This window comes from uncultured Jatrophihabitans sp., from assembly GCF_964244045.1.
Classification (GTDB): domain Bacteria; phylum Actinomycetota; class Actinomycetes; order Mycobacteriales; family Jatrophihabitantaceae; genus Jatrophihabitans.
This window is the reverse complement of sequence record NZ_CAXTHK010000015.1, coordinates 1-102,889: the sequence shown is the minus strand read 5'-3', so window position 1 is coordinate 102,889 and position 102,889 is coordinate 1. Positions and strand designations below refer to the sequence as shown.

General features: G+C 70.0%; 96 protein-coding genes, 1 tRNA gene and 2 pseudogenes. 48 read left to right on the top strand and 51 right to left on the bottom strand.

The window, feature by feature from the left end; all coding sequences use genetic code 11:
- Positions 1–955, top strand: a pseudogene (locus ACFFC4_RS12915) (hypothetical protein); the annotation flags it as partial.
- Positions 956–971: 16 nt separating this feature from the next.
- Here ACFFC4_RS12915 and ACFFC4_RS12910 read toward each other — a convergent pair.
- Entirely contained in the window at positions 972–1,379 is a 408-nt protein-coding gene (locus ACFFC4_RS12910) for an adenylyltransferase/cytidyltransferase family protein (protein ID WP_375501447.1), read from the bottom strand.
- 158 nt (positions 1,380–1,537) lie between these two features.
- Here ACFFC4_RS12910 and ACFFC4_RS12905 point away from each other — a divergent pair, with 158 nt between their 5' ends.
- Complete coding sequence (locus ACFFC4_RS12905; protein WP_375501445.1) at positions 1,538–2,557, top strand: sulfotransferase family 2 domain-containing protein; 1,020 nt, start codon at positions 1,538–1,540, stop codon at positions 2,555–2,557.
- A gap of 30 nt (positions 2,558–2,587) precedes the next feature.
- On the opposite strand, the gene ACFFC4_RS12900 is transcribed toward ACFFC4_RS12905, so the two are convergent.
- Positions 2,588–3,415, bottom strand: a complete 828-nt coding sequence (locus tag ACFFC4_RS12900; RefSeq protein ID WP_375501443.1) for a TylF/MycF/NovP-related O-methyltransferase — start codon at positions 3,413–3,415, stop codon at positions 2,588–2,590.
- A 151-nt stretch (positions 3,416–3,566) separates the two neighbouring features.
- Between ACFFC4_RS12900 and ACFFC4_RS12895 the strand changes: the two genes are divergently transcribed.
- Together ACFFC4_RS12895 and ACFFC4_RS12890 are read left to right on the top strand one after the other, a co-directional pair.
- Positions 3,567–6,209 carry an FkbM family methyltransferase gene (locus tag ACFFC4_RS12895; RefSeq protein ID WP_375501441.1) on the top strand — a complete coding sequence of 881 codons (2,643 nt, stop codon included), beginning with the start codon at positions 3,567–3,569 and terminating at the stop codon, positions 6,207–6,209.
- 118 nt (positions 6,210–6,327) lie between these two features.
- Entirely contained in the window at positions 6,328–6,486 is a 159-nt protein-coding gene (locus tag ACFFC4_RS12890; protein WP_375501439.1) for a hypothetical protein, read from the top strand.
- A gap of 206 nt (positions 6,487–6,692) precedes the next feature.
- On the opposite strand, the gene ACFFC4_RS12885 is transcribed toward ACFFC4_RS12890, so the two are convergent.
- Positions 6,693–6,778 (bottom strand) — tRNA-Leu (locus tag ACFFC4_RS12885).
- 189 nt (positions 6,779–6,967) lie between these two features.
- Between ACFFC4_RS12885 and ACFFC4_RS12880 the strand changes: the two genes are divergently transcribed.
- The 9 genes and pseudogenes from ACFFC4_RS12880 (at position 6,968) to ACFFC4_RS12840 (ending at position 16,000) form a co-directional block, all read left to right on the top strand.
- The gene (locus ACFFC4_RS12880; RefSeq protein WP_375501437.1) at positions 6,968–7,969 is read left to right on the top strand and encodes an FhaA domain-containing protein; all 1,002 of its coding nucleotides are present in this window, start codon (positions 6,968–6,970) and stop codon (positions 7,967–7,969) included.
- Positions 7,970–8,042: 73 nt separating this feature from the next.
- Positions 8,043–8,501 (top strand): FHA domain-containing protein, encoded by a 459-nt coding sequence (locus ACFFC4_RS12875; protein WP_375501455.1) that lies wholly within the window; start codon positions 8,043–8,045, stop codon positions 8,499–8,501.
- Positions 8,502–8,504: 3 nt separating this feature from the next.
- Positions 8,505–9,785, top strand: coding sequence for a PP2C family protein-serine/threonine phosphatase (locus tag ACFFC4_RS12870; protein ID WP_375501435.1), 1,281 nt, complete (start codon positions 8,505–8,507; stop codon positions 9,783–9,785).
- Positions 9,713–11,233: an FtsW/RodA/SpoVE family cell cycle protein gene (locus ACFFC4_RS12865; RefSeq protein ID WP_375501433.1), complete on the top strand. Its 1,521-nt coding sequence runs from the start codon at positions 9,713–9,715 to the stop codon at positions 11,231–11,233. Before ACFFC4_RS12870 ends, ACFFC4_RS12865 begins: the two co-directional genes overlap by 73 nt.
- Complete coding sequence (locus ACFFC4_RS12860; RefSeq protein WP_375501431.1) at positions 11,230–12,957, top strand: penicillin-binding transpeptidase domain-containing protein; 1,728 nt, start codon at positions 11,230–11,232, stop codon at positions 12,955–12,957. Before ACFFC4_RS12865 ends, ACFFC4_RS12860 begins: the two co-directional genes overlap by 4 nt.
- 43 nt (positions 12,958–13,000) lie before the next feature.
- Complete coding sequence (gene pknB, locus ACFFC4_RS12855; protein WP_375501429.1) at positions 13,001–14,803, top strand: Stk1 family PASTA domain-containing Ser/Thr kinase; 1,803 nt, start codon at positions 13,001–13,003, stop codon at positions 14,801–14,803.
- A gap of 513 nt (positions 14,804–15,316) precedes the next feature.
- Positions 15,317–15,448, top strand: a pseudogene (locus ACFFC4_RS12850) (hypothetical protein); the annotation flags it as partial.
- 199 nt (positions 15,449–15,647) lie between these two features.
- Positions 15,648–15,800, top strand: coding sequence for a hypothetical protein (locus tag ACFFC4_RS12845; RefSeq protein WP_375501457.1), 153 nt, complete (start codon positions 15,648–15,650; stop codon positions 15,798–15,800).
- Between the two features lie 17 nt (positions 15,801–15,817).
- Complete coding sequence (locus ACFFC4_RS12840; protein ID WP_375501427.1) at positions 15,818–16,000, top strand: diguanylate cyclase domain-containing protein; 183 nt, start codon at positions 15,818–15,820, stop codon at positions 15,998–16,000.
- Between the two features lie 116 nt (positions 16,001–16,116).
- Here the strand turns inward: ACFFC4_RS12840 and ACFFC4_RS12835 are convergent, their stop codons facing one another.
- On the bottom strand, positions 16,117–17,562 hold the full coding sequence (locus ACFFC4_RS12835) for a sensor histidine kinase (protein WP_375501425.1): 1,446 nt from the start codon (positions 17,560–17,562) through the stop codon (positions 16,117–16,119).
- A 34-nt stretch (positions 17,563–17,596) separates the two neighbouring features.
- A complete protein-coding gene (locus ACFFC4_RS12830; protein WP_375501423.1) occupies positions 17,597–18,271 on the bottom strand; it encodes a response regulator transcription factor in 675 nt (224 codons plus the stop codon).
- Positions 18,272–18,387: 116 nt separating this feature from the next.
- Here ACFFC4_RS12830 and ACFFC4_RS12825 point away from each other — a divergent pair, with 116 nt between their 5' ends.
- Genes ACFFC4_RS12825 through ACFFC4_RS12815 form a run of 3 tightly spaced genes read left to right on the top strand, consistent with a single transcriptional unit; the run spans position 18,388 to position 21,204 of the window.
- On the top strand, positions 18,388–19,452 hold the full coding sequence (locus tag ACFFC4_RS12825; protein ID WP_375501421.1) for an outer membrane lipoprotein carrier protein LolA: 1,065 nt from the start codon (positions 18,388–18,390) through the stop codon (positions 19,450–19,452).
- A gap of 2 nt (positions 19,453–19,454) precedes the next feature.
- Positions 19,455–20,396, top strand: a complete 942-nt coding sequence (locus tag ACFFC4_RS12820) for an ATP-binding cassette domain-containing protein (protein WP_375501419.1) — start codon at positions 19,455–19,457, stop codon at positions 20,394–20,396.
- On the top strand, positions 20,389–21,204 hold the full coding sequence (locus ACFFC4_RS12815) for an ABC transporter permease (RefSeq protein WP_375501418.1): 816 nt from the start codon (positions 20,389–20,391) through the stop codon (positions 21,202–21,204). Before ACFFC4_RS12820 ends, ACFFC4_RS12815 begins: the two co-directional genes overlap by 8 nt.
- 88 nt (positions 21,205–21,292) lie before the next feature.
- Here ACFFC4_RS12815 and ACFFC4_RS12810 read toward each other — a convergent pair whose 3' ends face one another.
- The 3 genes from ACFFC4_RS12810 to ACFFC4_RS12800 are packed head-to-tail and all read right to left on the bottom strand — an operon-like array spanning position 21,293 to position 22,919.
- Positions 21,293–21,529: a DUF2630 family protein gene (locus ACFFC4_RS12810; RefSeq protein ID WP_375501416.1), complete on the bottom strand. Its 237-nt coding sequence runs from the start codon at positions 21,527–21,529 to the stop codon at positions 21,293–21,295.
- Positions 21,530–21,558: 29 nt separating this feature from the next.
- Positions 21,559–22,140, bottom strand: a complete 582-nt coding sequence (locus ACFFC4_RS12805) for a peroxidase-related enzyme (RefSeq protein ID WP_375501414.1) — start codon at positions 22,138–22,140, stop codon at positions 21,559–21,561.
- A gap of 2 nt (positions 22,141–22,142) precedes the next feature.
- The gene (locus tag ACFFC4_RS12800) at positions 22,143–22,919 is read right to left on the bottom strand and encodes an LLM class F420-dependent oxidoreductase (RefSeq protein WP_375501412.1); all 777 of its coding nucleotides are present in this window, start codon (positions 22,917–22,919) and stop codon (positions 22,143–22,145) included.
- Positions 22,920–22,988: 69 nt separating this feature from the next.
- Here ACFFC4_RS12800 and ACFFC4_RS12795 point away from each other — a divergent pair, with 69 nt between their 5' ends.
- Entirely contained in the window at positions 22,989–25,169 is a 2,181-nt protein-coding gene (locus ACFFC4_RS12795; RefSeq protein ID WP_375501410.1) for a SpoIIE family protein phosphatase, read from the top strand.
- Positions 25,170–25,175: 6 nt separating this feature from the next.
- Here the strand turns inward: ACFFC4_RS12795 and ACFFC4_RS12790 are convergent, their stop codons facing one another.
- Entirely contained in the window at positions 25,176–26,960 is a 1,785-nt protein-coding gene (locus ACFFC4_RS12790) for a thioredoxin-like domain-containing protein (RefSeq protein ID WP_375501408.1), read from the bottom strand.
- 53 nt (positions 26,961–27,013) lie between these two features.
- Here ACFFC4_RS12790 and ACFFC4_RS12785 point away from each other — a divergent pair, with 53 nt between their 5' ends.
- Positions 27,014–29,458 (top strand): S-layer homology domain-containing protein, encoded by a 2,445-nt coding sequence (locus ACFFC4_RS12785; RefSeq protein ID WP_375501406.1) that lies wholly within the window; start codon positions 27,014–27,016, stop codon positions 29,456–29,458.
- 17 nt (positions 29,459–29,475) lie between these two features.
- On the opposite strand, the gene ACFFC4_RS12780 is transcribed toward ACFFC4_RS12785, so the two are convergent.
- From ACFFC4_RS12780 to ACFFC4_RS12740, 9 genes are all read right to left on the bottom strand, one after another.
- Positions 29,476–29,967: a DUF1203 domain-containing protein gene (locus ACFFC4_RS12780; protein ID WP_375501404.1), complete on the bottom strand. Its 492-nt coding sequence runs from the start codon at positions 29,965–29,967 to the stop codon at positions 29,476–29,478.
- Positions 29,968–30,141: 174 nt separating this feature from the next.
- On the bottom strand, positions 30,142–31,257 hold the full coding sequence (locus ACFFC4_RS12775; RefSeq protein ID WP_375501402.1) for an esterase-like activity of phytase family protein: 1,116 nt from the start codon (positions 31,255–31,257) through the stop codon (positions 30,142–30,144).
- Positions 31,258–31,350: 93 nt separating this feature from the next.
- Positions 31,351–32,097 carry a hypothetical protein gene (locus tag ACFFC4_RS12770; RefSeq protein ID WP_375501400.1) on the bottom strand — a complete coding sequence of 249 codons (747 nt, stop codon included), beginning with the start codon at positions 32,095–32,097 and terminating at the stop codon, positions 31,351–31,353.
- A gap of 63 nt (positions 32,098–32,160) precedes the next feature.
- Positions 32,161–33,540: a dihydrolipoamide acetyltransferase family protein gene (locus ACFFC4_RS12765; protein ID WP_375501398.1), complete on the bottom strand. Its 1,380-nt coding sequence runs from the start codon at positions 33,538–33,540 to the stop codon at positions 32,161–32,163.
- Positions 33,540–34,511, bottom strand: coding sequence for an alpha-ketoacid dehydrogenase subunit beta (locus ACFFC4_RS12760; RefSeq protein ID WP_375501396.1), 972 nt, complete (start codon positions 34,509–34,511; stop codon positions 33,540–33,542). Before ACFFC4_RS12760 ends, ACFFC4_RS12765 begins: the two co-directional genes overlap by 1 nt.
- Positions 34,508–35,635 (bottom strand): thiamine pyrophosphate-dependent dehydrogenase E1 component subunit alpha, encoded by a 1,128-nt coding sequence (locus ACFFC4_RS12755; RefSeq protein ID WP_375501394.1) that lies wholly within the window; start codon positions 35,633–35,635, stop codon positions 34,508–34,510. The genes ACFFC4_RS12760 and ACFFC4_RS12755 overlap by 4 nt, the downstream gene beginning before the upstream one ends.
- A 136-nt stretch (positions 35,636–35,771) precedes the next feature.
- Positions 35,772–36,896 (bottom strand): sensor histidine kinase, encoded by a 1,125-nt coding sequence (locus ACFFC4_RS12750; protein ID WP_375501392.1) that lies wholly within the window; start codon positions 36,894–36,896, stop codon positions 35,772–35,774.
- 4 nt (positions 36,897–36,900) lie between these two features.
- Positions 36,901–38,040, bottom strand: coding sequence for a sensor histidine kinase (locus tag ACFFC4_RS12745; protein ID WP_375501390.1), 1,140 nt, complete (start codon positions 38,038–38,040; stop codon positions 36,901–36,903).
- A 20-nt stretch (positions 38,041–38,060) separates the two neighbouring features.
- On the bottom strand, positions 38,061–38,594 hold the full coding sequence (locus tag ACFFC4_RS12740; protein WP_375501388.1) for a hypothetical protein: 534 nt from the start codon (positions 38,592–38,594) through the stop codon (positions 38,061–38,063).
- Positions 38,595–38,751: 157 nt separating this feature from the next.
- On the opposite strand from ACFFC4_RS12740, the gene ACFFC4_RS12735 reads away from it, so the two are divergent.
- The 3 genes from ACFFC4_RS12735 to ACFFC4_RS12725 all read left to right on the top strand — a co-directional run bounded on the left by ACFFC4_RS12735 (position 38,752) and on the right by ACFFC4_RS12725 (position 40,674).
- Positions 38,752–39,429 (top strand): response regulator, encoded by a 678-nt coding sequence (locus ACFFC4_RS12735; protein ID WP_375501386.1) that lies wholly within the window; start codon positions 38,752–38,754, stop codon positions 39,427–39,429.
- Between the two features lie 141 nt (positions 39,430–39,570).
- Positions 39,571–40,032 carry a hypothetical protein gene (locus ACFFC4_RS12730; protein ID WP_375501384.1) on the top strand — a complete coding sequence of 154 codons (462 nt, stop codon included), beginning with the start codon at positions 39,571–39,573 and terminating at the stop codon, positions 40,030–40,032.
- Positions 40,033–40,221: 189 nt separating this feature from the next.
- A complete protein-coding gene (locus ACFFC4_RS12725) occupies positions 40,222–40,674 on the top strand; it encodes a CD225/dispanin family protein (RefSeq protein ID WP_375501382.1) in 453 nt (150 codons plus the stop codon).
- On the opposite strand, the gene ACFFC4_RS12720 is transcribed toward ACFFC4_RS12725, so the two are convergent.
- Genes ACFFC4_RS12720 through ACFFC4_RS12710 form a run of 3 tightly spaced genes read right to left on the bottom strand, consistent with a single transcriptional unit; the run spans position 40,662 to position 43,739 of the window.
- On the bottom strand, positions 40,662–42,680 hold the full coding sequence (locus ACFFC4_RS12720; protein ID WP_375501380.1) for a HelD family protein: 2,019 nt from the start codon (positions 42,678–42,680) through the stop codon (positions 40,662–40,664). The two genes, ACFFC4_RS12725 and ACFFC4_RS12720, sit on opposite strands and share 13 nt — an antisense overlap.
- Before the next feature lie 36 nt (positions 42,681–42,716).
- On the bottom strand, positions 42,717–42,902 hold the full coding sequence (locus tag ACFFC4_RS12715; RefSeq protein WP_375501378.1) for a hypothetical protein: 186 nt from the start codon (positions 42,900–42,902) through the stop codon (positions 42,717–42,719).
- Between the two features lie 9 nt (positions 42,903–42,911).
- Positions 42,912–43,739, bottom strand: coding sequence for a WcbI family polysaccharide biosynthesis putative acetyltransferase (locus ACFFC4_RS12710; protein ID WP_375501376.1), 828 nt, complete (start codon positions 43,737–43,739; stop codon positions 42,912–42,914).
- A 50-nt stretch (positions 43,740–43,789) separates the two neighbouring features.
- Here ACFFC4_RS12710 and ACFFC4_RS12705 point away from each other — a divergent pair, with 50 nt between their 5' ends.
- The 3 genes from ACFFC4_RS12705 to ACFFC4_RS12695 all read left to right on the top strand — a co-directional run bounded on the left by ACFFC4_RS12705 (position 43,790) and on the right by ACFFC4_RS12695 (position 45,204).
- Complete coding sequence (locus tag ACFFC4_RS12705; RefSeq protein ID WP_375501374.1) at positions 43,790–44,137, top strand: GntR family transcriptional regulator; 348 nt, start codon at positions 43,790–43,792, stop codon at positions 44,135–44,137.
- The gene (locus ACFFC4_RS12700) at positions 44,134–44,580 is read left to right on the top strand and encodes a hypothetical protein (protein ID WP_375501372.1); all 447 of its coding nucleotides are present in this window, start codon (positions 44,134–44,136) and stop codon (positions 44,578–44,580) included. Before ACFFC4_RS12705 ends, ACFFC4_RS12700 begins: the two co-directional genes overlap by 4 nt.
- Positions 44,581–44,655: 75 nt before the next feature.
- Entirely contained in the window at positions 44,656–45,204 is a 549-nt protein-coding gene (locus ACFFC4_RS12695) for an NUDIX domain-containing protein (protein ID WP_375501370.1), read from the top strand.
- A gap of 12 nt (positions 45,205–45,216) precedes the next feature.
- On the opposite strand, the gene ACFFC4_RS12690 is transcribed toward ACFFC4_RS12695, so the two are convergent.
- The 4 genes from ACFFC4_RS12690 to ACFFC4_RS12675 all read right to left on the bottom strand — a co-directional run bounded on the left by ACFFC4_RS12690 (position 45,217) and on the right by ACFFC4_RS12675 (position 51,729).
- Complete coding sequence (locus ACFFC4_RS12690; protein ID WP_375501368.1) at positions 45,217–46,971, bottom strand: PKD domain-containing protein; 1,755 nt, start codon at positions 46,969–46,971, stop codon at positions 45,217–45,219.
- A 104-nt stretch (positions 46,972–47,075) separates the two neighbouring features.
- Positions 47,076–48,455 carry a metallopeptidase TldD-related protein gene (locus ACFFC4_RS12685; protein WP_375501453.1) on the bottom strand — a complete coding sequence of 460 codons (1,380 nt, stop codon included), beginning with the start codon at positions 48,453–48,455 and terminating at the stop codon, positions 47,076–47,078.
- Positions 48,456–48,588: 133 nt separating this feature from the next.
- Positions 48,589–50,106, bottom strand: coding sequence for a TldD/PmbA family protein (locus tag ACFFC4_RS12680; protein WP_375501366.1), 1,518 nt, complete (start codon positions 50,104–50,106; stop codon positions 48,589–48,591).
- A 144-nt stretch (positions 50,107–50,250) separates the two neighbouring features.
- Positions 50,251–51,729 (bottom strand): hypothetical protein, encoded by a 1,479-nt coding sequence (locus tag ACFFC4_RS12675; protein WP_375501364.1) that lies wholly within the window; start codon positions 51,727–51,729, stop codon positions 50,251–50,253.
- Positions 51,730–51,824: 95 nt separating this feature from the next.
- Between ACFFC4_RS12675 and ACFFC4_RS12670 the strand changes: the two genes are divergently transcribed.
- Positions 51,825–52,373 carry a hypothetical protein gene (locus ACFFC4_RS12670; RefSeq protein WP_375501362.1) on the top strand — a complete coding sequence of 183 codons (549 nt, stop codon included), beginning with the start codon at positions 51,825–51,827 and terminating at the stop codon, positions 52,371–52,373.
- Here the strand turns inward: ACFFC4_RS12670 and ACFFC4_RS12665 are convergent, their stop codons facing one another.
- Entirely contained in the window at positions 52,374–53,327 is a 954-nt protein-coding gene (locus tag ACFFC4_RS12665; RefSeq protein WP_375501360.1) for a carbohydrate kinase, read from the bottom strand. It abuts the gene before it with no gap.
- Between the two features lie 24 nt (positions 53,328–53,351).
- On the opposite strand from ACFFC4_RS12665, the gene ACFFC4_RS12660 reads away from it, so the two are divergent.
- Complete coding sequence (locus ACFFC4_RS12660) at positions 53,352–53,804, top strand: YiiD C-terminal domain-containing protein (protein ID WP_375501358.1); 453 nt, start codon at positions 53,352–53,354, stop codon at positions 53,802–53,804.
- Here ACFFC4_RS12660 and ACFFC4_RS12655 read toward each other — a convergent pair.
- Positions 53,801–54,733, bottom strand: a complete 933-nt coding sequence (locus ACFFC4_RS12655) for a hydroxymethylglutaryl-CoA lyase (RefSeq protein ID WP_375501356.1) — start codon at positions 54,731–54,733, stop codon at positions 53,801–53,803. The two genes, ACFFC4_RS12660 and ACFFC4_RS12655, sit on opposite strands and share 4 nt — an antisense overlap.
- A gap of 108 nt (positions 54,734–54,841) precedes the next feature.
- Here ACFFC4_RS12655 and ACFFC4_RS12650 point away from each other — a divergent pair, with 108 nt between their 5' ends.
- Positions 54,842–55,537: a DUF427 domain-containing protein gene (locus tag ACFFC4_RS12650; protein WP_375501354.1), complete on the top strand. Its 696-nt coding sequence runs from the start codon at positions 54,842–54,844 to the stop codon at positions 55,535–55,537.
- Here ACFFC4_RS12650 and ACFFC4_RS12645 read toward each other — a convergent pair.
- Positions 55,488–56,717: an MFS transporter gene (locus ACFFC4_RS12645; protein WP_375501352.1), complete on the bottom strand. Its 1,230-nt coding sequence runs from the start codon at positions 56,715–56,717 to the stop codon at positions 55,488–55,490. The two genes, ACFFC4_RS12650 and ACFFC4_RS12645, sit on opposite strands and share 50 nt — an antisense overlap.
- A 191-nt stretch (positions 56,718–56,908) precedes the next feature.
- Here ACFFC4_RS12645 and ACFFC4_RS12640 point away from each other — a divergent pair, with 191 nt between their 5' ends.
- Positions 56,909–57,307: a DUF1810 domain-containing protein gene (locus tag ACFFC4_RS12640; RefSeq protein ID WP_375501350.1), complete on the top strand. Its 399-nt coding sequence runs from the start codon at positions 56,909–56,911 to the stop codon at positions 57,305–57,307.
- Here the strand turns inward: ACFFC4_RS12640 and ACFFC4_RS12635 are convergent.
- From ACFFC4_RS12635 to ACFFC4_RS12615, 5 genes are all read right to left on the bottom strand, one after another.
- Positions 57,240–57,755 carry a DUF1992 domain-containing protein gene (locus ACFFC4_RS12635; RefSeq protein ID WP_375501348.1) on the bottom strand — a complete coding sequence of 172 codons (516 nt, stop codon included), beginning with the start codon at positions 57,753–57,755 and terminating at the stop codon, positions 57,240–57,242. The two genes, ACFFC4_RS12640 and ACFFC4_RS12635, sit on opposite strands and share 68 nt — an antisense overlap.
- A gap of 71 nt (positions 57,756–57,826) precedes the next feature.
- On the bottom strand, positions 57,827–58,825 hold the full coding sequence (locus ACFFC4_RS12630; protein ID WP_375501346.1) for a glycine betaine ABC transporter substrate-binding protein: 999 nt from the start codon (positions 58,823–58,825) through the stop codon (positions 57,827–57,829).
- Positions 58,825–59,637 (bottom strand): ABC transporter permease, encoded by an 813-nt coding sequence (locus tag ACFFC4_RS12625; protein WP_375501344.1) that lies wholly within the window; start codon positions 59,635–59,637, stop codon positions 58,825–58,827. Before ACFFC4_RS12625 ends, ACFFC4_RS12630 begins: the two co-directional genes overlap by 1 nt.
- Positions 59,638–59,643: 6 nt before the next feature.
- Positions 59,644–60,378: an ABC transporter permease gene (locus tag ACFFC4_RS12620; protein WP_375501342.1), complete on the bottom strand. Its 735-nt coding sequence runs from the start codon at positions 60,376–60,378 to the stop codon at positions 59,644–59,646.
- Positions 60,379–60,382: 4 nt separating this feature from the next.
- Positions 60,383–61,390 (bottom strand): ABC transporter ATP-binding protein, encoded by a 1,008-nt coding sequence (locus tag ACFFC4_RS12615; protein WP_375501340.1) that lies wholly within the window; start codon positions 61,388–61,390, stop codon positions 60,383–60,385.
- 296 nt (positions 61,391–61,686) lie between these two features.
- Here ACFFC4_RS12615 and ACFFC4_RS12610 point away from each other — a divergent pair, with 296 nt between their 5' ends.
- The 3 genes from ACFFC4_RS12610 to ACFFC4_RS12600 are packed head-to-tail and all read left to right on the top strand — an operon-like array spanning position 61,687 to position 64,342.
- Complete coding sequence (locus ACFFC4_RS12610) at positions 61,687–62,034, top strand: bifunctional 3-phenylpropionate/cinnamic acid dioxygenase ferredoxin subunit (protein WP_375501338.1); 348 nt, start codon at positions 61,687–61,689, stop codon at positions 62,032–62,034.
- Positions 62,031–63,203 (top strand): NAD(P)/FAD-dependent oxidoreductase, encoded by a 1,173-nt coding sequence (locus ACFFC4_RS12605; protein ID WP_375501336.1) that lies wholly within the window; start codon positions 62,031–62,033, stop codon positions 63,201–63,203. The genes ACFFC4_RS12610 and ACFFC4_RS12605 overlap by 4 nt, the downstream gene beginning before the upstream one ends.
- On the top strand, positions 63,200–64,342 hold the full coding sequence (locus ACFFC4_RS12600) for an aromatic ring-hydroxylating dioxygenase subunit alpha (protein ID WP_375501334.1): 1,143 nt from the start codon (positions 63,200–63,202) through the stop codon (positions 64,340–64,342). The genes ACFFC4_RS12605 and ACFFC4_RS12600 overlap by 4 nt, the downstream gene beginning before the upstream one ends.
- A 77-nt stretch (positions 64,343–64,419) precedes the next feature.
- Here ACFFC4_RS12600 and ACFFC4_RS12595 read toward each other — a convergent pair whose 3' ends face one another.
- Positions 64,420–65,190, bottom strand: a complete 771-nt coding sequence (locus ACFFC4_RS12595) for an IclR family transcriptional regulator (RefSeq protein ID WP_375501332.1) — start codon at positions 65,188–65,190, stop codon at positions 64,420–64,422.
- 50 nt (positions 65,191–65,240) lie between these two features.
- Between ACFFC4_RS12595 and ACFFC4_RS12590 the strand changes: the two genes are divergently transcribed.
- The 6 genes from ACFFC4_RS12590 to ACFFC4_RS12565 all read left to right on the top strand — a co-directional run bounded on the left by ACFFC4_RS12590 (position 65,241) and on the right by ACFFC4_RS12565 (position 73,255).
- On the top strand, positions 65,241–67,718 hold the full coding sequence (locus tag ACFFC4_RS12590) for an FAD-dependent oxidoreductase (RefSeq protein WP_375501330.1): 2,478 nt from the start codon (positions 65,241–65,243) through the stop codon (positions 67,716–67,718).
- 55 nt (positions 67,719–67,773) lie between these two features.
- Entirely contained in the window at positions 67,774–68,997 is a 1,224-nt protein-coding gene (locus ACFFC4_RS12585; RefSeq protein WP_375501328.1) for a sarcosine oxidase subunit beta family protein, read from the top strand.
- Positions 68,998–69,163: 166 nt separating this feature from the next.
- Entirely contained in the window at positions 69,164–69,445 is a 282-nt protein-coding gene (locus ACFFC4_RS12580; protein WP_375501326.1) for a sarcosine oxidase subunit delta, read from the top strand.
- Positions 69,442–72,066, top strand: coding sequence for a 2Fe-2S iron-sulfur cluster-binding protein (locus ACFFC4_RS12575; RefSeq protein WP_375501324.1), 2,625 nt, complete (start codon positions 69,442–69,444; stop codon positions 72,064–72,066). The genes ACFFC4_RS12580 and ACFFC4_RS12575 overlap by 4 nt, the downstream gene beginning before the upstream one ends.
- Entirely contained in the window at positions 72,056–72,583 is a 528-nt protein-coding gene (locus ACFFC4_RS12570; RefSeq protein WP_375501322.1) for a sarcosine oxidase subunit gamma, read from the top strand. Before ACFFC4_RS12575 ends, ACFFC4_RS12570 begins: the two co-directional genes overlap by 11 nt.
- An 18-nt stretch (positions 72,584–72,601) precedes the next feature.
- Complete coding sequence (locus tag ACFFC4_RS12565; protein ID WP_375501320.1) at positions 72,602–73,255, top strand: hypothetical protein; 654 nt, start codon at positions 72,602–72,604, stop codon at positions 73,253–73,255.
- A 1-nt stretch (position 73,256) separates the two neighbouring features.
- Here ACFFC4_RS12565 and ACFFC4_RS12560 read toward each other — a convergent pair whose 3' ends face one another.
- From ACFFC4_RS12560 to ACFFC4_RS12550, 3 genes are read right to left on the bottom strand one after another with little or no spacing between them, the layout of a single operon-like run.
- Complete coding sequence (locus tag ACFFC4_RS12560; protein WP_375501318.1) at positions 73,257–73,793, bottom strand: GNAT family N-acetyltransferase; 537 nt, start codon at positions 73,791–73,793, stop codon at positions 73,257–73,259.
- A 15-nt stretch (positions 73,794–73,808) separates the two neighbouring features.
- A complete protein-coding gene (locus ACFFC4_RS12555) occupies positions 73,809–74,387 on the bottom strand; it encodes a carbonic anhydrase (protein ID WP_375501316.1) in 579 nt (192 codons plus the stop codon).
- Between the two features lie 60 nt (positions 74,388–74,447).
- Positions 74,448–75,692, bottom strand: a complete 1,245-nt coding sequence (locus ACFFC4_RS12550) for an amino acid deaminase/aldolase (protein ID WP_375501314.1) — start codon at positions 75,690–75,692, stop codon at positions 74,448–74,450.
- Between the two features lie 63 nt (positions 75,693–75,755).
- Here ACFFC4_RS12550 and ACFFC4_RS12545 point away from each other — a divergent pair, with 63 nt between their 5' ends.
- From ACFFC4_RS12545 to ACFFC4_RS12520, 6 genes are all read left to right on the top strand, one after another.
- Positions 75,756–77,702 (top strand): neutral/alkaline non-lysosomal ceramidase N-terminal domain-containing protein, encoded by a 1,947-nt coding sequence (locus ACFFC4_RS12545; protein ID WP_375501312.1) that lies wholly within the window; start codon positions 75,756–75,758, stop codon positions 77,700–77,702.
- Between the two features lie 20 nt (positions 77,703–77,722).
- Complete coding sequence (locus ACFFC4_RS12540) at positions 77,723–78,316, top strand: TMEM165/GDT1 family protein (protein ID WP_375501310.1); 594 nt, start codon at positions 77,723–77,725, stop codon at positions 78,314–78,316.
- Positions 78,317–78,418: 102 nt separating this feature from the next.
- Positions 78,419–78,985 carry a biliverdin-producing heme oxygenase gene (locus ACFFC4_RS12535; RefSeq protein WP_375501308.1) on the top strand — a complete coding sequence of 189 codons (567 nt, stop codon included), beginning with the start codon at positions 78,419–78,421 and terminating at the stop codon, positions 78,983–78,985.
- The gene (locus ACFFC4_RS12530; RefSeq protein WP_375501306.1) at positions 78,982–81,309 is read left to right on the top strand and encodes a SpoIIE family protein phosphatase; all 2,328 of its coding nucleotides are present in this window, start codon (positions 78,982–78,984) and stop codon (positions 81,307–81,309) included. The genes ACFFC4_RS12535 and ACFFC4_RS12530 overlap by 4 nt, the downstream gene beginning before the upstream one ends.
- The gene (locus ACFFC4_RS12525) at positions 81,306–82,106 is read left to right on the top strand and encodes a putative protein N(5)-glutamine methyltransferase (protein ID WP_375501451.1); all 801 of its coding nucleotides are present in this window, start codon (positions 81,306–81,308) and stop codon (positions 82,104–82,106) included. Before ACFFC4_RS12530 ends, ACFFC4_RS12525 begins: the two co-directional genes overlap by 4 nt.
- 106 nt (positions 82,107–82,212) lie before the next feature.
- Positions 82,213–83,058 carry an EamA family transporter gene (locus tag ACFFC4_RS12520; protein WP_375501304.1) on the top strand — a complete coding sequence of 282 codons (846 nt, stop codon included), beginning with the start codon at positions 82,213–82,215 and terminating at the stop codon, positions 83,056–83,058.
- 47 nt (positions 83,059–83,105) lie between these two features.
- Here the strand turns inward: ACFFC4_RS12520 and ACFFC4_RS12515 are convergent, their stop codons facing one another.
- Positions 83,106–83,903: a Rieske 2Fe-2S domain-containing protein gene (locus ACFFC4_RS12515; protein ID WP_375501302.1), complete on the bottom strand. Its 798-nt coding sequence runs from the start codon at positions 83,901–83,903 to the stop codon at positions 83,106–83,108.
- Positions 83,904–83,953: 50 nt separating this feature from the next.
- Between ACFFC4_RS12515 and ACFFC4_RS12510 the strand changes: the two genes are divergently transcribed.
- Positions 83,954–84,424, top strand: a complete 471-nt coding sequence (locus ACFFC4_RS12510; protein ID WP_375501300.1) for an OsmC family protein — start codon at positions 83,954–83,956, stop codon at positions 84,422–84,424.
- Here the strand turns inward: ACFFC4_RS12510 and ACFFC4_RS12505 are convergent.
- Positions 84,381–85,799 carry an MFS transporter gene (locus ACFFC4_RS12505; protein WP_375501298.1) on the bottom strand — a complete coding sequence of 473 codons (1,419 nt, stop codon included), beginning with the start codon at positions 85,797–85,799 and terminating at the stop codon, positions 84,381–84,383. The two genes, ACFFC4_RS12510 and ACFFC4_RS12505, sit on opposite strands and share 44 nt — an antisense overlap.
- A gap of 52 nt (positions 85,800–85,851) precedes the next feature.
- On the opposite strand from ACFFC4_RS12505, the gene ACFFC4_RS12500 reads away from it, so the two are divergent.
- Positions 85,852–86,343: a winged helix-turn-helix transcriptional regulator gene (locus ACFFC4_RS12500; RefSeq protein ID WP_375501296.1), complete on the top strand. Its 492-nt coding sequence runs from the start codon at positions 85,852–85,854 to the stop codon at positions 86,341–86,343.
- A gap of 78 nt (positions 86,344–86,421) precedes the next feature.
- On the opposite strand, the gene ACFFC4_RS12495 is transcribed toward ACFFC4_RS12500, so the two are convergent.
- Both ACFFC4_RS12495 and ACFFC4_RS12490 read right to left on the bottom strand, forming a co-directional pair.
- A complete protein-coding gene (locus tag ACFFC4_RS12495) occupies positions 86,422–88,611 on the bottom strand; it encodes an MMPL family transporter (protein WP_375501294.1) in 2,190 nt (729 codons plus the stop codon).
- Between the two features lie 164 nt (positions 88,612–88,775).
- A complete protein-coding gene (locus ACFFC4_RS12490) occupies positions 88,776–89,180 on the bottom strand; it encodes a DUF1801 domain-containing protein (protein WP_375501292.1) in 405 nt (134 codons plus the stop codon).
- Positions 89,181–89,218: 38 nt separating this feature from the next.
- Here ACFFC4_RS12490 and ACFFC4_RS12485 point away from each other — a divergent pair, with 38 nt between their 5' ends.
- Positions 89,219–89,854: a pyridoxamine 5'-phosphate oxidase family protein gene (locus ACFFC4_RS12485; RefSeq protein WP_375501290.1), complete on the top strand. Its 636-nt coding sequence runs from the start codon at positions 89,219–89,221 to the stop codon at positions 89,852–89,854.
- A gap of 19 nt (positions 89,855–89,873) precedes the next feature.
- Here the strand turns inward: ACFFC4_RS12485 and ACFFC4_RS12480 are convergent, their stop codons facing one another.
- From ACFFC4_RS12480 to ACFFC4_RS12450, 7 genes are all read right to left on the bottom strand, one after another.
- The gene (locus ACFFC4_RS12480) at positions 89,874–90,050 is read right to left on the bottom strand and encodes a hypothetical protein (RefSeq protein WP_375501288.1); all 177 of its coding nucleotides are present in this window, start codon (positions 90,048–90,050) and stop codon (positions 89,874–89,876) included.
- Complete coding sequence (dnaB, locus tag ACFFC4_RS12475) at positions 90,050–91,435, bottom strand: replicative DNA helicase (protein WP_375501286.1); 1,386 nt, start codon at positions 91,433–91,435, stop codon at positions 90,050–90,052. Before dnaB ends, ACFFC4_RS12480 begins: the two co-directional genes overlap by 1 nt.
- Positions 91,436–91,894: 459 nt before the next feature.
- The gene (rplI, locus tag ACFFC4_RS12470) at positions 91,895–92,341 is read right to left on the bottom strand and encodes a 50S ribosomal protein L9 (RefSeq protein WP_375501284.1); all 447 of its coding nucleotides are present in this window, start codon (positions 92,339–92,341) and stop codon (positions 91,895–91,897) included.
- A gap of 11 nt (positions 92,342–92,352) precedes the next feature.
- The gene (rpsR, locus tag ACFFC4_RS12465; RefSeq protein ID WP_375501282.1) at positions 92,353–92,589 is read right to left on the bottom strand and encodes a 30S ribosomal protein S18; all 237 of its coding nucleotides are present in this window, start codon (positions 92,587–92,589) and stop codon (positions 92,353–92,355) included.
- Positions 92,590–92,622: 33 nt separating this feature from the next.
- A complete protein-coding gene (locus ACFFC4_RS12460) occupies positions 92,623–93,138 on the bottom strand; it encodes a single-stranded DNA-binding protein (protein ID WP_375501280.1) in 516 nt (171 codons plus the stop codon).
- 2 nt (positions 93,139–93,140) lie between these two features.
- Positions 93,141–93,431: a 30S ribosomal protein S6 gene (gene rpsF, locus ACFFC4_RS12455; RefSeq protein WP_375501278.1), complete on the bottom strand. Its 291-nt coding sequence runs from the start codon at positions 93,429–93,431 to the stop codon at positions 93,141–93,143.
- 168 nt (positions 93,432–93,599) lie between these two features.
- A complete protein-coding gene (locus ACFFC4_RS12450; RefSeq protein ID WP_375501276.1) occupies positions 93,600–94,784 on the bottom strand; it encodes a hypothetical protein in 1,185 nt (394 codons plus the stop codon).
- A 145-nt stretch (positions 94,785–94,929) separates the two neighbouring features.
- Here ACFFC4_RS12450 and ACFFC4_RS12445 point away from each other — a divergent pair, with 145 nt between their 5' ends.
- On the top strand, positions 94,930–95,739 hold the full coding sequence (locus ACFFC4_RS12445; RefSeq protein ID WP_375501274.1) for a deoxyribonuclease IV: 810 nt from the start codon (positions 94,930–94,932) through the stop codon (positions 95,737–95,739).
- Here the strand turns inward: ACFFC4_RS12445 and ACFFC4_RS12440 are convergent.
- From ACFFC4_RS12440 to ACFFC4_RS12430, 3 genes are all read right to left on the bottom strand, one after another.
- A complete protein-coding gene (locus ACFFC4_RS12440) occupies positions 95,718–97,217 on the bottom strand; it encodes a glycosyltransferase family 87 protein (RefSeq protein ID WP_375501272.1) in 1,500 nt (499 codons plus the stop codon). The genes ACFFC4_RS12445 and ACFFC4_RS12440 overlap by 22 nt on opposite strands.
- Before the next feature lie 243 nt (positions 97,218–97,460).
- Positions 97,461–99,764 (bottom strand): transglycosylase domain-containing protein, encoded by a 2,304-nt coding sequence (locus ACFFC4_RS12435; RefSeq protein ID WP_375501270.1) that lies wholly within the window; start codon positions 99,762–99,764, stop codon positions 97,461–97,463.
- 36 nt (positions 99,765–99,800) lie between these two features.
- Positions 99,801–102,104, bottom strand: coding sequence for a heterodisulfide reductase-related iron-sulfur binding cluster (locus tag ACFFC4_RS12430; protein ID WP_375501449.1), 2,304 nt, complete (start codon positions 102,102–102,104; stop codon positions 99,801–99,803).
- Positions 102,105–102,291: 187 nt separating this feature from the next.
- On the opposite strand from ACFFC4_RS12430, the gene ACFFC4_RS12425 reads away from it, so the two are divergent.
- Positions 102,292–102,855 (top strand): hypothetical protein, encoded by a 564-nt coding sequence (locus tag ACFFC4_RS12425; RefSeq protein ID WP_375501268.1) that lies wholly within the window; start codon positions 102,292–102,294, stop codon positions 102,853–102,855.
- The last annotated feature ends 34 nt before the right edge of the window (positions 102,856–102,889 follow it).

The window sequence follows — 102,889 nt, the reverse complement described above, 5'->3', positions numbered from 1 at the left end:
GGTCACCACGATCAGGAACCCGACTTACACCACTCGGCGGGACTCTCCCCACGCCGGTTGGGACGGCACCGCACTGAACCTGGAATGCCGATTCACCGCCGAGGCCCGGGACAGGACAGGTTCGTCCGACGGTGTGCAAGCAACCCTGTCGCTGCGCCGACGCAACGGCGGCCCCGGGTGGTCCAGTCCGCTGAACGTTGTACCTGGACTTGGCAACGACAGTGACAACAGTGACGCCAGTGACGCCAGTGACGCCCCAGGGCAATGGCTGGCGAGTGGGTCCGTCGAACCGCTCACGGCGGCTGACGGCGCCGCGCTCACCTCGGGCGTGTGGGACGCCACTGTCGAGGTCCGGGCGGCGGGGTCGACGCTCGAATTGCCCATTCACCCGTCGAGCGTCACCCTTGCGCCTGCCGTCGTGGGCAACCGGCCGATCGATGCGTATTCGACGGGGCAGGGCCTGGCACTCGACGTTGACCAAACGCACAGGCCACTGCTGGATCCGGTTGTCGGTGTCGGCACCGTTTCGGCAAAGATCACCGCGTCGACGCTCACGATGCACCTGCCTGTGCACATCACCGGTCGTGGCCCGCGCCTGGAGATCCACCTGGTGCCGGAGCAGCCTGGTCGGGCCCGGCACATCCTGCGGACGATCCTTGGTCCGGAGAGTGGTCGTACGGGCCACGGAATCGCTCGGGTCAGACTGCCAGAGCTGGGGTCAGCGAGGTCCTGGGCAGTCGAACTGCGCTTGGACCGCCACGGCGCCGGCCCGACGACCCCCACCGATCTGGTGCTGGTCCGCCGAGACCGGTCGACGCAGTTGATCAGAGCTGCACTGCATCCGGTACGTCCAGGGATCGCGATCCGCGACGATGTTGTAGTACTGCGCACTGCCGAAGTGGACGGCTTCTATGCCGCGACCTGGCAGCGGCGACTTCGTTCGTCAGCACGGTAGCGGCGTACGCGGAGACTCACGCGTTCCCGCCGGCCATGCCACTGATGTGCTCGATGACGGCGGTGGTGGAGATCGACGGGGTCCGCGGCAGGTACTCGACCCGACAGATGTCGTTGAACTCGTCGAAGCGCCCGGCCCAGTCGTCGCCCATGACGAGGATGTCCGCGGCGTACTTCTCGATGTACTGCCGCTTCAGCTCGAGCGACTCCTCGACGAACACCTCGTCGACGCAGCGCAGGTTGGCCACCAGCTCGCACCGCTCATCCTGGCTGAACACCGCCTGCCGGTTCTTCTTGGACATGTTGAGGGCGTCGGAAGACACCCCGACAACCAGCCGATCACCCAGCGCCCGGGACCGCTGCAGGATGCGCAAATGCCCGACGTGCAGGACGTCGAAGGTGCCGAAGGTGATGACAGTGGTCATGCGACGACGCAGTCGGAGCAGGACACAACGCAATGGCCTTCGGCACCCGGAGCGCAGCGGAGGGTCGTCATGCGGGTGACCCTAGCGAAGTGGCGATCCGCAGGCGGATCACCGCCGATGGACAGCCCGCACCGGTCCGGCGAATGGAACAATGCTGTGTGCCGTTCACTCCGCTCTTAGCTTCGGGCGCCTGGCCGCCGGGCAACTCGTGGGTGCTGCGCGATCACAAGATCGTCTACGTTTCGACGACCAAGGTGTCGTGTTCGAGCCTGCGCTGGATGATCGCGGATCTTGCCGGAGAGGATTTCACGTCGTTCTACCGGGCTCCCGGCGACCACCAGACCCGGCTGATGACCATCCACGCCCACCGCGACACCTGGGAGCACGCGCCGCAGATCAAGCACGTCCCGCCCGAGCAGCGGGCCGAGATCTCGCGCGACAACGGCTGGTTCATCTTCGCCGTCGTGCGGGACCCATGGACGCGGCTGTTCTCGGCCTGGCAGTCCAAGCTGCTCGTCCGCCACGCGTCCTACGTAGCCCGGTACGCCGACCAGCCCTGGTTCCCGCGGGTCCCGAAAACGCCCGAGGACGTCCTGACGGACTGGCGGACCTTCGTGCGCGCTACGCCGTGGCTCTCGCATGCCGAACTGCGCCGCGACCCGCACTTCATGCCGCAGGTCGACTCCGTGCACCCGGACATCGTCAACTATTCACGCATCTACAGCCTGTCCGAGATGCGCGAGCTGCAGGGCGACCTGCATGCCCATCTGGCCGGGCTCGGCCGCGACCAGGAGCTGTACCTGCCGCGGGCCAACGAGAGCCCGCTGCGGATGACCCGTGAGTGTCTCGACGCCGAGACCGCAGCCGCCATCGCCGAGGCCTACCGCGTCGACTTCGTCGCGTTCCCGGGCCGCTGGGAGCTGGCGGAGCTCAGGCTCAGCGACGCTCCGTGGACCGCCGATGCCATCGACTCGGTCGGCTATCACGGCGTGGCGAATGAGCGCATCGGCGACCTGTCGCGCGAGTTGCGCGCCATCCGCGACGAGCTGCGCGAGGCGCGCAGGCAGCTGCGTGCGTTCGAACGCGAGGCGCGCTGGACCCGGTGGGCGCCGGGCATCGCGGTGCAGGGCGCCCGACAGGCTCGCGCGGCGTACCGGGCCCGCCGCTCCGAGACGTGACCGGTGAGTTCGGGCGTCGACCGCTGACCGTCAGGGTTTGACGGCGATCCGCCCGCTGCCGGTGCGCACGAGCAGCAGCCGCTCACCGGTGCGCTCGAGGAACTCGTCGGTGGCTTTGCGGGAACCCTGCCAGTGCCCGTAGTCGTCGATCACCAGCACCCCGCCGGACACGAGCCGGTCGTACATGTGGGTCAGCTCGTGCGCGGTAGAGGCGTACCAGTCGGTGTCGAGGCGCAGCATGGCGATGCGCTCGGGCATCGTGGCCGGCACGGTCTCCTCGACCGGCCCCTTCACGTAATGCACCCGCTCCTTCGGGTAGGGCACGGTGGCGAAGCCCTCCTGGACGTCGTCGAGCGAGGCGACGGCCCAGACCATGCTGTCCTTGTCCTGGGTGGCGAGCGCGGTAGCGGCGCTCGAGCCGTCGTGGCGGACGTCGTCCTCGGTGGGCTCGGTCATGCCCTCGAACGTGTCATAGAGGTAGAGATCGCGATCGTGTACGCCGACGCTGTCGAGCGTGCGGGCGATGGCGTGCATACTGCCCCCGCGCCACACCCCGCATTCCACGATGTCACCGGGGACGTCGTAACGCGCGACGTAGCGGGTGGCGGTGATCGTCGCGTGCAGCTTGTCGAAGCTGGTCATGGTGTAGGGCAGAACGGCCCGCACGATGTCGGCCATCGTCTCGTCGAAGTCCTTCGGGACGCGCTGGGCGCGCGTGTTCGCGGGCTTGGCCGACGTCGGCGCGGCTGGCTTGCTCGCCGGCTTTTTCGGCGCGGCCTGCTTAGGCGTCGGCGGCTTGCGCAGCTCGTAGCCGGTTGCCCGACGCAGGACGGTATTGACGTGAGACCGATAGGACATCGGCCCATGCAAGCACACCCGGGCCTCGAATCGCGTGAGCGACGCTTGCGGAGCGAACCGCAGGCATGGCGGCTTGTCCGGCCCGAACGGAGTGCGGGCGTGAGGGCCGTGCTTGGTGCGAGATGTCCAGCACTGGCTAGGCTCACGAACCGTGATCCGCAGCTTTGCCGGCAGGCGACACGGCGAGCCGGGCCTCAGCGTCGTTGTTCCGGCGTACAACGTCGGCGGCTATCTCGACCGTTGTCTGGACTCGCTCGTCAACCAGTCTCTCGACCGAGCGCGCTACGACGTCATCGTGGTCGACGACGGCTCGACCGACGGGACCGCGGAACGTCTTGATCTTGCCGCCAAACAGCATCCCGACCTCATCCGGGTCAAGCACATCACGAACTCGGGCTGGCCCGGTCGGCCACGCAACATCGGCACCGACCTGTCGACCCGGGAGTACGTGTTCTACTGCGATGCCGACGACTGGCTGCTACCCGACGCGCTGGAGGCCATGCTCGACCGCGCGGTCCACGACAACGCCGACGTCGTCATGGTGCGGCCGGTGGGGAGCCGCCGGCAGATGCCGCAGGCCGTCTTCGACCGGGGCGACCGCTGCACGAACTGGCGCGAGACACCCGGGGTCTTCACCAGCCTCACCTGCCAGAAGTTGTTCCGCCGCGACTTCCTGCGAGAGCGTGGGCTGCGCTTCGGCGAGGGCCGCGTACGTCTGGAGGACTTCCAGTTCATGGTGGCGGCATACTTGCGGGCCGAGCGGGTCAGCATCGTCGGTTCCCGTCCGTGCTACGTGTTCGAGCGCCGGACCGACGGCGGCCACCTCACCCAAACGCGTGCCACGGAGGACGAGTACTTCGCCAGTGTCGAGAAGATCCTCGACATCGTGCTGGCCGAAACCGAACCGGGCCCGCACCAGGACATGGCCTTCGACCGGCTGATTCGCGCGGAACTCGTCAGCCACGTGAGCCGGCCGGCGTTGTTCACCAAGTCGCCGGAGGACCAGGTCGCGGTGCTCTCGCACGTGCGGCGGCTGCTGACCACGAAGGTGCCGCCGTCGGCGATCGCACGCCTGGACGCCGGCAATCGCGAGTGGATCCGTCGGATCGAGCGGGGTGACCTGGACGCTTTGAAGCGACGGATCCGCGCCCAGGAGGAGATCGCCGGTTCGGCAGTTGTCGGCACGGTGAGCTGGGACGACTCGGTGCTGACCGTCGACCTCGCTGTTGCCCTGCAACGACACGGCGTGGCGCTGTCCCTCGAGCGCCGTGGCGAGTCGTTGCTTGCGCTGAGGTTGGACGCCGACGACGAACCTTCCGACGTGACGAACCAGTTCGCTGGCAGCAGCGTGCAGGTCCGTGTGCGATTGCGTAGGTCGTCCGAGGAATGGCGAGTGCCCGTTGCCCTCACGAACGTGGCGGCGGACGGCACGGATCGCCTTTTGGCGTGGTCGGCGACCATGCGCCTCGACGTGAACACTCTGGCCGCCGGCGCACAACTGCCGGTCGGCGTGTGGGATCTCGTCGCGGTCATCACCTCGTGCGGCATCCAGCGCATCGTCGGCCTGCAGGCCCCCGAGGGCACGGACGAACCGGCGCCGGCAGTCCTCGACGGTGTGCGTGCGCGGCCGTACTGGACCAAGAGCGGGGCCCTCGCCATGAGTATCCGCCCCGTCGCGCCCCCACCATCTCGAGGAACGGAAAACCAGATGCCCACGACCACGTCGTCCCCGGCCACGCCGGCGAAGCACACCCGGCGTAGCCGGCGGATGAAGAAGCAGGCGTGGCGCCTCGCCCTGGCGTCGGCCCGTCGGATGGGGCTGAGCGTCACCAAGGTCGGCGCCGGCCAGGTGTTGGTGAGCCGATCCACTGCGCCGAAGGTGGCCACCCTGGTGAAGGGGCGCAGCTGGATCGTCAGCAAGGGCGACAAAGCCGGCGGCGCCTTCACCGCCGACCGCCTCGGCGACCAGCACTGGGTGCTCGGCAAGCCCGGAGCCGCCGCGCCCCACATCGACGAGGTCGGATCGCGGGGGTGGCTCATCAGCCGTCCGGACACCGGAGCGCTTGCGGACATCCACCTCGAGAACCAGACGTTGCAACACCTGGCTGCCCGGCACGTCACCTGGCTGTTGGCCCGCTACGACGTCGACCTGGTGCTGGACGTCGGGGCCAACACCGGCCAGTACGGCCAGAACCTGCGACGCAGTGGCTACCGCGGCCGGATCGCGTCCTTCGAACCGGTGCCACACTTCGCCGACGCGGTCGACAAGCTGGCGGCCAACGACTCGCAGTGGAGCGTGTACCGCATCGCGCTCGGGTCCAGCGAGGGCACGGTACCGATCCGCGTCCAACGCACCTTCAGCTCGCTGTTGCCGGCCAGCGACTACGGCAAAGGTCGTTTCGGCACGCTGCGGGATTTCGCCGACAAGGACGAGCACGTGGTGGACGTGCCCCTGCGCCGACTCGAGACGATGCTCGACGATCTGGTGGCCGATGTGCATCGGGCGGACGGGGCGCCGCCCCGGGTCTTCCTGAAGATGGACACCCAGGGCTTCGACCTCGAGACCTTCCGCGGTCTGGGGGATCGGGTGAGCGACATCGTCGGGCTGCAGTCCGAAGTCGCGCTGCTGTTGATCTACGAGGGGATGCCGCGCATGCCAGAGGCCCTCGCGACGTACGAATCTGCCGGGTTCGAGATCAGCGGGATGTATCCGGTGACCACCGAGCCCGACGGGCGGGTCATCGAGTACGACTGCGTCATGGTGCGCGCGAGCACCGCCCCGACACTCAGGTGAACTCCCCCGGCCGCGCACGCACGAGGCGTGCGCCGGGCGGTCTCGAACAATTCGGTGAGAATCGGAGAAGCGCAGCGGGTGCGGGTAATTTCCGGGGGGGACGCCTGATGTCGCAATCATGAGCGGCCCCCGCATGACGCACCGTTCGAGCTCGTTGCCGACCAGGTCCGTCGTGGGGCTGGCGATCTGTCGCGCTCACGGATCGGCTGCCACCTGCAAGCCGGACATCCCGTCGGACCACAAGCCGATCCGGGCCCTGCCGTTCTACGCGTTCTGAACTCCGCGTACTGAGCTGGGCCGCGAGTGGGGAATGACGAGGTGTAGACACGCGGGCCGTGCGTGTCTGCATCTCGTCGTGTCTGCATCTCGTCGTGTCTGCATAACGGTGACGCCTCATGACGAAGGCCCCGCCAGCGGATCGCTGGTGGGGCCTTTCGTCAGGCAGTTCCGCGAACCAAATCGGGCTGATCCACGAACAGCCCGTGGTGGGCAAGGGGGGAGTTGAACCCCCACGTCCTTTCGGACACACGGACCTGAACCGTGCGCGTCTGCCATTCCGCCACTTGCCCGGCGCTGATCGGCGCTGATTGGCGCTGATTGGCGTCCGCAACGGTAGCACGCGGCTGAGTGCGGATACCGGGCCTGCTGAGCCCGGACCGATAGACTCCGCCAGATGCGCGTCACCCGACGCGCCGGCCGTGCCGCGCCAGCGGATGACCTGCCCGCCGACCCGGAACCGTACGCAGTGAGGAGACGTCGTGAGCCTGGCCCAGCGCTTCGAGCGTCGTCTCGAGGGCCTAGTCGGCGGCGCGTTCGCACGGGTATTCAAGGGCCAGGTCGAGCCCGTCGAGATCGGCACCGCGCTGCAGCGGGAAGCCTCCGACAAGCGCAGCGTCATGGGCAAGGGCGCCGGTGGTGGCGGCGCTGGTGGTGGACAGGTGCTGTCCCCGAATCGCTACCGCGTCACGCTCTCGCCGTCGGATCATGACCGCCTCGTGCCGTGGGAGGTCCAGCTGACCAATTCACTGGCCGAGCTCGTCCAGGAGTACCTCGACGAGAACCAGTGGACGACGATCGGCGACATCGAGGTCTACCTGGCCCGCGACGACGAGCTGCACACCGGCGTTTTCGGCGTTGCCTCCCGGATGGAACCCGGGGCGCCGCCGCGCCGGCGCCCGCACGACTCGCTCTCGTTGCCGATCGTCCCCGGCATGAGCCCGGGTGAGTACCCCGACGACGAGCAGTACGGCCAGGGCGGTTACGCCGAGCAGCCGGCCTATGCGGCGCCGGTTCCGCAGGAGGTGCCCGATGCGCCGTACTCACCCGCCCCGCCGCCCGCGCCGTACGCCAGGCAGTCCTACGGCCCGCCCGGTTTCCCGGCGTCCCCGGGCAACGGCGGCTACGCCGCCGGCTACGGCGGTGGTCCCGGCTTCGCCGCGCCGCCGGCGCCCCCAGCACCCCCCGCACGGGTCGCGCAGGCCTCGCTCATCGTCGACCAGACCAACCGCCGCTTCGAACTGCGAACCGGCAACAACGTGATCGGCCGGGGCACCGACGCCGACCTGCAGCTGCTCGACCAGGGCATTTCGCGCCGGCACGTCGACATCCAGTTCGACGGCAACGTCGCCACTGCCTACGACCTGGGCTCGACCAACGGCACGACGGTCAATGGTCACGAGATCAACAGTCAGCTGCTTCGCCACGGAGACGTGCTGAGGGTGGGTCATACGCGCATCGTGTTCCACCAAGATCGCTCATGACGGTGCGGTTGACGACGTTGCGTCAGCGGCCGCCCACGGTGCGGCCGTGAACTCGGCCCTGGCGCTGCAGCTCATGCGCTTCGGCTTCCTGGCGCTGCTGTGGCTGTTCGTGCTCGCCTGCATCCGGGTCATCCGCAGCGACCTGCGCACCAGCGGGCAGCCGCGCATCGCGGTGCCGCCGCCGGCGCGGCGCCGCGGGAAGGGGCCTGGTGGCGGTTCGCCGGCCCCCCGGCAGGCCCCGGGCACCCCGACGCATCTGCTCGTCACCGAGGGCGGGCTGACCGGCACCCGCATCGGCCTCACCGGCGCGCCCGTGCTGATCGGCCGCGCGAACGACTCGACCCTCGTCCTCGAGGACGACTACGCCAGCACCCGGCATGCGCGGATCAGCCTGGCCGACGGCCGCTGGGTCGTCGAAGATCTGGGTTCGACGAACGGCACCTACCTGGGCCAGCGCAAGCTGGACGGCCCGGTGCCGATGGACGTCGGGGTGCCGCTACGGATCGGCAAGACGGCCCTGGAGTTGAGATAGCTCGTGGCCCTCTACCTGCGCTACGCCGTGCGCTCGGACCTCGGTCTTGTGCGCACCAACAACGAGGACTCGGTCTACGCCGGTCCGCGGCTGCTGGCGATCGCCGACGGCATGGGCGGGCACGCGGCCGGCGAGGTGGCCAGCAAGATCGTCATCAGCACCCTCGAACCGCTCGACGAGGACCGCCGCATCGAGGACCTCATGGGCGCCCTGCGCGCGGCGGTGGCCGAGGCTAACCACGGCATCTCGCAGGCGGTGGCGCAGCGCAAGGAACTCGACGGCATGGGCACCACGTTGACCGCGCTGCGCTTCGTCGGGGGGGCTGGGACCGGGATGGTCGGGCTCGTACACGTCGGCGACTCGCGGGCCTACCTGCTGCGGGGCGGCCAGCTGACGCAGATCACCCACGACGACACCTACGTCCAGTACCTCGTCGACGCCGGCAAGCTCACCCCCGACGAGGCCAAGGACCACCCCCGCAAGTCGGTCATCCTGCGCGCACTGCTGGGCACCGAGGTCGAGCCCGACGTCTCGATCCGCGAGGCCCGCGCCGGCGACCGCTACGTACTGTGCTCGGACGGGCTGTCCGACGTCGTCTCGGCCGAGACCATCGCCGAGACCCTGCACATCGAGGACCCGCAGGAGGCTGCCGACCGGCTCGTCGAGCTCGCGCTGCGCAGTGGCGGGCCCGACAACGTCACGGTGATCGTCTCCGACGTCCTCAACGCAAAGGTCGGCGACAAGATCGACGACACGCCCGTCATCGCCGGCGCGTTCGTCGACCCGGCCGCGGCCGACGTCCCGGGCAACGACAGCGCCGCCGAGCGTGCCGCGCTGATGTCACGGCCGCTCGCCACCCGGACCACGAGCAGCGAGGCCGCCGAACCCACCCGACACCGCCGCCTGTGGTGGCGCCCGTGGCTGCTCGTCCTGGTCGTGCTGCTGTTCATCACCGCAGCCCTCGGCGGCACCTACGCCTGGACGCAGAGCCAGTACTTCGTAGGGCATGCCGACAACGACGTCGCCATTTACCGCGGGGTGAACACCGAGTTCGGTCCGCTGAAGTTCTTCAAGGTCTACGAGCTCAGCGACCTGCGGCTCGACGACCTCTACCCCTCGGTGCGCTCGCAGGTGATGGACGGCATCACGGCAGGCAGCAAGTCCGAAGCCAAGAGCATCATCGTCAACCTGCGCAGCCAGCAGCTGCCGCTGTGCCCAGTGGCCACCTCGACGGCGCCGAGGACCTCGACGTCCGCCACGCCGCGCCAGGGGTGTCGCCGGTGACGAGCTCGTACAACTCGACGCGGGGGTCGACGCTGAAGTCGACGCTGAACCCCACGCTGCGCATCCCGACCCGCCGCAACCTCGAACTGCTGCTGCTGGCCTTCGCGGTGCTGATCGTCGTCGGCGCAGAAGGGGCGGTCGAGGCGGCGCACGACGGGCACCTGTCCTCGCACCTGGTCACCTACGCGGCGGTACCGCTGGCCGCCGGCCTCGCCGCGCACCTGGTCATCCGCAGGATCGCCCGCTACGCCGACCCGTTGATGCTGCCGCTCGTCGTGCTGCTCAACGGCCTGGGGCTGGTGATGATCCACCGCCTGGACCTCGGGATGAAGACGCAGGCGGCCCAGAACGGCGTGCCGTTCGCCGGGGCGCAGGCCCCGACGCAGGTGGTGTGGACAACCCTCGGCGTGGTGGTCTTCCTCGGCCTGCTGCTGGTCGTGCGCGACCACCGGGTGCTGCAGCGCTACGCGTACACGCTGGCCTTCGTCGGCGTCTTCCTGCTCATGCTGCCTGCGGTGCTGCCGGCCCGCTTCAGCGAGGTCAACGGTGCGCGCATCTGGATCCGCGTCGCGGGGTTCTCGCTGCAGCCCGGCGAGTTCGCCAAGGTGCTGCTGACGATCTTCGGTGCCGCTTACCTGGTGCAGAAGCGCGACGTGCTGGCCCTGGCCGGCCGCCGCATCCTGGGCATCGACTTCCCGCGCGGGCGCGACTTCGGGCCCCTGCTGCTGGCCTGGCTGTTGTGCATCGGCGTGCTCGTGCGCGGGCGCGACCTCGGCACGTCGCTGCTGTTCTTCGGGTTGTTCGTGGTGCTGCTGTACTTCGCCACCGAGCGGGTCAGCTGGGTGATCATCGGCGTGCTGCTCTTCGCCGGCGGGGCCTACGTGGCCTACCAGCTCTTCGGCACGGTGCAGCTGCGCGTCGGCGTGTGGCTGCACCCGTTCGCGCAGCAGTACAACCAGCCGAACTACCAACCGTCGTTCCAGCTGCAGCAGTCGCTGTTCGGCCTGGGCACCGGCGGCATCTTCGGCACCGGCCTGGGCGCCGGCCACCCCGAGCTCGTACCGCTCGCGAGCACCGACTACATCATCGCCTCGTTCGGTGAGGAGATCGGCTTGTTCGGCCTCGTCGGGTTGCTCGTCGTCTACGCGATGCTGGTGGCACGGGGGTTCGCCGCCGGGCTGGCCGTGCGCGACTCGTTCGGCAAACTGCTGGCCTGCGGCCTGGCCTTCCTCGTCGCCCTCCAGCTGTTCGTGGTCGTTGCCGGGGTCACCCGGCTGCTGCCCGAGACGGGCCTGACCGCGCCGTTCCTGTCCTACGGCGGGTCGTCGCTGCTCGGTAGCTGGGCGGTGCTGGCGCTGCTCGTGCGCATCTCCGACGCGGCGCGCCGTCCGGCGACCACCCCACCGGCGCGGGCGATGACGGCCGAGCAACCGGCGGTGGTGACATGAACAGGCCTATCCGCAAGGTGTCCGTCGCGGTAGCGGTGCTGTTCCTGGCACTGTTCGTCAACCTGAACGTCGTGCAGGTCGTTCAGGGCAGCTCGTACCGCGACAACTCCGACAACCGCCGGGTGCTGCTGAACGAGTACTCGCACCCGCGCGGCCAGATCGTGGTCGACGGCACCGCGGTCGCGCAGTCGCGGGCAACCCCGGACGAGTCCTTGAAGTACCTGCGCACGTACCCGCAGGGGCCGATCTATGCCCCCGTCACCGGCTCGTTCTCGTTCATCTACGGCTCGTCGGGCATCGAGGAAGCCGAGAACGACGTGCTCAGCGGCGACTCGCCGACTCTGTTCACCACCAACCTCGCCAGCCTGCTCACCGGGCGCGACCCGCGCGGCGGCAGCGTCGAGCTGACGCTCAACAAGGCGGCGCAGACGGCGGCCTACAAGGCGATGCGGCTGTCGAACGGCACCTACCGGCCCGGCGCGATCGTGGCGCTCGACCCGTCCACCGGCGCGATCCTGGCCGCGGTGTCCACGCCGTCCTACGACCCCACCGCACTGAGCTCGCACAGCTCCGACGAGATCTCGCACGCCGCCTCCTGCTACAACGATCTGCCTTCGCAGAACGCCGGTGAGTCCGACGCGAAGTACAAGGCGCGGCTGCAGGCCGAGATCGTCAAGCGGGAGCCCAGCCCGACGTCGAAGGGGTGCAGCGACGTCCCCGACGACCCGACCGCTTTTCTCAAGGCCAACCCGACGGAGCTCGGGCCGTTGAACAACCGCGCGTTCAAGATCACCTACCCGCCGGGGTCGATCTTCAAGGTGATCGTCGCTGCTGCGGCACTGAGGGCCGGCATCAAACCCGATGACCAGATCTTCGCGCCGCAGTACTACTGGCCCGACGACGCAGCAGCGACCCAGAAGCAGACGCCGTGCGCGGCCAACGACACCGGGCCGTGCATCCACAACTTCACGCTGTCCAGCGGCTATCGCGAGCAGTGCAAGAACGGCAGCCGCTCGGCCACGCTCGACTTCGCGCTCGAGAAGTCCTGCAACACCGCGTTCGCGGCGCTGGCCGTCGAGAAGCTGGGCGTCGCCAAGATCGCTGCCGAGGCCAAGCTGTTCGGCCTGGACACCGCCCCGCTGAAGATCCCGCTGACTACCGCGGGGTCGACGATCGGCGACGTCAGCGAGCTGGGCAGCGACCCGGTGGCGCTGGCGCAGTCCGCCTTCGGGCAGCGCAACGTGGCGATCACCCCGTTGCAGGCGGCGATGATCTCGGCCGCCGTCGCGCAGAACGGCACGCTGTACCAGCCCTACCTCGTCAAGAACACCCGCCGCCCCAACACCTCGATCCTCGACACGACCAAGCCCACTCAGCTCAGCCAGGTCATCGACCCCGACCTGGACTCCGAGCTCGTGACGATGATGGAGAACGTCGTCACCGGCAAGGAGGCCGGCGACGACGCCACGGGCAAGGCGGCGGCGATCACCGATCTGCCGAACGTCGTCGTCGGCGGCAAGACCGGCACGGCCGACCACCAGGACGCGAACGGCAAGGCGCTGCCAGCCCACTCGTGGTTCTCGGGCTTCGCCCTGGTCAAGGGCTCCGCGAAGATCGCGGTCGCGGTGATCCTCGAGGACAGCGACGCCACGGGCGGCGAGGATGCCGCTCCCAAGGCCCGCCAGGTCATGGAGGCCTACCTGCGCGACGTCGGGACGAACTGATGACCACCACGACTCTGCCCGCACCAATGACGAAGGATGGACGATGACGCAGCCGCGGATGGTTGGCGATCGCTACGAGCTCGGCGAGCTGATCGGCTACGGCGGCATGGCCGAGGTGCACCGCGGCCTGGACACGCGCCTGAACCGTGAGGTCGCGATCAAGGTGCTGCGCGCCGACCTCGCCCGCGACCCGTCGTTCCTGAACCGGTTCCGCCGCGAGGCGCACTCCGCCGCCGGTCTGAACCACCCCGCGATCGTGTCGGTGTACGACACCGGCGAGGACGCCGCACCCGACGGCACGTCCATCCCGTTCATCGTCATGGAGCACGTCGAGGGCCGCACGCTGCGCGACGTCCTGAAGTCCGAGGGCGCCCTGCCGCCGCGGCGCGCCATGGAGATCGCAGCCGACATCGACGCCGCGCTGGACTTCAGCCACCGCAACGGCATCATCCACCGCGACATCAAGCCGGCGAACGTGATGATCACCCAGGCCGGCGCGGTGAAGGTCATGGACTTCGGCATCGCCCGTGCGGTGGCCGACACCTCGGCGACCGTCACCCAGACCGCGAACGTGATCGGCACCGCCCAGTACCTCTCGCCCGAACAGGCCCGGGGCGAGACCGTCGATGCGCGCTCGGACGTCTACTCCACCGGCTGCCTGCTCTACGAGCTGATCACCGGTGTGCCGCCGTTCCAGGGCGACTCGCCGGTGGCGGTGGCCTACCAGCACGTGCGCGAGAACCCGGTCGCGCCGTCGGCGCGTAACCCCGACATCCCGCGCGCGCTCGACTCGATCGTCATGAAGGCGCTGGCCAAGAACCAGCTCAACCGCTACCAGTCGGCGGGTGACATGCGTGCCGACCTGCAGCGCGCGCTCGCCAATCAACCCGTCGTGGCCGAGGCGGTCATGACCGACGCCGAGCGGACGCAGTTCATCGCCCGTACCCCGCCTCCGCCGGTGCGACCGCGGCCGATGCCCATCGACGACGGCGACGACGATTCGCATCGCAGGGGCTGGATCTGGGCCGCCGTCGTGCTGGCCCTGCTGCTCGTCATCGGCATCGGCACGTTCGTTATCTTCGGCAGTTCGGGCGGCAACGAGGTGAAGAAGGTGCAGGTCGCCGACGTCACCGGCTACCTGCCGGGCGCCGCGGTCAGCAAGCTGCGCGCCCAGGGACTGGTCCCCACGCAGGCCGCGACGACCAGCGGCGGCCCGTGCACCAACAATCAGACCGTAGAGGCGGGCAAGGTATGTAAGACCACCCCGGCGGTCAACGAAGAGGTCAAGAAGGGATCGGCGGTCACGTACACGCTGTACTCGCCGAAGCTCGTCAACGTGCCGTTCGTGGAGCAGATGAAGTACGCCGACGCGGTTGCGGCCCTGGCGGCGAAGGGGTTGCGCAGCATGAAGAAGGACGTGTACAGCGCCGACCCCAAGGGCACGGTCGAGAAGCAGGACACCGAGCAGTTCACCGCCGTCCCGCCGGGCACCACGATCGTGCTCGAGGTATCGACCGGCACGATCGCGCTGCCGAACGTCAAGGGCATGACGCTGAACGACGCGACGTCCACAATTCCCAGCGAATTCACCAAGCGCAAAACGCAGACCAGGACGACGCCCGACGAAACCAAGGACGGCACGGTCGCCAGCCAGAGCCCCAAGCCCGGGTACTACTCGCCCGACCAGCAGATCACCCTGACGATCTACAAGTACGTCAAGCCGACGCCGACGTGCACCACGCCGCCCCCGACGCCGACCGAAACGCCGACGACCCAACCCCCCGGTGTCCCGGTCAGCCCGTCGTCGAGCGGTGCGTCGTCGAGTAGTGCGCTGCCTGCCTGCTGACCGATAAGACGCGGGTCCCCAGGATCGCCGCGTGCCTGCCGATGGCCCAGGGAGCCAAATATGCCTGGAGGTCGAGCAGCTGCGGCCTTCGTGTTCACCGCGCTCTTCGTGTTCGCCGCGCTGTCCTGCTCGCCGTCGGATGGCGTTCGTGGCTGGTCGCACGCGGTAATCAGGCCGCAGTCATGCTGCGCTGACGCTGGCCGGTTGCGCCATCTGGTCGGCCGCCAACGTGTTCACCACCGTCGGTCTGTCGGCTCCTGCGCAGATGTGGGCTGTGAAGATCAGCTACTTCGGCATCGACGTCACCGTCAGCGGGCTCTTCCTGCTCTGTCAGTCGATCGTCGACCCGCTCTACCGGCCGAGCCGCACACATCGTCTTCGGTCCGCTGTTCTACGCACACACCGCGTTCTGTTACCTGCTGCTGGGCGCGGCATTCTGGGTGATCGTCCGGGCGCGCCGGGACGCCGGGCCACTGTTGCGGCGTCAGCTGAACTACGTCATCGCTCTTCAGCGTGACGGGGTTGCTGAACGCGTGGGCGTTGCATCAGGGGCTGTTGCGGATCCTGCCGGTCGCGCGCGCACTGGTGCTGGAGTCCATTGCGGACAGCGTGTTCGTCATCGACGCGCTCGGCCGGATCGTCGACGTCAACCCCGCTGCGCGGGTGCTCGTCCAGCAGGTGAGCCCCGACCGGCAGGACGACGTCGTGGGCGTGGGCGCGAGCGACCTGATCGGCCCGCTGGTGGACCTCGACGGCTCCGATTCCGGCGGGGACACCGTGGAGGTCTTCCGGCCACTTCGTCAGCATCGGCAGCACGGCCATCAACGACATCCGCGGTCGCATTGTGGGGCGCGTCCTGGTCTGCCACGACATCTCCGAGCTCGTTCGCGCCCGCACCGAGGTAGAACGTCAACTCCATCTCGTGGATCAGCTGCGCGGCGAGCTGCTTGAACAGACCCTCCAGGACCCGATGACCGGTGCGTACAACCGGCGCTAACGCCCTGGTGAAGGCCTGTGAAGGCTCTGGTGAAGGCCCTGGTGGACAACGTCCGAGGCTTCGACGTCGTTGCTCGCTACGGCGGTGAGGAGTTCGTTGTCGTGTTGCCGGGCGCGACCCGTCCCTCGGCTGCGCGGTTTAGCCGGCCGACGCTGCCGACGCTGCCGACGCTGCCGACGCTGCCGACGCAGGCGGCGTGATCGCCCGTGCGGACCACGCCCGGTACCTCCGCCAAGGCCAAAGGTCGCAATTGTGTCGTCGACGCGTCTCGCGTGGACCAGTTGCGCCCCGCGAGCTGACCGCCGTCAGCGACTGCTCACGGGGTGGCGTCGACTGCGGCGGGCAGCACGACTACGGCACGCAACCCCGCGTGCCCGTCGTCGCGCGCCGTGAGCCAAACACGGCCCCCGTGGCTGCGGACGATGTCGCGCACGATCGGCAGGCCGAGCCCGGTGCCGCCGGTGTCGCGCGAACGCGACTCCTGCACGCGGTAGAAGCGGTCGAACACCCGCTCGCGCTCGTCCTCGGCGATACCCGGCCCGTCGTCCTGGACGGTGAGCATGCATCGCCGGCCGCTCGCCTCGCGGCCACGCGCCTCGCCCTCCTCGGTGGCGACCCGCACGACGACCTCGTGGCGGGCGTAGCGCACCGCGTTGTTGACGAGGTTGACGATCACCCGCCGCAGCGCGTCGGGGTCGCCGTCGGTCAGGGCCGGCCCGTCGGCGGCATCGGTCTCGGCCCGCACCACGACGGCGTCGGTGTGCACACCGTCGACCACTGAGCGGACGAGTTCGTCCAACGCGACCGGCTGACGCCGTACGCCGGCAGTTTCGTCCAACCGGGCCAGGGCCAGCAGGTCCTCGACCAGCCGGTCGAGCCGGTCGACGTCGACGAGCACGTCGTCGACGAGCTCGTCCCAACCGTCATCGGCGTGACCTGAGGCGTGGCTCAGCCGCTGGCCGACCTCGAGCTGGACGCGGATCGAGGCCAGCGGGGAGCGCAGCTCGTGGGCTGCGTCGCCGACGAAGGTGCGCTGCCGGCTGGTGGCCGACTCGATGCGGTCGAGCATCCGGTTCAGCGTGACCGCGAGGCGGTGGATCTCGTCCTGCGCACTGGGCACGGGGAGCCGCTGTTCGGCCAGCCCCGCGGCGGTGATCTCGGCGGCGCCGTTGCGCAGTGCGGCCACCGAGCGCAGCGTCAACGCGACCACCAGGTAGGTGGCCAGGGCCAGGACGAGCACGGCCAGCGGGCCGCCGATCAGCGCGGCCCGGGTGAGGATGCGCAGGCTGTCATCGACCCGGCTGACGTCGGTGAACACGACCACCGTGCGCGACCCCACTGTCTTGCCGAGCACCCGCAGCCGGGCATCGGAGGTCGTGCTGTTGATCTCGATGCGCGAGCCGCTACGCACCTCACGCAGCTGCTCCGGACCGATCAGCGAGACGTAGTGATCGGCGCCCTGCGAGGCCGAGAGCACCGCGAGCCGCGAGTCGAGCACCTGCACCGCAGAGATGCCACTCGTCGTAGGCGCCACGGTGGGGGGCAGGCGGCCACTGCGGACCTGGACCGCGATGTCGCGCGCCGTCTTGCTGGCGTTCTGGTCGAGCACCCTGGTGAGCGCGTACCGCTGCAGCACCAGCAGCAGGATCGCGCCGGTCAGCACCGCGACCGAGAACAGCGCGGTGGCGACGAGGGTGAGCCGTCGGCGCAGCGACTGGCGCGACCACCACCGCCGCGGGACGGAGGTCAGCGCAGATATCACCCTGCGATCATCCGCGGGCCGACCGCCACCGGCGTCAGCCCTCGGGGGTCAGGCGGTACCCGGCGCCGCGGACGGTCTGCAGCGTCTGCCGCTCGAACGGGACGTCGATCTTGCGGCGCAGGTAACCGACGTAGACCTCGACGACGTTGGCGTCGCCGTCGTAGTTGGCGTCCCACACGTGGTGCAGGATGTCGGCCTTGCTGACCGCGTCACCGGCCCGGCGCATGAGGAACTCGAGCAGCGAGAACTCGCGCGGCGTGAGGTCGATGGTGGTGTCGGCGCGGCGCACGGTGTGCGCAGCCGGGTCGAGGACGAGATCGTTGACGGTCAGGGCGGCCGGGCGGGGTTTGACGCCGCGGCGCAGCAGTGCCCGGATGCGGGCCAGCAGCACCACGAACGAGAACGGCTTGGTGAGGTAGTCGTCGGCGCCGAGGTCGAGCGCGTCGGCCTCGTCGTACTCGCCGTCCTTGGCGGTGAGCATCAGGATCGGCACCCAGTTCTCGGCCGCGCGCAGCTGCTCGATGATCCGGTAGCCGGACAGCTCCGGCAGCATGATGTCCAGGATGACGGCGTCATAGGTCGTCTCCTGCGCCATGTGCAGACCGTCCGGGCCGGTGTGCGCGATGTCCACGGTGAAGCCCTCTGCGCCCAGCCCGCGCTGCAGGGCCGACGCCAGCCGGATCTCGTCCTCGACGATCAGTAACCGCATGTCGACCTCCCTGTGCTGAGTCCGCACTCAGCAGTTGTCAGACTGCCAGGGTGGACCTTGGCGATCGCTGGAGAGGCTCAGCCCGATCACAGTGGATCCCCCGCACGCTGGGACCAGTGAACGTCCCGTCCGTGCTGACCCGGCACCGTGCCCTGCGCTGGCTGGTGCCCGCGGGCATCGGCGGCATAGTGGCCGTGGCGTCCGTGGTGTTGCAGACCGACACGACCCAGTCCAGAGGCCTGCCGCGCATGACACCGGCTGCACTGCTCGCCGACGTCCAGGCCGCCCCCACCACCGGCTTCTCCGGCACCGTGCTCTCGCGGGTCTCGCTCGGTCTGCCCGAGCTCCCCTCGCTGGGTGGCGGCTCCGGCGATCGCACACCGTTGACCGCGCTGCTGTCCGGCTCGCACACCGTCCAGGTCTGGTACGGCGGGGCCGACGAGCAGCGGGTGGCTCTGCTCGGCGCCCTCGACGAGACCGACATCTTCCGATCCGGGCGCCAGCTGTGGCTGTGGAACAGCTCCGACCGGGTCGCGCAGCACGCGGTGCTGCCCGCGCGCCCGGCGTCGGACCCGATCGCCTCGGCCGCGCCCACAGTGAGCCCGAGTGCGCTGGCCTCGCAGGTGCTCGCCGCGGTGTCGCCGACAACGCAGGTGCAGGTGCGGACGGGCGAACGCATCGCCGACCGCAATGCCTACGAGCTCACGCTCACCCCGCGGACCAGCGCCACCCGCGTCGCGTCGGTGCAGATCTCGGTCGACGCCTCGACGAAGTTGCCGCTTGCTGTGCGGGTCTACGCGCGCGGTTCCAGCAGCCCGTCGATCGACGTCGCCTTCACCAGCGTTCGGTTCACCGCACCGGCCACGACGTTCTTCACCTTCTCGCCGCCGTCCGGAGCCGCCGTCCGCCCGCTCGAGGTGGGCGCCGACATCGCGCGCATGGTCGGCACCGGGACGCGGGTCGTCGGCAGCGGGTGGACGCGCGTCGTCGAACTGGACACCCGCAAGGCGGTGAACGTCTCGCACGGCGAACTCAAGCAGTTGCTCACCCCCGTGTCGGGTCGGTGGGGTTCGGGGGGGTTGCTCCAGTCCAGCCTGGTCAGCGTCCTGGTGACCAGCAAGGGACGGATCTTCGCCGGTGCCGTCGATCCCGCCGCGCTGTACGCCGCCGCCGCGAAGTAGCTGTGCCGGTGGCGGGCGAGTCGGCCATCACCACCGTGGGCCTGACCAAGCATTTCGCGTCGGTGGCCGCGGTCGACTCGGTCGATCTCGCCGTGCCGACCGGCTCGGTGTACGGCTTCCTCGGGCCCAACGGCTCGGGCAAGACCACCACCATCCGGATGCTGCTCGGCCTGGTGTTTCCGACGTCCGGCACGCATCGGGTGCTGGGCGAGGACGCCGCGTCCGACGCCCTGCACCGGGTCGGCGCGCTCGTCGAGGGGCCGGCCTTCCACCCGTACCTCTCGGGTCGCGCGAACCTCGCCCGGCTCGACGCCGCCGACCGCACTGCCGACCCACGCACCGCGACAGCACGCGTGGGCAACGCGCTCGAGCGCGTCGGGCTCGGCGCCGCGGCCGGCAAGCGCTACCGCGCCTACAGCCTGGGCATGCGCCAGCGGCTCGGCATCGCGGCCACGCTGTTGCGCCCGCGCGACCTGCTGGTGCTCGACGAGCCGACCAACGGCCTCGATCCGCAGGGCACCCGCGAGGTCCGACACCTCGTCGACGAGCTGGCCCGCGACGGCGTCACCGTTTTCCTGTCCTCGCACCTGCTCAGCGAGGTCGAGCAACTGTGCACCGACATCGGCGTCATGAGCGCGGGCCGGCTGGTGTGGCAGGGCCCGCTGGCCCGGCTGCGCGAACGCCAGGCCCAGCGGGTGCACGTCGAGACGGCCGACCGGGTCGGCGCCGTCGCCGTGCTGCGCGAGCTCGGCCTGGCCGAGGTGAGCTCCGACGACGCCGGGACGGCGGCCCTGCTCGGCGGAACCGCACCCGAGGACGTCGTGGCCGCCCTGGTGCGGGCCGGAGTCGGCGTGCGGGGGTTCACGGTGGCCCGGCCGAGCCTCGAGGAGCAGTTCGTCGGACTCACCGGAGCCGGCTTCGACGTCAGGGACTCCGGTGGCTGAGCTGCCCGGCCGCTTCCTGCGTTCGGAGCTCGCGCTGGTCTTTCGTCGCCGGCGCAATCAGGTGCTGCTGGCAATCCTGGGCGTGGTGCCGGTGCTGATCGCGGTGTCCGTGAGGTCGACGAAGCACTCCGGCAGCGACGGCTCGATCTTCGGCGGCATCACCGACAACGGCCTGTTCGCCGCGCTGGCCGGCTTCCTCGTGACCAGCCCGGTGTTCCTGCCCCTGGTCGTTGCCGTCGTGGCCGGTGATTCCGTAGCCGGCGAGGCGAGCAGCGGCACGCTTCGCTACCTGCTCGCGGTGCCGGTCGGACGAACCCGGCTGCTGGCCGTCAAGTTCGCCGCCGCCGTCGTGTGGTGCGTCGCGTGCGTGACGCTGGTGGCGCTCACCGGCCTGCTGTCCGGGCTCGTGCTCTTCCCGGCCGGACGCGTGACGCTGCTGTCGGGCACGACGGTGTCCTACCTCGCCGGGCTGGTGCGGCTGCTGCTGGTGGCCGGCTACGTCGCGGTCATGATCGCTGCCGTGGCGGCGATGGGTCTGTTCGTCTCGACCATGACCGAGGTGCCGGTGGCGGCCATGGCGGCGACCCTGACGCTCACCATCGCCAGCGAGGTCGCCGATGCGATCCCGCAGCTGGGGGTCGTCCACGGCTGGCTGCCTAGTCACTACTGGCTGCGCTGGGTCGACCTGCTGCGCGATCCGATGGTGCTCGACGGCGTGCGGACCGGCCTGCTCGTGACCCTCGCCTACGTCGCGGTCTTCGCCTCGCTGGCCTGGGCCCGCTTCGGCGGCAAGGACGTCACCTCCTGATGCGCTTGCTGATGCGCTTGTCCGTCGAGGTGGTCGCGATCGCGGACCGGATCACGACCATCTCAGCGGACAAGCGCGGGGTGAGGGGTTACTGCAGGTAGCCCTCGACCTCGCCGACCGGGCGCTCCTTGACGTCGTCGGCAGGCTGGTCGAACTCGGTCTTGGCACGGCGCTGGCGCAGCATGTCCCAACACTGGTCGAGCTGCTCCTCGAGGTGACGCAGCCGCGTCCGATCGTCGTCGGTGTGCTCCGACGACGCGCGCAGCTGCTTCTCCTCGGCGACCAGCTCGTTGATGTGCTCGAGCATCGACTTCTCGGTGGGCATGACGCTTCCTCTCCTCGGGCTACGCGGGTTCAGCCGCGGTCCAGGTAGTGGTATTCCTCGTTGGGCAGCTGACCGGTCGCCAGCGCCATCCGGTTGGTGAAGTTGTACATCGACGCGATCTCGACGACGTCCCACACCTCGTGCTTGGTGAGCCCGACGTCCGCCAGGCGCTGCAGGTCGGCCTCGGTCAGCTCGTGCGGGCGGGCGGTGAGCTTCTCGGCGTAGGCGCAGATGGCGTGGCGGCGCGGATCGAGCCCGGCGTGTCGCCAGTTGGTGGCGAGGTAGTCGGCCAGCACACCGTCTTCCAGCCGTCCGCCGAGCGCCTTTCGCAGCGCGTGGCCGTGGGAGACGATGCAGTAGGTGCAGCGGTTGTAGGCGCTGACCACCACGGCGATCATCTCGCGGTCGGCCTCGTCGAGGTTCTCCGTCGGTTCGTGCAGCTGCTTGTAGTGCGCGAACCAGGCCGAGAACCGCTCGGGGCGGTAGGCATAGCCGCGGAAGACGTTCGGCACGATGCCGACAGCTTCGCGAGCCTTCGCGAACAGGCCTTGCAGTCGCTCGGGCAGCTCGGACTCGTCCGGGACGGGGAAGAACCAGAGGGCGCGCGCCATCCCTACAGCGAATCCCGCCACTCGACCCAGCTCTTGAGCTGGGACAGGTCGTAGTCCGGGCCGCCGACGCCGATCGTGAATAGCGAGGCACCGGCATCGACGAGCGGCGGTCCGACCTCGGCCGGGTCGCCCTTCGGGGCGCCCACCGAACGCTCGATCTCGCCCGGGTCGCGGCCGAGGTCACCGCAGTGCGCGGCCAGGATCTCCTGCTTGCGCACGAAGGTCTCCAGGTCGCTGAACGAGTGCCAGATATGGGCGTGCTTGGCCACGAGGCGCAGCGTCTTCTTCTCTCCGCCGCCGCCGATGAGCACCGGGATGTCTCGCGTCGGAACTGGATTGAGCTTGGCCCAGCGGGTCTCGATGCGCGGCAGGTCCTCGGCCAGCTGGTTCAGGCGGCCGCCGGCCGTCCCGAACTCGTAGCCGTACTCGTCGTAGTCGCGCTGGAACCAGCCCGAGCCGATGCCGAAGATCAGCCGACCGTCGCTCAGGTGGTCGACGGTGCGGGCCATGTCGGCGAGCAGTTCGGGATTGCGGTAGCTGTTGCAGGTGACGAGCGCGCCGATCTCGATGCGCGACGTCTGCTCTGCCCAGGCCCCGAGCATCGTCCAGCACTCGAAGTGCTCGCCGTCCGGCGGCCCGTAGAGCGGGTAGAAGTGATCCCAGTTGAACGCGACGTCGACGCCGATGTCCTCGGCCTCGGCGACTGCCCGCCGGATGGCCGCGTACTGGGCGTGCTGGGGTTGGAGCTGGACACCGATGCGAACATGTGAAGAACTCATACCCTCGACGCTAGCGCAGCTGTCGCGACAGTCGTCGGGATCGCATCGCGGCCTATAAAGTCACCGTCTATGACCGACGGTACGACCCGCGCCGCCGCCACTGATCCGGTCGCGGATGACCCGCAGTTCGGGACCATGCTGCTGCCCCATGTCGTCCACGAGGCCACGGCCGCGCTGCTCATCGTTGACATCGACCAACGGCTCGTGACCTACGCGAACGACCTCGCCGCGCAGCTCGTCCCGGACCGTCGGCTGCCCATGCCGGTCGACGAATGGTCGGTCGCCGCGGGGCTCGAGGACGTCGACGGGGGCGACCTGCCCGAGGGCCGCAACCAGGTCCACGGCGGGGCAGAGTCCCTCCTGCGCGTTGCCGCCGGAGAACCCATCATGGGCGAACCGGTGACGGCGGCCCGGGCGACGCGAGTCACTGCCGAGCGCGAGATGCTATGGGTGGTTGGCCTGCCGCTTACCGACGCACCGGAACCCATCTCGTCACTAGCCCTTGTCGCATTCCTGCCCGCCCGCAAAGCGCAGCTGATCGCCGGCGCCCAGGAATCCGCCGTCGGGCTACGCGAACGGGCCGTTCTGGCCACCAAGGTCGCGTTCACCATCAGTGACCCGCGGCAGCCCGACAACCCGCTGGTGTGGGTCAACCCGGCGTTCAGCAGCGTCACTGGATATAGCGTCGAGGAGGCGCTGGGGCGCAACTGCCGTTTCCTGCAAGGGCCCGAGACCGACCGCGCGGTCATCGACAACATGCGCTCGGCGATCGCCGAGGGACTGTCTATCACCACGACGTTGCTGAACTACCGTCACGACGGCTCTACGTTCTGGAACGAGCTGTCCATTTCGCCGGTAAGCGACGCGCGGGGCGACGTCACGCACTTCGTCGGTGTCCAGGCCGACGTCACGGCCCGGGTCACCGCCCAGCGCAGCCGCGACGACGCGCTTGCCCAGGTGGCCCTGGTTGCCGATCGGCTCGGGCTGCTCGCCGACGTCACCTCGCGGATGGCCGCCGCGCAGCGTCCGGGCCAGATCGTCGAGGTGCTAGGCCAGGTGCTCACCTCGCGGGTCGGCTCCGCGTGCGCGATCTACACCTTCGACGACGCCGGCCGTCTCGAGCGTCCGTATCTGCGGCACGAGCGGCAGGACTCCGATCAGCGGGTCGGCGAGCTCGTTCAGGAGCTGGCGACGCAGCTGCCCGACGCCCTGCCGACGAACGGCCCGGTGTGGCGGGTGTTGCGTGGTGAGTCCAGGGGCCTGGTCATCGCCGACACCGGCACGGCGCCCGATCACGTCTCAGGCATCTCCGACGTCGAACATCTCGACATCGATCGTGAGCTGGGTTTGTGCAGCATGCTCGCGGTGCCGCTGCGCGCACGGCACAGCGTGCTCGGCGCCGTCTGCGTCATGAACGACGACGCCCGGCCGGCGTTCGGCGACGCCGAGCTTGCGCTCGTGCAGGATCTCGCCGTCCGGGCCGGGCTGATGCTCGAGAACACCCAGCTGTGGGCGCGTGAGCGGGCCACCGCCGCTACGCTGCAACGCAGCCTGCTGCCGCGGCTGCCGCAGATCGGCGGGCTGGAGGTCGCAGCGTCCTACGTGCCCGCTGCCGACGAAGCCGCGGTCGGCGGCGACTGGTACGACGTCTTCGAGTTGCGTGGACACACCGGGGTGGGCGTCGTCGTCGGTGACGTCATGGGCCACAACTACGATTCCGCGGCGCGGATGGGCAAGCTGTCGACGATCGTGCGCAGCTACGGCTGGCCGGGCAGCGAGCCGTGGACCGTGCTCACCGCGGTCGACGAGCTGCTCGAGGGCGGCAATCTCGACTACATGGCGACCTGTTTCTACGGCACGCTGATGCTGCGCAGCAACGGGGCCACCCTGCATTACTCCAGCGCCGGGCACCCGCCCGCGCTGCTTCGCCGGCCGGGCGGCTCGGTGGTGCTGCTCGAGGACGGTCGCGGCCCGATGATCGGCATCTCGAAGCTGATGCCCCCAGGCACCCAGCGGCCGAAGGACGCGAGCATCGACCTCGCGCCCGGCTCGGTGCTGATCTGCTTCACCGACGGGCTGACCGACGGCTTCGCCGACGAGCCCGATCTGGACGCAGGGCTGGCCGAGCTGTCGCGGCTGACCAGCGAGTTGCCGCTCGACGCGTCGCCCTCGCAGATCGTGGATCAACTCACCGCGGCTGCCGAGCGCCACGACGACGACGTCGCGGTGGTCGCGATCCGGATCCGCTGAAGCCGGTCACTCGCCGAACAGGACCAGACGCAGTTCGGTGTCCCCGGTCTGATCGGTGCGGATCGGGATGCCCCAGTCCTGCCGACTGAGGTAGCAGGCCGGGTGCTCGGTGTGCTCCGCGGTGTCGTCGTCACACGACGCGACTTGAGCCGTCACCGACAGCACCCCGTCGATCTCGGCCAACTGCACCGTGCGGACGAGCTCGGTGCCGGCACCGGCGCCTGCGCGCAGCAGTTCGGGCGGCGTTGCGCTGACGTCGAGGCGGATGGGCGGGCCGTCCCGGTCGTCGATCTTGCGACCCGGGGCCGCAGTGAAGGCGATGGTGAGTGCGACCGGGCCGGGCCGCAGCGTGGTGGCGGGCCGAATGGAGTGCGGTCGTCCCGTCCCATCCGGTCCGTCCGTCTCGACCAGGGGGACGAGGCGGTGCGCCGCCGACTCGACGACACGAATCGTGCCGTCGATCGTCACCAGCCCGCTGGGTTCGGCGAGCCCGGTGGTGAGCGTCGACAGCTCGCTGGTGTCCGGGTCGTAGCGGCGGACGGCGCCGTTGAAGGTGTCGGCGACGGCGATCGCACCGTCGGGCAGGACGTGCACCCCGAGCGGGTGCTGCATGCGCGCCTTGCTCGCCGGGCCGTCGACCAGCCCGAAGTCGAACAGGCCCTCGCCGACCGCAGTGTGCAGGGTGCCGTCGACGGTGAGGTAGCGCAGGGCGGACGTCTCCGCGTCGACGAACCACAGGCGGTCGCCGTCGACGGTCAGGCCCGACGGTTGAGCGAGCCAGCCGTCGAGCGCCGGCCCGTCGCGCAGGCCCTCGACGGTCGTACCGGCCAGGATCTCGGCGGTGTCGGCGGCCGGGTCGTAGGCCAGGAGCAGGTGGACGCCGGACGCGGAGACGACGACGCGCTCGGCGGCCGGCCACCAGGCGACGTCCCAGGGCGACAGCACCGTGGGCACCTGGCCGGTGATGGTGTGCCTGCCCGCGAGCAGGTGCGGCAGGTCGATCGTGGTGATGCGGTCGCCGGTGAGGTCGACCCCGCGCAGGACGTGGTTCGCGGTGTCGGCGACGAGCACGTCGTAGGGCGCGCCGGGCGGCAGCAGCGTCACGCCGTTCGGCTCGGCGAACGGCGCACCGCGTGTTCCGGTGCCGATCCGGCGCAGCACGGTGGCGCCATCGGCGGTGAGTTCGACGAGCTGGTGGTGACCGGCATCGGCAACGAGCAGCGTGTCGACACCGCGGCCGGTGCGGGCGGCCGGCAGCACGATCGCAGACGTCGGGAAGCGCAGCTCGGTGTGCGGGGGAGTGGCGAGCTGCGTCCCGATCGACCCGCGCCGCAGGGTCCCGCGTTCCTCGTACTCGGACAGCCGGTCGGCGACGACCATGGCCAGCGCGCCCGCCTGCCCCTCGCCGGCGGCCTGTGCGATCACGTAACCCTCAGGGTCGACCAGCGCGAGCGTCGGCCACGCCTTGATCGCGTACTGGCGCCAGGAGTGCAATTGCGGATCATTGACGACCGGGTGGGTGATGCCGGCCCGCTCCACTGCCGCTGTCAGCGCGTCCTCGTCGGCCTCGTGCGGGAACTTGGGCGAGTGCACCCCGACGACAGTGAGCACATCAGCCAGTTGCGCCTCGACCGGACGCAGCTCGTCGAGCACGTGCCAGCAGTTCGCGCACGCGAACGTCCAGAAGTCGAGCAGCACGAATCGTCCGCGTAGCGCCGCCAGGCTCAGCGGCTCGGTGTTCACCCAGAACGCCTCGCGCGGCAGCTCCGGCGCCCGAACCCGTCCTCGCACAGATGTACGGTATGCCTTCGCTTGGTCGCATGGAGCATGCCTGGAGGCAGTTGGTGACACGCAAGGCCCACACCCTGCTCGCAGTAACCACCCTGGCCGTCCTGGGGTTGGTGCCTGCGTCGCCGGCGCTCGCGGACGCCCCGACGAGCACAACGCTGACCACGTCGCCGACAGGAATCGTTGCGGCCGGCAGGTCGGTGACCCTGCGCGCCGAGGTTCTCGGCACCGGCACCGGCACGGTGACCTTCCACGAAGGCGACACCACCCTCGGCTCCGTGTCCCTCGTCGCAGGTGTTGCGTCCCTGACGTTGCCGGCGGGCGGGGTCAGGGCTCTCCCCGTCGGCGCACACGTGTTGACCGCCGACTACGAGGGGTCTAGTCGCTCGACGTCATCGAGCACGGCGTTGGACGTGTCGTTCCGGGACTACCCGCCGACAGCAGCGTTCTACGGCGACGTCTCGTGGCTGGTGTCTCAGGGAATCGCCGGCGGTTACGCCGACGGCGGTTTCCACCCCGGGTCCGCCGTGAGCCGGCAGGCGATGGCCGCGCTGCTCTACCGCTATCGCAACGGCGCTGCCGCCCCGACGACCTGCAGCAGCGCACCGTTCCCGGACGTCCCTGCCACCTCCCCGTTCTGTGCGGCCGTTACCTGGCTCGTCTCGAAGAACATCACCACTGGGTACGCCGACGGGCGATTCCGTCCTGGTGCCGCGGTGTCCCGACAGGCGACGGCTGCGTTCCTCCACCGCCTGCAGGTGCCCAGCTCCACCCGCGGCACCTGCGCCGCGGCGGCCTTCAAGGACGTGCCGGCGAAGAGCGTGTTCTGCCGGGACGTCTCGTGGCTGGCCGCCCACAAGATCACCACCGGCTTCCCCGACGGGCGGTTCCAGCCGGCCGAGCCCGTCGAGCGGCAAGCCATGGCGGCGTTCGTCCACCGGCTGTCCCGACTCGGACGCAGCTCCACCCCGCCGGCCGGGGTGAGTTCGCTGACGGCGAGTCGCGCCGTGGGCGGCGTCCAGCTCAGCTGGAAGCGGCCGACGCCGGCCGCGTATGCAGGCGTCACGATCCGACGGCGAAGCGGCACGAAGGCGCCGAGTTCGGCGACCGACGGCACGCTCGTGGTCGACGCGGTCGCCCCCGTCACCTCGTTCCTCGATGTTGTGCCGGCCGGGACCTACACCTACGCAGTGTTCGCGCACGACAGCGAGCTCATCCCTTCCCGAGCGGCCACCGCTCGGGTCACGGTGGGCCCCACCGTGTCTGCTGCACAACGCATCCCGCTTCCGAAGGACGCAACCGCTCGTCAGGTCGCACGCTCGGTGACGAGTACGGACTTCGTGTCCTGTCCGACGGCCCGCTGGTGCGGTATCGCCGGCTACTACCAGTCCGGTAAGGGCGCCGTCGACACAGTCCTGCTCGGCACCGGGTACGGCGCGAAGACCACCACGGTGCACGCGCCGAATGCGCCGGGAGGCGAGGAGCAGCAGGTGAACGGCATCTCGTGTCCGGCCTCGGGGTCCTGTTTCGCGGTCGGCACGGACCTTAACGGGGGGTCTGCGCGGGCGCTCGTCGAACGGTTCAGGGGCGGCACGTGGACGGCGCAGGTAGCACCGCTCGACCCCGGGTTCTCCGCGGGCCGGTTGACCGCCGTCTCCTGCGCCTCGCCCACCTTCTGCCTGGCCACCGGGTTCGAGGGGCACGGCTCGTACCCCATTGACCAGACACTCGTCGAACAGTGGGACGGCAGCCGGTGGACGCCGATGACCGTCCCGCAGCTGGGCACGGACGTCCTCAATGACCCGATCTGCCCCGCGGCCGGATTCTGCGTCGCGTCAGGGACGTCGCGGCTGTGGGTCCTGCGCGACGGCACCTGGACGGCAACCCGGCTGCCCGACGGGTTCTTTGTGGGCACCGTGGCCTGCGCGCCGGACGCCACCTGCACCATGGTGAGTAACACGATCGACAGATCCAACACGACGGTGAGCACCGCGACGATGTTCTACCGCGACGGCGAGTGGACGTTCCGTTTGGTCAAGCACCCATCGCAGGCGCCGTCGAGCGGCACCAGTCATGACCTGCAGACCGGCGGGCTGTCGTGCTACTCCGGTGGACGGTGCGTCGCTGTCGCCGCATTCGAGTCGGTCACCCCGGGGACGATCGACAACCCGGAGGACGCGGTTTATTACCCTGGCCCCGCAGTGATCATCAACATCGCCGACGGCAACGTCGGCTTCGGTACGCCGTCGCTGCGCGGCTCCGGAGTGTCCCCCGGGAGCGTCAGTTGCTCGACCAGCGGCATCTGCGGCGGGCACGCGTCCGACAACTCAGGCAGGGATCGGGTGTTCTTCCTGCAGAACGGCCGCCTGCGGACTGCGGCCGCGACGTGGTCGGCGACCGATCACGTGTTCTGCGATGCGACGAGCTCCTGCGTCTTCGTCGGCCAGCGCAGTGACTCGAACGGTGTCCCGTCCCCGGTCGTGATCACGGCCTCGCCGTAGCGGGCTGGGTTCTCGTTCTACCGCGTCGTCACCGAGTACAGGAAGCACTGCGGCACGACAGTGCGCACGTGCACGGTGTCGACGTCGGGCTCAGCGAGCAGGCGTTCGATGATCGGCGTGAGATCCGCGTCGTCGGCGACGAGGGTGTTGTGGTCGTAGTTCATCGTTGCGTCGGCACGGTACGTCCGCAGGACCCGCGGACCGGTGGCCAGCTCCTCGGGCAGACCGGCGGATCGGTACCCGCCGCACGGTGCGACATGTATGTAGACCGGACCGACCTCCCGCCATACTGACGGGTGGTCCAACGGCGCGTACGAGATCAGCGCGATCTGCTCGCCCTCGCGTGCGTAGCGCAGGCAGCAGCGCAGCGGTTCGCCGCCGCCGCCCGCGGCGGCGAAGGGTCGGACGCGGTTGCCGTGACCGTCGGTGCCGGAGGTGCGGACCTGGTCGAGGTGACCGGTGTCGATGGCCTGCACGTGCAGGTGCGTCTGCGGCTTCACGAGCGTCATGGGAGGCCTTTCGGTGAGGTGGGCGGTGCTCCTCCTGGTAGACGCCCCAGTCGCCGATGTGTGAGCCGCCAACTCGTCAGCGGATGGCAGACACGGCCGAACCTGTGCCCGTCAGCTGCCCGGGTAGTTCTCGCTGCGCTGACCCGCTCGCTCGGGTCGACGTCGTACTGCCGGTCAGGGCAGGCGGGCCACCAGGTTGAGCACCCGGGTCGTCTGGGTGGCGCTGAAGTTGTCGTCGCTGATGAGTGCCAGGCCGCGGAACCCGCCGGGCAGCCGCGGCGTGGTCACGGCCAGGCCCTCGCAGTTGTCGAGCAGCGGGTTGGCCTGCGTCTCGAGCGATGGCGCGCCGAGGGTCGGGCAGTGCACGAGGTCGGCCAGCAGGGTCTTGGGTACTGCCACGCCCGGGGCCGCGGCCAGGTCGGGCACGGCGCTGACGTCGCGAGCCCGGTCGAGCCCGGTGACGGCGTAGAGGCGGACCTCGTTGCCGGTGGCGACGTCGAACGACGCCTCCTCGACCACGAAGGAGTTCTCGCCGTAGAGCGCAACCTCGGGCACCCGCTGCCCGGCTTCGGTGCGATAGGCGATCTGCTTACGCAACGTCCAGCGGCCGTGCCGGCCCGCGCCGTAGACGAGGAAGCGGTGTTCGGTGGCGTCCGTCGGGCTGGTGTCGCCCGACAACGGGCCCTCCATGGCGGCCAGTATCTCGTCGCCGCGCGGGCTGATCGACAGTCCCTCCAGCGTGGCATTGGCGGTGGCTTCGCCGGCCGGCGTGACGGCGAAGCGGGCCGGGACCGGGAGGGAGGCGCGCTGCACCCCGTCGCGGCCGAAGATCCGGATGGACGGCTCGGTCTCCGAGCTGACCAGGTAGTTGCCGTTCGGCAGCACGGCCAGGCCCTCGTTGTCGGAGTCCATGCCGTTGTACGGCGTCCCGTCGGGCCGGCGCAGCACGAGCGGGTCGCGCACCACCCGCGGGTCGGCCAGATCGCGGAAGAACCAGATGCGGGCCGGATCGCTCGCGTGGTTGTCGACCGCCGAGACCCACGCCCGTGACCGCGCGTCGTAGGCGAGTGACGACAGCCCGCCCAGCGTGGCGCCGTCGTAGCTCAGCTTGTTCAGCGCGTCGCTGTAGCCCAGCGCGTACGTCGACGGCGAGCACGCCCGCGACGGCCGGACAGGCCCTGGCGGCGAGGCGGTGGCCGCCGGCGCTGAGGCGAGGGCCACGGCACCAGCCGCAGCAGTGAGTGCGGCGGCGACCGCGATGAAGGATCGGCGGACAGGTCGACGAGGCATGGGCGCTCCTGGCAGGTGACGGCAGCGCCATGTCTACCGCGTCGCGGCGGGGCGTTACCCGACGCCTGGATGAACAGCAGTCGACAGGGCGCCTCAGTTCCCGGTGCCCACCACGGTGACGAGCGCCGTGCCCTGCTGCACGAGCGTGACGGTGGTGGTCAGCTGGTTGCGGTAGGTCGGGTTCGGCAGGGTAGGGACGAGCACCCACCCGAGGGTTTTCAGCCGCAGGGCGTACTTCGTGGCCGGCAACCGCTCGTACTGGGCGAGGTAGGCGAAGCGGCCGCGTCCCGCGCCGGCACCCGCACGGAAGCGCCCGACGCAGACGCCGACCTTGGACCCGGCCTGCGGCTCTACGTAGGAGGCGGGCATCCGCTCGGCCGGGTGCGGCTCGGCGACGAAGAACCGGAACGGCGACGTGCTGCCCAGCCGGGTACAGACCTCGCTCGCCGAGGCGCCGGTCGAGGCGGCGCTGGTCGAGGCGGCAGGCGGCGGACCCGCGGACGACGCACCGACGAGCGTCGCGTCGTCGTTGCCGGAGAGCCCCGCAACGAGGCCCACAACGAGGCCCACAGCGGCGATGACGACGAGGACCGCGACGCCGATCAGCAGACCGCGTGTCGACTGCGTCCGGGACGGGCCGGCGGAGACGGGTGCAGGCGGGTAGGCAGGTGAGTGCTCCCACGTACCGGAGTAGGCGTACGGCTCGTGGGCCGGGTCCGGCGCCGGGCCGGGTGCAACCGGGTCGACGGCACTCGTGACAGGCGTGGCGAGCGTATAGCGACGCGGGCGGTTGTACGGGCGTCTACCGCCGCCGCCCGCGCCGGTGCGCTCGTCGCTCATGCCCTGCCGTCACCCCCTCCGCCGCGCGTTGGTCGATCACGCTAGCGGAGGGGCGACGGAAGTTCAGAGCAGCGCCAACCCCGGATCGTGCAGCACATCGGCGACGTCGGCCAGGAACTGCGAGCCCTGCTGACCGTCGACGATCCGATGGTCGAAGGACACGGCCAGCTGGGTGACCCACCGCGCTTCGATGCGTTCGCTGTCGCCGGAGCCGACGACCCACGGCGTTCGGCGGACCGCGCCGAAGGCGAGGATCCCGGACTCGCCCGGGTTGAGGATCGGCGTGCCGGTGTCGACCCCGAACACCCCGACGTTGCTGATCGTGAACGTGCCGCCGGTGAGCGCGGCCATGGCGGTCTTGCCGGCCCGCGCGATGTCGGTGAGCTCGGCCATCGCGCGGGCGAGGTCGAGCAGCGTCAGCTCGTGCGCGTCCTTGATGGTAGGCACGATCAATCCGCGTTCCGTGGCGGCGGCGATGCCCAGATTGACGTAGTGCTTGAGCACGATCTCCTGGGCGGCGTCGTCCCAGGTCGCGTTAAGCTCGGGCGTCCGGGCGAGGGCGCGCAGGACCGCGCGGGAGACGAACAGCAGCGGCGACACCTTGACGTCGCGGAACTCGCGACGGGCCGCCACCCGGTCGCGCAGCTCCATCGTCGCGCTGATGTCGACGGTGATGAACTCGGTGACGTGCGGGGCGGTGAACGCCGAGGCGACCATGGCCGCCGCGGTGTGCTTGCGGACGCCCTTGATCGGGACGCGCGTCTCGCGCGAGTGGTCACTTGTGGCGCGAGTGGTCACGTGCAGCTGACCACTCGGCGCGGAACTGTCCACTCGACCCGCGGCGTGCACGTCGGCGCGCGAGATCGTGCCGTGCGGCCCGGTTGGCGACACCGTGCTCAGGTCGACGCCGAGCTCCTTGGCCAGCTTGCGCACCGGCGGCTTGGCCAGGACGCGCCGGCCGGCGTCGACCGGCGCCGGCTCGACGATCTCGGGCTCGGGTGCGGGATGCGGCGCGCTGGCCGGCGGGAGGTTGAAGCTCGCCTGCGCGGCCGCTACCGTGGCCTCGGGACGCCGGCGCCGGCGGCGGCCGGTCTCCTCGCGCGGCCCGTACCCGACGAGCGTCAGCTGCTGCTCGTCGTCGACCCCGCCCGCGGTCGGCAACGCCGGGACGAGGTCTGCGGCGGCCGCAGGTGCGTCGGTACCGCCCACGTCGATGGAAATGATGGGCGTACCCACCGGTACGGTCTCGCCGGCCGCGGCGTGCAGAGCGGTGACCACGCCCGCGTACGGCGACGGCAACTCGACGGCGGCCTTGACCGTCTCGACCTCGGCGATGGTGTCGTTGACCTCGACGGTGTCACCGACCGCGACCGCCCATGACAGGATGTCGCCCTCGGTCAGGCCCTCGCCCAGGTCCGGCAGCCTGAACTGCTCGACGGTCATCAGAACTCCAGGATGCGGTCGACGGTGTCGAGCACGCGGTCGAGGTTGGGCAGCCAGTCGTGCTCGAGGCGGCTCGGCGGGTACGGGGTGTCGTAGCCCGTCACTCGCAGCACCGGCGCCTCGAGGGAGTGGAACGCCTGCTCGGTCACGCGCGTGGCCAGCTCGGCGCCGACCCCGAAGCTCTGCGGCGCCTCGTGCACCACGATCAGCCGGCCGGTCCGCTGCACCGACGTCACGACCGTTGGGATGTCGAGCGGCGACACCGAGCGCAGATCGATGACCTCGAGCTCCAGCCCTTCGCCGGCCGCCGTCTTTGCGGCCTCCAGCAGCGTCGGCATGGTCGGCCCGTAGCCGGCTAGCGTGACGTGCTCACCCGGGCGCACGACCTGCGCCGAGTACAGCGGGAACGGCTCGTCGGCAATCTCGGCCTTGGCCGCATGGTAGAGCCGCTTGGGCTCGATGAAGATCACCGGGTCGTCGTCGGCGATCGCCTCCTGGATCATCCAGTAGGCGTCGGACGGATTGGCGCACGCGACGACCTTGAGCCCTGCGGTGTGCGCGAAGTACGTCTCGACGGACTCGCTGTGGTGCTCGACGGCGCCGATGCCACCGCCGGACGGGATACGGATCGTGATCGGCATCTTGACCTGACCGGCCGAGCGGTTGTGGAACTTGGCGACCTGGCTGACGATCTGGTCGAAACCGGGGAAGACGAACCCGTCGAACTGGATCTCGCACACCGGCCGGTACCCGCGGATCGCCATGCCCACCGCGGTGCCGATGATCCCCGACTCGGCCAGGGGCGTGTCGATGACGCGGTCCTCGCCGAAGTCCTTCTGCAGCGCGTCGGTGATGCGGAAGACGCCGCCGAGCTTGCCGACGTCCTCACCCATGATCACGACCTTGGGGTCGGCCTCCATGGCCTTGCGCAAGCCCTCGTTGAGCGCCTTGGCCATCGTCATGGTCGTCATGCGCTGACCTCGCTGACGAAGGACACGAAGGCATCCCGCTGCTCGCGCAGGTCGTCGGTCATGGTCACGTGGACGTGCTCGAACGCCGACGCGGGTGACGGGTCGGGCAGCGTGCGGCAGCCGGCGCGGATGCGCTCGGCCAGCGCCCGTCCCTCGTCCTCCAGACCGTCGAAGAAGGACTTGCCGAAGCCGGCCTCCCGGGTGAGGTAGGCGCGCACCCGCTCGATCGGGTCCTTGAGCTTCCAGGTCTCGCCCTCGCTGCCCAGGCGGTAGCGGCGCGGGTCGTCGTTCGTGGTGTGCGGGTTCATCCGGTAGGTGAAGGCCTCGATGAACGTGGGGCCCTGCGCGCTGCGGGCATCGTCGAGGGCTTTACGGGTGACGGCCAGGCAGGCGAGCACGTCGTTGCCGTCGACCCGTACGCCGGGGAAGCCGAACCCGCTGGCCCGCCGGTAGAGCGGCACCCGGCTCTGTGTGGTGACCGGTTCGCTGATGGCCCACTGGTTGTTCTGGCAGAAGAAGACGACGGGCAGGTTGCCGGCGCCGGCCCAGACGAAGGCCTCGTTGACGTCGCCCTGGCTGGACGCGCCGTCGCCGAAGAAGGCGAGGACGGCGGTGTCGCGGTCGGGGTTGCCGGTGCCGACCGCGCCGTCGCGGACCACGCCCATGGCGTAGCCCGTGGCGTGCAGCGTCTGCGCGCCGATGACGATCGTGTACAGGCCGAAGTTGTTGGCCAGCGGGTCCCAGCCGCCGAGGTTCGTGCCCCGGAACAGGCCGAGCAGGGTCAGCGGGTCGACGTCCTTGCACCACGCGACGCCGTGCTCGCGGTAGGTCGGGAAGGCCATGTCCTGGGCGCGCAGCGCCCGGCCGGCGCCGATCTGCGCGGCCTCCTGGCCCAGCAGGCTGGCCCACAGGCCGAGCTCGCCCTGACGCTGCAGCGCGATGGCCTCGGAGTCGATGCGCCGCACGAGGACGAGGTCGCGGTAGAGCGCGCCGATCTCGTCGTCGGTGATCGACAGCGGGTAGTCCGGGTGCTCGACGCGCTGGCCCTCGGGCGTCAGCAGCTGGACGAGATCCGGCTCCGGATTGACGGCCAGCAGGTGTTCGGGTGATTCGGGTTCGGACATGCGCGGCACCTCTCCTTGCGTGAACGCCGGGCGGGGTGGCCGCACGGACGAGCTCAGTCGCGTAGGTGGTCCGTTGGTACAGGGGTGGCGCACCGGCCGGACTACCCAGGGGTTCCTACCATATCCGTGACCGGCGTCACTGGCGTGGCAGCTCGGCCGCCACGGCCCACCCGCCGCCGGCGTACGGACCGGCGGTGAAGGTGCCGCCCAGCGCCAGCACCCGTTCCCGCAGGCCGATCAGCCCGCGCCCGCCACCGGCCACGGGATGCCGCGCCGGGCCGGGGGCGGGGTCGTTCTCCACCCGGACGGTCACCCGTCGCGCCACTCGATCTGTCCTTATCAGCACCCGGACGTCGGCGCTCTGGGCGTGCCGCAGGGCGTTCGTCAGGCTCTCCTGCACGACGCGGTAGACCAGGTGCGCGGTGCGGTCGTCGAAGCCGCTGCGGTCGCCCTCGAGCCGGAGAGTGACGGGCAGGCCGCTGCGGGCCGCGCGTTCGACCAGCTCGTCGACGAGCGTCAGATCAGGCTCCGGCAGCTGGCCCCCGACGAGCAGCTCGATCAGGCGTTGCAGGTCCGCGCGCCCCTGCCGGGCGGACTCGGCGATCACCGACAGCGACGCGTTGGCCCGCTCCGGTGCGCGGTCGACGAGCCGCTGCCCCGCGGCGGCCTGCACGACCATCACGCTGAGCGCGTGCCCGACGATGTCGTGCAGCTCGGCGGCGATGTGCACCCGCTCGTTGCGGACGGTCAGCTCCGCGAACAGGTCCCGTTCCAGCTCCAACTCACGGCCGCGTTCGGCAAGGGCCTCGCCGGTCTCCCGACGCAGGCGCAGTGCTGTGCCGGCCAGGAAGCCGGGCAACGTCAGCATGACGATGCCGATGCTGCGTTCGCCGGAGACGACGTAGAGGAGCACCACGTAGCCGAGGCAGGCCGCCCCCGCCCACCACGCCGCCCGGCCGGAATACCGTTCCGCGGCCAGGGCCGCATACGCGGTCATCGTGAGCAGGACGAAGTTGCTCGGATCCGGACCGAGGACCAGCGGCGCGGCGAGCAACAACGCCCCCACGGCCAGGACGGGCATTGGGAGCCTGCGCCACCCGGCGAGCAGCACCGAGCCCACGACAATGCAGGCCGCACCAGCCCACCCGGCAAGCCCGTGCGGCGGGTGGGCGGCAATGGGCACGACGCTCACCACCGTCGCGGCGACCCCGACCACCAGCTCCAGCCGCCACGAGGCCCCGAACGCCGGCCAGGACCGCACGGCATCAACCGGCGCCGTGGACCGGGAGCAGGGCCGTCACCCGCGCCTGCCCCCGCGTCGTGCGCATCTCGAGGGTCCCGGCGTGCAGGCGGGCGCGCTCGCGAGCGCGCCCCACCGCGGCGCGCAGGTCGCCGCCGCGCGGCAGCGGGCCGCGGACCTTGATCTCCAACGCGTCGTCGAGGAAGGTCACCGCGACCCGCACCTGCGCCGCCCGGTCGGTGGCCAGGGCCACGACGAGGTGCTCGACGATCCGATATGCCGACAGCTGGACGGTGGCCGGCAGCAGCTGGGGGTTCCCGGAGATCTGCAGCCGTTCGCCGTCCTGGTCGGCAAGGTACTGCGACAGCAACGCGTCCAGGTGGGCCACCGACGGAGCCGGTGCCAGGGCGACGTCGCCGCCGCGCAGCACACCGACGATCTCGCGCATCTCGCCGAGCGTGCGCCGCCCCTCGTCCTCGAGGGTGGCGAGCACAACCTTGGTGTCGGCAGCTGCGCGGGCCGTGCCGTCGCTGTCGGCCGTCGCCTCGAGCTGGGCGAGTCGCTCGTCCAGCAGGCTTTGGAGCCGCGACGACAGACGCAGCCGCTCCTCACCGACCTCGAGTGCGGCCCGCTCGTCGCGCAGCCGACGCAGCTCCTCATTGCGTTGCCGAAGGTCCGCGGCCATGCGCGAGCGCTGGGCGGTCACGCGGCCGATGCAGCACAGCACGGCCGAGATCGCCAGGACCACCGGCAGCAGGCCGACGCCGGCGGCGGTGTCCCGGACCAGGACGAGCGTCCCGAGCAGGCAGGTGAGGGCCAGGGCTGTGGCGGACCGCCGCGTGCGCTGCTCCATCCCGCTGACGAACGCGAGGACGAAGGTCAGCGGCAGGCCCGAACCGCAGCGCACGAGCGCGCCGAAGGCCAGCACGTGGATACCCATCAGAGCACACGAGACGGCGAGGGCGACGACCAGCGAGCGCCGCCACCACAGCACCGGCACCGCGGCCGCGACGGCAACCGGCACCACCAGCCACGAGTGCGAGTCGACCCGCGTCGAGGTGTCGTGGCTGAGGACGTTCTCCACCGCGAGCCATGCCGCCAGCGCGCAGAGCAGGGCGGCAGCGATCGCGTCGGAGCGGCGGACGCCGCTGAGCACCGAACTCATCGCGAACTCCCGTCGCCCCGTCAGCCGCGCGTTCCGACGGCGACGGGCGCGCCCGTGTCGACGATGACAACGGGCTGCGAGCGCCGCTGCAGCCAAATTCCGATGCCCCAGAACACGACACTGATCCCCGCGGTCACCGGCAGAATGCCCAATCCTGCGGCGGAGTCCCGAACCAGCACAAGGGCCTGCAGCCCAACCGTCACGATGAGTCCGATGACGGCGTGCCGCCCGCGCTCGAGGCGGCCCGCGGCGTAGGACAGCGCGAATGCGAGGGGGAGGCCGGCTCCGCAGCGCACGACCCAGTCGAAGGCGACGGTGTGGACGGCGAGTGCCGCCGCTGTGGCCGCGTACACCGCGAACAGGTTCCGCCGACGCCACAGGATCGGCACGGTGGCGGCTGCGAACACCGGTACCAGCAGCCATGAGTGCGAGTCGACGCGCGTGCTGTGGTCGGTCGAGTTGATGTTCTCCACCATCAGCAGCACCCCGAGAGCGGTGAGCAGGGTGGCGAGGGCGACGTCTCCCCGACGGACGCCGGCGAACAGAGTGGACATGGGATTCCCCTTTATCAGCGGCCGGCCGCGGTGGTCGACTCGCCGCAAACGCTAGGAACCACGGGGGCTGCGGTCGTCCGTACCGGGAGCGGTCTTTCGCCGGCGGCGTCATCCCTGAGGACGACACGGGGCGGACGGGCGGTGCGAGGATGGCGGCGTGAACGACGCCGCCTCGATCCGGGTGCTGATCGTGGACGACCAGCAGCTGTTGCGCGCGGGGTTTCGCGTGATCCTCGAGTCCGAGCCCGGCATCGAGGTGGTCGGTGAGGCCGCCGACGGGGTCGCCGCGCTCGGTGCCGTTCGCGCCACCCGTCCCGACGTCGTGCTCATGGACATCCGCATGCCCGAGCTGGACGGGCTGAGCGCCACCGAGCAGTTGACGGCGCTGCCGGACCCTCCGCGGGTCGTCATCCTGACCACCTTCGACCAGAACGAATACGTCGCGCGTGCGTTGCGCGCCGGTGCGTACGGCTTCCTGCTCAAGGACGCTCCTGCGACGCGGCTGGTCGCCGCCGTGCGCGCCGCGGCTCAGGGCGACGCGCTGATCGAGCCGTCGATCACCCGTCGCCTCGTCGAACGGTTCGTCGCCACCCAGGACGTCGAGGTGGAAGGCACGCCGGCGCGGGTCCGCAGCCTCACCGACCGCGAGCTGGACGTCCTGCGGCTCGTCGCCCGCGGGCTGTCGAACGCCGAGATCGCTGCTGAGATCGTGGTCGCGGAGTCGACAGTGAAAACCCACGTCGCGCGGATCCTGGCCAAGCTCGGCGTCCGGGATCGCGTCCAGGCCGTGGTCGCGGCCTACGAGTGTGGCTTCGTCACCCGCTCGCCCGGTTAGCTCGTAGCCCGGTGTCCTCCGCACGGCGGAGAGCGGGCGGCGAAGATCGTTCCTCGTGCTGACGCCCGTGACGTGTCGGCGTTCCTAATGTTCCGACCACGGCTCCCGCCTGGTGGCCCACGCAACGACAAGGGGAACGACATGACACGACCAACAGGACTGCAGCACGCCCGCACGATCGGGGTGGGAGCGCTCGTGGTGGCGACCGTCGGAGCCGGCATGGGCGTCGCGACGGCGGACGCCTCGGCGGCGAGCGCGAAGGTGCACACGCAGCGCTTCGACTCACGGACCGTGCAGGATTACCAGCTCGCCGGCGGCAACTACGTCGACTTCTCCCGCGACGTCGCGCACGGCAAGCTCATCGGCAGCGACAGCTCGTCCGGCCGGTACCACGAGAGCACCGGCGTGGTGACCGGCTACGTGACGTTCTTCCGCAACGGTGGCACGCTGCGCGCCCGGTTCCGCTTCGACACCCGCCACAGCACCACGATCTACGGCACGATCACCGGCGGCCAGGGCACCTACCGGGGCGTCACCGGCACCGTGACCGGCCAGGTCGTCAGCGACACCGTGACCCGAACGACGCTGACGTACCGCCGCTGACGTACCCGAGAACCCACGTTCTCCGGCCCATTTGCTCTGCCCACCTCCGGGGGCACGTGCCCGGTCCACGTGGGCAGAGCAAACCGCCCATGAGTGGTGTCCTCGCTTCGGAACGTTGCCCCGATTACGACGTGCGGACCGCTGCCGCCTCGATGCGTCACCGCCACCGGTTGTGGGTCACCATGAGATGTGACCGATGAGCAGCGGGTGTCTTTTGACAAGTCGAGCGGGCCGCCGCCACCGACCCCGGGGTACGCCTATCCACCGGCGTACGGTTTCCCGCCGGCGTATCCGCCGTACGGCTACCCGCCCTACGGGTCTGCGGCCCCACCCGCACCGCCGCACGAGAAACCGTCGTCGAACATCGGTTGGGCGATCGCCGCGATCTTCACCTTCTGGCCGCTCGCGATCCCGTCGTTCATCTACGCCAACAAGGTCGACACGTTCTGGTTCGCCGGCAACCGCGCTGGTGCCGAGCAGGCGTCGCGCGATGCGCGGACGTGGGGCCTGATCGGCGTGATCATCGGCGCGGTGCTGTTCGTCCTGGTGATCATCTGGTTCGTCATCATCTTCGCGGTCATCGCCGATACGGCCCACAACCTGCCCGACCCGTCGTCGTACCCGAGCGCCTACCCCAGCTGACCGAGCTCGACGGGCAGCGGCTCGTCATGCACGACTCGCAGCCGCGAGACGGCGCGGGTCAGCACGACGTACAGCCGGCGCAGGCCGTTGACCCGTGACGCTTCGCCCGCGACGATGCCGGCAGGTTCGAGCACGACGACCGAGTCGAACTCCAGACCTTTGGCCGCCGACGCCGGCACCACGGCGACGGACGGGTCGACGTCCTCGTCCAGCGCGTGTGCGTCCACGCCTGCCGCGCGCAGGGCGTTCAGCACTCCCATCACCCGGCTGTCCGGCACGATCACGCCAACCGAGCCGGGCACCGTCAGGCAGGACTGCACCTCGTCGACGACCGAGCCGCTGGGCGCGAGCTGGAACGCGCCCTCGCCCTGGCGGATGGACGTCGCGGGCGGCACGTCGGGCGCGATGTGCGGCAGCAGCCGGTTCGCGATCTCCAGGACCTCGCCCGGCACGCGGTACCCCGCCGTCAATGCCCGCACGGGCGCCCCCGGCGAGCCGAGGTGCTCGAGCGTGGCCGGCCACGACCCCGGCGCCCACGGCGTCGTAGCCTGGGCGAGGTCGCCGAGCACGGTCAGCGAGCCGAGCGGGCAGCGGCGGGCGACGACGCGGCACTGCATGGCCGAGAGGTCCTGCGCCTCGTCGACGACCACGTGCACGAACGTGTCGGTGCCGTTGATCAGCGCGTCCAGCTCGTCGAGCAGGACGACGTCGGCAGGAGTCCAGCGGATCGTGCGCACGGACTTCGGCGCGGCCCGGAACAGCGCAGCGCGGGCGTCGTCGGACAGCGACGGGGCGCACCGGCGCAAGAAGTCGGCGTCGGCATAGAGGCGGGCCAGCAGGGCCGGCGCCGAGAGCTCCGGCCACACCTCGTCGAGCCACGCCCGGACGGCGGGGGAGCGGGCGACCCGCTTCGTCTCGGCGTCGGTCGGCGCCCCGCCGCGGTCCTCGCGCTGGCGGCGCACGTCCTCGGCGACCTGCTGTCGCAGGCGCTCGCGGGCCAGCGACCAACGCAGCCCGGTGTCGAGCGCGCGCCGCGCGTCGTCGACGTAGCGGCGCAGGTGGTGCGCGCCGATCCGGTAGCGGCGAGTATCGATGATCGCGACGACGTCGTCGCTCGGTTTGGCCACGTGCGACAACACCGCACGGCGTAACACGTCGGCCAGCCGCGCGTCGCCCTTGAGCACGGCCAACCCGGCGGGCTCCTCGCCACGCGCGTCGAAGTGGATCAAGCCGTTGACGGTGCTCTGGCTGATGCCGCCCTCACCCAGCGACGGCAGCACCTGGGCGATGTAATGCAGAAAGGCCGCGTTCGGGCCGACGACGAGCACGCCGGAGCGCCGCAGCCGCTCGGGGTAGGTGTAGAGCAGGTAGGCCGCGCGGTGCAGCCCGACTGCTGTCTTGCCGGTGCCGGGAGCGCCCTGCACGCAGAGCGAGGTGTCCAGGTCGGCGCGCACGAGATCGTCCTGGTCGGGCTGGATCGTGGCCACGATGTCGCGCATCGGCCCGACGCGTGGCCGCTCGATCTCGGCGCGCAGCAGGCCGGACTCCAACCCGAGGGACTCGCCGCGGTCGAGGTGCTCATCCTCGAATGACGTGAGTCGCGGTCCGTCGCTGGAGGCTTGGAACCCGAAGCGCCGGCGCAGCCGGACACCCATGCGATCGGCCGGCGTGGCCCGGTAGAAGCCATGCGCCAACGGTGCGCGCCAGTCGATGACGACCGGGTCACCGGCCTGATCACGGACGTGCCGGCGGCCGATGTGGAACACCTCGCTGCCACGCGCGGTCCCCTCGGCGTCGCGGTCGGTACGGCCGAAGAACGGGGGAGCGTCGGGCTCGACGTCCAGCCCGGCCAGTCGCTCGGCGCGGATGCGCCCCAAGGCCTGGCTGGCGAGCTCGTCCACGCCGTAGTCGGCGATGCGATCGGCGGACTCGCGCATGTCGACCAGGCATTCACGGGCGAGGTCGAGGTGTCGACGTTCGGCCAGCAAAGCAGTTTCGTCGGCCACGATTGGTCGACGTTACGCGGTTGACGAGAGCCGCGGTCAGCCTTCGCTGCGCTCCTCGTCGAACTCCTCGCGCACCTCGTGGGCGACGTCGACCTGGTCCTCGCCCTCCTCGACGGCCTCGTCGTCGTGCAGGGCACGTCCGAGGACTTCCTTCGCCTTGCCGACGACGACGTTCTCCCAGGTGGCGGGCGACTCGGTCGGCTGGATGTCGGGATCGGTCACCGATCGAGATTAGCGCGGGTACAGGTCGGCGAGGCGCCGGGCGTTGCGGTCCAGCCCGTCGCGGACGACATCGGGACGCGTGCGGTACCACGCCAGGTGCTCGGTGATCACGACGTCCCAGGGCACTGGTTCACCAGCGATCAGCCACGGCGCCCCCACCTCGACCGGCGCGCGGATTCCGCCGAGGTACTCCCGCAGTGGAACTGCGACCGAGGCCGGATCGCCACCGAATGCACCGAGGACGCGACGTGCCGTCTCGCCGAGGACTGCATTGTTCGGGTGGTTCAACGTGAACAGGGCATCCGGAGCCGTCACGAGATCGGACACCACGACGTCGCAGGTGCGCTCGCGCCGGTGCAGTTCGGCCAGCGACGCGGCGGCGTGCGCGCGCAGCGCGTCGTCAGGAGCCGCACGGGGCCAGCCGGCCAGGACGTCGGTGGCCGTCTCGCCCCGATCGGCCGCCTGCAGGAGACGGAGGTCGTGATAGTCCGTCAACGGGGCGTTGACCCGCAGGCCATCGGCGCCATTGGCCGTCACCTGGTACGGCAGCGCGCCGCTGTAGTAGACGAGCGGCACCGTGACCAACCGCCCGTCCGGTGGTAACAGCCCGGCCAGGGTCGACGTCGCGCAGCCCGGCACGCGGTACTCGTCGCGGATCGGCTGGGACACCAGCAGCGCGACGTCCGGCATCAGTGCGTGGACGTCGGAAACCTCGTCCCGGGTGAGCAGGTACACCGGGGGCAGGTCGACGACGTCCAGGCCGGCGCGAGCCAGCGGTGCGCGGAGCAGGTCGCCGAGCGGTGCTGCCTGACAATTGCCCCAGACGATGACGCGCATGCCGTCACCCTAGTCAGCTGTGAGAAGATGGTGCTAGTTTCATCAGCACTATGTTGTGGACGGTCGACCATGCGTCACGCACCCCGCTGCAGGAACAGATCGCCGGGTGCGTGCGTCGCGCCATCGCCGACGGCACGCTCGCCGTCGGCGACCGGTTGCCCCCTGCACAGGAGCTGGCCGACGCTGTCGAGGTCGACCGCAACACGGTGCTGGTGGCCTACCGCCACCTGCGCGACGCCGGGCTGCTCGAATTCCGCCGCGGCCGGGGGGCCCGGGTGGCCGACTCGGGCCCCGGACGCGCGGAGCTGGACGCGGCGGGGCGCGAGCTGGTCCGCCTGGCCCGCCAGCACGGCTACGGCCGTGCCGAACTGATCACGATGATCGAGGAGCTGACATGACGGTCTACAGCGGTCGCGCCACCAACTGGGTGCTGTTCTGGATCATGAACGTGCTGGCGGTCGTCCTGGTGGTGTCGGGCGCCACCGATCGCACCGAACTCCTCCCGCTCGCGATCACCGCCGGGGCGTTGCTGGTCGTCAACCTCACCATGACGAGCGTGCGCACCACCGCCGGGCCGAACGGCGTCGTCGTCCGCTACGGCGTGCTCGGGCTGCCCCGCTTCCACTTCGCGTCGTCGACGATCGAGCACGCCGACGCCGTCGACCTCCCGTTCAGCAGGCTGGGCGGTCTGGGCATCCACTGGTCGCCGCGGCGCGGCACCCGGCTCACGATCCGCACCGGCCCGCAGCTCGAGCTGCGCATGCGGACGGGTCGGACGGTCATCATCAGCGCTGACGATCCGCAGTCGGCCGCCGACGTCATCAACGCCAGCGGGCGATGATCTCCTACCAGGCTGGCGTGGCAGCACCCGTCCCGCCCGGGGGCGCCGGTCCGGGTCGTCAGGCAGGCTGGACGGATGTCGACCGATGACATCCCAGACAGCGTCCGGCAGCTGTCGACCCGCGAGGTGTACCGCAACGCGTGGCTGCGGCTGCGCGAGGACGAGGTCGAGTTCGCCGACGGCTCCCGCGGGACGTACGCGGTCGTCGACAAGTCCGACTTCGTCGTGGTGCTGGCCCATGAGGACGACGGGTTCTGGCTGGTGCAGCAGTACCGCTACCCCGTCGGCAGCCGGCAGTGGGAGTTCCCGCAGGGTGGCTGGCCGGCCGGCAGTGCCGGTACGCCGGCCGAACTGGCCGCAGCCGAGCTCCGCGAGGAGACCGGACTGCGGGCCGAGCATCTCGAGCATCTCGGCCGGTTGTTCGCGGGGTACGGCTTCTGCTCGCAGGGCTACGACGTCTTCCTGGCCACCGGTCTGACACGCGGTAACCCCGAGCGGGAGTCGACCGAGGCCGACATGGTGCACGAGTGGCGCTCGAGCGCCACCCTGCGCGACATGCTGCGTCGCGGCGAGTTCGCCGACGCGCACAGCATCGCCGCGCTCGCCCTCTTCGACGCCCGGTAACGGGTCCGACGCTCAGCGCACCCGCACCGTCACGTGTTTCGTGGCGAACTGGTGACGGGAGTCGTACGTCCGCACGGTGACGGTGTAGGTGCCGGGCTTCTTCCAGGTGTGCTGCCGGTGGTGCGCGGTCCCGGCCGCCATGGTGCCGTCGCCGAAGTACCAGGTGACCCGCGTCAGATGCGTGGCCGCGATCCGCTGGCGGACGGTCAGGGCCAGTGCGCTGCGGTGTTTGGCCCGGATCGTCGAGCTGGCCGAGATCGTCAGCGTCGCCGTCGTCGAGTACAGCGCTGTCACCGATTTCGGGGCGCCGACACCGGAGGCACCGTCGAACCCGGTCGTCGCGTTGCACTGGCTGGACAGCGGCGGCAGTGCGCTCGTGCGGCCGGTGCGGGGGTAGCTGCAGTCCACCAGCCCGCTGCCGAGTGCGTTCGGGTTCGTGTAGCCAGGACGGATCTGCGTCGCCGCGTCCTGGCAGGCCGACGTCGCATCGCCTGCGCAGAAGCCGTTGCCACCGAGGGTGATGTCGTAGAGCGAGCCCGGTCGGTACGTGCGGTTCGTGTAGAGCGACGACGCCGGGTAGGACGTCCCGCCCGAGCCGCCGGCAACGGCGTACATCGCGGCCACGATGGGAGCTGACAGCGAGGTGCCGCCGATGGTGGCCCATCCGCCGACGCCGTAGCTGTCATAGATGTCGAAGCCGTACATCGGGTCGGCGATCACTGACACGTCGGTGCCGAGCCGCATGCCCCGGCATCCGGCCGAGGCGTAGCCGGCGGTTGCGGTCTGCCACGGCGGGGCGGCGAAGAGCGTGCTGCAGCCCCCGCCGCTGGCGCCGCGCATCTGGCCGGATTGGTAGCCGACGATGTCGTCGGCGCCGTTGCTGTTCCAGACGTACTCGTTGGTACGGGCGCCGTTCGAGCCGATGCGCAACGTGGTGCCACCCACCGCGATGACGCTCGAGGCCGTGGACGGGAACGACGCCGCGTTGTCCGAGACGTCGCCGGTGTTCAGCCAGTCCCAGCCGTACCAGCCGTCGTCGCCGGTGGACGCGGTGATGGCGATGCCGGGGTGGTTGTAGGCCTGCACGATCGAGGCACGCACCGTGCGCGGTTCGGGCATGCCGTAGGAGTTGGCGATCTGGGTGGCGCCCAGTCGGGCCGCAGTGTTCACTGCGGCCGCCAGATCGCCGAGCGTCGCGCGCTTCGCCTCGACGAGCAGGATGCGACAGGTGTGGCACACCGCGCGCACGGCCTGCACGTCCAGCGAGGTCTCGGTGGCCGCTTCCCGGTCCTTTGCCGGCAGCGGGGACGCCCGCCCGCTTTGGTTGACCTTGCGAAACGATCGCGCGGTCTCGGTCGGCAGCCCGTAGTGGTGGTTGAAGTGGTTGAGGTCGCGCAGGGCGTTCGGGTCGTCGTTCCAGTCGACGACGGCAACCGTCTGATTCGAGCGTGGGACGTCCGGGTTGTAGCCGTAGGCGGTGGCGAGGTCCTTCGGGGTGTAGCCACCCTTGGGGCCGTAGGCGACGCCCGCGCGGCGCACCCAGCGCCCGGCGCCCGGCGTGCCCTTGGCAACCGGGACGCGGCGGACGGCGAGGCAGCGCACCAGCCACGGGTCTTTCGGCTTCGCGCACACCGGTCGGGCAACGGCGTACTGCGTGCCGGCGGCGGGGGACCTGCCGCTGGGAGTCCGCGGCGACGCGCTGGCGGGGGCCGCGAGGCCCACCGCCATGGCGACGACACAACCGAGGACCAGGCGGGATCGGTTCACGCAGGCTCGTTTCAGGTCCGCGCCGGCGTTCGTCCCGTTCGGTCGGGCTCGGCGCGACGATTATCTCACGCGTAGGTCACACGTTGGTCACGTGTGATCGGACCTCAGGAGGCCTGGCTGACCGTCGACATGTTGAAGTCGGGGATGCGCAGGGCAGGCATGGCCGTGCGGCGGAAGTAGTCGTTCCACTCGCGTGACAGCGCCGGCACCGTGCGCCCAGCCTCCGTCGCCCGGGCCAGTAGGTCGACAGGCGACTCGTTGAACCGGAAGTTGTTCACCGCGCCGCGCACCTGACCGTTTTCGACGAGGTAGACGCCGTCGCGGGTCAGGCCGGTGAGCAGCAGGTTCTGCGGGTCGACCTCGCGGATGTACCAGAGGCAGGTCAGCAGCAGCCCGCGTTCGGTGCCGGCGATCAGGTCGTCGAGCTCGGCCGAGCCGCCGCCGTCCAGGATGAGGTTGTCGACGAACGGGCGGGGCTGCGCGTCGGTGCGCTGCGCCCACGAGCGGGTACGGGCTAGGTCCTGCAGCGTACCGTCGGAGATCCAGTCGACCGGTGTGACGGGCTGGCCGTTGTCGAACACCGACTGCAGCCCCGCACTCGACGACGTCGCCACCTCGAAGGGGCTGCACCGCAAGCCGCCGGCCGCCGGGTCGGAGCGCAGGGTCAACGGCAGCGTGGCCAGTCGCTCGCCGATCCGCGTCGCGCCACTGCTGCTCGACGGGCCAGTGCTATTCGACGGGCCGGCGAAGACGTTGCGGCCCTCCTCGGCGTCGCGGGCCGCCATGTTCCAGTACGCGTAGATCATCAGATCGGCGACAGCGGTCGGCGGCAGGATCGTCTCGTAGCGTCCCGGCGGCAGGTCGATGCGAGTGGCCGCCCAGTCGAGGCGCTGCTCGAGTTCGCCGGTGAGGGCGTCGACGTCGATGTCGGTGAAGCCGGTGGTGTGCCGCCCGATCCAGGCCGACCGCGCGAGGTCCGCGGACTTGCCGTTGATCTCGACGCGGCCGTCGGGCTGGTCGAAGCGCCGGCGCACGCCGGTGGACGTGCCGAGGAACGTCGAGGTCATGTGGTGCTCGGCGAAGCCGTAGAGCAACGTGGCGGCGTCGCCCCAGCGCCGGAACGCGCGGCCCAGCGCCGGTGCGAAAGCGTCGAAGACGGTGACGTCGGTGCGCCGGGCGGCTGCGTCCCAGTCGTCGTCGTGCGCGTAGTCCTCGACCAGCGGCATCGCGTCGTCGGCCGGCCCGGCAGCCCGGCCGGCCGCCTCCGAGGCCCGCACCAGATCGTCGATCTCCTCCAGCGAGGCCACTGACCGCGTCAGCACGCCGGCCCGGGTGCCGTCGGGGCCGGCGAACGTCGAGACGACAGTCAGCTCGCGGGTGCTCGACTGACCGTTGGTCGTCAGCGAGTTCGCTGCCCACCGCAGGTTCGTCTCCGAGTGCTCGGCGAGGATCGCGATGCAGCCGTCCGCGGTCGACGCGGCCATGACCGCGTCGATGAACTCCTGAGGTTCGGTCACCCCCGCCCCCCTCCCGTGTTGAGTGTCGGGTTGCGCGTCGAGTGTCGCGTTATAGGTCGACACTCGACGCGTAACCCGACACTCAACGGACGGGGGGAGCTCATCGGCCGCCCTCCTGTTTGGTGTTGAGGACGTTGACGCTGCGGAACAGGGCGGCGGGGGCGCCGTGGGAGACGGCGGCGATCTGGCCGGGCTGGCCCTTGCCGCAGTTCATCGCACCGCCGAGGTACCAGGTGGACGGCCCGCCCACCGCCTCCATGGCGCCCCAGAAGTCCGTCGTGGTGGCCTGGTAGGCGACGTCGCGCAGCTGGCCGACGAGGCGGCCGTTCTCGATGCGGTGGAACTGCTGGCCGGTGAACTGGAAGTTGAAGCGCTGCATGTCGATCGACCACGACCGGTCGCCCTTGATCAGGATGCCGTTCTCGACGCGGCCGATCAGCTCGTCCAGGGTTGGGCCCTCGGGGTCGGGTTGCAGCGACACGTTGGCCATCCGCTGCAGGGGTATGTGGCCGGGCGAGTCGGCGAACGCGCAGCCGTTGGAGCGGTCGCTGTTGAGGGCCTCGGCGTTTGCGTGCGCCATCTGCCGGTTCAGCTGGTAGCCGACGAGCACGCCGTCGCGGACGATGTCGAAGCTCTGCGCAGCCACCCCCTCGTCGTCCCAGCCGATGGAGGCGAGCCCGTGCTCGGTGGTCCGGTCGCCGGTGACGTTCATGACCGGACTGCCGTACTGCAAGGTATGGAGACGGTCGAGGGTGGCGAAGCTGGTGCCGGCGTAGGCGGCTTCGTAGCCGAGCGCGCGGTCGAGCTCAGTAGCGTGCCCGATCGACTCGTGGATCGTGAGCCAGAGATTCGACGGGTCGATGACGAGGTCGTAGCGGCCCGGGGTGACACTCGGCGCCTTGACGTGCTCGCGCAGCAGGCCGGGCAGCTCGTCAATCTCGGCATCGAAATCCCAGCCGGTGCCGGTGAGGTACTCCCAGCCGCGCCCGGCCGGCGGAGCCAGCGTGCGCATGGACGAGAACGAACCGGCGCCGCGGTCCACGGCGACCGCGGTGAAGTCCGGCTCGATGCGAACCCGCTGCTGGGTGGTCGTGGTGCCGTGGATGTCGGCGTAGAACTTGTTCTCGAGCACGAAGGTGACGCTGGCGTCGACGTGATCGACACCGTCGGTGGCCAGCAGTCGCTCGGACAGCTCGGTCAGCCGCCCGACCCGCTCGGCCTCGGGCACCGTGAAGGGGTCGAGCTCGTAGGGCGAGACCCAGTGGGCGTCGTCGTAGACCTGCTCCGGCGCGAGCTGGACGGGCTGGCTCGACAGCACCCGGCTGACCCGCGCGGTGGCCACCGCCTGCTCGGCCAACGCCACCGCCCCCTCGGTCGTGCGCACGATGCCGGCGGCGAACCCCCACGTGCCGTCGTGCACGACGCGCACGGCCAGCCCGACGTCCTCGGTCTCGGAGCTGGAGTCCAACTGCGCATCGCGCAGGCGCAGCGACCCGGTTCGGATGCGCTCGAGGCGGAAGTCGGCGTGCTCGGCCCCGAGCTCGACCGCGCGCTGCAGGGCCGCGCCGGCCAGACCGCGGGCCGGCATCGCGAGGAAGGACGAGTCGATCTCGGGCATGAGTTCCAACCTACTGCCGCGCTGGCAGACTGGCGCGCGTGCTGCTCAGCCCGCCGGTGCGCGTCTGCTTCGTCTGTCGGGCAATATCTGCCGCTCGCCGACGGCCGAGGTCGCCCTGCGGCCCGGCACCGATGTGAGCGTTGGTCAATAGTTGCAGGAGGACAGGGACTGCTTGTAGCCCTGGTTGAACGCCTGGATGCGGTCGAGACCCGTCGTGCCGCGGGCGCCGAACGCCCGGTCCTGGCCGGCGAGGTCGAGCAGCGCTGACACCGCCTCGTCGAGGTCCGCGGGCGAGAGCAGGAGGATCTTCGATTTCGCTGCCGGGTCGGTCTGAGCGAGGTTGACGTCCTTGGCGTAAGCGCCGGTATAACACACCGCGGCCTTCAAAGCCTTAGTGCCATCCATGTCGGCGCCGAAGAACTGGTGCCGGACGGCCAGCCCCCAGCCGATCGAGATCAACTCCCCGAGCGCGAAGTCGGCCGGCTGGTTGAACACCAGGATGACGTCGCCGGTGTCCTGGTCGAACTGGACTCCCGGCAGACTGTTGTAGGCCGCCTTGGCAAAGCTCGCGCTGTAGTAGACGGTGTTGTCGGTGGGGCAGTAGCCGAACTCGCTCGTGGGGGTACCGCCGCACTTGGGATGGTCGGCCTTCTTGAGCGTCACCGGCTTGAACGTCTTGCTGATCAACTTCCCGGCCGCCGTCCAGAACCGGTTGAGGTCGCGCACCTCTAAGCCGGACGGGTCGACGACGTCGGCCAGCGGCTGGTTTCCGCCGGCGTCGTAGTCGTCCTGGCTGGAGAACGGCCGCTCGGTGAACGTCCGGTTGAAGTAACTGTCCGAGTAGCAGTACTTGACGCCGTTCTTGAGCCCGTCGGCCAGGGCGGAGAGCCGGTCGAAGCCGTTGCCGTGTGAGACCTCGTTGATCGTTCCCGGGGTCGAGTCGCGGCCGTCCAGGAAGCCCTCGAGCGCGTCGTCCAGCTTCTCCGGCGTGGTGTCGACGAAGTGCGCGGCCTGGTGCTTGAGCGCCGACGCCGCCCACGCCCCGGCAGCGCAGTCGGCCTGGGACTCGGTGTAGATCGTCTGCAGCTTCGGCGTGCGGTCGAACACCCCGAGGCGGTAGCTGATCGCGTGCCCGAACTCGTGGGCGAAGATCAATGCCACCATCAGCGTGCCGTACTGCTTGGCCAGCTTGGCGAACAGGTGCGTCTCGGCGCGGTCCCAGGCGATCGAGTCGTCGACGAGGCAGAACGCGCCGTTGTCGATGATGAAGCTCGGACTCTCGGCGATGCAGCCCTCCTTGCCCGCCGGTCCACTCACCTCGCCCGTCTTCGCGACCTGCAGACCGTCGACCGAGTACAGCCCGCCCTTGAGCGGCTCGAGCGGCTTGCCCCCGGAGATCGTCGGGTACGCCGTCTTCCAGAACGCCTCGACGTCACTCAACGCGTTCTGCACGGTCTGGTCGAAGCTGCTGCTCTTGTCGACGCCGACGACGTTTAATGTTGCGTTCGCAGCATTTTCTGCGCTCGGCTCACCCGACAACGCCGATGCGCACCCGCTCAAGCACACCAGCGCGACCGTGCTCAACGCCGTGGCTCGCACCCAGTGCCGAACTCGACGACGCACGGCAACTCCAACCTGTGAGACCGATCGTTGGCGGGAGTCTAAACGGCTGCGGCGCGCTGCCGCTCGGTCGAGCCGGCGTTTGCAAGACTGACGTAATGGGACGGCACTCGGCACCCGACGACGAGGACGCTGACCTCGACGACCGGTCGGCCGACACCGCCGCCGGATCGTCCGTCGCGACGGCGGTGGCAGTTGAGTCGCGCGGCCGGCACGCGCGCGCGGACGAGTCTCGGCCGCGCCCGATGCCCGAGGCCGACAACCCCACGACCGAGATCCCACTGGCCGAGCTGATTCGGGATGACCGCCCCGTCCCGGAGGAGGTCACGGCCCGGATCGCGCCGGTCACCGACGTGCAGGTCATCGACGCGCCGACCGCCGCGCAGGGGCCAACGCACGCGACCCGGCATGATCTCGCGCTGGTGATGAGCCACGGCGACGTCCGGGCCCGGGTGCTTGCCGCCGTCCTCGTGCCCTTCGTCGTCTACGTCGTGGTGCTCGTCGTGGTCGACAAGTTGACCGTGCACAGCCTGGTCTGGCTCTGGGCGCCGGCGATCCTCGCGGGCGTGCTCGTCGGGCTCGTCCTCGACGCCGGGCATCGGCGCTACCCGGCGGGTGCGCCGGACGAGCCCGTCCGCCCGAGCTGATCAGCGTCCGGCGCGGGCGGCGTCCAGCTCAGCGCGCCGCGGCGGGTTCGCGCCCGCCCGGGCGCAGGTCAGCGCTGCAACCCAACCGGCGTCGTCGAGCAGGTCGCCGAGCTCGTCTAGTCCGAGGGCGGCCACCCCGTCTACGCTGAGCCGACCACGGGCGACGAGCCCGTCGAGCAGGCCGGTCATGAACGCATCGCCGGCGCCGACCGTGTCGACCATCTCGACCGCGCGTACCGCTCGCGCGACGTCGCCGGCGGCGCAGTGGGCGCTCGCGCCGTCGCCGCCGCGGGTCACGACCACCACCGTTGGCCCACGCCCGAGCCAGTCGCGCGCGACATCGTCGACGGGAGTCCCGGGATAGAGATAAGCGACGTCCTCCTCGCTCGTCTTCACCAGGTCGGTGAGCGCGAGGGATCGCTCGATGCGCGCGCGGGCATCGTCGCAGTCGGTTTGCAGCCTGGGCCGGACGTTCGGGTCGTAGGTGATCGGCACGCGCCCGTGCAGTGCGGTGACGAGCCGGTCGACCGCGGCGTCGCCGGGCGGCGTCCAGGACGTCAAGGACCCGAAATGCAGTGCGTCGACGCGGTCCGCGACGCCCGCCAGCTCGGCGTCGGTGAAGACGAAGTCGGCGGTGCCGTCGATGCCGAAGGTGTATTCCGCAATGCCCGCCGACAGGTCGACGAGGGCGATCGTGGTCGCCTCGCGGGCCTCGACGGTCAGCGAGAGGTCAACGCCCGAGCGTTCGGCGTGTCGGCGCAGCAGGCCGCCGAGCGGGTCCTGCGACAGCCGGCCGACGAACGCGGCGTGCCGGCCGAGTCGGGCGAGCCCGATCGCGACGTTGTACGGGCTGCCGCCGGGGCGGGCCAGGCGCGGGGCGTCGTCACCGTCCTCGACCAGGTCGATGAGCGCCTCGCCGAGCACGCCGATCACGGGTCCGTGGGCATCGGTCACGGGGCGAGCCTAAGCTCTGCGTCCATGAGCGATGCCCTGGCTGACGCCGCGAACGCCCGACTGGAGTCGTCGATCCCGGTGGCCTGGAACATGGGGGTGCGCTTCGTGGAGCTGCGCCCGGGACTCGTCCGCGCGCAGGTGCCGTTCGAGGGCAACGGCAACCACTTCGGCGTCATCTACGCCGGGGTCACGTTCACGGTGGCCGAGACGCTCGGCGGCGCGCTGCACATCGCGACCTTCGACGCGCGCACGCACTACCCGCTCGTCAAGTCGATGACGATCGACTTCCTCAAGCCGGGCACCGGCAACTTGACGGCCACCACGTCCCTGACCGAGGACGAGATCGCGCGGATCAAGACCGCCGCGACGCCCGACGCGAAGGTGGACTTCGAGCTCGTCGCCGAGGTCACCGACGACGCCGGTGTCGTCGTCGCCCGCACCCGCGGGGACTACCAGATCCGCCCGTTCGGCCGCTAGCTGCGGACGTACGTGCCGAGCGGGACGGACCGGCCGCCGGCGCGCGCCAGCGAGCTGGGCAGCGGGTGGCCGACCGCCTTCTCGGTGGCGACGGTCGCGGTCACGAGCCGGTCGAGGTCCAGGCCGGTGGCGATGCCCGAGTCCTCGGCCCAGTAGACGAGTTCCTCGGTGGCGATGTTGCCGCTGGCACCCGGCGCGAACGGGCAGCCACCCAGCCCGCCGATGCTTGCGTCGAGCTGACGGACGCCCGAGAGCAGGGCGGCCAGCGCGTTGGCCTGGCCCGTCCCGCGGGTGTCGTGGAAGTGCGCGCCCACCTCGAGGCCGGGCGCCGCGGCGCGTACCGCGTCGAGCAGGTCGACGGCGCGACGGGGCGTGACGGTGCCGATGGTGTCGCCGAGGCACAGCTGGTCGGCGCCCTGAGCGACCGCCCGCTCGACGACCTGCAGCGTGCGGGCCGGATCGGTGCGTCCGTCGAACGGGCAGTCCCACGCCGTGGCGATGATGACCTCGAGACTGCCGCCGGCGTCGTGGGCCAGCCGGGCGATCTCGCCGATCGCGTCGGCGGCGTCGGCGCTCGGCCGTCCGGCGTTGGCCAGGCTGTGCGAGTCGGCGGCCGAGACGACGTACTCGAGGTCGGCGATGCCCGCGTCGATCGCGCGCACCGCGCCGCGGGTGTTGGCCACGAGCGCCGACCAGTGGACGTCCGGCCACGCGCCCAGGTGCCTAGCGACCTCGTCGGCGTCGGCCAGCGCCGGGACGGCCTTAGGCGAGACGAAGCTGGTGACCTCGATGCGCCGCACACCGGTAGCCACCAGCGCTTCGAGCATGGCCAGCTTGTCGTCGAGCGGCACCGGCGCTTCGAGCTGCAGCCCGTCGCGCATGCCGACCTCGCGGATGTCGATGGACGGTGGCAGGTCGAGCGACGTCATGCGGCCAGTATCCGCCCTCGTCGTGGGACCGTGCTCACCGTGACCGGATACCCGCGCCCGCTGTCCACGACGAATTAGATCGAGCCCGCGCCACGCAGGGTCCGTGGCGTGCTCGGCACGCGGACCGTCTTCGACACCGTCGGGGCCGTCTACGTCTGGGAGTGGCCGTTCTACCCGCGGTACTACGTGCCGCTCGCCGACCTCGACCCCGCCTTCCTCGTCGCCGAGGACCCGACGGAACACACCGAGCAGGGACCGGCGCGGCTCTTCGGTCTTCGTGCCGACGGGCTCGAGCGGCCGGGGTCGGTGCGGGTGTTCGGACCCGACGCCTTGCCCGGTCTCGACGGCATGGCGCGCGTCGAGTGGGACGCGCTCGATGCCTGGTACGAGGAGCGCGAGCAGATCTTCGTCCACCCGCGCAACCCGTACGTCCGGCTCGACGCACTGCGCTCGGACCGGCACGTGCGGGTGGAGCTGGACGGCGTGCTGCTGGCCGAGTCCCGCTCGCCGGTGCTCGTGTTCGAGACGGGTCTGCCGACCCGCTACTACCTGGATCGGCAGGACGTCGACTTCGCGCGCCTCGAGCCGAGCGACACCATCACGTCCTGCCCCTACAAGGGCCGCACGAGTGCCTACTGGTCCGTGATCACCGACGACGCGCGGCACGCGGACCTGGCCTGGAGCTACGACTTCCCGACCCGGCAGCTGCTGCCGATCGCCGGACTGGTGGCGTTCTACGACGAGCAGGTCGACGTCACGGTCGACGGAGTGCGACAGCCTCGTCCGCAGACGCACTTCGGGTGACTACCGTCCGCCGCGCGTTCAACAGCACGACGACGAGGGTCAGCACCGCCACCGCTGCGGCGCCGAGCAGCAGGGTGCGGTACGACGCGAACGCGTGCAGGCCGGCCAGCGCGATGGGTACCGCGAAGCCGATGTACGTCAAGGCGTAGTAGACGGCCGTCAGCGCGGCGAGCTCGTCGGGCGGCGCGATGCGCTGGGTCTCCAGCAGCCCGGCGACGAGGCAGAACCCGTAGCCGGCACCGAGCAGCAGGCCCGCCGCGACGGCCAGCAGCGGCTGGGCGGTGACCGCGGTCAGGGCCTCGACGAGGCAGCCAGCGACGCACGCGCTCAACCCGACAGCCATCGTGCGGACGTCATCCGCTGCGTCCAGGCGCCGGGCCACCGGCTGCACGAGCACGCCGGTGCCGAGCGTCAGCCCGGCCAGCAGGCCTGCGAACGCGACGCGGACCGAGCCGGTGTGCGCGGTGACCAAGGCCGGGCCCACGGTGAGCGAGATCGCGGCCGCCGAGAACACCCACGGCGCGAGCGGCGCGACCACGCTCCGGAACCGGGGCGACGCCGCCGAGTGCACCGCGATCCGCGCCCACACCGATCCCCCGTGCGGGGTCACCGTCTCCGGGGCCGACCAGACCAGCGTCCCGCCCACGATGATCACGATCAGGTGGACGAGGTATGGCGTGACCAGCGGCGCCGGTGCCCACTGCGACACAACGCCGGCGACCAACGGGCCGAGCCCGAAGCCGGCCGACAGCGCCACGGCGGCCCGCCGGGCGCCCGAGTCGACGCCGCCGACGGTCGTCGAAAGCTCCTTCACCCACGCCGTGCCGGGCGCGAAGATCAACCCGGACGCCAGGCCGGCCAGCAGCCGGCCGACGTACAGCCACGCCTCGCCGTCCACGCCGGCGAGCAGCACGCCGGACGCGACGAACGAGACGACGACCGCCACCCTGGCCAGCGGCCGCCGGCCATAGCGGTCCGACAACGGGCCGCCGATGAGCAGCGCCGGGATGAGCCCGATCGCGTAGCTGCCGAACAGCGCGTCAGCTGCGCCGGCCGACACCCCCGCGTGCTCCCGGTAGGACAGCAGCAGCGACGCGAACTGGTTCGCGCCCCAGCCGACCGCGAACATGGCCACGGCGACCCGTGCCCACGCAGAACGCAGGATCGCCGGCCTCGTCACCGCTCCATCATCGCCGCCCGGGCCACCCCACCCCCGTTGAGTGTCGGGTTACGGCCCGAGTGTCGACTTGTAAGTCGACACTCGATGGCTAACCCGACACTCAACGTGGTGGAACGGGAACGTGGTGGAACGGGAACGTGGTGGAACGGGCAGGCTGAGCGGGTGGCGGTGAGATAGACCTCGAGCGATTCGTGACGGCGCAGGATCGCGACGGCACGTACGACCGCGCGTTGGCGCAGCTACAGGCTGGCAGCAAGCGCAGCCATTGGATGTGGTTCGTCTTCCCGCAGCTTGCCGGCCTGGGCCGCAGCGCGACTGCGCAGTTTTACGCGCTGGCGACGGTCGACGAGGCGCGGGCCTACCTGGCGCACGCCGTCCTCGGCCCGCGACTGCGCGAGTGCGCCGGCGCCCTGCTCGACGTCGACGAGCGCACCGCCCGCGACATTCTCGGCGACGTCGACGCGCTGAAGCTGCGCTCGTCCATGACGTTGTTCGCCCTCGCTGCGCCGGACGAGCCGGTGTTCACTCAGGTGCTGGACCGCTATTTCGACGGCGCCGCCGACCCGGCCACCGTCGAGTTGACGCAGTAGACACCTCGGCCACCGCGGCGGCGGCCCGGACCTCGACCAGCGCCGCCCTGTGCGCGCGCCACTGCTCGACGGTGGGTTCGACCGGGACCCGCTTGACCCGGAACGGCAAACCGTCCTGCGGCGTGGCGTGCTCGGCGTCGATGCGGGCGTTCAACTCGGCGACGAGCTCCCGCACCCGGGTCTCACTGCGCTCGCGGACCAGCCGATCGGGCAGCGTCTCAACCTCCTTGGCCACGGCCAGCGCCGGTGGAAGCACGGTCGTGATGTCGGTGTTCTCGCGACGCAGGTAATCCGCGACCCAGGCGAGCTCGTGCTGCGGCTGACCGAGGCCGGGGATCGGCTTGCCGGCGCCGGGCAGGTTCTCGAACGCCCCCGAGTGCTCGGCGTTGCGGATCTGCATCTCGACCCAGTTGGGGACGGACCTGCTCGACGGCTTGCGGGTGGTCATCGCTGTCGATGTTAAACCCCGACGCCGGCCGGCCCGGATTCGGGCCGACCGGCGAGGACGTTCGAGTGGAGCTACTTCGCGACCAGCCCGTTGGCCTGGAGGAAAGCCTTGGCCACGACGGCCGGCTCCTTCTGGTCGATCTGGACGGCCTTGTTCAGCGCGATGATCGCCGGGGTGGTCAGCAGGGCGCTGACCTTGTTGCAGATCGCGGTGAACGCGGGGCCCTCGGCGGCCAACTTCTCCTTGTTGATGACCGGCACGATGTTCTGGAATCCGAAGATGCCCTTCGTGTCGGTAAGCACCGTGTATTTGCCGCCGGCCAGCTGACCGTCGGTGGTGAAGATGGCGATCGAGTTGATCTTGCCCTGATCGATGGCCTGGTACTGGGTGCCGATCGTCAGAGGCTTGAACTGGATCTTGTTCAGGCCATAGGCCTTCTTGAGCCCGAGGACGCCCTGGAAGCGGGTCGCGTTCTCCGGCGGCCCGCCGTAACTGAACGCGCCGACCTTGCTCATGTCGTCGATCGTCTTCAGGCCGTTCTTGTCGGCGTAGGACTTCAGCACGGCGAAGCCGTCGGCGTCCTGGAACGGGGTGGGCTTGAGGACCGCGAAACCGCGGCCGGTCTCGTACTTGGTCGCCCCGGCAAGTGTCTCGGCGGCGCTCTTGGGGGTGTCGCCCAACTTCGCCAGCTCGGTGTAGATCACGCCGGTGTACTCGGGGATGCCGTCGATCTTGCCCGACTGGAGTGCCTTGTCGGCGATTTCCGAGCTGCCCAGGTTGCCTTTGAGCGTCACCGTGTAGCCGGCTGCCTGCAGCGCCTGCTGGTAGAGCGCGCCGAGCAGGTACTGCTCGGCGAAGTTCTTGTCGCCGAGGATGAACGCCGGCTTGCCCTTGCCGGGCTGGGTTTTGAGGTAGTCGGTGCTGGCCGCCGGCGTGCCGCTGCCGGACGTGGCGGACGAGCCCGAGGCCTTGCTGCTGGAGCCGCTGGAACCACACGCGGCCATCGTGGTCGCCAGGGCCAGACCCGCGCCCACCGCCGCGATCCGGTTGAGCGCTCTGCGCTTGTTCATCAGGTACTTCTCCCTTTTTCGAGTTGGGGCGAGGTGTCTACGTCGCCCTCGGTCGAGTTCTCGTTGTCGGTTACGAACGTCTGTGCCTCGTGCGATGCGCTGGCCTGCAGCCGCATCGTCTGCACGAAACCGGGTTTGCCAATGCGGCGGCGCCGACGGGCAATGCCCTGGCGCATGCCTTCGGGCGTCACCAGCCGCTCGACGATCAGGAACAGGCCCTGCGAGAGGAACGCCAGCGCGATCAGGACGTAGGACGCCCCGATGACGCCGTCCAAGCCGTAGGAAGCCTCATTGGAGATGATGTCGCCGAGGCCCCCGCCCCCGAAGACGCCGCCCAGCGTGGCGGTGGCGATGACGAACACCGCGGCCGTGCGGATGCCGGCGAAGATCAGCGGCAGGGCGGGTGGCAGCTCGACCTTGGCGACCACCTGCCACGGCCGCAGCCCGATGCCCTTGGCGGCGTCGACGGTGTCGGCGTCGACCTGGTCGACGGCGACGTAGGTGTTGGTCAGGATGGGCGGCGCGGCGAGGACCACCAGCACGATGATGATGTTGAGCTCGCCGATGCCCACGACGGGCAGCAGGATCGCCAGTAATCCGAAGCTGGGCAGCGCGCGGCCGATGTTCGAGACGTTGATGGCCAAGAACGAGAACCGGTGCAGGTGTCCGAGCAGGATCCCGAGCGGGACGCCGACGACGATCGCGATCGCCACCGCTTTGGCCGACACCTCGAGGTGGGAGACCATGCGGTTGATGACCAGGGAGTGCCGGTGGTCGATGAACGTGAACGCCTTCACGAAGCTGTTGCTCATCGCTGCTCACCCACCCCGCCGGGCCGAGGCCCAGGGTGTCGCGACGCGCTGCGACCCGGCGAGCAGTGCGTCGACGACCAATGCGAGCAGGATGCACAGGACGCCGGCCGAGATCGACTCGGTGTTGAAGTTGCCCTTGTTCAACGCGTCGAAGATCGGCTTGCCGAGGCCCTCAGGCAGGACGAAGGCCACCACGGTGACCAGCGAGACGAGTGTGACCGCCGCGACCCGGACTCCGGCGATGACGGTCGGCAGCGCCAGCGGCAGCTCGACCTTGCGCAACATCTGCGCCTTCGTGAGCCCGGCACCGCGCGCGGCGTCGAGCACCTCCGGCGAGACTCCGCTGAGCCCGGCCAGGGTATTGGTGAACAGGATCAGCAGCGTGTAGGAGACGAGCGGTATCTCGACGGTGTAACGGTTGATGCCGGTGATGGGGATCAGGATCTCGAACGCCGCCAGCGACGGGATCGTGTAGAGCAGGCTGCCCAGGAATGTCACGGGCGCGGCGAGCCAGCGGTTGCGGTGGGCCAGCACGGCCAGGCTGAACGCGATCACGAAACCGATGACCAGCGCGATCAGGGTCAGCTCGATGTGCTGGATGAGCGCCGGCTTGAGCACCGGGCTCCAGTTGGTCTTGAGCCAGTCGGTGCAGAAGGTCCTGTTCTCCTTGACGCACTTCGACGTGGTGCCGAAGGTCGGGATGACCGGTCCGTCCGCCTGCAGGACTGTCGCTCCCAGCACCGCGTCAGCCCTTCGCCAGGTCGGGCGCGACGGTGCTGGTCCGGCCGCGGTGCAACCTCTGGTTGATCAGCTCGATGGAGACGTAGCCGACGCGGTGTCCGTCGCCGTTCTGGACCTCCAGCGGTCGCAGCGAATCGGTCATCATCAGCGACAACGCATCACGCAGGGTGGCGTCGACGGAGATGGTCTGGCCGGTGCCGCCGGCGTCGGCGCCCTGGTCGAGCTCGAGATCCGACAACCGCGACAGCGCCAGGCGCTTGAGGCCCCGGTCGGCCCCGACGAACTGGGCAACGAAGTCGTCGGCCGGCGCGGCCAGGATGTTCTCGGGTGTGTCGTACTGCACGAGGTCGCCGCCCTCGCGCAGGATCGCGATGCGATCGCCCATCTTGATCGCCTCGTCGATGTCGTGGGTGACGAAGACGATCGTCTTGCGGATCTCACGCTGCAAGCGCAGGAACTGGTTCTGCAGGTTGTCGCGGTTGATGGGGTCGATGGCGCCGAACGGCTCGTCCATGAGCATCAGCAACGGGTCGGCGGCGAGCGCACGGGCCACCCCGACGCGCTGGCGCTGCCCGCCCGAGAGCTGGCTCGGGTAGCGCTTGCCCATCTCGGCGGGCAGGCCGATCAGTTCGAGCAGCTCCGCGGAACGTTCGGCGATCTTCTTCTTGTCCCAGCCCAGGAGCTTCGGGACCGTGCCGATGTTGTTGGTGATCGTCAGGTGCGGAAAGAGGCCCACGTTCTGGATGACGTAGCCGATCTCGCGCCGCAGGGTGACCTCGGACTGAGCGTTGACGCTCTTGTCGCCCAGCAGGATGTCCCCGCTGCTCAGCTGGATCATCCGGTTGACCATGCGCATGGCGGTGGTCTTGCCGCACCCGGACGGCCCGACGAGAACGCATACCTCGCCGGCCGGCACGGTGAAGGACAGGTCGGCGATGGCCGGTGTGGGTGCCCCCTGGTACTGCTTGTTGACGTTGCGAAACTCCAGTGGCGCTGCGCTCGGAGTGGTCACCGGAGTCGATTCCGGTTCCCACGTGCCACATTCGATTCATCCACTGTTGTCCGTACCTCTTCCCGGTCGGCAAAGTCGGTCGACTATAGCCAGCAATTGAGTCGTCCACCCGATGTTCGTCCGGCCGTGACAGCACCGTTATCGACTACTGGATCCCGTCGGCAGGCCCAACCCGTTACGGATGGAGGCTCGCGACGACACGCCGGACAGTTGCGCCATACGCATCAGGTTGTTCAAGGCGCAATCCGCGTCGTAGCCTGTGCAGACGTCCGGCCGTGCCTAACGAGGTAGTAGCGATGATCAGGGTATGTGCTCTTGCAGACGTCGGGCCGGGTGAGGCGCTGCGTCTCGGACTCCAGACTGCCGTTGCTGTGTTCCATACGGATGACGGCGAGGTGTTCGCGATCGACGACACCTGCACCCACCAGGACGCCTCGCTCGCCGACGGCTGGCTCGAGGGCTGCGAGGTCGAGTGCCCGCTGCACGCCTCGAAATTCGACCTGCGCACCGGCCGCGTCGACGCCCCGCCGGCCAAGCGCCCGGTCCGCACCCACCAGGTGAGCATCGTCGACGGCGACGTCTACCTGACGCTGTCCACGGCCGAGCCGAACCTGCCACCGCTCGCCACGGGGGGTTCCGCGTGAAGTCGATCGGCGTTATCGGAGCGTCCCTGGCCGGGTTGTCCGCAGCCCGCGCCTTGCGCGCCCAGGGCTTCGACGGCCGGGTGACCGTTGTCGGCGATGAGTCCCACGCCCCGTACGACCGCCCGCCGCTGTCCAAGGGGTTCCTGGCCGGGGTGGCGGCGCGTGCCGACCTCGACCTGCTGGCCGACGAGGACTCGCTCGAGGTCGACTGGTGCACCGGTGTCGCTGCCACGGGCCTCGACCCGTCCGGCCGCGCCGTGCAACTCGCCGACGGACGCGAGCTGACGGTCGACGGACTGGTCCTCGCGACCGGCGCGCGGGCGCGCAAGCCATGGGCAATGATGCCTGAGCACGTGCACGTGTTGCGCACCCTCGACGACTCGACCGCGCTGCGTGCCGAGCTGGTCCCCGGTGCGCGATTGGTCGTCGTCGGGGCCGGGTTCATCGGTGCCGAGGTGGCCTCCACCGCGCACGGTCTGGGCGTCGATGTCACCGTTCTCGAGGCCGCGCCGGCTCCGCTCAGCACCGTGCTGGGCGCCGAGTTCGGTGCGGTCATCGCCGGTCTGCACCTTGCGCACGGCGTCCGATTCGAGTCCGGGGTCGCGGTCAGCAGCCTGCAGGCCGACGCGGCCGGACGGGTCAGTGGCGTCGAGCTGGCCGACGGGCGCGTCGTGCCCGCCGACGTCGTGCTCATCGGCGTAGGCGTCGTGCCGAACGTCGAATGGTTGGACGGGTCGGGTCTCGACGTCAGCGGCGGGATCGTCTGCGACGCGTTCGGGGCGACGGCCCTACCCGGGGTCGTCGCGGTCGGCGACTGCGCCACCTGGTACGAACCGGCGCTCGGCGTCCATCACCGCCTCGAGCACTGGAGCGGCGCGCGGGAACGCGCTTCCGTCGCGGCGGCCACGCTGCTGTCGGCGGGCACCGTGCAGCACGTCACTCGTCCGCCGTACTTCTGGTCCGAGCAGTACGGGCTGACGCTGCAGGTCGCGGGACACACTCGCGGCGCCGACGAGGTCACCGTCGAGACCGGCTGTGTCGAGGACCTCGACTTCGTCGCGGTGTACCGCCGAGCCGGAGCACCCACGGCGGTGCTGGCCGTGGGGCAGCGCAGGGAGTTCATGCGCTGGCGCAAACAGCTGGCCGCCGCCCAGCGGGTGGCCGTATGAGTCAGCTTCCCGAGAGCCTGTTGCCGACCCTGCCAGGGCTCTACTACACCGACGAGACGGTCTTCGCGCTCGAGCAGCAGCGCGTCTTCGAGCAGATGTGGTTCTGCGCCGTGCGGGCGGGCGATCTCAACGCACCGGGAGCCTTCCGCACCGTCCAGGTCGGCCGCGAGAGCGTGCTGATCTCACGCAACCGGCGCGGGGAGCTGCGCGCGTTCCTCAACGTCTGCCGGCACCGGGGCGCGCGCATCCGCACCGAGGAGTCCGGTCGCGCCTTGCGAAGTTTCCAATGCCCGTACCACGCCTGGACGTACGACCTCGACGGCAAGCTGCTGGCCGCCCCGAACCTGACCAAGATGCCCGACATCGACCGCGTCGAGTGGGGTTTGCGCTCCGTCGCGGTGCGCGAATGGCTCGGCTACGTGTGGGTGTGCCTGGCCGACGATCCGCCGTCGTTCACCGACACCGTCCAGCACGAGGTCGTCGAGCGCCTCGGCGACCTCGCAGCGATCGATGCTTACGCCGTCGAGGGCCTCGAGCTCGGCCGACGCATCCGCTACGACGTCGCGGCCAACTGGAAGCTGATCATCGAGAACTTCATGGAGTGCTACCACTGCGCGACGATCCACCCTGAGCTCACCGAGGTGCTGCCCGAGTTCGCCGACGGCTACGCCGCGCAGTACTTCGTCGGGCACGGCGCCGAGTTCGGTCCGGACGTCCAGGGCTTCACCATCGACGGTTCGGCCGGGCACGAACGCATCCCCGGCGTGGGCGACGACCAGGACCGGCGCTACTACGCGATCACGATCAAGCCGCAGGTGTTCGTCAACCTGGTGCCCGATCACGTGATCGTCCACCGGATGTTCCCGATGTCGCCCGATCGCACCGTCGTCGAATGCGACTGGCTCTACCTGCCCTCGGTCGTCGAATCCGGTGCCGACCTTGATCGGTCCGTCGAGCTGTTCGACCGCGTCAACCAGCAGGACTTCGATGCCTGCGAGCGCTGCCAGCTGGGTATGTCGTCGCGGCTCTACGCCGAGGGCGGCGTGCTCGTGCCCAGCGAGCACCACATCGCCGGCTTCCACGACTGGTTGCGCGGCCGGCTCGCCGAGGAGAGCGCATCCGACGAGGTGCGGCAGTGAGCTCTCTCCCCACCCTGATCAACAGCAGCGAAACGTCGTCAGACGACGTTTCGCTGCTGTTGATCACGGAAGGGGGGTCAGTCGAGGTGGCCGAGGCGTTCGGACACGCGCCGGGCCGCGTCCTGCAGCTCGGGAACGATCTCCTCGATGCGGGCCAGGTCGAGGCGGAAGGCCGGCGCCGACACGCTGATCGAGGCGATGACCGCCCGGGTGTGATCGCGGATGGGCGCGGCGACGGCGTTGAGCCCGTCCTCGTACTCCTCCAGGGCGACGGCGTAGCCGACCTCGACGATGCGGTCGAGCTCGGCCAGCACCGCGGCCGCCGTGGTGTGGGTGTGCCGGGTGAAGCGGGCCAGACCGGCAGCTGCGATCAGTCGGCTGCGGCTGGTCGTGCTCTCGTGGGCGAGCAGCACCTTGCCGCTGGACGTCGCGTGCAGAGGCGTCAGCTGTCCGGTCCAGTTCTGCGCGGCCACGGCGGCCGGTCCGCGCACCTGGTCGACGTTGACCGCCCAGTGCGAGCGCAGCACCGCGATGTTGACGGTCTCGCCGACCGTCGCGGCGACGTCCTGCAGCACGTCACGCGCCCGCCCCACGAGGTCGAGGCGGCCCAGCACCGCACTGGCCAGGCGCAGGACGCCGAAGCCGAGGCTGTACTTGCCCCGCTCACCGTCCTGCTCGACGAGGTCACGCTCCTCCAGCACGCTCAGCAGGCGCGAGGCGGTCGACTTGTGCACGCCGAGTTCGGCGGCGATCTCGCCGACCCCGACGCCCTCGCTCGCGCGGGCCAGGATCTCCAGGACGCTGACGGCGCGGTCGACGGACTGGATGCCGTTCAGCCCGCTGGTCATGCCGGAACAGTATTCGGTGATCACCTGCACTCAGGAATTGGGCGGTACTCATGACCGGTCAGGCTCTCGACACCCGCGTCGTCATCATCGGGGCCGGTGTCGTCGGCGCCGCGCTGGCCGACGAGCTGACCGCCCGCGGTTGGACGCACGTCACCGTCGTCGACCAGGGCGAGCTGCCCGCGCCCGGCGGATCGTCGTCGCACGCACCGGGTCTGGTGTTCCAGGCCAACGGCTCGCGGACGATGACGCAGCTGGCCCGCTACACCGTCCAGAAGCTGGGCGGCCTCGAGGTCGATGGCGAGCCGTGCTTCCTGCCGGTCGGCGGCCTCGAGATCGCCACCACTCCCGAGCGCGAGCGAGAGCTGTGGCGCCGCCACGGCTGGCTCACTGCGGCCGGCATCGACTCCCGCATCCTGTCGGCCGACGAGACGGTCGAGACGTATCCGCTGCTCGACCGCGCGCGGGTGCGTGCCGGCCTGCTCATCCCTACCGACGGGCTCGCCAAGGCCGTGCGCGCCGTCGACGCGCAGACCCGGCAGGCCGCTGCGCGCGGTGCCGTGCTGCTACCGCGCCACGAGGTCCTGGACATCACGGTCACCGACGGGCGGGTCACCGGCGTGGTCACCGACCACGGCGAGCTGCCTGCCGACGTCGTCGTCTGTTGCGCCGGCATCTGGGGGCCGAAGGTCGCGGCGATGGTCGGGATGACGCTGCCGCTCGTGCCCCTGGCCCACCAGCTCGCGCGTACCGGCGCGGTTCCCGCCCTGGCCGGGGCCAGGCAGGAGGCGACGCTACCCATCCTGCGGCACCAGGACCACGACCTCTACTACCGCCAGGACGGCGAGCAGCTCGTCATCGGCTACTACGGCCACCGGGCGATGCCGGTGCGGGCCGAGGACATCGCAAGCCCGAGCAATTACCCAGCGTCGTCGAACGCGCCGGCCATGCCGTCCGTCCTGGACTTCACGCCCGAGGACTTCGCGCCGGCGTGGGCCGAGACGCAGGCCCTGCTGCCGGCCGCCCGCGACACGTCTGTTGCGGACGGGTTCAACGGGCTGTTCTCGTTCACGACCGACAACATGCCGCTGATCGGTGAATCGCCTACGGTGCAGGGCTTCTGGGTCGCCGAGGCGGTCTGGGTGACGCACTCGGCCGGCGTCGGACGGGCTGTTGCAGAGCTGCTCGTCGACGGCGTCTGCTCGTCGTTCGACCTGCACGAGTGCGACGTCAACCGCTTCGTCGAGCACCAGCTCTCGCCGGACTACGTGATGGCCCGCTCGTGCCGCAACTTCGACGAGGTCTACGACATCCTGCATCCGCTCGAGCCGGCGGTGGACCTGCGGCCGATCCGGCTGTCGCCGTTCCACGCGCGGCAGCAGGAGCTCGGCGGGTACTTCCTCGAGGCCACCGGGTGGGAACGTCCGCACTGGTACGAGGCCAACGCGGGGCTGGTCGAGGGACGCACGATCCCGACGCCCGACCCGTGGGCGGCACAGCACTGGTCGCCGATCGTTGCGGCCGAGGCGCAGGTGACGCGCGAGCGCGTGGCGATGTACGACATGACGGCGCTCATGCGCCTCGAGGTCAGCGGCCCCGGCGCCGTCGACTTCCTGCAGCACCTGGTCACCGGCAACGTCGGCAAGTCGGTGGGGTCGGTGACCTACTGCCTGCTGCTCGACGAGGACGGCGGCATCCGGTCCGACGTCACGGTGGCGCGGCTCGCGCCCGACGTCTTCCAGGTCGGTGCCAACGGCCATCTCGACCTCGACTGGCTGCGGAGGCGGCTCGCCGCTGGGAACTGGGCCGGTTCGGTGCAGGTCCGCGACACCACCCCGGGCACCTGCTGCATCGGGCTGTGGGGCCCGCGCGCCCGTGACGTGCTGGCGCCGCTCACCGACGCCGACGTGTCGAAGGACGGGCTGAAGTACTTCCGGGCCAAGCAGTTCCACGTCGGGACGGTGCCGGTCACCGCGCTGCGGATGTCCTACGTCGGCGAGCTCGGCTGGGAGCTGTACACCAGCGCCGAGCACGGTGCGGCGCTGTGGGACACGCTGTGGAACGCGGGGCAGGAGCACGGCATCATCGCCGCCGGCCGCGGCGCCTTCAACAGCCTGCGGCTGGAGAAGGGCTACCGCTCGTTCGGCACCGACATGACCTTCGAGCACGATCCGTACGAGACCGGCGTCGGCTTCGCAGTGCGGCTCGAGAAGGACGATTTCGTCGGCCGCGAGGCGCTCCTCAAGCGCAAGGAGAACGTCGGTCGGGTGCTGTCCTGCCTCACGTTGACCGACGCGGCCGACCACGTCCTCGGCAAGGAACCGGTGTTCGCGGGCGACCGTACCGTCGGGTATGTCACCAGCGCGGCGTACGGCTACACGATCAACCGCGGGATCGCCTACGCGTGGCTGCCTGTCGAGCACGCCGCCGTCGGCACCGAGTTGACGATCCGCTACTTCGACCGCGACATCCCGGCCCTGGTGTCGGCCGAGCCGCTGGTCGACCCCGAGATGAAGCGAATCCGGTCATGAGCACCCCACGAAAGCGCTCCACAAAGAACGCTGCACGCTTTCGCGGGGACCCCGCATGACGATGCCCGAGGCGCTGCCGGACCAGCCGGACTTCCTGTGGCGCAACCCGACACCGAAGAAGTCCTACGACGTCGTCATCGTGGGCGGCGGTGGGCACGGCCTGGCCACCGCGTACTACCTGGCGAAGAACCACGGCATCACCGACATCGCCGTCCTCGAGAAGGGCTGGCTCGCGGGCGGCAACATGGCCCGCAACACGACGATCATCCGGTCGAACTACCTATGGGACGAGAGCTCGGCGATCTACGAGCACTCGCTCAAGCTCTGGGAGGGGCTCGAGGCCGACCTCGACTACCCCATCCTGTTCAGCCAGCGCGGTGTGCTGAACCTGGCGCACTCGCTGCAGGACGTCCGCGACTCGGTGCGTCGGGTCAACGCCAACCGGCTCAACGGCGTGGACGCCGAGTGGGTCGACGCCGACCGGGTGAAGGAGATCTGCCCGATCGTCAATATCTCCCCCGACGTCCGCTATCCGGTGCTGGGCGCCACTTATCAACCGCGGGCCGGCATCGGCAAGCACGACTACGTCGCGTGGGGTTACGCGCGGCGCGCGAACGACCTCGGTGTCGACCTCATTCAGAACTGCCAGGTTACCGGCCTCGACGTCCAGGGTGGACGGGTCGTCGGCGTGCAGACCAACCAGGGTCCGATCGCCGCAGGCAAGGTCGCGCTCGCGGCGGCCGGGCACTCCTCCGTACTTGCAGGTATGGCGGGCATCCGGTTGCCGCTGTCGTCGCATCCGCTGCAAGCCCTGGTCTCGGAGTTGCTCGAGCCGATCCATCCCACGGTCGTCATGTCGAATGCGGTGCACGTCTATGTCTCGCAGGCGCACAAGGGCGAACTCGTCATGGGCGCCGGCGTCGACACGTTCAACGGCTACGGCCAGCGTGGCGCCTTCCACATCATCGAGCGGCAGATGGCGGCGGCGCTCGAGCTGTTCCCGGTGTTCGCCCGGGCGCACCTGCTGCGCACCTGGGCCGGCATCGTCGACACCACGCCCGACGCCTCCCCCATCGTCGGGCAGACCCCCGTCGACGAGCTGTACCTCAACTGCGGCTGGGGTACGGGCGGGTTCAAGGCCACGCCGGGCGTCGGCTGGTGCTTCGCCGACACCATCGCCCACGACAAGCCGCACGAGTTCATCGCGCCGTTCACCCTCGAGCGCTTCACCACCGGCGCGCTCGTCGACGAGCACGGCGCCGCCGCGGTGGCCCACTGATGCCCGCCCCGTCCCGCGAGTTGTCCGCCCCGTCTGCCGAGTTGTCCGCCCTTGGACGCGTCCCGGCGTGTCGAAGCGCGGACAACTCCCGGCCGCCCCGCGAGTTGTCCGCCCCTCGACGCGCTCGGACGCCGCAAAGGGCGGACAAGTCGGGAGGGGAGTCGGCGTGCAGCTGATCGAATGCCCCAACTGCGGCAAGCGCGAGGAGGCCGAGTTCCACTACGGCGGGCAGGCGCACCTCGGCTACCCCACCGCGCCGAACGAGACGTCGGACGCGGAGTGGGCCGAGTTCCTGTTCTTCCGCGACAACCCGCGCGGCCCGTTCGCCGAGCGCTGGAATCACACCGCCGGCTGTCGCCGCTGGTTCAACGCGATCCGCGACACCGTCACCTACGAGTTCCTTGCCGTGTACCGGATCGGCGAGCCACGGCCGGAGCTACCCGCATGAGGCGGGTCGACGGCTTCGGCCGGATCGACCGCAGCACGGACGTGAAGTTCAGCTTCGACGGCGTGCAATACCTCGGGCACCGCGGCGACACGCTCGCGTCGGCACTGCTGGCCAACAACGTCATGCAGGTCTCGACGAGCGTGGCGTTGGGGCGTCCGCGAGGAGTGATGGCCGCCGGCGTCGACGAGGCCAGCGCGCTCGTGCAGGTCGACGCCCCGTTCCCGGAACCGATGCTCACTGCCACCACCGTCGAATTGTTCGACGGCCTGGCCGCCCACGGGCTGCCCGGCCGGGGAGCGCTCGCCACGGGCGACGACCCGGCCCGCTACGACTCGGTGCACGCGCACTGCGACGTGCTCGTCGTGGGCGCTGGACCGGCCGGTCTCCAGACCGCCGCCGACGCCGCAACCGACGGCCGGCGCGTGCTGCTCGTCGACGACCAACCAGAACTCGGCGGCTCGGACCTCGGCACGGCCGACGGCCCGGACCTGCCCGACCTGACCGGCGTGCGCGTGCTCACCCGCACCACCGCCTTCGGCTGGTACCAGGACAACCTGGTGCTGGCGATCGAGAAGCGGCCTGAGTCCGCAACCACCCGGCAGCGGATCTGGCGTATCCGCGCCGGCGAGGTCGTCGTCGCCACCGGCGCGCACGAGCGTCCGATCGCCTTCGCAAACAACGACCTGCCCGGAGTCCTGCTCGCCGGCGCTGCGCGCACCTACCTGCACCGCTACGGCGTCCTGGTCGGCGACGAGATCGTGATCTTCACCGCCCACGACGGAACAGCCGAGGTGGCCGACGACTTGCGCACCGCCGGTGCGCAGGTCAGGGTCATCGACGTCCGCGACGGCGTGAGCGTCGCGGAGGCCCTCGGCACCGACCGCGTCACCGGCATCCGGCTCAGCACCGGCGAGGAGATCGCCTGCGACGCGCTGCTCGTCTCCGGCGGCTGGAGCCCGGCCGCGCAGCTGTACAGCCAGGCCCGCGGGACGCTTGCCTGGGACGACACGATCGTGGCGCTGCGGCCGGTGCCCGGGCTCGAAAAGGTCAGCGTGGTCGGCGCCGCGGCGGGTCACGGGCTGCCCACCGGCGGTGCGGTGATCTGGTCGGTGCCGCTGCTCGACGACAACGGGCCCGACACCCGCTTCGTCGACCTGCAGCGCGACGCCACCGTCAGCGACGTCCTGCGCGCCACCGGCGCCGGGCTGCGCTCGGTCGAACACGTCAAGCGCTACACGACGATCGGCACCGCACACGACCAGGGGCGGACGTCCGGCCTGATTGCCGCCGGCATCACTGCGGAGGCGCTCAGTAGTCAAGGGCAGCGGGTCCAGCTCGAAGACCTCGGGCACACCACGTTCCGCCCGCCCTACGTCTCGGTGGCGTTCGCCGCACTGGCCGGCCGCAACCGCGGGGACCTGTTCGACCCGGTGCGCACGACGTCCATCCACTCCTGGCACGAGTGCGCCGGCGCCGTGTTCGAGAACGTCGGTCAGTGGCACCGGCCGCAGTACTACCTGCAGCCCGGCGAGGACGCGCACGCCGCAGTGCGGCGCGAGACGCACGCCGCCCGCACCGGCGTCGCCATGATGGACGCCTCGACGCTCGGCAAGATCAACGTCCAGGGCGCCGACGCGGCCGCATTCCTCGACCTCATGTACACGAACCTGATGAGCACGCTGAAGGTCGGCATGTCGCGCTACGGCGTGATGTGCGGGCTCGACGGGATGATGTTCGACGACGGCACCGTCATGCGCATCAGCGAGACCGAGTTCGTCCTCACCACGACCACCGGCAACGCGGCGACCGTCCTGGACCACCTGGAGGACTTCGCGCAGACGGAATGGCCCGAGCTGGACGTCCACCTGACGTCGGTCACCGAGCATTGGGCGACGGTGGCCGTGGTCGGCCCGCAGTCGCGTGCAGTGGTCAGCGCGCTGGCCCCCGACCTCGACGTCAGCGTCGAGGCGTTCCCGTTCCTGGCCTGGCGCGACACCACGATCGGCGACGTGCCGGTGCGCATCGCGCGGATCAGTTTCAGCGGCGAGCTGGCCTACGAGATCAACGTGATGTCCTGGTACGGGTTGGCGCTGTGGGCGGCGGTCGTCGCGGCCGGCGAGCCGCACGGCATCACGCCCTACGGCACCGACGCCATGCACGTCCTGCGCGCCGAGAAAGGCTTCCCGATCATCGGCCAGGACACCGACGGCACCGTCACCCCGCACGATCTCGGCCTGGGGTGGGCGGTGTCGAAGAAGAAGCCGGACTTCGTCGGCAAGCGCTCGTTCCAGCGCGCCGAGAACCAGCGTCCCGACCGCAAGCACCTCGTCGGGCTGCTACCGCTCGACCCGAGGGCCGCGATCGACGAGGGCGCGCAGGTGCTTGCCGAGTCGGACGCCGGATCCGATGTCACGGCGGTGGTCCCCGTCCCCATGCTCGGGCATGTGACGTCGAGCTACGACAGCGTTGCCCTCGGCTCGACATTCGCCCTCGCCCTCGTCCGAAGCGGCCGCGAGCGCATCGGCGAGCGGCTGTACGCGTGGTCGCAGGACGTGCTCACCCCGGTGACCGTCGTCGACCCGGTCTTCTACGACAAGGAGAACGCCCGCCGTGACGGCTGAGACGCTTGCCCCGCAAAGTCCTCTCGCCGGCTGGCAGCTGACCGGCGACGGCGTCACGGGCCGCGAGCGCCCGCTGCTGGGACAGCTGAGCGTGCGCACCTCGCACGACCTGCGGCGGCTCGTGCTCGGCTCCGACGGCTCGCACGCCGCACGGCGTCGTCAGCCCGAACGCGTGCTGCGGCTCGGGCCCGACGAGTGGCTCGTGCTCACCACGCCGGCCGAGCGCACGGCCCGCGGGTCCTCGCTGCAGGAGTTCGGCGTCGTCACCGACGTCTCCGCCCAGCGCACGACGATCGAGCTGACGGGGCCGCGCGCGCGCGACCTGCTCGCTCGCGGCTGCGCCATCGACCTCGAGGTGTCGGTCGCGCCGGTGGGCTCGTGCTACTCGACGCTGCTCGCGCAGACCGGGGTGATCATCGTCGTCGACCAGCAGGACGAGATCCTGCTGCTCGTCCGCTCGTCGTTTGCGTCCTATCTCGCCCGGTGGCTCGAGGACGCCTGTACCGACCTGAGCTGATCCGCTATCTTGCCCGGCATGACCGCCGAATTGCCCTACGCCGAGATCATCGCCGGCCCCGTGTCGCGCAAGACCTCCAACCGCCTGCGCATGGTCTTCAACAGCGGCCCGGGCGACCCGATCGCCACGGCCACGCAGAGCGGCGCAGACGGCCGGGGCGCGGGCGTCGGCATCCTGTTCGGCTTCAGGAACGGCGGCGCCGGCAATCACGTGCTCGAGTTCGCCGACGGGCACCAGTTGGTCGTGGGTTCGCGCGACAGCAAACCGACCGAGATCACCCGCGACGGCGAGCCGTTCGCCACCGTGCAGCGCGGGGCGCCTTCGGTGGCGTCGGACGCGAATGGGAAAGAGCTCGTCCGGTTCACCTCGGATCCGCAGGACGCCAAGACACCGGATCTGTTCCGCATCAATCTGACGCTGCCCGACGGGCGTCCGCTCGGTGACCTCGACGTCATCCGGCGCGGCCCGGGCTGGACCGCCATGCGCACCCTCGACGAGCTGACCGGCACTTTCTACTGGTGGGACCACGCCGGCGCTGCGCTCAAGATCCCGATCCTGGGAACCCGTCTGATGTTGACCGAGCGGGTCGAGCCGGTCGTGTCGGAGGTGCTGTTGGCGGCGTGCGTCGACATCGCGATCGGTCTGCGCCCCTACATCCCGGAGATGAGCTGACTCAGGCGGGCGGCAGCTGCTTGGTCAGCACCTCGAAGTACAGGTCGTCGCGCAGAGCGCGGCCGTTCACGAGCCCCTCGTAGGGGAACGGCCGCCGCTCCCCCGTTCGCGTGTAACCGCGCCGCACGTACCAGTTGATCAACTCGACGCGTTGCGCGATGACGGTCATCTCCATGTTTGCGACGCCGAACTCCTCGCGGGCGTAGCGCTCAGCCTCGGCCAGCACGGTGCGTCCCAGCCCGCCGGATTGGGCGGACGGGCGCACGGCGAACATCCCGAAGTACGCGACGTCGGCCGAGCGCCGGACGACCTCGCAGCACGAGACGAGCGAGTCGTCGTCGGTGGCGACGAGCAGCACCACGCCGGTCGGGTCGGTGATCTTGGCCAGCACGCCGGCGTGGTCGATGCGCTCGTCGTCAAACAGGTCGGCCTCGCTCGTCCACCCGACCCGGGATTCCAGACCGCGGTAGGCGAGGAACACCAGGTCGCGGACGGCGTCGACGTCCGAGACCTCAGCGATGCGGAACGTCGGTGACACGTCCCGCAAGCTATCTCAGCCGGCAGCACCGACGGCCGTCGCCTCCGGCACCTCGACGAGGCGTCCGGACTTGACGTCGTACAGGTAGCCGTAGACCGGGATCGACGACGGCACCAGCGGGTGGTTGCGGATGCGGGCGACGTCCTCGGCCACGCTCTGGGCGTTGTCGCTGATCGTCAGCCAGTCGATGTACTTGGCCTCGGGTGAGCCGGGGCCGGTGCCGACGTCGTGGAAGCCCGTCTCGTCCAAGGCCGCAGTCTCGAGCGACGCGGCGAGCAGCCCCCGGATGACCTCGTCAGTGAAGAACTCCATGCCGCAATCCGTGTGGTGGATGACGAACCACTCCTTGGTGCCGAGCAGCTTGTAGGAGATGACGAGTGAGCGGATGGCGTCGTCGCTCGCCCGGCCGCCGGCGTTGCGGATGACGTGCGCGTCGCCCTCGGCCAGCCCCGCGTACTTGGCGGGGTCGAGCCGGGCGTCCATGCAGGTCAGGATGGCGAACCCGCGCGCGGGTGGCAGGGCGAGCTCGCCCTTGGCGCCGAAGTCGGCGGCGTAGCTCTCGTTCGCGGACAGGACTTCGGGCAGGACGGACATGCGCAGGCTCCAGATGAGAGAAGGACCCTCACGGTATCTCTACTATTCCCGTAGACAAAACTACAGGAACGCGAAGCCGTCCCCTCGGTACGTCGGCACCGACGCCACGATCCGGTCGCCGTCGATCAGGTGCAGGTCGTCGACGTGCTCGCACAGCTCACCGGCCTTGGTATGCCGGAACCAGACTCGATCGCCGATCCGCAACGCCGCCGCACCAGGGCCGAACAGCGGGGTCTGCGCTTCGCCCGCGCCCTCGGGAGCGGTGAGATGCAGACCGGGTGGCCAGACGGGCGTGGGCAGCCGGTCGAAACCGGGCGTGCCGGACGCCGTCCAGCCGCCGCCACCCACCGTTGCCACCGCGGCCGACGGTCGGCGCACCACGGACAGCGCGAAGAAGGCCGCCGGCACGGGCTGGAAGTGCCGGTAGGTGTCGAACAGCGCCGGCCCGTAGAGTCCCGAGCCCGCCGCGACCTCCGTGACGGCCGGTTCGCTCGACGTGCTCTCCAGCGACCCGGTGCCGCCGCCGTTGACGAACTCGAGCGGCGCGACCTCGCGCACAGCGGCAACGACCGCTGCCCGCCGGTCGCGCAGTTCCGGCACGGACCTGCGCTGCATCGCCCGGATCGCGTTCTTGCGCAGCATCGATGCAGCCGCATCGTCGCCCACGCCGGCGATCTGCGCCTCGTAGGCCATCAGCCCGACGAGTCGCAAGCCCGGGCGGCGCACCACCTCGCGGGCCAGGGTGACGGCCTCGGCCGCGGTGTGCAGCGGTGAGCGGCGGACGCCGAGGTGCACCCGTCCGCCGGCCAGCCGCAGCGACGCGTCAAGGTCCAGGCAGATGCGCAGGTGGTGGCCGCCCGTGCCGACCACCGACGTCAGGAACTCCAGGTGCTCGACCGAATCGATCATCAGTGTGACGCGCTCGGCGAGAGCGGCGTCGGCTGCGAGCCGGCGCAGCGCGCCACGATCGGCGGACGGGTACGCCACGACGACGTCGCGCACCCCGCCGTCCCCGTCGACATCGGTCGCCAGCCACAAGGCCTCGGCCAGGGTCAGCGCGAGCACACCCTGGTAACCGGGCAGCGCGAGCACGGCGGTGGTCAGCGACCGGCAGCGCACGGACTTCGAAGCCAGCCGGATCGGCGTGCCGCTCGCGCGGCGCACGAGGTCCAAGGCGTTGCGGCGCAACGCGTTCAGGTCGACGACCGCGAAGGGTGGATCGAGCTCGGCCGTCGCCCGCTCGAGCGCGGCGAAGTCCGGGGCCCCCGTCGGCCGGATCTCGTCGAGGGTGATCGCCGCGGCCATGCCGACGACCGTAGTTCATAGCTCGGCCGAACAGGCGGCCCCGCAACCGGGTAGCACACAGCTATGACGGACGGGTGGCGCGCCGGCCGCGGCATCGCCGACATCACCGGCGAGGCGGCTGAGTGCGGCATGCTCGGCTACGGCAAGGCCGACCAGCAGACCGCGGGCATCCACCTGCGACTGCGGTCGCGGGCCTTCGTGTTCGAGGCCGGCGCTGCCCGGCTGCTGCTGGTCATCAATGAGATGGCGCTGCCCATGGAGAGTGTCACCCAGGAGGTGCTGCGCCGCCTCGCCGACCGCTACGGCGAGCTGTACCGCGAGGACAACCTGCTGCTCGCCGCGACGCACACGCACTGCGGGCCCGGCGGGTACTCACACCACGCCACCTACAACTCGAACACCGGCGGGTTCCGGTCTGCGACGTTCGCCGCGATCGTCGACGGCACCATGGCCGCGATCGCCCACGCGCACGCCGACCTCGCCCCGGTCGAGCTGCGCCTGTGCCAGGGCCGGCTGCACGACGCGAGCACCAACCGTTCGCCCAGTTCCTTCGACCTCGATCCGCCCGAGGACCGTGCGCACTTCCCGGGCGCGATCGACGCGCTCAGCACGCTGTTGCGTATCGAGCGCGACGGCCGCCTCGTCGGCGCGATCAACTGGTTCGCCACGCACGGCACGAGCATGACGAACACCAACGACCTGATCAGCTCCGACAACAAGGGCTACGCCGCCTACCACTGGGAGCGCCTCGTCGCCGGCGTCGACTACCGATGGGGCGCCGACCCGGACGTCATCACCGCCTTCGCACAGACGAACACCGGTGACATGTCGCCGAACCTGAACCACGCACCCGATCGTGACGCAACGAGCGGCCCGACGGAGAACGAGTTCGAGAACACCCGGCTCATCGGCCTGCGCCAGTACGACGCCGCGGCGGCGCTTGCCCGGGCCGACGCGACGCCGCTCGAGGCAGTCCTCGACAGCCGGATGACCTATGTCGATCTCGGCGACCTCGAGGTCGGGGCCGAGTTCACCGGCGACGGCCGCCCCCACCGCACCGGTCCCGCGGTGGCCGCGGCCGCGCAGTTCGCGGGCACCGACGAGGGGCCCGGCTTCACCGGCTTCCGGCAGGGCTTGGACAACCCTGTGTGGAACGCGCTGTCGCGCGGGCTCTGGTACCGGGCGTCGCGGCGCCTGCGCGAGGCCCACGAGCCCAAGGCCGTCGTCCTGCCTGCCTGGCTGGTGAACAAGATGCACCCGATGGTCGCCGAGCGGGTGCCGGTCCACCTCGTCCGTATCGGGCGGCTGTACCTGATCGGCATTCCGGGCGAGGTGACGGTCGTGGCCGGGCTGCGCCTGCGCCGGGCGGTGGCCGAGGTCCTCGGCGCCGAGCTCGACGACGTCCTCGTGGCGGGCTACGTCAACTCCTACATCCATTACGTCACCACGCCCGAGGAGTACGACGGCCAGCGCTACGAGGCGGCCAGCACCATGTTCGGCCGGTGGGAGCTCGGCGCGTTCGTGCAGACCGCGGTGGGCCTGGCCCGGGCGATGGTCGAGGGGGTGCCTGCGCCGGCCGGTCCCCCGCCACCCGACCTGTCCGCGCACACCCGACGGTGGGGACGCCCGCCCACCTACGACGAGCCGACCGCGGGCGACTTCGGCCGGGTGGTGCTCGAACCGGGTGCGCGGTATCAGCCCGGGTCGGTCGTCACCACGATCTTCGTCGGCGCGCACCTGGCCAACGACGTCCGCCGCGGCGGGACCTTCCTCGAGATCCAGCGTGACGACCCGCAGGGCTGGACGACGGTGGCCGACGACGGGGACTGGAGCACCAAGCTGCACTGGTCGCGAATCGGTCGGCACGGGTCACGGGTGACGATCACCTGGGACGTCCCGCCCGACGTGCGGCCCGGCTGGTACCGCGTGCGCTACGCCGGCACCGCCCGCGCCCGCGACGGGACGCGCACCGACTTCGTCGGCGCCACCCGGGAGTTCGCCGTCGACTGATCGACCGTAAACTCGTCGCGATGTTCGACTTCGTGGTCGCCGCCACCGTATTCGGGTTGATCTTCGTGGCCGAGCTGCCTGACAAGACTGCGGTGGCCACCCTGGTGCTCGCCACCAAGTACCCCGCACGTTGGGTCTTCAGCGGCATCGCGGCCGCCTTCGCCGTGCACGTCGTGGTCGCGGTGGCGGCCGGATCGCTGATCGCGCTGTTGCCCCGCCGGCCGGTCGAGGCCGTGGTCGGCGTCCTGTTCCTCGTCGGCGCCGTGCTGCTGTGGCGGGAGGCCTCGGGCAACGAGGAGGAAGAGGACGAGCCCGACGACATTCCCGAGGACGCCGGCTTCTGGAAGATCGCCGGCGTTGGTTTCGGCGTCATCCTGCTGGCCGAGCTCGGCGACCTCACCCAGATCCTCACTGCGAATCTGGCCGCCAAGTACTCCGATCCGTTGTCGGTGGGGGTCGGGGCGCTGCTGGCCCTGTGGTCGGTGGCGTTGGTAGCGATCTTCGGTGGAAAGACGTTACTGCGCGTGCTGCCCATCGCCTGGATCGTCCGCGTCGCGGCCGTTGTCATGGTTGCGCTGGCCGTTTACAGCTTCGTCACTGCAATCCGGGGTTGATCAGTACGTCGAGAAGATCCCGTTTAACACCGTCGGCAGTTATGGTGGCCGCGAGAAATCGATCTCGGCGCGAGGGAGGCAGGTCTGACGACGGTGGCGCGGTTGCTCAAGGAGCGAACCGCAGACAGCCACGAGTGCGTGGAAGCCCGGCTCGATCTGACGGACCCCGCACTCGATCTCGCGCGCCTGCGCGACATCGTCACCGGCCTGCACGGGTTCTGGGCGGGCACCGAACCGGTGCTGGACGAGTGGGCCGCCGCACGTCCCGCGCTCGCCGACGCACTGCGCTGGCCGCGGCGGCGGCGCACCGCTCGACTGGCGCGCGACGTCGCCCTGCTCGCCGGCCGCCTCGGGCCGCCCGCCCCGCCGGTGACCGGTCGGGCCGGTACCGCCGACGTGTTCGGGTGGCTCTACGTCGCCGAGGGGTCGACACTCGGCGGCGCGATCATCACCCGCGCGCTGGCCCGGCTGCGTCCAGGTCTGCGGCTGGAATGCTTCACCCCGTACGACGAGGGCCCCGGCCCGATGTGGAAGGCGTTCCAGACCCAGCTCGAGCGCTGGACCGCCGGTGACGAGCAGCGCGTCGAGCAGGTTGCGGCGGCCGCCGTCGCCACCTTCGCCGCGCTTGTCGAGTGGACCGCGCCGCTGACCCGCGAGGCTGTGGCATGAGCGGAGGGCTCGGTCAGGAACGTGGGACCCGGGCCGTCGGCACGGGACTGGGCGGACACCCGTCCGTCGAGGACGACCCGCGGTTCGTGCCGCTGGGCACGCCGATCGACCTCGACAACTGCGCCCGCGAGCCCATCCACATCCCGGGCAGCGTCCAGCCGCGGGGTGTGCTGGCCGTCGTGCGCGAACCCGAGCTCGTCGTCAGCCAGGTGTCTGCGAATGTGTCGGAGCTGCTCGGACGCGAGGTCGACGACGTGGTCGCGCACGGCATCGGTGCGGCGTTCGGTACGCAGTTCGGCTCGATTCTCGAGCGCGTAACGGCGGCCTTCGGTGACCTGCGCGAGCGCAACCCGATCGAGATCCAGATCGATGTGCGCGGGCAGCCCGTCATGTTCGACGCGATCCTGCACCGCAGCGACAGTGCCCTGCTGGTCGAGTTCGAACCGGCCGAGGGGCCGCGGCCGTTCTCCTTCCCGAACACCTATCAGGCCGCCCGCAGTGCCGTCGGCGATCTCAACCGGGCGGCGTCGTTGCAGGAGCTCTACGACGTCACCGCGCAGTCGGTGCGCACCCTCACCGGCTTCGACCGCGTCATGGTCTATCGCTACGACCACGAGTACAACGGCGAGGTCGTGGCCGAGGCCAGGCGCGAGGACCTCAACTCCTTCCTCGGCCAGCACTACCCGGCCTCGGACATCCCGCCGCAGGCCCGGGCGTTGTACGAGAAGAACTGGATCCGGCTGATCTCGGACGTCGACTACGCGCCCGCACCGCTCGTGCCCACCGTCGACCCGGTCACCGGCGAGCCGCAGGACCTCACGTTTTCGTCGCTGCGCAGCGTGTCGCCGATCCACGTCGAGTACCTGCAGAACATGGGTGTGCGCGCGTCGATGTCGATCTCGTTGCTGCGCGACGGCAAGCTGTGGGGCCTGATCGCGTGTCACCACTACTCATCGACGCACACGCCGCCGTACGGCGTGCGGGCCGCCGCCGAGTTCCTCGGTTCGACGTTGTCGTTGCGCCTGTTCGACCAGGCCGAGGACGACGAGCTGCGGTTGCGCCTCGCGGCCCAGGCGGTGCTCGCCAAGCTCACCGCGGCCACCATGAACGAGAGCGAGCCGGTCCTCGAAGGCCTGTTCGGCGCTCCGGACCTGCTCGACCTCGTGCCGGCCGACGGCGTCGTCGCCTACGTCCGGGGCGAGACCCGCGCCCAGGGTGACGTGCCGCCCGACGCGGTCGTGCGCGCGCTGTCGACGTGGGCACGCAGCGTCGGCGACGAGGTGGTCTGGACCGACTCGCTCGCGAACTCCGGCCTGGACGCAGAGGTGGACGTCGAGCCGTCAGTGGTCAGCGGGGTCCTCGCGGTCAATCTGCCCGACGGTCAGTACATCCTCTGGGTGCGCAAGGAGTACGCGCATTCCATCGACTGGGGCGGCGACCCACGCAACAAGGCGATCGCCGAACGCGAGGGCAACCACGTGCGGCTCAGCCCGCGCAAGTCGTTCGAACGCTGGCGGGAGGTCGTCCGGGGCCGATCGGTGGCCTGGCTGGGCAACGAGACGTCGATCGCCGGCGATCTGCGCCATCACCTCGTCGAGTCGCTCTACGCCCGGATGCGCAGCGAGTCGCGACTGGCCGAGACGCTGCAGCGCAGCCTGTTGCCGCAGATGCCGGTCGTTTCCGGCTGGCACCTGACGGCGCACTACGAGCCGGCCGCAGGTGGTCGGATCGGCGGCGACTGGTACGACGCGGTCGTCCTGCGCGACGGGCTGCTCGCCGTGGTGCTGGGTGACGTCGCGGGCCACGGCATCGGGGCCGCCGGCACCATGGCCCAGCTGCGCAACGCGCTGCGGGCCTACCTGCTCGACGGCACCGGGCCGGCGCAGGCTGTCGAACGGCTCAACGGCTTCGCCATCGACATGCTGCCGGGCGCCTTCGCCACCCTCACCGTTGCCTGCATCGACCCCGGGACCGGGCACGCGCAGGGCGTGGTGGCGGGGCACCCCCGTCCGTACCTGGTCAGCGACGAATCCGGCACCCCGGTTGGCGTGCCGGTCGTCACCAGCCCGCCGATCGGCGTACGCGGCGCCACGTACCGGTCGCGCGAGTTCGCCATCCCGGCCGGGGGCGGGGTCATCCTGTACTCGGACGGGCTCATCGAGCGCCGCGACGAGGACATCGACGAGAGCCTGCACCGCGTCGGCGACCTCATCGCCGGCCTGTCACCCCGCCCGGCCGCCCGCCAGATCTTCTCCTCCGTCGGCCGCTCCACGATCACCGACGACGCGACGGTGCTCGCGCTGTACCGCACCGGCGAAGCCTGACGACCCGCGCCGAGGTCGTTACGCGCCTGCGGGCAGCTGGGTGCGTCTGGGCCGAGGACGAGGCCGACCTGCTGCTCGCTGCCGCGCCGTCGGACGACCGGGTGCTCGACTCGCTGGTGCAGCGGCGGGTGGCCGGCGAGCCGCTCGAGCAGGTGCTCGGGTGGGCGGCGTTCTGCGGGCTGCGGGTGGGCGTGCGGCCGGGCGTCTTCGTCCCGCGCCGGCGCACCGAGTTCCTGGTGCGTACGGCAGCCCGGCGCAGCCCGCCCTTGCCGGTGGTCCTTGACCTGTGCGCCGGCACCGGCGCGCTGGCAGCGGCGTTCGCGTCGCTGGTGACCGTCGGCGGGTTACATGTCACCGATGTCGACCCGGTCGCCGTGGCCTGCGCACGCAGCAACATACCGTTAGGTACGTTCGCGTACGAGGGTGATCTGTACGCGCCGCTGCCAGTATCGCTGCGCGGTCGCGTCGACGTGCTGCTGGCCAACGCGCCGTACGTGCCGTCCGCGCAGCTCGCGCTGCTGCCGGGCGAGGCGCGGGAACACGAACCAGTTCTCACGCTAGACGGCGGCGCCGACGGTCTCGATCTGCATCGGCGGATCATCGCCGAGGCGCCCCGGTGGTTGGCGCCCGGTGGCACCGTCTACCTCGAGGTGAGTGAGACGCAACGACCGCTAGCTCTGGACCTGATGGGCGCGGCCGGCCTGGTGCCCGGCACCGAGGCCGATGATGAACTCGGCGCCACCGTCGTGCTCGGCACACAACCCCGATCCAACGCCGCGCCGTCGCCCCCGGGTTGAGTGTCGGGTTACGCGTCGAGTGGCGGGTTGTAAGCCGACACTCACCGGACTAACCCGACACTCAACTGGGTAGGGCAGGGTACGGCGCGGTCTCTAGGGTGGGGCGGTGTCGAGCGCTGCGATCACGGCAGCGGTGGCCGGCGCCGGGTTGCTGCATGCGAGTTGGAACGCGGTTGCGCACCGGCTCGACGACAAGGCGATCAGCTTCGCGCTCATGGGTGTCGTCGACGTGCTCTTTGGGCTCGTGGTGGCCTTCGCGCTGCCACTACCGGCCTGCGGAGCCTGGCCGTACCTCCTCGCCTCGGTCGTCGTGCACACGGGCTACACGATGTTGCTGATCCGTGCCTATCAGCTCGGCGACTTCACCCAGATGTATCCGATCGCGCGGGGCGTCTCGCCGCTGATCGTCGGCGTCGTGGCCGTCACCGTCGTGGGCCAACACCTCGACGCGGTTCAGTTGGCCGGGCTGGCCGTGGTCTGCGCCGGTCTGGCGTGTGTCGCCTTCGGCGGTGGCCGGGTGAACCTGTCCGACCGGCCCGCACTGCTGGCCGCGGTGGCGACTGGGGGGTCGATCGCGACCTACACCGTGCTCGACGGGGTCGGGGTGCGGCACGCGCACGGTTCGCTCGGCTATACCGGCTGGCTGTTCCTCCTGTTCGGTCCGGTGTTCCCGATTGCGGTGATCGCCGGCCGGGGCCTGCGCCGCACGGTCGAGGTAGCCCAGCCCGTGCTGGTGCCCGGACTCGTCAGCGGCGTCGTCGGCCTGGCCGCGTACGGCATCGTCATCTGGGCGCAGACCCGCTCCAATCTTGCCGCGGTCTCGGCGACGCGTGAGCGCAGCATCCTGTTCGGCGCGCTCATCGGCACGGTTCTGTTCAAGGAACGCTTCGGGGCCTGGCGCATCGCCGGAGCCGGCCTCACCGTCGTCGGCATCCTGGCGATCAACCTGTGATCAGTTCACTCCAGAGCCGACGGATGGCCAGCGAGTTGCGATCCGCCTTAGCGTGGGCGTTGAGGTGCGGCGCCAGCGGGAACGGGGTGGGCAGTAGTTCGAGCAGGTCGCGATCCTCGGCCTCGACCTTGTCGTCGAAGGCCCAGGAACGGCAGGTGCAGCTGCGACACCGTGGTTCGCAGCGTCGCGCCGTCCTCACCGGGGCGCGCGGTCACCGGCACCTGGCCGAAGGTGCGTAGCCCGTACGGCGTTCGCTCGACGGTGGTGTCCGTCAACTCGGGGTTGTCCGGGTCGCCGAACGTATTGCGGTGCACGAAGGAGACGTGGCCCGGATCGAAGTTGTTCTCGAGCAGGTGCATCGCTGTGCAGGCGAACGGCCACTCGTACTCGGGCACGACCCGCCAGGCCGGGTCGTCGAACTCGGGCATCGTCGGGATGTCGGCGATCGGACCGCCCTCGTCATCACCGGCCAGGCACACCCAGACCATTCCATACCGTTCGGTACTGCGGATCATGGTCAGCCCGCTCTTCGTCGGAAGCGGGGCGGCGGGGAACTGCGGGATGCGCTGCGTGCTTCCGTCGGCGTCCCACTCCCACCCGTGATACGGGCATACGAGCAGGTAGTCCTTCACCCACCCGCGCGAGAGTGGGGCGTCCCGGTGCGCGCAGCGGTCGCGCGCCACGCTCACCGGGCCATCGGGACGAGGGCGCCAGAGCACGAGGCCGGTACCCAGCACCCGCCGGGCGACGGGCCGGCCGTCGACACCTGCCGAGAAGCCGACGGCGTACCAGAAGCGGCGGAAGATCGGGTGCTCGCTGAGGACGAGCACGTCGGAGGCGGTCATCGCAGCAACCGTAAGCAACCGAGTTTGCCGACGCGTTACACAATCACCCCATGTCCGTCCCGCACCACTACGAACTCGGCCTGCGCTGGACCGGGAACCTCGGCCAGGGCACCACAGGCTTCCGGGCGTTCACCCGCGATCACGACATCAGCGCGCCCGGTCTGCCCACCCTGGAGGGCTCAGCCGATCCGGCCTTCCGGGGCGATCCGTCGAGATGGAACCCGGAGCAATTCCTCGTCGCCGCGCTCGCTCAGTGCCACCTGCTGACCTACCTGTGGCTCGCCGTGCAAGTGGGCATCGTGGTCATCGACTACCACGACTCCCCCACCGGCATCATGCTCGCCGAGCCCGACGGCAGCGGTCGCTTCGCCGAGGTCACCCTGCGTCCGTCGGTCACGATCACCCAGGACGCAGACCTCGATCGGGCGCAGGCGCTGCACGACCGGGTCGGTGACTACTGCTTCATCGCCCGCTCGATCAACTTCCCGCTACGGCACGAACCGACAACTCTGGTGCGGTAACCGGAGCGGCCGCGGCGGGCGTCATGCCGGGCGCAGCGAGCGCGGCCAACACCGCGACGGCTGCGAACGCCCACCAGGAGTGCTGGAACGCAGTGTGCGCGGCGGCGTATCCGACCGGCGAGCCGAGCACGGCGACGACCAGGCTCACGCCGAGGGCGGTGCCGATCTGCCGGTTCATGTTGACGATCGCCGAGCCGGTGGCTGCCCGGGCGGCGGGCAGATCAGCGGTGGCCGAGCTCAGGATCGAGGGCAGCGCGAGCCCCACCCCGACGCCGCCGATGAGCCAGCCCGGCAGCACGCTCGTCGCGTAGTTCGGCGTGGCGTCGACCGAGAGCGAGGTGAGCACCCCGCCGGCGCCCATCAGCAGGCAGCCGAGCGCCACCACGCGTCCGACCGGGACGCGAGTGGAGAGCCGGTGCGCGACGGCCGCGAAGATCGGCACCATCAGCGGGCCGGGTGCAACGGCGAAGCCGGTCCGGATCGCCGAGTAGCCCCACACCTGCTGCATCCAGAGGATGTTGGTCAGCAGGGCGGCCGCGAACGGCGCCGCGAACAGCAGCGACGTCGCGTTCGACCACGCGAAAGCGCGCACCCGCAGCAGCGACGGGTCGATCACGGGCACCGCGTGCCGTCGGGAGCTGACCACGAACCCGGCGAAGGCAGCGACGGCGATCACCCAGGCCGTGTCGGTGCGGCCGTCGGTCCAACCCCAGGACGGCCCCTCGACGAGCCCGAGCGTCAGGGCGCCGATCGAGACCGCGAGCAGCAGGGCCCCCAGCACGTCCGGGATGCGGGTGACCGACTCGTCACGCGAGCGCGGCACCCACGCCGCCGCCGCGATCAGCGCGCCGATGCCGATCGGCACGTTGACCAGGAACACCCAGCGCCACGACGCCTCGACGAGGATGCCGCCGACGGCCGGGCCGAGCGCGGCGGCCAGCGCGCCCGTGGCTGCCCAGATGCGCACCGCACGGGCGCGCTCCTCCGGGCGGGTCGCGGCGACCACCAGGCCGAGACTTGCCGGGGTGAGCAGCGCGGCGCCGGCGGCCTGCAGCACCCGGCACGCGACGAGGACCCAGATGCCGTCGCTGGCCGCGCACGCTGCGCTGGCGACGGTGAAGACGGCGAGCCCGACGAGGAAGCCACCCTTGCGCCCGTAGCGATCGGCAATACGCCCGGCCGGCACGAGCAGGGCGGCGTAGACGATGGCGTATGCGTTCAGCACCCAGGACAGCTGCGACAGCGTCGTCCCCGAGAAGTCGTGGCCGATGTCGTCGAAGGCGACGTTGACGATGAAGACGTCGAGGCTGGCCATGAAGGCGGCGAGCGACAGGACGGTGAGGATCAGCCCGGGACGCTGACTGGACTTTGGCATAGTCAGCAACCTAACTGGCTGACTATGGTCTGCACAAGTTAGGGTGGTGGGCATGTCCGAGGAATCCGTCACGTTGCTCGACGGCCTGGCCGACCGCACCGCGTGGAACACCGAGCACTGTCCGGTGGGGCGGGCCATGGAACTCATCGGCACCCGCTCGGCCGTCCTGCTCATGCGCGAGGCCTACTACGGCACCACCCGCTTCGACGACTTCGCCCAGCGCGTCGGCATCACCGAGAACGTCGCCGCTGCCCGGCTGCGTGAGCTCACTGACGCCGGACTGCTGCGCCGGGAGCCCTACCGCGAGCCCGGCCAGCGGACGCGGCACGAGTACCGGCTCACCGACATGGGCCGCGACCTCGCCCCCGTCGTGCTCGGGCTATTCGAGTGGGGCGCGAAATACCTCTCCGGCGGACGCGCGCCCCTGCGCCTGAAGCACGCCGACTGCGGCACCGAGGTGCACGTCAACGTCAGCTGCGCCGAGCACCACGACGTCCCCTTGCGCGACATCACGGTCGAGCCAGCCGCGCGCCGCCGCACCTGATCCCCCCACCCCGAGTTGTCCGCCCTTGGCCATGCCAGAGCGGGTCGGCGGGCGGACAACTCGAGGAAGGACGGGGCGTCAGGAACGGCCGGCGGTCGCGAGCTCGGGTACGTCCTCGGTCGGCGGCTGGGACGGTCCCTCGACCGACACGTGCGGCAGGACGCGGTCGACGGCGGCCGGCAGGTACCAGTTCCACTTCCCGAACAGCTGCATGACGGCCGGGACGAGGATGGTGCGCACGACGAGGGCGTCCAGCAGGATGGCTGACGCGAGCCCGACACCGAACTCGGCGATGACGCGCTGGCCACCGAAGACGAAGGCCATGAAGACGCAGATCATGATGATCGCGGCCGCGGTGATCACCCGCCCGGTGCCGGCCTGGCCGCGGCGCACGGCGAGGGTGTTGTCCTTGGTGTGCACCCATTCCTCGTGGATGCGACTGACCAGGAACACCTCGTAGTCCATCGACAGCCCGAACAGGATGGCCAGCATCATGGCCGGCAGGAAGGACTCGACCGGTCCCGCGCTACCTGCGCCCAGGGCGGACGAGCCCCAACCCCACTGGAAGATAGCGACGACGACGCCGAACGCCGCACCCGCCGAGAGCAGGTTCATGACGGCGGCGGTCAGCGGCACCAGCAGGCTGCGGAACGCGAGCATCAGCAGCAGGCCGCCGAGGATGACGATGATGGCGATGAACAGCGGCAACTTGCCGGTCAGCACCGACGCGAAGTCCTTGTAGATGGCGGTCTGCCCGCCGACGTAGACGGTGAGGCCGTCCTTCTCGTACGCAGGGATGACCCGGTCGCGCAGCCTGTCGATGAGGTCGGTGGTCTTGGCCGACTCCGGTGAGGTCGTCGGCGTGACCTGCATCGTCCGCACGGTGCCGCTTCCAGCGGCGGGCGGGGCGAAGGTCGAGGCCACGCCCGGCACCGTCTCGATCGCTTTCTGCAGGTTGCTGAAGTCGGTGGCGGCCTGCGCGTCCGGAACCTTGGCCACGAGCAGCAACGGTCCGTTGTAGCCCGGCCCGAATGCGGTGGCCAGCAGGTCGTAGGACTTGCGGGTGGTGGTGTCGGTGGCGTTGTTCCCGGCGTCGGACGACCCGAGTCGCAGCGCGAAGAACGGGACGATCAGCACGGCCATGACAACGGTGGCCCCGACGGCCAGGGGCACCGGACGCTTCTGCACGAACGCGGCCCAGCGTGCCCATGCGCCGGAGGCGTCGATGTCGCTCGGACCGTCCTGGGCCAGCTGCTTGCGCTGGCGCCGGCTGAGCACCTTCATGCCGAACGCGCCGAACAGTGCAGGGAGCAGGGTGGACGCCACCGCGACGGCGAACGCGACCATGATCGCGGCTGCCAGCCCGACACCGGTGAGAAACCTGATACCGAGGATCAACAGCCCGAGCATGGCAATGACGACGGTGCCGCCGGCGAACAGGACGGCCCGGCCCGAGGTGTCCATGGCCTGGACGGCGGACTCCTCCGGCGTCATTCCGGCCCGAATGCCGTTGCGGTGCCGGGTGACGATGAACAGCGCGTAGTCGATGCCGACGCCGAGCCCGACCAGCGCGGCGATGATCGGGGCGATCGTGCCGATACTCATGACGTGCGTGAGCAGGTCGATGGAGAAGATCGCGCTGCCCAGCGCGAGGACGGCGGCAATGAGCGGGATGGCGGCCGCCAGCAGGGACGCGAACGCGAACAACATCACGATCGCTGCGGCCACGATTCCGATGGCCTCACTGCTGGACGTGGACGGCTTGTCGAGCTGGCTGATCGCAGCGCCGCCGAACTCGACCTGTAGGCGGTCGCTGCGCAGCGCCGAGCCGAGGTCCACGACCTGCTGGATATGAGCGGTTTTCAGGCTCTGGCTCTGCCCGGTGAAGGTGACCGTCGCGTACGCGATCTCGCGGTTGCGGCTGATCTGCCCCTCGCCCTCGGCGGTGTACGGGCTGCCCACGGCGCCGACCTCGGGCACCTTCGCGACCTTGGCTAGCATGGCGGTGACGTCGGCCTTGACCTGCGGGTCGGTCACCGTGCCGGTCTTGGCGTGCAGCACGATCGTGTCCGAGTCGCCGGAGCCGTTCTTGAACTGGGTCGCCAGCAGGTCGTTGGCCTTCGTCGACTCCGTCCCCGGCAGGGTGAACTTGTTCGAGAAGCTGGAGCCGATGATCGAGCTCGTCGCGCCGAGGGCGATGAGGACGAGCAGCCACGCGGCGATCACGACGTAGCGATGCCGGAAGCACCAACGGGCAAGCGTGCTCATGGTTCAACCCTCGGGGTGTCGCGTGGGCACGTCGTCACGCTCGAGGGCGGATCGGCGTCTTCCCCAGCACGGTACGGCGGCCGCGTGTACGGACGATGGCGTAACCAATGATCGCGCCTTTGATGTGACGCGGTGCACGGCCCCGTCGGCAACTCTCAGGTTAGCTACCGGCCCGCCTTCTTCTTCGCCGGTTTGGCAGGTTTGGCAGGTTTGGCCCGGTTGCGCTCGATAGCGGCTCGCACCAGCTCCTTGAACGGTTCCTCCTGCAGTTCGTCGCCCTCGAAGAGCTCGTAGGAGCGCCGCTGGTTGCCGCCGAGCTCGCCGTTGAACAGCTGGTGCGGATCCTCGAGCGAGGCGCCGTACAGGAAGCCGAGCTTGACCTTGGCCTTGAAGATATCGCCGACGATGAGGATGCCGTCGAGCTCCCAGACGGGCGAGCCCATCCACTTCCACTCCTCGACGATCTCCGGATCGACCTCGAGGATCATCCGCCGGGCCTCGGCAAGCGTCGCACCCCGCCAATCGGCGTGCTTCTCGATGAGGTTGTCGATGTCGTCGCTCGCGGCCATGGCCACCCTCCGTGTCGGTCGTGGATACCGTACGCGGCATGGTCCGCACGGAACCGACGCGAATCCCCGAGGCCGCCGTCCACGATCCTGAGTCCCTGCACCGGCTGCTCGACGGCACGCTGGTCGCGCACATCGGCTTCGTCGCCGACGACCATCCCGTCGTCCTACCGACCGCTATCGTGCGCGACGGCGACCGCGTCCTGGTGCACGGCTCGACGGGGTCGCGCTGGATGCGACTCCTCGCCACCGGCGTGCCGGCGTCCGTCGCGGTGACCGCCGTCGACGGGCTGATCGTCGCGAGGTCGGCGTTCGAGTCGTCTGTGCGCTACCGCAGCGCGGTCCTGTTCGGCAGCTTCACGGCGCTGGCCGGCGCGGCCAAGGAGGCCGCGCTCGACGTGGTCACCGAAGGCCTGCTGCCAGGGCGAACGAGCGAGGTCCGCCCGTCCACCGCTCGCGAGATCGCGGCGACGCTCGTCCTGGCCATGCCGATCGAGACCTGGTCGATGAAGGTCTCCGACGGCTGGTCCGAGGACGGTGACGACGACGTTGCCGGCCCCGCGTGGGCGGGATTCGTGCCGCTGCGCAGCAGCTACGGCCCGCCCGAGCCGGCCCCCGATCTCGGACCTGACCGCCTGGTCCCACCCTCGGTCCAGGCGCTCACGGCCAAGGACTGATCGAGTCAGCCCCCGCTGGCTAGGGCCCGAAGAGCCCAGGCGCCTGCGTCAGCGCCATCGATGTCCACTGCGGCCACCGCGGACCTTCCACGGCGATGCCCTGCACAAAGCGCGCAACGCGGCGCGGTTGCCGGTCGAGCGCGGTGTTGTCCCAGACCGACGCCGAGTCGCTCAGGCTGATAGCGACACGCACCATCAGCTGGGCATGTCCGCGAAGCGGGAGTACCGGCCCTGGAAGGCGACGGCCACGGTGGCAGTGGGGCCGTTGCGGTGCTTGGCGATGATCAGGTCGGCCTCGCCGGCGCGCTCGGTCTCGGGCTCGTACAGGTCGGGCCGGTGCACCAGCAGCACCATGTCCGAATCCTGCTCGATACTGCCCGATTCGCGTAGATCGGACAGCATGGGCTTCTTGTCCGTTCGCTGCTCCGAGCTGCGGTTGAGCTGCGAGAGCACGACGACCGGCACCTCGAGCTCCTTGGCCAGGAGCTTGGTGGCCCGGCTGAATTCGGAGACCTCCTGCTGGCGGGACTCGACGCGCTTGCCGCTCGTCATCAGCTGCAGGTAATCGATCACGATCAACTGCAGATCGTGACGTTGCTTGAGCCGCCGGGCCTTCGCCCGGATCTCCATCATCGTGAGGTTCGGCGAGTCGTCGATGTACAGCGGCGCCTCGGCCAGCTCGGACGAGCGGCGGGCCAGGCGTGTCCAGTCCTGATCGCTCATGTGCCCCGAGCGCATCGACTGCAGTGCGACCCCGGCCTCGGCCGAGAACAGCCGCATCATGATCTCGAGCTTGCCCATCTCGAGCGAGAAGATGGCTGTCGGCTTCTGGTGCTTGACCGCCGCTGAGCGCGCGAAGTCTAGGGCGATGGTGGATTTGCCGCTACCCGGGCGCCCGGCGACCGTCACCATCTGCCCGGGGTGCAGGCCGTTGGTGATCTCGTCGAGCTGCTGGAAGCCGGTGGGAATGCCGGTGCCGATGCCGCCGGTGGCCGAGATGCGCTCGATCTCGTCGAGCGTGCCCTCGAGCAGCGTGCCGATGTGCACGTAGTCCTCGGCGGTGCGCCGCTCGGTGACGTCATAGATCTCGACCTGGGCGCGGTCGACGACGTCGTCGATGGTGCCGTTGAGGTCCTCACCGCTGCCGGAGGCCGCCGCGTAGCCCATCTGCACGATGCGGGTGCCGGCGGTGACCAGCCGACGCAGCGTGGCGCGGTCGGCAACGATCGCGGCGTAGTAACCGGCGTTCGCGGCAGTGGGCACCAGAGAGATCAACGTGTGCAGGTAGGGGGCGCCGCCGATGCGATTCAGCTGCCCGATCCGGGTGAGCTCGGCCGAGACGGTGACCGCGTCGGCCGGCTCGCCGCGGGTGTAGAGGTCGATGACCGCGTCGTAGATCTGCTGGTGCGCCGGGCGGTAGAAATCGCCGGGACGGATGCGCTCGATGACGTCGGCGATGGCGTCCTTGGACAGCATCATCGCGCCGAGCACCGACTGCTCGGCCTCGATGGCCTGCGGCGGGGTGCGGTCGAAGTCGCTGCGCGAAGCGGACGTGTCCCGTGCCTCGCCGATGAGCGTCATGACCGTTCCTTCCCTGGACCGCCGCGATCCGGACGCACGAAGATCTACCGAGCAGGTCTGACAATTTCTGCTCGGCGGTGTCCCTTGCGGGCGTTTGTGGCGGCTGCAGGAACGTATGGCCCTCAGGTCGCGGCTGACAAATCGACCCGCGCGACGATCGGTGGGCAACCTGTGGGAATCGCCGCAAAGCATGTGCACACAGGTGTGGACAAGCGTGGGGAAAACCCGGCCATCACGCTCTGGACGCCTGCAGATCCGGGCCTGGAGCACCCTGCACGCTGTGGAGGGAAAATTTCTGGAGCTGAATTCTGCGAACCATCCACGTGTTCTGGAGGTTAACGCAGAGCGGGGAGGGCCCTCGGACCAAGATCCGAAAGCCCTCCCCGCGTGGGCCGGTGGCAGGAGCGCTGCTCGCTCCGCAGCGCCGTTCAGGAGCGTTGTTCGCTCCGCAAGCTTCGCTCAGCTAGCCGTGACGGCCACCTGAACCGAGGCGACGACGTCCGGGTGCAGGTCCACCGTGACGGTGTGCGTACCGGTCGTCTTGATGTGCCCGTCGATCTGGATGCGCTTGCGGTCGAGCGTCGGGCCGCCGGCGTCCTTGACGGCCGACGCGACGTCGGCCGCGGTGATGGAGCCGAACAGCCGGCCGTCCTTGCCGGCGCGTGCGTCGAGGGAGACGGCCAGCTTCTCCAGATCAGATTTGATTTCGCGCGCGTGGCCCAGGTCGCGGATCTCGCGGGCGTCACGCGACCGCTTGATCTGCACGATCTGCTTCTCGGCGCCCTTGGACCACAGGATGGCCGCGCCGCGCGGGACGAGGAAGTTGCGGCCGTAGCCGTCGGCCACCTCGACGATGTCACCGGCGAGGCCGAGGCCCGCGACCTCGCGGGTCAGGATGAGCTTCACGATGTCGCTCCTCAGCGGGCGGTCGAGGTGTAGGGAAGCAGCGCCATCTCGCGGGCGTTCTTGATCGCCTTGGCGATCTGGCGCTGCTGCTGGGCGGACACGCCCGTGACGCGACGCGCGCGGATCTTGCCGCGGTCGGAGATGAACTTGCGCAGCAGGTTCGTGTCCTTGTAGTCGATGTAGGTGATCTTCGCTGCCGCGAGCGGGTTGCCCTTTTTCTTCGGCTTGCGAATGGGTGGCTTGGCCATGGTCAGTCTCCGTAATCGTTCGAAAGTTGAGGGTTAGAAAGGCGGTTCGTCGGAGAAACCGCCGCCGCCGGACGGGGGGGCGGAACCCCACGGGTCGTCCGACGGGGCCGAGGAACCGCCACCGCCGCCACTGCTGCCGCCGTCCGAGCCGGACCCACCGAACCCGCCGCCCGAGGACGAGCCGCGCTGGGTGCGGTTGACCTTGGCGGTGGCGTACTTCAGCGACGGGCCGATCTCCTCGACGTCGAGTTCGACGACCGTGCGCTTCTCGCCCTCGCGGGTCTCGTAGCTGCGCTGCTTGAGCCGGCCCTGGGCCACTACCCGCATCCCGCGGGTCAGCGACTCGGCCACGTTCTCGGCAGCCTGACGCCAGATGGAGCAGCGCAGGAACAGCGCCTCGCCGTCCTTCCACTCATTGGAGTTGCGGTCGAACTGGCGCGGGGTGGACGCGATGGTGAACGAGGCAACAGCCGCACCCGACGGGGTGAAGCGCAGCTCGGGGTCGGCGGTCAGGTTGCCGACGACGGTGATGACGGTTTCGCCGGCCATGCTTACCGCTCGTCCGGGCGCAGAACCTTGGTCCGCAGCACGGATTCGTTCAGGTTCAGCTGCCGGTCGAGCTCCTGCACGGCGGCCGGGTTGGCCTGCAGATCGACGATGGCGTAGATGCCCTCGGCGTGCTTGTCGATCTCGTAGGACATCCGACGACGGCCCCAGACATCGACCTTGTCGACGGTGCCGCCGTCGTTCTTCACGACCGACAGGAACGCGTCGAGCGAGGGAGCGATGGTGCGCTCTTCGAGGGTGGGGTCGAGGATGACCATGACTTCGTAATGGCGCATGAGTATGCGAGTCCTCCTGTGGACTGGTCGGCCGCGGGCGGTCCGCGGCAGGAGGTGTGCGCCGGCCTCAGCGAGCAACCGCACTAGGCAGCGATAACTCAGGACAGGCGAACCGGTCCAGGTTACCCGCCGGTCGCGGTGTAGCCGAATCGAGCGGAGCTGCGGGCCTCAGCTCGACGACGACGTCTTGCGGCCCAGCAGGTAGAGGCGGGCGTAGATGCCGGCGACCATGGCCAGGGTGATGACGGCCAGGATGGCCAGCAGCACCGGCAGCTGAGCCGACGGGGAGGACGCCGACGACGCGAGGTCGACCGTCTTGTCCGATCCCCCAGCGCCGTTCTGCGCCTGCGACCCGGAGCCCGATTCGGAACCGCTCGAACCATTGCCGGAGCTGGTCGATCCGGCGGCCAACTGATCGGACGAGCCACCGCTGGTGACGCCCAGGCGGAATCCGCCGTTGCCGCCCGAACCGCCGCCGGCGGAACCGCCGCCACCGGTGCCCAGACCGCCGACGACCATCTGCGGGACACTGACTGCCGGCGGTGCGTAGCTCGGGCCCGTGCTGGTGGGCGCAGCGACGCCTGGGGTGGCGGCGCCGCCGGTGGGAGCGGCGCTACCGGGGTTCAGGTTCGGCACGCTGGGCAGCACGGTCGGCAGGGTGACGCCGGGGACGGTGACGTTCACGGACGGCAGGCCGACGTGCACCGGCCCGACGGAGATCTTCGTCTGGGGCGTGCCGACCGCCAACTTGCACTGCGGCGCGCTCTTCGTCACGTGGATCACGCCGGTCCAGGACAGATCTGCGCCGGACTGCAGCGCGCTGTTCGACAGCGGGACCGAGGTCTGGGCCGCGCCGGGCAGCAGGGCCAATCCGGTGGCCTGCCAGATGATTTTGTGGTTGCCCGCCGTGAGCGGCGTCTGGGATGAGCTGGGGAAGTCGGTCGTCGATCCGCCGGCGACGGTCACCGTCTGCGACGAGGCGCCGCTGAAGATCGTCGCGGTGACGTTCAAGCCGGAAACCTGCCCGGGCTGGAGCACTGTGTTGAGCACGCCGCCGAGTGTCGGCCCGGCCACCGCGTTACCCACACTGACACCGACGAGCGACGACTTGAACGCGATGTGGTCGCCCGGCTTGATCCAGATCTCGGTGCCACCGGTCGAGACCAAGCAATTCTGGTCCAGGACTCCCGTGACCGTAAACGTCGCCGTGTCCGTTCCCGGCGTGTAGTTGGGCGTCGGCGCGGCGCCTGCCGACCCGGTGGGAACGGCGAACAAGCCGAGCAGTGCCGCGACCAGGGCGACGCCGAAACCCGCCAGCCAGATTCGCACGCGACCGCCCGTGGCGGACTGCATGTGACGACCTGGCATTGACGACTCCCTGAGCTCAGGCGATGACGCGTTCAGGTTATCCACGCCGACCAACGGTCAAACGTACGTTACCGGCCGGTACAGATACTCGCAAAAGATCGTCTCGGTACGGCGACCTAGTCTGGGCGGCATGCCGTCCACCGCCTCGCCATCGACCGCCATGATCGGCGCCCACGTGCCGCCCGAGGACCCGATCGCCGCCGCCGCGGACACCGGGGCCGGGGCCGTCCAGTTCTTCCTCACCGACCCGCAGGCCTGGAAGGCGCCGGCCGAGCACCCGCACGCCGACGCGATCCGAAGCGCTGCCCGATCCGGCGAGCTGCGGATCTACGTACACGCCCCGTATCGCATCAACGTGGCCACCACGAACAACCGTATCCGGGTGCCGAGCCGCAAGCTGCTTGCCCAGCACGCCACCGCGGCTGCCGCGCTCGGGGCTACCGCGATCGTGGTCCACGGCGGGCACCTCGGCGAGAACGACGACCCCTCGGTGGGCGTCGAGAACTGGCGCAAGACCTTCGCCTATGCCCAGAACGACGGCGGGTTCGCGTTGCCGGTGCTCATCGAGAACACCGCCGGGGGCACGAACGCGGTGGCCCGCCGTTTCGACCGTCTCGCCCAGCTCTGGGATGCCGTCGGGGAGTACGACGCCGGGTTCTGCCTCGACACCTGCCATGCCCACGCCGGCGGCGAGGACCTGGCGGGCATCGTCGATCGGGTCCTGGGCATCACCGGACGCATCGATCTCGTGCACGCCAACGACAGCCGCGACGCGTTCGATTCCGGCGCCGACCGGCACGCGAACTTCGGCGCCGGGCAGATCGACGCTGCCGTGATCGCCGACGTGTGCCGTGCGGCGAGCAGCGACGTGATCGTCGAGACCCCGGGTGGACCCGACGGTCAGGGCGCCGACATCGCCTACCTGCGCTCGGCGCTCTGAGCCGGCCCGTCGTCCCCGGAGGTCTCGAACACGTCGACGAGCGGGGCGGGTGTATCCCGGTACCCGTCGGGCGCGTGATCGAAGATCCCGCCGCCGGGGTCGTCGTCGCCGCCACTGCGGACGACGTCGAGCTCGGGGTACCACATCTCGCGCACGATCAGCCCCGCGAGCAGGAGCAGCAGCAGGTCGCGGCCGAGCAGCGCGATGACGAGCCCGCCGTAACTGACGCCGTGCGCGGGCACGCTGAGCCCGAGCAGCACGGTCAACGTCAGCATCCAGACCACGATCTCGCTGAACTGCCAGACCAGGTTCAGCCGCCAGCGGGGTCGGGCCAGAGCCAGCAGGGGGACGAGCCACAGCGAGTACTGCGGGCTCCAGACCTTGGTGGTCATCAGGAAGGCAAGAACGCAGAGGAAAGCCAGCTGCGCCAGACGTGGACGCCTGGGCGCAAGCAAACCCAACACGGCGATGCCGGCCAGCGCGATCACCAGGGCCAGCGCGACGGCGATCCCGGGCGGCACCCAGAACGGAGCGTCCGGGTCGGACAGTGACGTCGTCCTGATCGTGCGACCGATGGCCCAGAACGTCGATCGCTCGGTCGGCCGGTCGATGCTGAACTTGTAGAACTCCCACCAGCCGCGGTGGAACGCCAGCCCGATGGGCACGTTGACGGCGATCCAGACGAAACCGGCCGTCACCGCGGCCCACAGCGGGTCCGCGTAGCGCCGGGTCCGCACGGCGAGGATGCCGATCGCGACGAGCAGGAAGACCGGGTACAGCTTGGCCGCGGCGCCCAGGCCGATCATCGCCCCGGCCAGTACCGGTTTCTCGCGGGCCCAGGCCCACAGCGCGGCCGAGGCGAACGCCATGGCCAGCAGGTCCCAGTTCGAGAAGGCGTGGAAGACGAGCAGTGGCGACAGCGCGAAGATCGCGGCGTCCCAGGGCCGTCGGCGTGCGGTCTGGGCCGTCGCTCCCGTGACGAACAGACCGCACAACGACAGCAGCAACGCCGTGAGCACGCCGAAGATCACCAGTTGGGCGGCGCTCGAAGCGATGGCGTGCACGCCCCGGGTCAGGTCAGCGGTCAGCCACATGAACCCGCCGGTCAGCACCGGGTACTCGACCGCGGTGTCGCGGTAGGGCACCCCGCCGATGGACAGCCGCTCGTCGGACCAGAGCGGGACCACGTCGGAGTAGCAGAAATGCGTGTACTGCTTGTTGCCCGACCACTGGCCGGTCGCGCACGGCGCCTTCTGCGCGAAACCGAGCAGCAGGGTCACGATCGTCATGGCCAGCAGCCAGCGCAACGGCGTCCACCAGGAGCGTGCGGTCACGCCGGCGTGCCGGCCCCAGGCGCCGCCCAGCCCGCGTGTCGCCCGCCACACCATCGGGTCGGTCCGGCTCGGCAGCACCGGATGCGGCGGGCCGGCCACGGCCGTCAGCTCAGCCGTCGGCTCGGTCGGCGCCAGGTGCGTCATGCGACGACGCAGTCGGAGCAGGACCAAGGGGAATGGCCTTCGGCGCCCGGAGCGGAGCGACGGGTGGTCATGCGACGACGCAGTCGGAGCAGGACCAGGGGGTATGGCCTTCGGCGCCCGGAGCGGAGCGACGGGTGGTCATGCGACGACGCAGTCGGAGCAGGACCAAGGGGTATGGCCTTCGGCGCCCGGAGCGGAGCGACGGGTGGTCATGCGCTCATCGTGGCATGCTGCCCGGGCCGGTCAGCAGGGCTGCAGGAGCGCGGGCGTGCACGTCGACGGTGGCGGCGTGGGTGGCACGACGGTCACCTGCGAGGGCGGCGGCGAGGTGGGCTGCGTCGAGGGCGGGGCCGTCGGGGTGTTCGAGGCGGTGCTCGGTTCGGTGGTGGGTGTGTCGCTGGCCGAGCTCGACGGCGTGTCCGTCGGTGACGACGGTGTGTAGGTCGGGCTCGGCGCCGGGGTTCCGCCGTCGGTGTCGATCAGGGTCTTGGTCGGCAACTCGATCTTCTTCCTGCCCTTGAGGTACGTATCCATGAAGGTCTTCCACGTCTTGCCCGGCAGGTCCGATCCGTAGAGCGGCTGGCCCTCGGCGTTGTAGATCGGCTTCGTCAACCCGCTGCCCACCCAGACCGCGGCGCTGACCTGGGGGGTGAAGCCCACCATCCAGGCGTCGCTGTTGTTGGTGCCCTTGCCGTTCGCGGTGTCGATGCCCTCGGTACCGGTCTTGGCCGCGGATTGCCGGCCGCCGGACAGTGCATCGTCGCTGTAGGCCGCGATCGGCTTCAGCGTCAGGGTGACGTCGTTAGCCACCCGCTTGTCGACGGCCTGCTGCGGCTGCGCCTTGTGCCGGTAGACGACGCTGCCGTCGGAGTCGGTGGCCTGCGAGACGAGATACGGGTCGTTGCGCACGCCGCCGTTGGCCAGCGTGGCGTAGCCGCTCGCCTGGTCCATCGTGGAGACCGGGTAGTCGCCGATGCCGATACCGAAGCTCGTCGAACCGTCCTTGTTCTGCAGTGTCTTGTTGCCGTTGCTGTCCACCACGGACACGCCGAGCGCGTGCGCGGTGGCGGCGACCTGGTCGGGGCCAGCCTCGGAAGCGAGCAGGTCGAACGTCGTGTTCAGCGAGTACTTCATCGCCGTGCGGATGCTCACCGACGGGCCGCTGACATCGTCGTCGCCCGGGTCGTTCTTGATCGTCGTGCCCTCGATCACCAGCTTCTTGCTGCCGTTGACTTTGCTGTTGATCGAGTAGTGCGCCTTGCCCTCGGTCTGCTTGACGGTCTGGGTCAGGACCGTGGCCAGGACGAAGGGCTTGAATGACGAACCGGGCGGACGGTTGCCCCGGCTGGCGTAGTCGTTGTAATCGATCTGGCCGTCGTAACCCTTAACGTCCGGCCCGCTGCCGCCGTAGTACGCGAGCACCCCGCCGGAGGCCGGATTGATCGCGACCAGAGCGTTCTTGAGGTTGCGCTGCTTCTTGGTCAGGTCTGTGAAGTTCGTGGCGATGGCCGACAGCGCGGCGCTCTGGGCCTTGGGGTCGATGGTCGTGCGGATGGTGAGCCCCCGCGCTGACACCTCGCCGGCGCTGATCCCGTGCTCCTGCAGTTCGGCCAGGACGGCGTTCTTGAGCAGGTACTTCCAGCCGGTGGTGCCGATCCCGTTGCCGCGCGGCGGCTTCACCTTCGGGAACTGCAGCGCGTCCTCCTGCGCTTGCGTCAGGTGCTTCGTCGTCACCATACCGTCGAGTACGTAGCGCCAGCGTTCCTTGGCCGCGGTGAGGTTTACGGACGGATCGTAGTAGCCCGGCGCCCGCAGCAGCCCGGCCAGCAAGGCGCCCTGGGCAGTGGTCAGCTTGCCGACGCTGACGCCGAAGTAGGCCTGGGCTGCGGCCTCGATACCGTAGGTGTTGCGGCCGAAGTAGACGGTGTTGAGGTAGAACTCGAGGATCTGGTCCTTGCTGTACTCACGCGTGAGTTTGACCGCGATCATCAGCTCCTTGAGTTTGCGGCTCAGGGTCTGCGCGTTGCTGAGGTAGGCGTTCTTGACGTACTGCTGGGTGATGCCCGAACCGCCCTGGGTGTTGCCGCCGCCGATGTCCGACAGCGCCGCGCGCACCGTGCCCTTGATCGACACCGCGTTCTCGCTGTAGAAACCACGGTCCTCGGCAGCCAGGACGGCCCAGCGCACGCTCTTGGGCACCTCGTCGAGGTGCACGGTCGTGCGGTCGACCGGGCCGATCTTGGCCAGCGTCGACCCGTCGGCGTACTGGATCGTGGCGACCTGCGGCAGCGGCAGGTCCTCGGGCCGCGGGACGTCGGTGAGCGCGTAGAACAACACGACCGCGACGATCATCAGGCTGGCAAGGGCGCCCAGGCCCCAGGTGCCCAGGATCAAGGAGCGACGCAGCACCCGCTTGCCTATCGGCATGGCCTTGACGCGGGCCTTGCGGGCCCGGCGTCGTTCGACGTGCCGGTGCCACCTCAGGGCAAAGAAGCCGGCGTCGTCCTCGTCGAAGGGTGGTTTGCCGGGGTGCGGGGCGTCGTTCATCGCGGTCACGGTAACGGGCCTTGCTGGGCGAGCTGGTCAGGCGACCGGGGAGGTCTCAGGGTCGGTGTCGCGTGGGTCGGGCGCGCCGGGGGTGTCGGTGGCCTCCGGTGTCGGACCCCGCATCGACTGACGCAGCAACTGGGCGACGTCGAGGACCTGGACGTCCTCACGGGCCTCGCCCTCGCCGACCTTGGCCGCGACCGCGTCGGAGAGCATGACCATGCAGAACGGGCACGCGGTGGAGATGACGTCGGGATCGAGGCCCAGGGCCTCGTCGGTGCGCTCGACGTTGATCTTCTTGCCGATCTTCTCTTCCATCCAGAAGCGCGCGCCGCCGGCGCCGCAGCAGAAGCCACGGTCCTTGCAGCGGTGCATCTCCTCGGATTTCAGGCCCTGGATCGCGCCGAGCACCTCGCGCGGCGGCGTGTAGACCTTGTTGTGCCGACCCAGGTAGCACGGGTCGTGGTACGTGACCTTCTTGTCAATAGGTTCGACGGGCGTGAGCTTGCCCTCGGCAACCAGCTTGCCGAGCAGCTGTGTGTGGTGCACGACCTCGTAGTGCCCGCCCATCTGCGGGTACTCGTTGGCCAGCGTGTTGAAGCAGTGCGGGCAGGTGGCCACGATCTTCAGCGGCTCGGCGCGGGTGATCGAGTTCAGCGTCTCGATGTTCTGCATGCCCTGCATCTGGAACACGAACTCGTTGCCCAGCCGGCGGGCCGGGTCGCCGGAGCACGACTCACCCTCGCCCAGCACCGCGAACTCGACGCCCGCGGTGTGCAGCAGCTCGGCGAAGGCCACCGTGACCTTCTTGGAGCGGTCCTCGAGGGCGCCGGCACAACCGACCCAGAACAGGTACTCGACCTCGGGGTCGAGCTTGGTCCCCGGCTCGGCGACCCGGACGTCGAAGGACAGATCGCTGAACCACTCGCTACGACCCCGGTTGGCCATGCCCCACGGGTTGCCCTTGTTCTCGATGTTGCGCAGCATCGAGCCGGCCTCGGACGGGAACGCGGACTCGATGAGCACCTGGTAGCGGCGCATGTCGACGATGTGGTCGATGTGCTCGATGTCGACGGGGCACTGCTCGACGCACGCGCCGCACGTGGTGCATGACCACAGGACGTCGGGGTCGATGACGCCACCCTCTTCGGCCGTGCCGACGAGGGGACGCAGTGCCTGCTCGATACCCGAGCCCTGCACGCGCTCGAACCCGGACTCGGGCACACCGTGCACGTGCTCGACGCCCTCGTCGGAGAACGACGGTTGGGCATCTTCCGGCACGTCCTTGCCGAAAATGTAGGGCGCCTTCGCGAAAAGGTGATCGCGCAGGTTCATGATCACGAGCTTCGGCGACAGCGGCTTACCGGTGTTCCAGGCCGGACACTGCGACTGGCAGCGTCCGCACTCGGTGCAGGTGGCGAAGTCGAGGTAGCCCTTCCAGGTGAAGTCCTCGATCTTGCCCTTGCCGAACAGGGTGTCCTCGGACAGGTTCTCGGCGTCCATGAAGTCGATCGGCTTGCCGGCGTCGTCGGTGACCGGCAGCAGCGCGCCGAGGGCGTCGGGTTCGCGCTTGGTCAGCACGTTGAGCGGTGCGGTGCCGATGTGCAGGTGCTTGGAGTACACGACGAGCACCGAGAAGCCGAAGATGACGGCCATCTGGGCGAGGATCCAGAACGTCTCGAAACCGGTGAGGTAGGCACCCGACGGCAGCGCCTTGCCAATGGCCCACGACACGAACGGCGCCTTCGAGTGACCCCACGGGAAGTGGCCGGTGGCCGACTGTGCGCCGCGGTACATGAACAGGGTCAGCACGACCAGGAAGATCAGGCCGAGCACGAGCCAGGCCGGGCCGTTGTGCGAGCCGTAGAACCGGCTGTCGCGCTTCTTGCGCTCGGGCGCATTGCGCAGCCGGTTGACCGCGAAGTAGGCGATGCCGAGCAGCACCATGACGCCGAAGAAATCCTCGAGTGCGCCGAGCCAACGGGCCCGCCCGAAGATTGGGAACGCGAAGTCCCGGCTGATGATCAGGGCGCCGTAGGCCTCGACGATGGTCAGGCCCAGGACGATGAAGCCCCAGAACGTCAGGAAATGCGCGATGCCCGGGACGTTCCACTTCAGTAGCTTCTTCTGCCCGAACACCTCGACGAGCTGGCCCTTCGCCCGCTCGTTGATGCCCTCGAGCCGCGTCTTGTCGGCCTTGCCGGACCGGATCAGCTTCACCAGCCAGGCCACCCGGCGGCCGGCGACGGCCACCGTCACGAGCAGCATGATGATGGCGAGCGCGATCCGGACCCAGCCCGGATCGTGATACTCCCAGTCGACGAACCAGTTCTCGGCCATAACGTCGTGCTGCACCGGTGTTCTCCTTGCGCCTCTGCGGCTACCTGGCTGGGCTGCTGGAGACAGACGTGACGCCTCCCGACCTGACCTGAGACTATTCGTTATTACCGACAGGTAACCAACCGGCTGCCGGGGTGTGGCCGGTCCCACCCGGCGGTACGAGCGCTATGAGCCCAAGGAGCGGTACGTGCCGAAGAAATCGCCGTCCTCACGAATCCCGTCCGCCGTCGGCTCGATCCCCCTGGTGGGTGATCTTGTCCGCTCGGCCGACCAGCAGGCCCGGTGGATGCAGGAGCTGCTCGAGCAGAACGCCCGCCTCGTCGGCCAGCTGCCGGCCACCCTGAAGTCGTTCAACGACGCCCTCGAACGTTTCAACCAGACGGTCGGACGCCTCGACGCCGCCGTCACCCGGATCGAGACGGCCAGTCGCACCCTCACCGGCCCACTTGAGAAGGTCGCCGGAGTGCTCGATCCGCAGACGCTGCGTGGGATGGCCGGGGTCCCGGAGACACTCGAAACGCTCCGGCGCGAGACGGTGCCCGCCCTGCGCGCGGCGGTCGACACGCAACGCCAGGTCGCCACCCTGCAGGGCACCATCGACCGCGTCGTCACCCTGCTCGCCGAATTCCCCGGCGCCGGCATCCTGCGCCGGCGCTCCGCAGCTCGGGATGGGGCAGCTCGGGATGGGGCAGCTCGCGGCAACACGACGGACGACCGGCAAGCACCGAAGCCGCCAGGCAAGGCCACCTGACCCTGCGTAACCCTGAGAACGTCGCCTAGGAATC

What these genes read in the sequence shown, in the direction of transcription:
- ACFFC4_RS12550 (WP_375501314.1), bottom strand. Translation starts at nt 75,692, where the DNA reads ATGGCCGCGGCGATCACCCTCGACGAGATCCGGCCGACGGGGGCCCCG.
- ACFFC4_RS12745 (WP_375501390.1), bottom strand. Translation starts at nt 38,040, where the DNA reads ATGAGTTCGGTGCTCAGCGGCGTCCGCCGCTCCGACGCGATCGCTGCC.
- ACFFC4_RS12685 (WP_375501453.1), bottom strand. Translation starts at nt 48,455, where the DNA reads ATGGCCGCGTCGACCGCGGACGGCTGCATCGCGATCCTCGCCGAGCAC.
- ACFFC4_RS12810 (WP_375501416.1), bottom strand. Translation starts at nt 21,529, where the DNA reads ATGCCCACCGAGAAGTCGATGCTCGAGCACATCAACGAGCTGGTCGCC.
- ACFFC4_RS12800 (WP_375501412.1), bottom strand. Translation starts at nt 22,919, where the DNA reads ATGAGTTCTTCACATGTTCGCATCGGTGTCCAGCTCCAACCCCAGCAC.
- ACFFC4_RS12670 (WP_375501362.1), top strand. Translation starts at nt 51,825, where the DNA reads ATGGGACGGCACTCGGCACCCGACGACGAGGACGCTGACCTCGACGAC.
- ACFFC4_RS12755 (WP_375501394.1), bottom strand. Translation starts at nt 35,635, where the DNA reads ATGTCCGAACCCGAATCACCCGAACACCTGCTGGCCGTCAATCCGGAG.
- ACFFC4_RS12700 (WP_375501372.1), top strand. Translation starts at nt 44,134, where the DNA reads ATGACGGTCTACAGCGGTCGCGCCACCAACTGGGTGCTGTTCTGGATC.
- ACFFC4_RS12805 (WP_375501414.1), bottom strand. Translation starts at nt 22,140, where the DNA reads ATGGCGCGCGCCCTCTGGTTCTTCCCCGTCCCGGACGAGTCCGAGCTG.
- pknB (WP_375501429.1), top strand. Translation starts at nt 13,001, where the DNA reads ATGACGCAGCCGCGGATGGTTGGCGATCGCTACGAGCTCGGCGAGCTG.
- ACFFC4_RS12890 (WP_375501439.1), top strand. Translation starts at nt 6,328, where the DNA reads ATGAGCGGCCCCCGCATGACGCACCGTTCGAGCTCGTTGCCGACCAGG.
- ACFFC4_RS12625 (WP_375501344.1), bottom strand. Translation starts at nt 59,637, where the DNA reads ATGAGCAACAGCTTCGTGAAGGCGTTCACGTTCATCGACCACCGGCAC.
- ACFFC4_RS12515 (WP_375501302.1), bottom strand. Translation starts at nt 83,903, where the DNA reads ATGACCGCCTCCGACGTGCTCGTCCTCAGCGAGCACCCGATCTTCCGC.
- ACFFC4_RS12585 (WP_375501328.1), top strand. Translation starts at nt 67,774, where the DNA reads ATGACGATGCCCGAGGCGCTGCCGGACCAGCCGGACTTCCTGTGGCGC.
- ACFFC4_RS12635 (WP_375501348.1), bottom strand. Translation starts at nt 57,755, where the DNA reads ATGACCACCCGCAAGCCGTCGAGCAGGTCCGTCCCCAACTGGGTCGAG.
- ACFFC4_RS12460 (WP_375501280.1), bottom strand. Translation starts at nt 93,138, where the DNA reads ATGGCCGGCGAAACCGTCATCACCGTCGTCGGCAACCTGACCGCCGAC.
- ACFFC4_RS12795 (WP_375501410.1), top strand. Translation starts at nt 22,989, where the DNA reads ATGACCGACGGTACGACCCGCGCCGCCGCCACTGATCCGGTCGCGGAT.
- ACFFC4_RS12490 (WP_375501292.1), bottom strand. Translation starts at nt 89,180, where the DNA reads ATGGCCGCGAGCGACGACATCGACAACCTCATCGAGAAGCACGCCGAT.
- ACFFC4_RS12660 (WP_375501358.1), top strand. Translation starts at nt 53,352, where the DNA reads ATGAGCGATGCCCTGGCTGACGCCGCGAACGCCCGACTGGAGTCGTCG.
- ACFFC4_RS12575 (WP_375501324.1), top strand. Translation starts at nt 69,442, where the DNA reads ATGAGGCGGGTCGACGGCTTCGGCCGGATCGACCGCAGCACGGACGTG.
- ACFFC4_RS12505 (WP_375501298.1), bottom strand. Translation starts at nt 85,799, where the DNA reads ATGCCAAAGTCCAGTCAGCGTCCCGGGCTGATCCTCACCGTCCTGTCG.
- ACFFC4_RS12680 (WP_375501366.1), bottom strand. Translation starts at nt 50,106, where the DNA reads ATGCCCGAGATCGACTCGTCCTTCCTCGCGATGCCGGCCCGCGGTCTG.
- ACFFC4_RS12910 (WP_375501447.1), bottom strand. Translation starts at nt 1,379, where the DNA reads ATGACCACTGTCATCACCTTCGGCACCTTCGACGTCCTGCACGTCGGG.
- ACFFC4_RS12600 (WP_375501334.1), top strand. Translation starts at nt 63,200, where the DNA reads ATGAGTCAGCTTCCCGAGAGCCTGTTGCCGACCCTGCCAGGGCTCTAC.
- ACFFC4_RS12710 (WP_375501376.1), bottom strand. Translation starts at nt 43,739, where the DNA reads ATGCGCGTCATCGTCTGGGGCAATTGTCAGGCAGCACCGCTCGGCGAC.
- ACFFC4_RS12875 (WP_375501455.1), top strand. Translation starts at nt 8,043, where the DNA reads ATGCGCTTCGGCTTCCTGGCGCTGCTGTGGCTGTTCGTGCTCGCCTGC.
- ACFFC4_RS12530 (WP_375501306.1), top strand. Translation starts at nt 78,982, where the DNA reads ATGAGCGGAGGGCTCGGTCAGGAACGTGGGACCCGGGCCGTCGGCACG.
- ACFFC4_RS12480 (WP_375501288.1), bottom strand. Translation starts at nt 90,050, where the DNA reads ATGGTGCGTGTCGCTATCAGCCTGAGCGACTCGGCGTCGGTCTGGGAC.
- ACFFC4_RS12435 (WP_375501270.1), bottom strand. Translation starts at nt 99,764, where the DNA reads ATGAACGACGCCCCGCACCCCGGCAAACCACCCTTCGACGAGGACGAC.
- ACFFC4_RS12485 (WP_375501290.1), top strand. Translation starts at nt 89,219, where the DNA reads ATGGTCCGCACGGAACCGACGCGAATCCCCGAGGCCGCCGTCCACGAT.
- ACFFC4_RS12500 (WP_375501296.1), top strand. Translation starts at nt 85,852, where the DNA reads ATGTCCGAGGAATCCGTCACGTTGCTCGACGGCCTGGCCGACCGCACC.
- ACFFC4_RS12830 (WP_375501423.1), bottom strand. Translation starts at nt 18,271, where the DNA reads ATGCGGTTACTGATCGTCGAGGACGAGATCCGGCTGGCGTCGGCCCTG.
- dnaB (WP_375501286.1), bottom strand. Translation starts at nt 91,435, where the DNA reads ATGACGCTCATCGGCGAGGCACGGGACACGTCCGCTTCGCGCAGCGAC.
- rpsF (WP_375501278.1), bottom strand. Translation starts at nt 93,431, where the DNA reads ATGCGCCATTACGAAGTCATGGTCATCCTCGACCCCACCCTCGAAGAG.
- ACFFC4_RS12765 (WP_375501398.1), bottom strand. Translation starts at nt 33,540, where the DNA reads ATGACCGTCGAGCAGTTCAGGCTGCCGGACCTGGGCGAGGGCCTGACC.
- ACFFC4_RS12655 (WP_375501356.1), bottom strand. Translation starts at nt 54,733, where the DNA reads ATGACGTCGCTCGACCTGCCACCGTCCATCGACATCCGCGAGGTCGGC.
- ACFFC4_RS12445 (WP_375501274.1), top strand. Translation starts at nt 94,930, where the DNA reads ATGCCGTCCACCGCCTCGCCATCGACCGCCATGATCGGCGCCCACGTG.
- ACFFC4_RS12695 (WP_375501370.1), top strand. Translation starts at nt 44,656, where the DNA reads ATGTCGACCGATGACATCCCAGACAGCGTCCGGCAGCTGTCGACCCGC.
- ACFFC4_RS12590 (WP_375501330.1), top strand. Translation starts at nt 65,241, where the DNA reads ATGACCGGTCAGGCTCTCGACACCCGCGTCGTCATCATCGGGGCCGGT.
- ACFFC4_RS12565 (WP_375501320.1), top strand. Translation starts at nt 72,602, where the DNA reads ATGACCGCCGAATTGCCCTACGCCGAGATCATCGCCGGCCCCGTGTCG.
- rpsR (WP_375501282.1), bottom strand. Translation starts at nt 92,589, where the DNA reads ATGGCCAAGCCACCCATTCGCAAGCCGAAGAAAAAGGGCAACCCGCTC.
- ACFFC4_RS12705 (WP_375501374.1), top strand. Translation starts at nt 43,790, where the DNA reads ATGTTGTGGACGGTCGACCATGCGTCACGCACCCCGCTGCAGGAACAG.
- ACFFC4_RS12495 (WP_375501294.1), bottom strand. Translation starts at nt 88,611, where the DNA reads ATGAGCACGCTTGCCCGTTGGTGCTTCCGGCATCGCTACGTCGTGATC.
- ACFFC4_RS12740 (WP_375501388.1), bottom strand. Translation starts at nt 38,594, where the DNA reads ATGTCCACTCTGTTCGCCGGCGTCCGTCGGGGAGACGTCGCCCTCGCC.
- ACFFC4_RS12770 (WP_375501400.1), bottom strand. Translation starts at nt 32,097, where the DNA reads ATGAGCGACGAGCGCACCGGCGCGGGCGGCGGCGGTAGACGCCCGTAC.
- ACFFC4_RS12900 (WP_375501443.1), bottom strand. Translation starts at nt 3,415, where the DNA reads ATGTCCTATCGGTCTCACGTCAATACCGTCCTGCGTCGGGCAACCGGC.
- ACFFC4_RS12730 (WP_375501384.1), top strand. Translation starts at nt 39,571, where the DNA reads ATGACACGACCAACAGGACTGCAGCACGCCCGCACGATCGGGGTGGGA.
- ACFFC4_RS12760 (WP_375501396.1), bottom strand. Translation starts at nt 34,511, where the DNA reads ATGACGACCATGACGATGGCCAAGGCGCTCAACGAGGGCTTGCGCAAG.
- ACFFC4_RS12630 (WP_375501346.1), bottom strand. Translation starts at nt 58,825, where the DNA reads ATGAACAAGCGCAGAGCGCTCAACCGGATCGCGGCGGTGGGCGCGGGT.
- ACFFC4_RS12780 (WP_375501404.1), bottom strand. Translation starts at nt 29,967, where the DNA reads ATGACGCTCGTGAAGCCGCAGACGCACCTGCACGTGCAGGCCATCGAC.
- ACFFC4_RS12775 (WP_375501402.1), bottom strand. Translation starts at nt 31,257, where the DNA reads ATGCCTCGTCGACCTGTCCGCCGATCCTTCATCGCGGTCGCCGCCGCA.
- ACFFC4_RS12510 (WP_375501300.1), top strand. Translation starts at nt 83,954, where the DNA reads ATGTCCGTCCCGCACCACTACGAACTCGGCCTGCGCTGGACCGGGAAC.
- ACFFC4_RS12860 (WP_375501431.1), top strand. Translation starts at nt 11,230, where the DNA reads ATGAACAGGCCTATCCGCAAGGTGTCCGTCGCGGTAGCGGTGCTGTTC.
- ACFFC4_RS12610 (WP_375501338.1), top strand. Translation starts at nt 61,687, where the DNA reads ATGATCAGGGTATGTGCTCTTGCAGACGTCGGGCCGGGTGAGGCGCTG.
- ACFFC4_RS12440 (WP_375501272.1), bottom strand. Translation starts at nt 97,217, where the DNA reads ATGACGCACCTGGCGCCGACCGAGCCGACGGCTGAGCTGACGGCCGTG.
- ACFFC4_RS12555 (WP_375501316.1), bottom strand. Translation starts at nt 74,387, where the DNA reads ATGTCCGTCCTGCCCGAAGTCCTGTCCGCGAACGAGAGCTACGCCGCC.
- ACFFC4_RS12595 (WP_375501332.1), bottom strand. Translation starts at nt 65,190, where the DNA reads ATGACCAGCGGGCTGAACGGCATCCAGTCCGTCGACCGCGCCGTCAGC.
- ACFFC4_RS12430 (WP_375501449.1), bottom strand. Translation starts at nt 102,104, where the DNA reads ATGGCCGAGAACTGGTTCGTCGACTGGGAGTATCACGATCCGGGCTGG.
- ACFFC4_RS12540 (WP_375501310.1), top strand. Translation starts at nt 77,723, where the DNA reads ATGTTCGACTTCGTGGTCGCCGCCACCGTATTCGGGTTGATCTTCGTG.
- ACFFC4_RS12545 (WP_375501312.1), top strand. Translation starts at nt 75,756, where the DNA reads ATGACGGACGGGTGGCGCGCCGGCCGCGGCATCGCCGACATCACCGGC.
- ACFFC4_RS12450 (WP_375501276.1), bottom strand. Translation starts at nt 94,784, where the DNA reads ATGCAGTCCGCCACGGGCGGTCGCGTGCGAATCTGGCTGGCGGGTTTC.